96 protein-coding genes, 3 tRNA genes, 6 rRNA genes, 1 pseudogene, 2 riboswitches and 1 other annotated feature (1 of these 109 only partly in view) are annotated in these 115343 nt (G+C 32.8%); of the genes and pseudogenes, 80 read left to right on the plus strand and 26 right to left on the minus strand.

Translation table 11 applies throughout. The annotated features are described in order from the left end of the window. The 4 genes from AC0N0V_RS04890 to AC0N0V_RS04905 all read left to right on the plus strand — a co-directional run. Positions 1-708: the 3' portion of a phosphonate ABC transporter ATP-binding protein gene (locus AC0N0V_RS04890; RefSeq protein WP_474462474.1), read on the plus strand. 48 nt of this gene lie to the left of the window's left edge; 708 of the gene's 756 nt are visible here — the last part of the coding sequence; its start codon lies off the left edge, out of view; it ends in the stop codon at positions 706-708. A gap of 82 nt (positions 709-790) precedes the next feature. Continuing rightward, positions 791-1501, plus strand: coding sequence for a PhnE/PtxC family ABC transporter permease (locus tag AC0N0V_RS04895; protein ID WP_474462475.1), 711 nt, complete (start codon positions 791-793; stop codon positions 1499-1501). Then, on the plus strand, positions 1498-2358 hold the full coding sequence (locus tag AC0N0V_RS04900; RefSeq protein ID WP_474462477.1) for a PhnE/PtxC family ABC transporter permease: 861 nt from the start codon (positions 1498-1500) through the stop codon (positions 2356-2358). Before AC0N0V_RS04895 ends, AC0N0V_RS04900 begins: the two co-directional genes overlap by 4 nt. Before the next feature lie 243 nt (positions 2359-2601). Further along, complete coding sequence (locus tag AC0N0V_RS04905; RefSeq protein WP_474462478.1) at positions 2602-4254, plus strand: arsenic transporter; 1653 nt, start codon at positions 2602-2604, stop codon at positions 4252-4254. Between the two features lie 192 nt (positions 4255-4446). On the opposite strand, the gene AC0N0V_RS04910 is transcribed toward AC0N0V_RS04905, so the two are convergent. Beyond that, positions 4447-4920: a PilZ domain-containing protein gene (locus AC0N0V_RS04910; RefSeq protein WP_474462479.1), complete on the minus strand. Its 474-nt coding sequence runs from the start codon at positions 4918-4920 to the stop codon at positions 4447-4449. A gap of 419 nt (positions 4921-5339) precedes the next feature. Beyond that, positions 5340-6404, minus strand: a complete 1065-nt coding sequence (locus AC0N0V_RS04915; RefSeq protein WP_474462480.1) for an AI-2E family transporter — start codon at positions 6402-6404, stop codon at positions 5340-5342. Positions 6405-6713: 309 nt separating this feature from the next. On the opposite strand from AC0N0V_RS04915, the gene AC0N0V_RS04920 reads away from it, so the two are divergent. The 3 genes from AC0N0V_RS04920 to AC0N0V_RS04930 all read left to right on the plus strand — a co-directional run bounded on the left by AC0N0V_RS04920 (position 6714) and on the right by AC0N0V_RS04930 (position 9764). Continuing rightward, entirely contained in the window at positions 6714-8753 is a 2040-nt protein-coding gene (locus AC0N0V_RS04920) for a methyl-accepting chemotaxis protein (RefSeq protein WP_474462481.1), read from the plus strand. 406 nt (positions 8754-9159) lie between these two features. Then, the gene (locus AC0N0V_RS04925) at positions 9160-9321 is read left to right on the plus strand and encodes a hypothetical protein (protein WP_474462483.1); all 162 of its coding nucleotides are present in this window, start codon (positions 9160-9162) and stop codon (positions 9319-9321) included. Between the two features lie 242 nt (positions 9322-9563). Further along, positions 9564-9764, plus strand: a complete 201-nt coding sequence (locus AC0N0V_RS04930) for a small, acid-soluble spore protein, alpha/beta type (RefSeq protein ID WP_474462484.1) — start codon at positions 9564-9566, stop codon at positions 9762-9764. A 303-nt stretch (positions 9765-10067) separates the two neighbouring features. Here AC0N0V_RS04930 and AC0N0V_RS04935 read toward each other — a convergent pair whose 3' ends face one another. Further along, positions 10068-11282 (minus strand): alanyl-tRNA editing protein, encoded by a 1215-nt coding sequence (locus AC0N0V_RS04935; RefSeq protein WP_474462485.1) that lies wholly within the window; start codon positions 11280-11282, stop codon positions 10068-10070. A 228-nt stretch (positions 11283-11510) separates the two neighbouring features. Further along, on the minus strand, positions 11511-13310 hold the full coding sequence (locus AC0N0V_RS04940) for a sensor domain-containing diguanylate cyclase/phosphohydrolase (RefSeq protein WP_474462486.1): 1800 nt from the start codon (positions 13308-13310) through the stop codon (positions 11511-11513). A gap of 767 nt (positions 13311-14077) precedes the next feature. Between AC0N0V_RS04940 and AC0N0V_RS04945 the strand changes: the two genes are divergently transcribed. Both AC0N0V_RS04945 and AC0N0V_RS04950 read left to right on the plus strand, forming a co-directional pair. Continuing rightward, complete coding sequence (locus AC0N0V_RS04945; RefSeq protein ID WP_474462487.1) at positions 14078-14266, plus strand: DUF6440 family protein; 189 nt, start codon at positions 14078-14080, stop codon at positions 14264-14266. A gap of 105 nt (positions 14267-14371) precedes the next feature. Next, the gene (locus tag AC0N0V_RS04950) at positions 14372-14992 is read left to right on the plus strand and encodes a DUF2238 domain-containing protein (protein ID WP_474462488.1); all 621 of its coding nucleotides are present in this window, start codon (positions 14372-14374) and stop codon (positions 14990-14992) included. A gap of 70 nt (positions 14993-15062) precedes the next feature. On the opposite strand, the gene AC0N0V_RS04955 is transcribed toward AC0N0V_RS04950, so the two are convergent. From AC0N0V_RS04955 to AC0N0V_RS04965, 3 genes are read right to left on the minus strand one after another with little or no spacing between them, the layout of a single operon-like run. Then, positions 15063-15854 carry an ABC transporter ATP-binding protein gene (locus AC0N0V_RS04955; RefSeq protein ID WP_474462489.1) on the minus strand — a complete coding sequence of 264 codons (792 nt, stop codon included), beginning with the start codon at positions 15852-15854 and terminating at the stop codon, positions 15063-15065. Next, positions 15855-16922, minus strand: coding sequence for a FecCD family ABC transporter permease (locus AC0N0V_RS04960; RefSeq protein WP_474462490.1), 1068 nt, complete (start codon positions 16920-16922; stop codon positions 15855-15857). It abuts the gene before it with no gap. Beyond that, positions 16922-17944, minus strand: a complete 1023-nt coding sequence (locus AC0N0V_RS04965; protein ID WP_474462492.1) for a FecCD family ABC transporter permease — start codon at positions 17942-17944, stop codon at positions 16922-16924. The genes AC0N0V_RS04960 and AC0N0V_RS04965 overlap by 1 nt, the downstream gene beginning before the upstream one ends. Positions 17945-18119: 175 nt before the next feature. On the opposite strand from AC0N0V_RS04965, the gene AC0N0V_RS04970 reads away from it, so the two are divergent. Both AC0N0V_RS04970 and AC0N0V_RS04975 read left to right on the plus strand, forming a co-directional pair. Further along, on the plus strand, positions 18120-19079 hold the full coding sequence (locus tag AC0N0V_RS04970) for an ABC transporter substrate-binding protein (protein ID WP_474462493.1): 960 nt from the start codon (positions 18120-18122) through the stop codon (positions 19077-19079). Between the two features lie 388 nt (positions 19080-19467). Next, positions 19468-20364 carry a LysR family transcriptional regulator gene (locus AC0N0V_RS04975; protein ID WP_474462494.1) on the plus strand — a complete coding sequence of 299 codons (897 nt, stop codon included), beginning with the start codon at positions 19468-19470 and terminating at the stop codon, positions 20362-20364. 159 nt (positions 20365-20523) lie between these two features. Here the strand turns inward: AC0N0V_RS04975 and AC0N0V_RS04980 are convergent, their stop codons facing one another. Together AC0N0V_RS04980 and AC0N0V_RS04985 are read right to left on the minus strand one after the other, a co-directional pair. After that, complete coding sequence (locus tag AC0N0V_RS04980) at positions 20524-21489, minus strand: polyprenyl synthetase family protein (protein ID WP_474462495.1); 966 nt, start codon at positions 21487-21489, stop codon at positions 20524-20526. 191 nt (positions 21490-21680) lie between these two features. Continuing rightward, positions 21681-23558: an FAD-dependent oxidoreductase gene (locus tag AC0N0V_RS04985; RefSeq protein WP_474462497.1), complete on the minus strand. Its 1878-nt coding sequence runs from the start codon at positions 23556-23558 to the stop codon at positions 21681-21683. A gap of 516 nt (positions 23559-24074) precedes the next feature. On the opposite strand from AC0N0V_RS04985, the gene AC0N0V_RS04990 reads away from it, so the two are divergent. The 11 genes from AC0N0V_RS04990 to AC0N0V_RS05040 all read left to right on the plus strand — a co-directional run bounded on the left by AC0N0V_RS04990 (position 24075) and on the right by AC0N0V_RS05040 (position 34821). Then, positions 24075-25121: an FAD:protein FMN transferase gene (locus AC0N0V_RS04990; protein WP_474462498.1), complete on the plus strand. Its 1047-nt coding sequence runs from the start codon at positions 24075-24077 to the stop codon at positions 25119-25121. Between the two features lie 177 nt (positions 25122-25298). Then, a complete protein-coding gene (locus AC0N0V_RS04995; RefSeq protein ID WP_474462499.1) occupies positions 25299-25475 on the plus strand; it encodes a YjfB family protein in 177 nt (58 codons plus the stop codon). Between the two features lie 88 nt (positions 25476-25563). Then, positions 25564-25678: riboswitch (SAM riboswitch) on the plus strand. A gap of 269 nt (positions 25679-25947) precedes the next feature. Continuing rightward, a complete protein-coding gene (locus tag AC0N0V_RS05000; protein ID WP_474462501.1) occupies positions 25948-26757 on the plus strand; it encodes a MetQ/NlpA family ABC transporter substrate-binding protein in 810 nt (269 codons plus the stop codon). Positions 26758-26836: 79 nt separating this feature from the next. Next, on the plus strand, positions 26837-27622 hold the full coding sequence (locus AC0N0V_RS05005) for a site-2 protease family protein (RefSeq protein WP_474462502.1): 786 nt from the start codon (positions 26837-26839) through the stop codon (positions 27620-27622). Between the two features lie 487 nt (positions 27623-28109). Next, a 16S ribosomal RNA gene (locus AC0N0V_RS05010) occupies positions 28110-29616 on the plus strand. Between the two features lie 163 nt (positions 29617-29779). Continuing rightward, positions 29780-29855 (plus strand) — tRNA-Ala (locus tag AC0N0V_RS05015). 264 nt (positions 29856-30119) lie between these two features. Further along, a 23S ribosomal RNA gene (locus AC0N0V_RS05020) occupies positions 30120-33022 on the plus strand. Positions 33023-33107: 85 nt separating this feature from the next. Beyond that, positions 33108-33224, plus strand: a 5S ribosomal RNA gene (gene rrf / locus AC0N0V_RS05025). The 16S, 23S and 5S rRNA genes sit together here with 2 tRNA genes alongside, the layout of an rRNA operon. 9 nt (positions 33225-33233) lie before the next feature. Then, positions 33234-33308: transfer RNA gene (locus AC0N0V_RS05030), tRNA-Asn, on the plus strand. Positions 33309-33490: 182 nt separating this feature from the next. Next, the gene (gene proC, locus AC0N0V_RS05035; RefSeq protein ID WP_474462503.1) at positions 33491-34330 is read left to right on the plus strand and encodes a pyrroline-5-carboxylate reductase; all 840 of its coding nucleotides are present in this window, start codon (positions 33491-33493) and stop codon (positions 34328-34330) included. Between the two features lie 35 nt (positions 34331-34365). After that, positions 34366-34821 carry an L-2-amino-thiazoline-4-carboxylic acid hydrolase gene (locus AC0N0V_RS05040; RefSeq protein WP_474462504.1) on the plus strand — a complete coding sequence of 152 codons (456 nt, stop codon included), beginning with the start codon at positions 34366-34368 and terminating at the stop codon, positions 34819-34821. A 197-nt stretch (positions 34822-35018) separates the two neighbouring features. Here AC0N0V_RS05040 and AC0N0V_RS05045 read toward each other — a convergent pair whose 3' ends face one another. Then, positions 35019-35192: a hypothetical protein gene (locus tag AC0N0V_RS05045; RefSeq protein WP_474462505.1), complete on the minus strand. Its 174-nt coding sequence runs from the start codon at positions 35190-35192 to the stop codon at positions 35019-35021. A gap of 281 nt (positions 35193-35473) precedes the next feature. On the opposite strand from AC0N0V_RS05045, the gene infC reads away from it, so the two are divergent. From infC to AC0N0V_RS05110, 13 genes are all read left to right on the plus strand, one after another. Further along, positions 35474-35983 (plus strand): translation initiation factor IF-3, encoded by a 510-nt coding sequence (gene infC, locus AC0N0V_RS05050; protein WP_474464446.1) that lies wholly within the window; start codon positions 35474-35476, stop codon positions 35981-35983. Positions 35984-36050: 67 nt separating this feature from the next. Beyond that, positions 36051-36226, plus strand: a riboswitch (Lysine riboswitch). 132 nt (positions 36227-36358) lie between these two features. Beyond that, on the plus strand, positions 36359-37813 hold the full coding sequence (locus AC0N0V_RS05055; RefSeq protein ID WP_474464448.1) for an amino acid permease: 1455 nt from the start codon (positions 36359-36361) through the stop codon (positions 37811-37813). A gap of 212 nt (positions 37814-38025) precedes the next feature. Further along, on the plus strand, positions 38026-38982 hold the full coding sequence (gene menA, locus AC0N0V_RS05060; RefSeq protein ID WP_474462506.1) for a 1,4-dihydroxy-2-naphthoate polyprenyltransferase: 957 nt from the start codon (positions 38026-38028) through the stop codon (positions 38980-38982). A gap of 24 nt (positions 38983-39006) precedes the next feature. After that, positions 39007-40206 carry an exonuclease SbcCD subunit D gene (locus AC0N0V_RS05065; protein WP_474462507.1) on the plus strand — a complete coding sequence of 400 codons (1200 nt, stop codon included), beginning with the start codon at positions 39007-39009 and terminating at the stop codon, positions 40204-40206. A gap of 2 nt (positions 40207-40208) precedes the next feature. Then, positions 40209-43346, plus strand: coding sequence for an AAA family ATPase (locus AC0N0V_RS05070; protein WP_474462508.1), 3138 nt, complete (start codon positions 40209-40211; stop codon positions 43344-43346). A gap of 229 nt (positions 43347-43575) precedes the next feature. Beyond that, complete coding sequence (gene dsdA / locus AC0N0V_RS05075) at positions 43576-44946, plus strand: D-serine ammonia-lyase (RefSeq protein ID WP_474462509.1); 1371 nt, start codon at positions 43576-43578, stop codon at positions 44944-44946. Between the two features lie 57 nt (positions 44947-45003). Further along, a complete protein-coding gene (locus AC0N0V_RS05080) occupies positions 45004-45498 on the plus strand; it encodes a prolyl-tRNA synthetase associated domain-containing protein (protein ID WP_474462510.1) in 495 nt (164 codons plus the stop codon). Between the two features lie 115 nt (positions 45499-45613). Then, complete coding sequence (locus AC0N0V_RS05085; protein ID WP_474462511.1) at positions 45614-47431, plus strand: MutS family DNA mismatch repair protein; 1818 nt, start codon at positions 45614-45616, stop codon at positions 47429-47431. 579 nt (positions 47432-48010) lie between these two features. After that, positions 48011-49517 (plus strand): 16S ribosomal RNA (locus tag AC0N0V_RS05090). Positions 49518-49752: 235 nt separating this feature from the next. Next, positions 49753-52657: ribosomal RNA gene (locus tag AC0N0V_RS05095) — 23S ribosomal RNA — on the plus strand. A gap of 179 nt (positions 52658-52836) precedes the next feature. After that, positions 52837-52953, plus strand: a 5S ribosomal RNA gene (gene rrf / locus AC0N0V_RS05100). A 7-nt stretch (positions 52954-52960) separates the two neighbouring features. Continuing rightward, a tRNA-Lys gene (locus AC0N0V_RS05105) sits at positions 52961-53036 on the plus strand. A 401-nt stretch (positions 53037-53437) separates the two neighbouring features. Then, complete coding sequence (locus tag AC0N0V_RS05110; RefSeq protein ID WP_474462512.1) at positions 53438-53647, plus strand: gamma-glutamylcyclotransferase; 210 nt, start codon at positions 53438-53440, stop codon at positions 53645-53647. 143 nt (positions 53648-53790) lie between these two features. On the opposite strand, the gene AC0N0V_RS05115 is transcribed toward AC0N0V_RS05110, so the two are convergent. Further along, a complete protein-coding gene (locus AC0N0V_RS05115) occupies positions 53791-54213 on the minus strand; it encodes a GNAT family N-acetyltransferase (protein WP_474462513.1) in 423 nt (140 codons plus the stop codon). Between the two features lie 867 nt (positions 54214-55080). Between AC0N0V_RS05115 and AC0N0V_RS05120 the strand changes: the two genes are divergently transcribed. The 13 genes from AC0N0V_RS05120 (at position 55081) to AC0N0V_RS05180 (ending at position 65889) form a co-directional block, all read left to right on the plus strand. Continuing rightward, on the plus strand, positions 55081-55764 hold the full coding sequence (locus AC0N0V_RS05120; RefSeq protein ID WP_474462514.1) for a response regulator transcription factor: 684 nt from the start codon (positions 55081-55083) through the stop codon (positions 55762-55764). Further along, complete coding sequence (locus AC0N0V_RS05125; RefSeq protein ID WP_474462515.1) at positions 55764-57137, plus strand: sensor histidine kinase; 1374 nt, start codon at positions 55764-55766, stop codon at positions 57135-57137. Before AC0N0V_RS05120 ends, AC0N0V_RS05125 begins: the two co-directional genes overlap by 1 nt. A 139-nt stretch (positions 57138-57276) precedes the next feature. Beyond that, entirely contained in the window at positions 57277-57411 is a 135-nt protein-coding gene (locus tag AC0N0V_RS05130; protein ID WP_474462516.1) for a FeoB-associated Cys-rich membrane protein, read from the plus strand. Positions 57412-57561: 150 nt separating this feature from the next. Beyond that, positions 57562-57750, plus strand: coding sequence for a hypothetical protein (locus AC0N0V_RS05135; protein WP_474462517.1), 189 nt, complete (start codon positions 57562-57564; stop codon positions 57748-57750). A gap of 300 nt (positions 57751-58050) precedes the next feature. Next, positions 58051-58476: a MarR family winged helix-turn-helix transcriptional regulator gene (locus AC0N0V_RS05140; RefSeq protein ID WP_474462519.1), complete on the plus strand. Its 426-nt coding sequence runs from the start codon at positions 58051-58053 to the stop codon at positions 58474-58476. Positions 58477-58644: 168 nt separating this feature from the next. Then, positions 58645-58998, plus strand: a complete 354-nt coding sequence (locus AC0N0V_RS05145; RefSeq protein ID WP_474462520.1) for a carboxymuconolactone decarboxylase family protein — start codon at positions 58645-58647, stop codon at positions 58996-58998. A 65-nt stretch (positions 58999-59063) separates the two neighbouring features. Next, positions 59064-60773: a dihydrolipoyl dehydrogenase gene (gene lpdA / locus AC0N0V_RS05150; RefSeq protein WP_474462521.1), complete on the plus strand. Its 1710-nt coding sequence runs from the start codon at positions 59064-59066 to the stop codon at positions 60771-60773. Next, positions 60763-61761: a lipoate--protein ligase gene (locus AC0N0V_RS05155; protein WP_474462522.1), complete on the plus strand. Its 999-nt coding sequence runs from the start codon at positions 60763-60765 to the stop codon at positions 61759-61761. The genes lpdA and AC0N0V_RS05155 overlap by 11 nt, the downstream gene beginning before the upstream one ends. 379 nt (positions 61762-62140) lie before the next feature. Further along, positions 62141-62428, plus strand: coding sequence for a hypothetical protein (locus tag AC0N0V_RS05160; protein ID WP_474462523.1), 288 nt, complete (start codon positions 62141-62143; stop codon positions 62426-62428). Positions 62429-62796: 368 nt separating this feature from the next. After that, the gene (locus AC0N0V_RS05165) at positions 62797-63213 is read left to right on the plus strand and encodes a CBS domain-containing protein (RefSeq protein WP_474462524.1); all 417 of its coding nucleotides are present in this window, start codon (positions 62797-62799) and stop codon (positions 63211-63213) included. Positions 63214-63328: 115 nt separating this feature from the next. Continuing rightward, the gene (locus tag AC0N0V_RS05170; RefSeq protein WP_474462526.1) at positions 63329-63595 is read left to right on the plus strand and encodes an SHOCT domain-containing protein; all 267 of its coding nucleotides are present in this window, start codon (positions 63329-63331) and stop codon (positions 63593-63595) included. Positions 63596-63687: 92 nt separating this feature from the next. Further along, on the plus strand, positions 63688-64383 hold the full coding sequence (locus AC0N0V_RS05175) for a response regulator transcription factor (protein WP_474462527.1): 696 nt from the start codon (positions 63688-63690) through the stop codon (positions 64381-64383). 84 nt (positions 64384-64467) lie between these two features. Continuing rightward, positions 64468-65889 carry a sensor histidine kinase gene (locus tag AC0N0V_RS05180; RefSeq protein ID WP_474462528.1) on the plus strand — a complete coding sequence of 474 codons (1422 nt, stop codon included), beginning with the start codon at positions 64468-64470 and terminating at the stop codon, positions 65887-65889. A 112-nt stretch (positions 65890-66001) separates the two neighbouring features. Here AC0N0V_RS05180 and AC0N0V_RS05185 read toward each other — a convergent pair. Next, positions 66002-66151, minus strand: a pseudogene (locus tag AC0N0V_RS05185) (ABC transporter permease); the annotation flags it as partial. A 592-nt stretch (positions 66152-66743) separates the two neighbouring features. Here AC0N0V_RS05185 and AC0N0V_RS05190 point away from each other — a divergent pair. The 13 genes from AC0N0V_RS05190 (at position 66744) to AC0N0V_RS05250 (ending at position 82166) form a co-directional block, all read left to right on the plus strand. After that, the gene (locus tag AC0N0V_RS05190) at positions 66744-67472 is read left to right on the plus strand and encodes a TMEM165/GDT1 family protein (protein ID WP_474462529.1); all 729 of its coding nucleotides are present in this window, start codon (positions 66744-66746) and stop codon (positions 67470-67472) included. Between the two features lie 434 nt (positions 67473-67906). Next, positions 67907-69079, plus strand: a complete 1173-nt coding sequence (locus tag AC0N0V_RS05195) for a murein hydrolase activator EnvC family protein (protein ID WP_474462530.1) — start codon at positions 67907-67909, stop codon at positions 69077-69079. Positions 69080-69159: 80 nt separating this feature from the next. Beyond that, entirely contained in the window at positions 69160-70095 is a 936-nt protein-coding gene (locus AC0N0V_RS05200) for an NAD(P)/FAD-dependent oxidoreductase (RefSeq protein WP_474462531.1), read from the plus strand. A 190-nt stretch (positions 70096-70285) separates the two neighbouring features. Continuing rightward, complete coding sequence (gene yfcE, locus AC0N0V_RS05205; RefSeq protein ID WP_474462532.1) at positions 70286-70831, plus strand: phosphodiesterase; 546 nt, start codon at positions 70286-70288, stop codon at positions 70829-70831. Positions 70832-71105: 274 nt separating this feature from the next. Continuing rightward, positions 71106-72497 (plus strand): MATE family efflux transporter, encoded by a 1392-nt coding sequence (locus tag AC0N0V_RS05210; protein ID WP_474462533.1) that lies wholly within the window; start codon positions 71106-71108, stop codon positions 72495-72497. A gap of 66 nt (positions 72498-72563) precedes the next feature. After that, positions 72564-73679, plus strand: a complete 1116-nt coding sequence (locus AC0N0V_RS05215) for an MFS transporter (RefSeq protein WP_474464450.1) — start codon at positions 72564-72566, stop codon at positions 73677-73679. A gap of 341 nt (positions 73680-74020) precedes the next feature. Next, on the plus strand, positions 74021-75691 hold the full coding sequence (locus AC0N0V_RS05220) for a LytS/YhcK type 5TM receptor domain-containing protein (protein ID WP_474462535.1): 1671 nt from the start codon (positions 74021-74023) through the stop codon (positions 75689-75691). Between the two features lie 104 nt (positions 75692-75795). After that, positions 75796-76515 (plus strand): LytR/AlgR family response regulator transcription factor, encoded by a 720-nt coding sequence (locus AC0N0V_RS05225; RefSeq protein ID WP_474462536.1) that lies wholly within the window; start codon positions 75796-75798, stop codon positions 76513-76515. Between the two features lie 156 nt (positions 76516-76671). After that, positions 76672-77889, plus strand: a complete 1218-nt coding sequence (locus tag AC0N0V_RS05230) for an L-lactate MFS transporter (RefSeq protein WP_474462538.1) — start codon at positions 76672-76674, stop codon at positions 77887-77889. A 289-nt stretch (positions 77890-78178) separates the two neighbouring features. After that, positions 78179-78718: a YqaA family protein gene (locus AC0N0V_RS05235; protein ID WP_474462539.1), complete on the plus strand. Its 540-nt coding sequence runs from the start codon at positions 78179-78181 to the stop codon at positions 78716-78718. Positions 78719-78932: 214 nt separating this feature from the next. Further along, a complete protein-coding gene (locus AC0N0V_RS05240; protein WP_474462540.1) occupies positions 78933-79199 on the plus strand; it encodes a metal-sensing transcriptional repressor in 267 nt (88 codons plus the stop codon). Between the two features lie 18 nt (positions 79200-79217). Continuing rightward, entirely contained in the window at positions 79218-81878 is a 2661-nt protein-coding gene (locus AC0N0V_RS05245; RefSeq protein WP_474462541.1) for a heavy metal translocating P-type ATPase, read from the plus strand. Between the two features lie 72 nt (positions 81879-81950). Further along, positions 81951-82166 (plus strand): heavy-metal-associated domain-containing protein, encoded by a 216-nt coding sequence (locus AC0N0V_RS05250; protein ID WP_474462542.1) that lies wholly within the window; start codon positions 81951-81953, stop codon positions 82164-82166. 228 nt (positions 82167-82394) lie between these two features. Here the strand turns inward: AC0N0V_RS05250 and AC0N0V_RS05255 are convergent, their stop codons facing one another. Then, complete coding sequence (locus tag AC0N0V_RS05255) at positions 82395-83402, minus strand: YeiH family protein (RefSeq protein WP_474462544.1); 1008 nt, start codon at positions 83400-83402, stop codon at positions 82395-82397. 289 nt (positions 83403-83691) lie between these two features. Between AC0N0V_RS05255 and AC0N0V_RS05260 the strand changes: the two genes are divergently transcribed. Next, positions 83692-84576 carry a LysR family transcriptional regulator gene (locus AC0N0V_RS05260; RefSeq protein WP_474462545.1) on the plus strand — a complete coding sequence of 295 codons (885 nt, stop codon included), beginning with the start codon at positions 83692-83694 and terminating at the stop codon, positions 84574-84576. A gap of 100 nt (positions 84577-84676) precedes the next feature. On the opposite strand, the gene AC0N0V_RS05265 is transcribed toward AC0N0V_RS05260, so the two are convergent. The 7 genes from AC0N0V_RS05265 to AC0N0V_RS05295 all read right to left on the minus strand — a co-directional run bounded on the left by AC0N0V_RS05265 (position 84677) and on the right by AC0N0V_RS05295 (position 88226). Continuing rightward, on the minus strand, positions 84677-84898 hold the full coding sequence (locus AC0N0V_RS05265; RefSeq protein ID WP_474462547.1) for a hypothetical protein: 222 nt from the start codon (positions 84896-84898) through the stop codon (positions 84677-84679). Between the two features lie 40 nt (positions 84899-84938). Next, entirely contained in the window at positions 84939-85304 is a 366-nt protein-coding gene (locus AC0N0V_RS05270) for a sensor histidine kinase (protein WP_474462548.1), read from the minus strand. Positions 85305-85455: 151 nt separating this feature from the next. Then, positions 85456-85752, minus strand: coding sequence for a hypothetical protein (locus tag AC0N0V_RS05275; RefSeq protein ID WP_474462549.1), 297 nt, complete (start codon positions 85750-85752; stop codon positions 85456-85458). A gap of 104 nt (positions 85753-85856) precedes the next feature. Next, the gene (locus tag AC0N0V_RS05280) at positions 85857-86024 is read right to left on the minus strand and encodes a hypothetical protein (RefSeq protein ID WP_474462550.1); all 168 of its coding nucleotides are present in this window, start codon (positions 86022-86024) and stop codon (positions 85857-85859) included. A gap of 30 nt (positions 86025-86054) precedes the next feature. Then, positions 86055-86567, minus strand: a complete 513-nt coding sequence (locus AC0N0V_RS05285) for a hypothetical protein (protein WP_474462551.1) — start codon at positions 86565-86567, stop codon at positions 86055-86057. A gap of 383 nt (positions 86568-86950) precedes the next feature. Beyond that, positions 86951-87481 (minus strand): TlpA disulfide reductase family protein, encoded by a 531-nt coding sequence (locus AC0N0V_RS05290; RefSeq protein WP_474462552.1) that lies wholly within the window; start codon positions 87479-87481, stop codon positions 86951-86953. A 19-nt stretch (positions 87482-87500) separates the two neighbouring features. Next, complete coding sequence (locus tag AC0N0V_RS05295) at positions 87501-88226, minus strand: cytochrome c biogenesis CcdA family protein (RefSeq protein ID WP_474462553.1); 726 nt, start codon at positions 88224-88226, stop codon at positions 87501-87503. Positions 88227-88557: 331 nt separating this feature from the next. Between AC0N0V_RS05295 and AC0N0V_RS05300 the strand changes: the two genes are divergently transcribed. From AC0N0V_RS05300 to AC0N0V_RS05350, 11 genes are all read left to right on the plus strand, one after another. Continuing rightward, positions 88558-89244 carry a 4Fe-4S binding protein gene (locus AC0N0V_RS05300; RefSeq protein ID WP_474462554.1) on the plus strand — a complete coding sequence of 229 codons (687 nt, stop codon included), beginning with the start codon at positions 88558-88560 and terminating at the stop codon, positions 89242-89244. Between the two features lie 151 nt (positions 89245-89395). Further along, positions 89396-89959, plus strand: a complete 564-nt coding sequence (locus AC0N0V_RS05305) for a class I SAM-dependent methyltransferase (protein WP_474462555.1) — start codon at positions 89396-89398, stop codon at positions 89957-89959. A 48-nt stretch (positions 89960-90007) separates the two neighbouring features. Further along, the gene (locus AC0N0V_RS05310; protein ID WP_474462556.1) at positions 90008-90790 is read left to right on the plus strand and encodes an AAA family ATPase; all 783 of its coding nucleotides are present in this window, start codon (positions 90008-90010) and stop codon (positions 90788-90790) included. 558 nt (positions 90791-91348) lie between these two features. Next, positions 91349-92929 (plus strand): ABC transporter substrate-binding protein, encoded by a 1581-nt coding sequence (locus AC0N0V_RS05315; protein WP_474462557.1) that lies wholly within the window; start codon positions 91349-91351, stop codon positions 92927-92929. Positions 92930-93234: 305 nt separating this feature from the next. Continuing rightward, positions 93235-94200 (plus strand): ABC transporter permease, encoded by a 966-nt coding sequence (locus tag AC0N0V_RS05320; protein ID WP_474464451.1) that lies wholly within the window; start codon positions 93235-93237, stop codon positions 94198-94200. Further along, on the plus strand, positions 94200-95036 hold the full coding sequence (locus AC0N0V_RS05325; RefSeq protein WP_474462558.1) for an ABC transporter permease: 837 nt from the start codon (positions 94200-94202) through the stop codon (positions 95034-95036). Before AC0N0V_RS05320 ends, AC0N0V_RS05325 begins: the two co-directional genes overlap by 1 nt. Positions 95037-95098: 62 nt before the next feature. Continuing rightward, positions 95099-96682, plus strand: a complete 1584-nt coding sequence (locus AC0N0V_RS05330) for an ABC transporter substrate-binding protein (protein WP_474462559.1) — start codon at positions 95099-95101, stop codon at positions 96680-96682. A gap of 104 nt (positions 96683-96786) precedes the next feature. Further along, positions 96787-97590 (plus strand): ABC transporter ATP-binding protein, encoded by an 804-nt coding sequence (locus AC0N0V_RS05335; RefSeq protein ID WP_474462560.1) that lies wholly within the window; start codon positions 96787-96789, stop codon positions 97588-97590. Next, on the plus strand, positions 97584-98387 hold the full coding sequence (locus AC0N0V_RS05340) for an ABC transporter ATP-binding protein (RefSeq protein WP_474462561.1): 804 nt from the start codon (positions 97584-97586) through the stop codon (positions 98385-98387). Before AC0N0V_RS05335 ends, AC0N0V_RS05340 begins: the two co-directional genes overlap by 7 nt. A 169-nt stretch (positions 98388-98556) precedes the next feature. Continuing rightward, positions 98557-99861, plus strand: coding sequence for a hemolysin family protein (locus tag AC0N0V_RS05345; RefSeq protein WP_474462562.1), 1305 nt, complete (start codon positions 98557-98559; stop codon positions 99859-99861). Between the two features lie 118 nt (positions 99862-99979). Further along, on the plus strand, positions 99980-100360 hold the full coding sequence (locus tag AC0N0V_RS05350) for a YkvA family protein (RefSeq protein ID WP_474462563.1): 381 nt from the start codon (positions 99980-99982) through the stop codon (positions 100358-100360). A gap of 95 nt (positions 100361-100455) precedes the next feature. Here AC0N0V_RS05350 and AC0N0V_RS05355 read toward each other — a convergent pair whose 3' ends face one another. Next, a complete protein-coding gene (locus tag AC0N0V_RS05355; RefSeq protein ID WP_474462565.1) occupies positions 100456-100791 on the minus strand; it encodes a YnfA family protein in 336 nt (111 codons plus the stop codon). A 183-nt stretch (positions 100792-100974) separates the two neighbouring features. On the opposite strand from AC0N0V_RS05355, the gene AC0N0V_RS05360 reads away from it, so the two are divergent. After that, positions 100975-101535, plus strand: a complete 561-nt coding sequence (locus AC0N0V_RS05360) for a phosphatase PAP2 family protein (protein ID WP_474464453.1) — start codon at positions 100975-100977, stop codon at positions 101533-101535. A gap of 258 nt (positions 101536-101793) precedes the next feature. Here the strand turns inward: AC0N0V_RS05360 and AC0N0V_RS05365 are convergent, their stop codons facing one another. Beyond that, positions 101794-102909: an amidase domain-containing protein gene (locus tag AC0N0V_RS05365; protein ID WP_474462566.1), complete on the minus strand. Its 1116-nt coding sequence runs from the start codon at positions 102907-102909 to the stop codon at positions 101794-101796. 274 nt (positions 102910-103183) lie between these two features. Continuing rightward, positions 103184-104119 (minus strand): M15 family metallopeptidase, encoded by a 936-nt coding sequence (locus tag AC0N0V_RS05370; protein WP_474462567.1) that lies wholly within the window; start codon positions 104117-104119, stop codon positions 103184-103186. 272 nt (positions 104120-104391) lie between these two features. On the opposite strand from AC0N0V_RS05370, the gene AC0N0V_RS05375 reads away from it, so the two are divergent. Next, a complete protein-coding gene (locus AC0N0V_RS05375; protein ID WP_474462568.1) occupies positions 104392-104523 on the plus strand; it encodes a hypothetical protein in 132 nt (43 codons plus the stop codon). Between the two features lie 44 nt (positions 104524-104567). On the opposite strand, the gene AC0N0V_RS05380 is transcribed toward AC0N0V_RS05375, so the two are convergent. Then, complete coding sequence (locus AC0N0V_RS05380; protein WP_474462569.1) at positions 104568-106361, minus strand: urease accessory protein UreH domain-containing protein; 1794 nt, start codon at positions 106359-106361, stop codon at positions 104568-104570. 345 nt (positions 106362-106706) lie between these two features. On the opposite strand from AC0N0V_RS05380, the gene AC0N0V_RS05385 reads away from it, so the two are divergent. The 3 genes from AC0N0V_RS05385 to AC0N0V_RS05395 all read left to right on the plus strand — a co-directional run bounded on the left by AC0N0V_RS05385 (position 106707) and on the right by AC0N0V_RS05395 (position 108981). Next, positions 106707-107744, plus strand: coding sequence for a C40 family peptidase (locus AC0N0V_RS05385; RefSeq protein ID WP_474462570.1), 1038 nt, complete (start codon positions 106707-106709; stop codon positions 107742-107744). 311 nt (positions 107745-108055) lie between these two features. Beyond that, the gene (locus AC0N0V_RS05390) at positions 108056-108253 is read left to right on the plus strand and encodes a small, acid-soluble spore protein, alpha/beta type (RefSeq protein ID WP_474462571.1); all 198 of its coding nucleotides are present in this window, start codon (positions 108056-108058) and stop codon (positions 108251-108253) included. Positions 108254-108489: 236 nt separating this feature from the next. Then, positions 108490-108981 (plus strand): DUF6803 family protein, encoded by a 492-nt coding sequence (locus AC0N0V_RS05395; RefSeq protein WP_474462572.1) that lies wholly within the window; start codon positions 108490-108492, stop codon positions 108979-108981. Positions 108982-109295: 314 nt separating this feature from the next. Here the strand turns inward: AC0N0V_RS05395 and nhaA are convergent, their stop codons facing one another. Further along, positions 109296-110483, minus strand: coding sequence for a Na+/H+ antiporter NhaA (nhaA, locus tag AC0N0V_RS05400; RefSeq protein WP_474462573.1), 1188 nt, complete (start codon positions 110481-110483; stop codon positions 109296-109298). A gap of 130 nt (positions 110484-110613) precedes the next feature. Continuing rightward, positions 110614-110670 (minus strand) — a sequence feature (sodium ion sensor (DUF1646 type); this cis-regulatory element may regulate processes involved in with the transportation of sodium ions). Positions 110671-110828: 158 nt separating this feature from the next. Continuing rightward, the gene (locus tag AC0N0V_RS05405) at positions 110829-111749 is read right to left on the minus strand and encodes a DMT family transporter (RefSeq protein WP_474462574.1); all 921 of its coding nucleotides are present in this window, start codon (positions 111747-111749) and stop codon (positions 110829-110831) included. 338 nt (positions 111750-112087) lie between these two features. Between AC0N0V_RS05405 and AC0N0V_RS05410 the strand changes: the two genes are divergently transcribed. Both AC0N0V_RS05410 and AC0N0V_RS05415 read left to right on the plus strand, forming a co-directional pair. Next, positions 112088-112450 (plus strand): ArsR/SmtB family transcription factor, encoded by a 363-nt coding sequence (locus AC0N0V_RS05410; protein WP_474464455.1) that lies wholly within the window; start codon positions 112088-112090, stop codon positions 112448-112450. Between the two features lie 290 nt (positions 112451-112740). Beyond that, entirely contained in the window at positions 112741-115191 is a 2451-nt protein-coding gene (locus tag AC0N0V_RS05415; RefSeq protein ID WP_474462575.1) for a heavy metal translocating P-type ATPase, read from the plus strand. Positions 115192-115343: the final 152 nt, after the last annotated feature.

Below are 115343 nucleotides of genomic sequence, written 5' to 3' on the forward strand. Positions count from 1 at the left end.
AAAACAGCGTTAGCTCCTCTTTCTCTTACTATTAAAAAGGGAGAGATAGTTGCTTTAATTGGTCCAAGTGGAGCAGGAAAAACAACACTATTAAATACTTTAGCTAATATTCTTAAACCTAGTGCTGGTGAATTGATTATTGATGGTATATTAGCAGGTGAATATAAAACAGGAAAACAATTAGCAAAGAAGGTAGGGATAATTCGTCAACAGTTTGATTTAGTGGGCCAGTTGCCTGTGATTCAAAATGTTTTGGCTGGTCGTCTTGCTGATTGGGGATTTTTTAAGTCTTTTTTATCTTTGCTTATTCCTCAAGAGAAGGATATAGCGGCTAAGGCTTTGGAAAGAGTAGGATTACTCCAAAAAATTTATGAGAAAACTTCCAGTTTATCTGGTGGAGAGCAGCAAAGAGTAGCAATGGCACGATTACTAGTTCAAAAACCGGAAATTATTTTAGCTGATGAGCCAGTAGCTTCTTTAGACCCAGCTCGTGCTGAGGACATTTTATCTATGTTAACGATGCTTGTAAGAGAAGAAAATCAGACCCTTGTAGCTAGTATGCATAGCGTTGAATATGCAAAAAAGTATTTTACTCGTATAATAGCGCTTAGAGAAGGAGAAGTCTATTTCGATCTTCCAACAGAAAAAGTTACTGAGAGACACTTATCTGAGCTTTATGATTTAAAGGAGTTGAAAAAAGATGCATAATCTCAAGTCTGCTCTGGAATTTCATAAAAAGAATTTACTTACGTTATTGCTTATCCTAGTTTTTATATGGAGTTTGTTTTCAGTGCATTGGGGACCAGAGCTTTTACATCCCGGTGGAAAGGTTACTATTGTTCAGGTTGTAGAATCCCTACTTAAGCCAGATTTTTCTCCTCAAATCTTAGAAACAGCAGTTATTGCAGCTTGGAGAACTCTTGCTTACGCTGTTGCAGGTATGACACTAGCATTTATTATTGCAATAATATTTGGTGTTTTAGCATCGGGGGTTTTATGTTACAGTGAAGTAAACCGTCGTGTTTTTAAGACAGCATTTAGAGGAGTACTTGGTTTTATGCGAGCAATCCATGAATTGATTTGGGCATGGCTTTTTGTGGCAGCTATCGGATTGACTCCATATGCTGCAATTTTTGCTTTAGCCATTCCTTATGGTGGAACTCTTGGCCGTATATATGCAGATATACTTAATGATGTTCCAAATGAACCTATAAAAGCTTTAAGAGCATCCGGAGCATCAAGATTACAAGTCTTAATGTATGGTTATCTACCAATAGCTAAAATAGATATGCTTAGCTATACCATGTATAGACTTGAATGTGCTGTTCGTTCTTCGACAATTATGAGTTTTATTGGACTAGGAGGACTCGGTTATCAGATTCAATTGGCGCTACAGGACTTGAACTATAATGTTATGTGGACATATATGTTTTTTCTAACAGCACTTGTAGCATTAATCGACCTTTGGAGTAATCTTCTTCGAAGGAGGCTTGTAATATGAAACAGGAAATAATTATACCAAAGAAACAAATAAAGTTTGATTTTATTAAGTTTTCAGTCTTACTACTCATAGCAATAATAATTGGATCTTGGATATTTATATATAAGGTTGATAATGCAGATTTCTGGGGTCTATTTTCTGAAGATAATATGAATTATGCAAAGAAGTTTTTTAATGGATTACTAGGAATGGGTGAAAAAAGCCCAGCATTTTTGGATGTTGAGAGCTGGAAAAACGCATTAAAGCTTACCTATGAAACTTTACAGATGAGTGTTATGGCTATAGGCTTTGCAACCATAGGGATGCTCATTACAGTAATTCCTGCTGCAAGAAATGCTGCTGACGGAACATTGACACTATCAAAAAAGTGGTATAGTTCTCTCTTATTTGGAATAATGAGAGCTCTATATATTTTTTCAAGAGCAGTTCCTGAGTTAGTTTGGGCAATGATTATAGTTTTCATTTTTAAGCCAGGTATTTTGCCAGGAGCAATAGCTCTAGCACTACATAACTTCGGGATACTAGGAAAACTATGTGCAGAGGTAATAGAAGATTTGGATTTACGCCCTATTAGAAACCTTGCTTCCTGTGGAGCGAGTTCAGGACAAATACTTATTTATGGAGTAATACCAACGGTTATGCCAAAGTTTCTTACTTATATTCTTTATCGTGGAGAAGTAATACTTCGTACAACTATAGTAGTAGGATTTGTTGGTGCTGGAGGACTTGGACAGCAGTTTAAACTTAGCATGAGTTATTTTAAGTATACAGAAATAACTTTACTTTTGATCTGTTATTTATTGATGGTATTTCTAGCAGATTTAGTATCTGAAGGTGCGCGTTGGTTTAGTGAGTAGAATTATATAGCAAGCTTAAAATAAACATCAGGTAGGATTTTAATCCTGCCTGATGTTTATTTGTTTTTTGATTCTATAACAATTATTAGTTAGTAGTATATACGAGATTTTCTTAGGTATTAAAGTAAATGCCTCCAGTAATAGGTAGCAAATTAGCTTATCCGTCATAATATATAGAAAAGTTAATTAAAGTAGTAACTTTTTAATATTATAAGCTTAACTGAAAAACAGGAGGAAAAAAAGATGAGCAACACACTGATAATAACCCTAGTAATACTATATGCAATTTGGTGTTATAGGCATGAGGAAGAATTAGAGAATGGCGAATACAATACTTTAAGTTTTTATAGAGTCTCAAAAATACACCATAAAGGGCCACAAAGATTGCCAAAGCATATCCATCAAAGACCTCCACAACATGGAAATGGAAAAATTCCACCGCCACCACCACCGCCACCAAACCTTGGAAAGCCATGGCAAGATGGTAATGTGATCGCTCTTTTTGCTATATTAGTAATTGGAAGTTTAGTTATATCAGTATTTAATATAGCTGCAGCAACAATATTTGTATTTGTTATGACAATGATAATTATTTTCTTAAGACCAAGGGATATAAATGAGGCATATGCCGCCTCTGCTGGAGCTATAATGGTGCTTTTAATTGGAGTTGTAAATTATGCTAACTTACAGGATATTACACACAAAATTGGGGGTGCTTCAATTACTATTATTGCAACAATTGTAATGGCAGTTATATTAGAAAGTTTTGGTTTCTTTCATTGGGTTGCTGCTGCACTAGCAAGACTTGCAAAGGGGTCTGGCTATAGATTATATTGGTATATACAGTTTCTGTGTTTTTTTATGACACTACTTTTTAATAATGATGGAAGTATATTGATTACTACACCTATTCTTATATTATTGCTTAGAAACTTTGGTTTCAAATATCCTCATGAGATGATACCTTATCTTTTAAGTGGAGCATTGATTGCAACAGGGTCAAGCACACCTATTGGAGTAAGTAATATTACAAACCTGATTTCACTAAATATTATTAATATGAATCTTTACAAATACACTGAGATGATATTTGTGCCAGGTACACTTGGACTTCTATTCATGTCTTGTTTAATGTTTTTAGTATTAAGGAAAAGGCTTCCTCGTACACTTCCGAAAGCATCAATGGAATTAGATGAAATGTTTTTTACAAAAGAGTTTCACCCTCTAAAAGGAAGTATTACTCTTGATACGAAACAAAAAAGGACAAGTTTCATGATGAAGATTTTAGCCTTTGTATTTTGTATCCGAAGCTTATTATTTGTTGCATCTTACTTCAGATTTCCGATTGAAATTGTTGCTGTAACGGGTTCATTAGTTCTTCTTATAGTAAGGTGGTATTATTTAAGGACAAATCCAAAGGATATTATAAAGAAGACACCTTGGCACATCTTACTGTTTGCATTCTCGATGTACGTGATTATTTATGGCTTAAATAATATTGGATTAACAGAATATCTTGTAAAATTCTGTGAGCCAATTGTAAGCCAAGGATTATTTCATGCAAGCTTTGTAATGGGAGGGCTAGTTTCTTTTCTATCCAATATATTTAATAATCATCCAGCATTAATGATAGGTACCATTACACTAAGTAATATGGGGTTGGACCCAATCACGCTAAAAACAATGTATCTGGCAACCATTATCGGAAGCGATATAGGGTCACTTCTTCTTCCAATTGGAACACTTGCTTCGTTAATGTGGATGTTCATACTTAAGAAAAATGATATTAGAGTACCATGGAGGGAATATATTAACGTAACAATTATAGTTATACCTTTAACAGTACTATTTACTTTATATCTATTGTACTACTGGATTCAAACAATGTTTGTTTAAATCTTAAATCTATAAGTCTTAGAATAAATTTTTACTTGAATAAAATGTAATATACTTATGAGAAAGCCTATTTCTAGTAATAGAAACAGGTTTATTTACATTCTTTGCAAACAGAGTTCTTAGTGCCTTTGACACTTAGAAGTCGTTATCGAGGGACGTAGCCGCTCTTTACCCCTAGGGATATTAGAGCGGCTAGTCATCGGATAAATTCTTAAAACATTTTTCAAAACTTTCTTTATTACAGAAGGAACAGTCCTCTAACTCAGATTTCCTTTTTAGTCCTATTGAAAAGTCATTAAGCAATTTAATGCATTGTACTCGTTTGTCTTCAGTGATTTCAAAAGATACTCCATATTTAAAAATTCCTTCACTTATGACTGTTTTTCTTACAATTTGACCTTCAAGGTAAACTTTAGAGCTTAGTAGCTTAGTTCTGAATTTAAAAACCACATTATCTTTCACAGGAAAATCTAAATCAGAAGTAAATAATAGACCACCAGGTCCTATATCATTAATGCATACTTTTGAGTAACCAATATTTATTTTTTCACCATTTATTTTAACTAGAGTTATTTCAGAGCATAAAGGAATATCTAAATACACCCTAAAGAACTGACGCTTATTTTGTTTATGAACTCTTTTATTTAACTGCGAATTATTAGACATCGTTAGCGCCACCTCCAGTAAGTTCTCATCTTAATTTCATATATGTTAAGTAAAGACTTCATAAATTTAATAGCATAAATAGAGTTCTTAGTGTCTTTGACACTTAGAAATCGTTATCCAGGGATGTGCAGCTCTTTACTTCTGGGAATATTAGAGCTGCTAGTCATCGGATAAACAGAGTTCTTAGTGTCTTTGACACTTAGAAATCGTTATCCAGGGACGTGTAGCTCTTTACTTCTGGGAGTATTAGAGCTGCTAGTCATCGGATAAACAGAGTTCTTAGTGTCTTTGACACTTAGAAATCGTTATGCAGGGACGTGCAGCTCTTTACTTCTGGGAGTATTAGAGCTGCTAGTCATCGGACAAATTAATGTCTCATAGTATATTATATGAATTTTTAGGTCTTTTTGCAATTTAGACTAGGTATTAAGTTTCCATAAATTAACCAAGATAACTTTGATAATTGCATATACTGGTACTATTACAAAAGCTGCAACAGAACCACCTAAGGATATGGCACCTATAACTAGCACTATATCAGTTAAAGGATGAATTTTCATTACACTTGCCATGATTGCTGGTACAACAACCCTTCCCTTTAAGGTTTGAACTATTATAAATGTAATTGCAAGCTTTATAACCATGAAAAAACCTATATTTAGAGCTATAATTGAAGGAAATATCATTGATATGATAAAGCCTACAAATGGGATAAAAGCTAATACAAAGGTAATTGAAGATAGAAGTAGTGAATTTGGCATACCTATTATTTTATATGCAATAAAAATCATAGTACTCAAGGATAAAGCAACTTTGGCTTGACCAGTAACGTATGAACTTAATGCTATATCACTCTCTGAAAGAATTTTAGATAAAACATTTTTGTATTTATTGGGAGATAAGTATAAAATCTTATTTTTAAACTTTTCTCCATCTTTAAGAAGATAGAATAAAATTACTATTATCAAAAAAATTTTAGAAAAAGTATTCATTACGTAACGTACAGCGGCTATAAAATTGCTACCTATGCTTTTGAGATACCTCTGAGCTGTATTAGTAATTGCCTTATACACATCATCAATTTTCACATAACTATTTACCTTGTTCAATATACCATTAACAGAACTACTATTTCCATCAATAGAACTAATATTTGCAGTAATATCTGTAAACTCCTTATTCATTCCATTAAATTGTTGTATTAAATATCTACTAAAATGATAGGATAGGCCAGAAACTATAAACAAGCTTATGGTTAGTGTAAGTAAGGCAGCAATTCCAGATTTTAAACCCTTTTTTATAAAAATAGTATTTAAAGGCCTCATTATATAAAATAAGAATACTGCTATAAGCAGTGGAACTAAGAAGGATTTATATATTAGTTTTATAAATCTATGAATAAAAAACATTTTGCTAAAGAGAATTATTGTCAAAAAGGTTAGATTTAGTATTATTAAACACCTTATTAACTTATTATTCCACATACAATTCACCTCTTTTTGCAGAGTAAGATGGTCATTTTGCTTTCAATAGAGTAAATAACTCTCCTTTAGATTTTTTGACCAGCATCATATATAACTATAGCATTAATATTTTAAAGGAAAATATACACAATGAATTAGAAATTTAGAATATAAAAAATTATTGTAATTTAATTGATTTCTTACTTTAAATACTTTTTCTATAGAAGAATCAGTTTTAGAAAAAGTTAAAATTTAACTGGATATTTATTCACATTATTTGATAAAAGTGGTAAGATATATTTAGTCGAAGCATGTATGGGGGTGTAAAAAGTGGAGAGAAATCCAAGAAAAGGTGGACAAGATGTTAAGAAAATAGTTAAAACAAAGAAGATTGGAAATAAACTTCTTATCGCACTAATATCTATATGTATTATTCCATTATTGTTACTAGGTTTAGTGTCTTACAATAGGACTTATAATATATTGGATAATAAGTTAAAGATAACAACAGAGCAAACTGTTGGAGAGGTAAATAGAGGATTAGATAATTATTTTGAAGCTATGGGTCAACAAGTAGCTATGCTCTCAAATAATATAGATGTAAAGGAAATACAGGCGCATCCAGAGTTTGAGCCTTTCTTAATGCATATTCTCCAAGAGGTAAAAGAAAGTAATAATCAAATTTTGTATGTATATTTCGGAGGCGTTTCTAAAAAAATATTAATTTATCCTAACATAACGCTAGCTCCAGATTTTGATCCAACCTCAAGGCCTTGGTATATGGATGCGGTTAAAAATAAAGGAAAAGTAACCTTTAGTAAACCATATAAGGATATAGAAACGGGGAAAATGATTATTTCAGTATCTAAAACTGTGGAGAGTAATGGACAGCTAATAGGGGTAATTGCTATTGATATTAACTTGAACAAGCTATCTGAGCAACTATCCCAAATAAAGATAGGTAAAGAAGGTTATGTGTTTGTTTCTGACCCTAGTGGTGTAGTATTAGCTCATCCGGACAAAGGTCAAATAGGAACAGATGGAACTACAAAGCAAAGTTACTGGAATGAAGTAAAACAAAATGAAAAAGGATTTATAAAGTATAAATACACTGTTAATAACAAGAATAAGTTTGCAAGTTATACTACTAACAAGCAAACTGGATGGAAGCTTATAGCATCTATGAATGAAGAAGAGCTTTTAGCTGACACTAACGTTATTGGAAGAATAACTTTTATACTTATACTGTGTTCAGGTATAATTGCCATTATCATAGCTATATTTATTAGCAAAGAAATAGGACAAAATATATCAAAGCTAAAAAAGGCTTTCGGAAATGCAGAAGAAGGGGATTTGACAACAAGGGTATCTATAAATTCAAATGATGAATTTTTGCAATTAGGAGATAGCTTTAATGAAATGATGGAGAATATTTCCAACTTAACTAAAAATGTTAAAAACTCCTCTAAGATAATATTAGAAACATCGGGCACCTTTAATACTATGACAGAAGGAGTTTCTGTTTCAGTGAATGGAGTTGCAAATGCAATAGTAGAAATGTCAAAAGGAACCATAGAGCAAGCAAAAAATGCAGAACAGGTGACAATAGAAATTAACGACCTAGCGGATAAAATTGAGATTATTACAGATACAACAAAAGATATGGATGTTATATCATTAGAAACAAATAACTTAAGTAATAAAGGGCTAGAAATGGTAGAGACATTAGCACAAAAATCCAACCATACAAAACTAGCTACCGCAGAAGTAAATAATATAGTTAAAGGAGTTGACAGTAGTACTAAGGCAATAAACTCTATAACAGAAACTATAACTCAAATAACAGAACAGACAAACTTATTGGCTTTAAATGCTGCCATAGAAGCAGCAAGGGCGGGGGAAGCAGGTAAAGGCTTCTCGGTTGTTGCTGACGAAATTAGAAAGCTCGCAGAACAGTCAAGAAGCTCCGCCAAGGAGATAAAGGATATAGTAGAAGAGGTCCAAGGTAAGTCTAAATCTGCAGTCTCCGCTATTAATAAAACAGAAGAATTTGTCAAAGAACAAGAGCGTGCAGTATCAGAAACAAGAGGGATTTTTACTGAGATATTAGCCTCAATAGTAAGACTAACTAATAAAGTTAGTGAAATTAAAGTATCTACAGTAGAAATGGATAGTAGAAAAAATAAGATAGTTCAAGAAATTACAAACATCTCTTCAATAGCAGAGGAGGTAGCGGCGGGGACAGAAGAGATATCTGCTTCAGCTGGAGAAATTTCTAGTTCTATGGATGAATTTTCAGGTTATTCTGATAGACTGAAAGAGTTATCTTCACAGTTAGAGCTAGAGATAAGTAAGTTCAAACTTGATTAGTATAGTTGTCAATAATTAATTTTAGGTAGTTTAAATACAGTGTAAAAGGATACTGTCTATTGATAGTATCCTTTTATATTGAATTATAAAAAAACTTCTTTTATTGCTTTAGCTTAGATCTTTTTTCTAAAACTTTGGCTAAGATCCAAATTATAAAGAAACTAAAAATAAAGGCTAATATTACTACAATAGTTCTAATCTTAGAAGAATTCATTAAGTTCAAAATTAGAAGCCTCCCTAAAGTTTATTTTAAAAGTATGCTTAAGAATATCTAATAATATTTATAATTTACTGTTTTTATAAGTTTATTATGGTAAATTTTGTTGTAAATTCAATATTAAATTAAGGATAGATTTTTGATGATTAAGATAGAATAAGAATATATTTATTTAAGGAGGCGGTTTGAATGATTCGGGAAATGATAGGTGCAAGAACTATGTCATCAATGTTATTTGGAAATAATAAAAGAAAAAGAAGAGGTATGACTGGAGCAATGGGAACAATGGTTGGAATGGGAGTAGCTTATATGGTATATAAATCTATGAGAAATAAAGATGATGAAGAGTAATATCTAAAAAAGGAACTTGGGCTATCCAAGTTCCTTTTTATTATAGGTTTAAAATAGCCCAAGGTATAAAAGTTGTTCTCATATGAGGGATATTTTAAATTGAGAATCAATATTATATAATTGTTACACATTTAACATAAATTATCACTTTTACATATAATTTAATAGTCTAATAATTTCAAAATTGCACAAACTTTTAATGCAAAGATAAAAATTAAGAAATTAAAAAGGAGGAGACAATTATGGCAAACAAAAATAGTAATAGAGTATTAGTACCAGAGGCAAAGGCAGGACTAGATCAATTTAAAATGGAATCAGCTAGAGAAGTTGGAGTAGATTTAAAGGAAGGCTATAATGGAGACTTAACTTCTAGAGAAGCTGGTTCAGTAGGTGGAAACATGGTTAAAAAGATGGTTGAAGCTTACGAGCAAGGTTTAAAATAAAAAGTAATTGAACATAGCTGTAGAGCCTACATCCTAATAAAAAGGTGTAGGCTTTAATTTATAGGTTGCTTTTTATAATCATAAATTTAGTAGTAAAGTTATGATTATGTCTTCTAAAGGAATTAATTGAAAACTTACGGTATAGAAAATTTACCAAATAAAAAACACTACGCATTACGCTTAGTGCTTTTTTGTGATTAAGTTTCACTTTATATGATATATTTAATGGGAAGGGGGTGTAAGATTTCGGGGGAGAAACCTTACATTATAATTATTGCCAAATAAGTTCCATTTATTCAGTATTTAAATAAATTTAGAGGTTATACAATCCTTAATCTTATTATAAGCATACTGAATCGCTGAATCTAAATTGTTGTTATTTTTTCCACCGCCCTGTGCAGAAAAATCACTTCCTCCACCTTTTCCATCAATTAAAGTAATCGCATCCTTCAAAAGAGAGTTCATGCTGATTATATTTAGGTCTTTTGAACGCATGAACAAAAGCTGTGACTTGTCTTCAGATTTTATTCCAAATAGAATTATAACATTAGGAAAGGATATTAGTTTTGATGCTAAAAGGTTAATATATTTTAAATCACCATTATCATAGACAGATTTAAGTATTCTTATATCGTTTATAGTTTCAGAGGAATTTAGCATATCTTTAACTTCATACTGAGCTATATCTGCCTTTAAAGATGCTCTCTCTGAAAGTGACTTGCTTAACTCACCAGAAAGCGATTTAACCTTGTTTAATATATTATTTTCCTCGCATGATAATATACTTGATATCTTTTCTACGAGTTCGTATTTTGTAAAGTAATCAGAAACTGCCTTTGATCCGGAAATAAACTGGACTCTAGTACCAGTACCTTGTTTTTCCCATTTGATAATTTTTACAATTTGAACTTCTATTGTTGAATCAGGATATAATCCATTGCTTGGGAATATGCCGCAATCTCCAATTTTAACTATTCTAGTTATTTCCAGTGGCTTCGAAAATACTTTTCTTATGGCTAGTTTTTTTAGTTCAGATTTATCTGGATATAGTACTTCTAAATTAATCTTATCTAAGATTAGTTTATTTGCTAGTTCTTCAGCTTTTAGTATCTCATCTCTTCCTAGAATTTTATTAATGTCCATATATGAATGATCTTCTCCGAGTTTAAATTTAACTGTAGTTGTACTAAATAGCTCAGAGAAACAGACTGAAACTATATGCTGTGCAAGATATTGTTGCATATAATGATATCGTCTTGCCCAATCTATGCTGCACTTAACCCTATGTATTTTTAAAGGCTTTATCAAAGTAACATGATATATTTTATCATCTTCCTCATATACGTCTATTACAGGTATAGAGTTTATATAGCCAATATCATTTGGTTGATTTTCATCTCCAGGATAAAAGCATGTTTTGTCTAATTCAATATGATATTTAGTACCCTTCTCTATTACACTTATAATTTCAGCAGTAAAGTCTTTTATGTATGGATTTTCGTAATAAACTTTTTCCAATGTTGAACAACTCCTTTTGATAATATAAATAGAGTTCCCAGAATTAGGCGAAGCCTTAACTCAATCGTATGATCATTAACAGAGTTTTTAGTGTCTCTGACACTTAAAAATCGTTATCCTTTAGAGGAACTCGTTATCCAGTAACATGGTAGCTCTTTAATTTTTATAAAAAGCTGGTAGGTTACAGGATAAGAATCAAAGGTACCCGGTATGTCACCGGATACCTTATTACTTTACCATATTAACAAAAGTATCTACAAGGTTAGGATCAAATTGAGTACCTGAGTTTTTTATTAATTCAGCAATAGTCGTTTCTTTAGTCATAGGTTTTTTATAGGGCCTTTCGTTTAGCATAACATCATAAGCATCAATTATTGATATTACTCTAGAAAGTAAAGGAATCTTTCTTTCCTTAATACCATGAGGATATCCTTTACCATCCCATCTTTCATGATGATACAAGATAAATTCTGAAATATTACTTAAATCTGAAGTAGAGTTTGTAATATTGTATCCAACTTGGCAATGGGTTTTCATTATTTCCCATTCTTTTTCGTTAAGTTTATCCGGTTTTTGAAGAATATTCTTCGGAATAGCAATTTTTCCGATATCATGTAACAATGCTAATAATGCTAATCTGTCAAGATCTACATTTGACAATTTAAGTATACGACCAAACCTAGTTGCCATTTTTTTCATCCGTTGACAGTGTTCATTAGTCTCTGGGGTACTTTCATGTAAGGTTTCTTGGAGCGACGATATAATTGAGCTTCTTAAGCTTTTACTTTCAAGAAGCTTATTGGTATACATATAGTTTTCGGCTTCTTTGAAGGCATCATCTACATTTTGCTCCTTATTTTGAATAATTGAATACCCAAGAGCCATATTAGGCTTAATTGGGATAAGGTCACTTTCTTCACATTTAGTTCTAATATTTGTAATTATTTCACGAGTTTCTGTTTCAGAAGAAAAAGGTGTAACTATTATAAATTCATCGCCACCCCATCTCGCAACTATAGAACTATCCTTACAACTATCTTTTAAAATTTTACTAGATTCTTTCAACAGAACATCACCAATTAGATGTCCAAATGCATCGTTGGCGAGCTTTAATCCATTTACATCCGAAATAATAATACTAATTGGTAATTTATTATTTAATATTAAGATACCTAATTCTTGTTCTAAAAATAATCGATTGTATATACCTGTTAACTTGTCATGATATGTTAGATACTTAATTTGTTCTTCAGCGGTTTTTCTTTCTGAAATATCTCTTACTATGGCACAGCGTACTATATTGCCATCTAGCTCAGCACCTACAGAGCTTACTTCAACGGGAAAGGTGTTTCCGTCCTTACGTTTGTGAATTGTTTCAAAACAACTCCCTTCGATCACAGAGGTTTCTATTTGCTGTTTTGTTAGGTGTCTTGCTTCAATAGACCTTAAATCACTAATTGACATATTTAGCAATTCTTCTTTTGTATATCCATACATTGTGATTGCAGCATTGTTTACATCAATAATACTTTCATCCATGCTAAAAAATAATATTACGTCTTTAGTATTTTCAAAGAGAGCATTAAATTTTTCTAAGGATTGTTTGATTTCTTTATCTTTCTTTACATCCTTAAAAATTGAAACAATGTATTTAGAAGAAAGCTTAAAAACATAATTTTCATTCCAAAAGTTTAAGTTATTCCTCTTATAGTAGGAAATAGGAATTTGCTCGGGAATTCCTGTTTTATAAACTTTTTGAAGCGTATGATAAAGTTTGTATTTTCCTACATTAGGAAATGCGTCTAACATATTTTTACCAATGAGCTCATACCTTTTGAATTTGAGAATCTCTTCTGCAGTTCGATTGAGGTCCTTAATTAAAAATAAGTTATCATCATGAATGACCTCATATATGATGGCACCACTGTTTATATTATGGAAGAGTTCTTTGTAAAGCTCATTTGTAGTTTCATCACTCAGCATATCTTTATTATGCAGTTGAATAATTGGACCTTTTAAAGTTTCCATCTATAATCTCTCCCATTTGTAAATTTTATTCGACTTGTACAGTTAATTATAATAAGAATTATGAATTACCTAAGCTAAGGTTATTAGGCAATAACTTCAAGGATGGTAAGATTATAGTTAACAGATATATTTTGATTTTTAAATCCACAAGAAAAATAATATATCAATAACACTATAATCGTTAATGCAATGAGTTTCTTGAATGGCTAATAAATTAAGAAAGGTTAACAATTGTTGTTAAGATAGCAATTGTTAACCAGTTCTAAGTTTATATTACGTAGATTCAATTATGGATCACAACAAAGAGTGGTGGTATCAGGTATCATATCACTATCATCAAATATAAGCTTATCTTTAAATTTAGTGTATTACTATTATATGAGTAGCATTTTAATTTTGTAGAAAAACGTGTATGTTTGAAATATATTATGTATACTTCATTTTAATATAGGTGTTAATATATATTCCGTTAAGTTTTAGATTATTACATAATGGACACACTTTGATTATTAAAACCAATGCTGATTTAATTTCCATTCCGAACACGATGGTTAAGCTTCACAGTGGCGATGGTACTGCACGGGAGACTGTGTGGAAGAGTAGGTCGCTGCTAGGTTAAACGTAGTTATAAATATAAAGCACTTTTAAAGTATTAAACACTTTAAAACTGCTATTTTTTTAGGAATAAAGGCAAATAATTGGTATATTCGATTATAACTATAGTAAAATATAAGTAAGGGAATACTAATTGAAGGAGAGATAAATAAATGTTTGATAAAGAATCAAAAGATAGATTTAGAGTTTTATATAAACAAGGAAAGTTAACAGGATACAAGATTCTTCAGGATACTGAAACAGGAGTTAACTACTTATATACTTATGATGGCTATTCTGGTGGACTCACTGCATTATTAGATAGAGATGGCAAACCAGTAGTTACAACAGTTGAAAAATAGTATAAATAGAGTAAGTAGTATTATATAGCTAAAGTATTAATATATATCATTAAGATTTAGATTTAACTTAATAATAAAAATTGACGTAAGGAGTGTACAAAAATTGTGAACAAGAAAAAACTGGACGGAACTCATGTTTTATTTTTGGTAATATTTTTAACAGTATTACTTTGGTCAGCAATAAATCCAAAGGATAGTTTCACATGGTTCTTGGAAGTACTGCCTGCTATTATTGGCGTTATTTTTCTAATAATGACATATGCAAATTTTAGGTTCACGACTTTTGTATATGCTCTAATATTAATTCACACTATTATTTTAATAGTCGGAGGACATTACACATATGCTGAAATGCCGCTGTTTAACTGGATAAGAGATGCTTTGGGGCTAAGTAGAAACTACTATGATAGACTAGGACATTTTGTACAAGGATTTATACCAGCTTTTATTGCAAGGGAAATATTGATAAGAAAGTCCTATGTCAAAAGAGGAAAAATGCTTTCATTCATAGTTGTTTGTATATGTTTAGCAATAAGCGCTTCTTATGAACTCATTGAATGGGCAGTTGCTAAGGGAACAGGTACTGCAGCAGATGCGTTCTTAGGTACTCAAGGAGATGTGTGGGATACACAATGGGATATGTTTATGGCGTTAGTTGGTTCAATAGTTTCTTTATCTATATTTTCTAGCGTACATGATAGGAAACTAGAAAGTTTAAGGAGGTAGGGAGTTACCTCCTTAAACTTTCGTATAAAAACATTATTAATATTTTTGTATTGAAGTTATAATAAATCTTTTAAATAACATTACTAAGGGACTGATAAGTTATACACATTGGTGTTTTAAATAGAGGACACTGAATTATTTTTGAATTTATATCAAATACATCTTTAATTAATTTTTCATTTACTATTTCGCTAGGATTACCTTCGGCATAAATCTTTCCATCTTTCACTGCTATCACGTGATCAGCATATCTACAAGCTAAATTAATATCGTGTAGAACAATTATAATAGTTCTTTTTTCAGTTTTATTTAGATTTTTTAATAAGTCTAATACTTCAATTTTATATTTTATATCTAAGTGATTAGTAGGCTCATCTAATAAAATAATATTTGTCTGCTGTGCTAGTGTCATAGCAATCCAAACTCTTTGTCTTTGACCGCCGGAAAGATCGGAAAGCTTTCTATGTCTAATGTCTGATAAACCGGTTTTTTCCAGTGCATAATTTACAATATCCTCGTCTTCCTTATTCCATTGATTGAACCAGCTTTGATAAGGATATCTTCCTTGTTTTACAACGTTAAATACTGTTAAATCAGAAGGTGCAGTTGGAGATTGTGTTAGTATTGCCAGCTTTTTTGCTATTTCTTTTGTAGATCTTTCAAATATATTGATATCTTCTAGAAAGACTTTACCATTTATAGGTTTTAATAATCTAGACATAGTTTTTAATAATGTAGACTTGCCACAGCCATTACTTCCAACTAATATTGATATTTTATTTTGAGGTATAGTAACATTAATATCTTTAAGTATTATATTTTCACCGTAGCCTAAAGTTAAATTGCTAGTAGATAAACTCATTTAGTTTCCTCCTTTAAGGGACTTTTGACTTTTAATTAATAGATAAATGAAGAACGGTGCACCTACTCCAGCTGTAAATATTCCAACAGGTAAATCTAATGGGAAGAATAAGGTTCTTGCAGCTAGATCAGACAACATTACTATTATTCCACCTAGTAGTGTGGAAAGTGGTATTATATTTTCAAAGGATGAACTAGTTAACTTTCTAGATATATGAGGTGCTATTAAGCCTATAAACCCAATTCCACCACCAACAGCTACAGCACCACTGGCTAAAGCTGCACTTAGAATCATAAGAATAAATCGATTCTTTTCTAAAGAACTTCCAAGCCCTTTAGATATATTATCTTCTAAGTTTTGTATATTTAATTCTCTAGTGTGTATTACAGTAATAAGGAAAAGTGCTAAAAACCAAATAGATAAAAGCTTAACATGTGTCCAGTTTGTGCCATATACGGAACCAGTAATCCAAATAGTTGCTTCCTTAATAAAGATTACTGGACCATTAATAAGCAATATTGAAGTTATGGCTTTTGCAGCACCAGCTATGCCTATACCTATTAGTATTAATCTGTAAGGTGTAACCCCTTTCTTAAATGATAGGAAATAAACTAAGAACACTGCTATAAATGCTCCTAAAAAAGCAAATACAGGCATATAGAATATACTAGTTGTTAAGGAGTTATTCTTAGGATCTGTAAATATAGTAAGAAAAACTAGAGCACCAACTGAACCACTATCCACTATACCCATAATACCTGGTTCAGCTAAGGGATTCTTTACTACTCCTTGGAGTATAGCGCCTGAAAGTGCCAAAGAAGCTCCTACTAAAAATGCGGATAATGTTCTAGGGAGCCTTATAGTATTTATTATGAATGAGTTGCCGCCAGCCTCTTTGTCAAACAAGGTTTTTATTACATCTAGTAGGGGGAGATTAGTTTGTCCTATACTTAAACTGAAAAGAAAGCCTAATATAGAAATAATTAGTGTAAGTGTTAGTATTAAAAAACTTCTTTTCTCATATATAAAAGAAAATTTACTTTTTCTAAGTATTAAAAATTTCTTCATTAATTATTTTCCACCTTTCTAGCTATATAGATGAAAAACGGAGTTCCTATTATAGCTGTTAATGCTCCAACAGGAATCTCTTTAGGATAAATTATAAAACGAGAGCCTATATCAGCCAATAATAAAAATATAGAACCTATAACCATGCTATAAGGAATTGACCATTTAAATTCAGAACCAACCAAAGAACGGGTTATGTGAGGAACAATTAGTCCTACAAGCCCTATAGGACCTGCGACGGCTACTGAAGAGCCAGCAAGTACTACTACTAATAGTATTATTTGTGTTTTTAAGAGCTCAGTATTAAGCCCAAGCCCCTTTGCGGTTTCCTCACCAAGTGAAAATATATTTAATTTCCCTGATATAATAAAGGAAAGAATTAAAGCAACAATCATATAAGGAACTACTTTTATTAAAGTATCTAAACTTCTTCCTTCTACAGAGCCTGTTAACCAGTACATGATTTCTTCCATAGTCTTCTGATCCCTATACAATATCATTTGAGTAAATGACATAAAAAAGGCAGAAATTGCAGCACCAGCAAGAGTTAAATCAAAGGTCTGAATAGAACCTCTAAGTCCACCAGCTAAGGAATATACAAGAATTACAGAAACTGCAGCTCCAATGAAAGAAAAAAATATTGTATAGCCTTGAGAAAGCATGGGAAAAAAGCTATAAACAAAGACCATAAGAAAGGCAGCACCGGAATTAACTCCGAGTAGACCAGGTGATGCCATAGGATTTTTAGTAAGTGTTTGCATTAGTAATCCTGAAACACTTAAACTAGCTCCAACAAAAAGAGCAGTTAATGCTCTTGGAACCCTAGAGGTTTTTATGATTATATGCTCCGTATTATTTGCATAATTTAAATATGTATTTATCAAGTCATTAAAGGAAGTTTTTGTGTATCCTAATAAGATACTTCCTAGAAAGCAGATTACTAGAAAAAATAGTAGTGCTGTAAATAATATAAATCTCCATTTTTTGTCTTCTAAGTTTATTGCTGTGTTTATGTTTTTCAAATAACGACACACTCCTTTACTACCAACATTATGTTAACAGACCTACTAAAATTATAGTTTATTGTAAAATAAGTGTCAATGAAAATTATTATCAACAATTAATGAAAATCACTTGCAGTTAAAAAAATCCTGTGCTAATATGTAAAATATAAAAACAATGTAGAGGAGTGTTACCATGAAATTAGCAAAAGTCATAAAATCTTTAGGTGTTTTGGTCGTAGCTTTTTCTCTTTCTGCATGCGCAGGAACTAAAAGTACAGAAAAACCACAGGAAACATCTAATGAAGCAGCAAGAGTTATAGAACATTCTATGGGAAAGACAGAAATTAAAGGAGAGCCTAAAAGAATTGTAGTACTTACTAATGAAGGTACAGAAGCACTACTTGAACTAGGGGTTAAACCTGTAGGAGCAGCTCAATCTTATACAGGAAAACCATGGTACAAGCATATTGAAAAGGAAATGGAAGGAGTTCAAAACTTAGGTTTTGAAAGTCAAATTAACATAGAAGCAGTTGCTGCTTTAAAGCCAGATTTAATTATAGGAAATAAAATGAGACATGAAAAGATATATAATCAATTATCTCAAATAGCACCAACCGTATATTCAGATACTCTAAGAGGAGAGTGGAAAACTAATTTTGAATTCTATGCAAAAGTGCTAGATAGAGAAAAAGAAGGAAAGGAAATAATTAAGAAGTTCGATGATAGAGCTGCGGAGATTTCAAAACTTGCTGGAGATAAACTTAAAACAGAAGTGTCTTTAGTTAGATTTATGCCTGGTAAGACTAGAGTTTACCTAGGAGATACCTTTGCAGGAAATATCCTTAAACAGATAGGGTTTGCAAGACCAGAAAATCAAAGAAGTAATGAATTTACAATAGAAATAGGTAAGGAAAGACTAAAAGAAGCAGATGGAGATGTAATGTTTTACTATACATATGAAACTGGAAATGGTGAAGGATCTACGAGAGAAAAGGAATGGATACAGGATCCAATGTTCCAGAATTTAAAGGCATCTAAGAATGGAAAGGTATATCTTGTTGATGATGTAATATGGAACACTTCAGGTGGAGTAAAGGCTGCTAATCTTATGCTTAACGATATAGAAAACTTTATAAAGTCAAATAAAATATAGAGATAATAATCTAATGTGAAAACATTAAGCAAAAGTAATAGTCATAGATAATGAGAGGGTGAATTCCAGAATTCACCCTCTCATTATACTATTGTTGTAAGTATAGTAATCTTAGCTTATTTATAGTATATAATTCATATACAAGACGTAAGTTGTAACAGTTAATTGTTGTAAAGAAAATAAAAAAGTTCTTGTGTATGACAATGTAGAGGCAAGTGCTGTAGATACAGATAACGTAATTATATAGAAGTTGATGAAACTTACAATAAAGGAGGAGTGAGATGATATGTAAATGTAATAAGCAGAGAATCCTTTAAATATGTGCTCTTATTTGCTATAATAATACAGAAAACTTTGTATTATTACAAAACTATTTTAGGAGGAAGCAATGGATATTCAAGCTCTAAAGCATTTTTATGAGGTAGCAGCTATAAAAAGTATATCAAAAGTAGCAAACCTCTCACATATATCACAATCGGCTCTTAGTCAACAGCTTTTAAAACTTGAAAATGAGCTAGGAGTACCGCTTCTTGAAAGAAGTAATAAAGGTGTCAATCTTACAAAAGAAGGGAAACTTATATTAAAGCATATTGATACAATTACCAATGCCTATGATAGGATGATTGAAGATGTTTCAAGCATAAAACGTGATAATAAAGATAGTAGTTTTACAATATCTTCACCATCCTCTTCAGTAAATTCGATAATCCTTAAAGCTATAATTAATTTAAAGGACAAATATAAAAACTATCATTTTAAACTTAATACAATGTCATATAATAACATTGAATTAGAGTTAGATAATAATCTCTCGGATATAGTTCTAACCTATGATACTATTGATAGGGATAACATAGCTAGCCTAATGATAGGTAGTGATGAATTGATATTTGTGGCCAACCCAGAGATTGAGTTCAATAAAAGCATTTCTATTAAGGATATTCTTCAGTATTCATTTATTTTATTAGGTGATGGACCAGATATTAAAAGGTTGCTTCATTTAGCCCTATTAGAAAAGGGGCATACTATAGATGATTTAAATATTGTATTTGTGGCAAATTCAATCGACATTGCTAAAAGTTCTGTATACCAAGCAAAAGCTATAAGTATTCTTCCAAGCATTTCTGTACAAGATGATATAAATAACGGACGTTTGAAGACATTTAAGGTACAAAATATTAAGATAAGATATGAAATCTTTTTTTCATATAGGTATGAGAACTATAAAAAATTAAAGAAAATAATAGACGATTTCAAAAAGCAAATAAAAGGATTATTAAAATAGCTTACATGCATTAAGAGAAGGAAGTAAAATTAACTGGCGAATAAAAGATACCATTGTTTATAAAAACAATGGCATCTTTTATCTATTAAAAAACTTCTCTTATGTTGGTATTAATAATCCGTAAGAAGCTTTTGTGTGTAATCATAATATACTTACTTATTAATAGGTTCTTATAAGTAGTTTTTCTGTTACTTCTCTCAAAATTCCCTTATATTGATTTTCAGGAAGAGTATCTATTAGATAAAAGGCTTTCTGTGTGTATTTATCAGCAAGTTCTTTTGCCTTAGCTATACCATTATTTTTGCTAACTAGCATTATCAAATCTTTTATATCTTCGTCTGAAAAGCCTTCTTTTACAAAGTAAGGTTCAAAGGCTTTTTTATTTTTATTTACTGCATAAATAAAGGGCAGTGTAAAGATTCCCTGTTTTAGATCGGCTGCAGCAGTTTTTTTTATTATATCATCAGTTCCTACATAATCTAAAATATCATCAATAATCTGAAATGCCATTCCGATATTATGACCTATTTTCCAAAGCTTTCTGCTGAGAGCAGCACTGCAACCACTTTCTGCGGCCCCAATATATAGTGACAAAGAAAATAATTCAGCAGTTTTACCAGAAATTCTACTTAAATAATTTTTTACTGATAATCTACTACTAAACCTTGAGTTAAGTTGATCAATTTCGCCTAAGCAAATCCTAGACATGGAATTACTATCTATTTTAATACTTTGAAGAGTTGCAGAGGAAGCTAAAATCTTAAAACATACGCAAAAAAGAAAATCACCTATATATACAGCATAATCTTTACCGTACTTCGATTGAACAGTCTCTTGACCACGTCTAAGCCTAGCATCATCTATAACATCGTCATGAACTAAAGTAGCCATATGAAGCATTTCAATGACTGATGCTAATGACCTTGATTTTTCTGGAGCATAATTGCCAAAATGAGATGAGATTATAACAAATGCAGGGCGTAACATTTTTCCACCAGAGTGAATCAATTCTTTAATTGAGTTTTGTATCTTCTTATCTTTACATTTAGTATTCTTCTCCATAAGAGAGACAACGGCTTTCAACTCGTCTCGTATATGTTCATATTTATCCCACATTTTATCCATATCATCATTCCTCTACATTAAATTTTTAACAAGTGTATATATGTGGTTATAAACGATTATTGTTTATCGGATAAAACAGGTAAACTGCCTTATATAATCATAAGGTAGAGTGAAGTTCACTCTACCTTTAATATTGTTAGCTGTAAGTTTTTTATACCAGGTATTTTTTTATATGCAACTTCATCAGTGAGTTATTTTTGTTTATAAACAGGTACTCTCTTACCAAGCCACCAATTACTTATTAAATTACTTATCCATGGCATTACCCAATAATCTAACCCAAAAGTTCTACCAGCTCCACCCATTAGTGCAATTGCACCAAAGAAGTACCATAGAATATCCCATCCAGCCATAGCTGAAAGAATGAAGTTAGTAACCATGAACGCTGATGCTGCACTTGCAAGGAATGTAAATAATCCGGCAAGTAATGCAAGTCCGATACAGATCTCAGTTAACACAACTATTCTTTGGAACCAAAGTGCCATATCTGGATTTGGTATCATTATCTTCATTATGGCACTGTAGAATCCTGGCATTTGATCTAATATAGGAATTGGCTGAGCTGCTTGTGCTGCACCTCCCGCTGCACTCGCAGCTTCCGAAGCTCCAGAATCTGCAGCAGTTTTTAACCACTCAAATGGCATTTTAATATTTCCAGCTTTTATCCAGCTATCTGGGCCCGGCCCAGACATAAGAGAGCTAAATCCTCCTTGTGCCCAAGTACCTTCACCTACGAATTTCTTCAACCCTTCTAATAACCAAATGCAACCTACAAATAACCTTAGTGGAACAAGCCATAATCTATTTCCTTTTGAGGATAAATGTCCTCTCATTATACTTCTCTTATCTTCCATTGAGAAGAATTCATGCATTAGATAATGATAACATGCATTTATTCCGTTTACTCCCCACAGATAGTGAAGGTTAACTAAATGCTTCATTACCATAGCAAAGAATCCAGATAGCTTCATACCTGAAAGATTAGCTACACAGTATCTTCCACCTATTGAAACCATGAAACCATGGTAGTTTGACTTAAATTTAGTCATTTCTTTCTTTTCTATAGAAGCAGCTATGTTTTTAGCTATAGTTTCACCAGTTTGTATTGCAGCCTCAACTATTTGAGGTGTTCCTTTACCTGGCTCTTCTTCATAGTAGGTGATATCTCCAACCACGAATACATTTTCTTTTCCAATTGCTTGCATATATTCATTTGAAAGTAATCTGCCAGCACGTCCTCTTTCTAAGCCATATCCAGAAGCGTCACCATTCGCTTGTATACCACAAGTCCATATAAGAGTTTTAGTTGGAATTTCTTCTCCACTTTTTAGTTTTATGCTGTTTGGAGTTACTTCAACTATTGGAGAGTCTTTCAATAGTTCAATACCATTTTTAGTCATGTAATTTTCAGCTTTAGCAGCCTGACCTCTATCAAGCATATTTAGGATTGTAGACATAGCTTCTACAACTAGAAGTCTAACTTCCTTTTCATCCACATTATGCTCTTTAGCTAGCTTGCGTTTCCATTCAAGAAGTTCACCAGCCATTTCGATTCCCGTGAATCCAGAACCTGCTACTACAAAGGTAAGCATTTCTTTTCTCTTTTTCTCATCTCTTTCTAGTGCGGCTTGTGCAAACATAGTTTGGATATGCTTTCTTATTCTTATTGCATCTTCAAATGACCAAAGAGTAAATCCATTTTCTTTTACTCCTGGAACACCGAAGAATGCCGGTTCCGAGCCTGTACCAATTACTAGGTAATCATAAGCATAGTTTCCATAAGTGGTAGTTACCATCTTCTTATCAGTATCTACTTTTTCAATATAGTCTGTAACTACGTTAACTTTTGTCCTATTAAATATCTTGCTTAGTTCAATTTGTACGGATTCAGGATGAACTCTTCCCCCAGCTACTTCATGAAGTTCTGTCATCAAAGTGTGGAAAGGGTTCTTATCGATCAATGTAATTTCTACAGAAGAATCACTTTTGAATTTCTTTGCTAATTTTTTTGCTGTGTGTACACCACCGTATCCAGCACCTAAAATTAGGATTTTTGTACCACTTGACATGTAATCACCCCTTATTATTTTAAAAAATTTAATAAAATTATAACAAAATACATAAGCCTATACCAAGATTCTATATCTAAATCTATGATATGTCTATATATTTAACATGGTATCACTGCAAATATATTACTTTATTTTAAATTTAGTTTTAGAGTTAAATCGTTGAAAAGGCTTGATTGAGTCATTAGTTAGAGTAATTTTGCTATAAGTAAATATAATGTTGCATTAAAATTTCAACTATCATAATATGGCCATCATAGAGTATAATTCACAATTAAAGATTATGACAAAAATATGTTTGATACTTAACAAATTATATATTTTCTATAATATATAACAATTATATGGTATAAAAGTCGAACTAATGCTTGATAAAATTGCTCACTAGTGCACTTATTTTATGATATAATGTTATCATGCTATTTTTAATAGTAAGATATAGTCAATGTTAAACTTAATATGTATACTTGTTTAGTAAAAAATGATTATATTCAACTTATAGGAGGATACCTTGAAATGATTAGATTTAAAAAAATCTCTTTAACATTATTGGCATTTATTTTTAGTACAAGCATTATTGGGTGTAGCAATAAAAGCGCTAAAACTCCTACTGAACCCCTAACCAAAACAGAATTTCTTATGGGTACAGTAGTGAAAATTACTCTGTATGATAAAAATGATCCGAGTATAATAGATAAAGGGTTTGATAGAGTTAAGCAAATAGAAAGTGAAGTAAGTATAAATAAAGAAGGTACGGAACTTGATAAGGTTAATAACGCAGCTGGAAACTCACCTGTAAAAGTAAAGGATGATACTTTTGTAATGGTAAAAAAGGCTTTAGAGTATGCCAAGCTATCAGAAGGTAGTTTTGATGTAACAGTAGGACCGGTAGTAAAACTTTGGAGTATAGGTCTTCCAGAAGCAAAAGTTCCAACACAAGCAGAAATTAATGAGAAGTTGAAGTTTGTAGGTTATAAAGATCTTGAAATAAATGATACTGAGAAGTCACTTTTTTTAAAAAGACCAGGAATGATTATTGACCTTGGAGGTATAGCTAAAGGCTATACTGCAGATGCAGTGAGTGAGGTACTTAAGCAAAATGGTGTAAAAAGTGCTATTGTGGATTTGGGTGGTAACATATTTGCAATAGGAAGTAAGCCAGATGGAAGTGCGTGGAGAATTGGAATCCAGAACCCTTTTGATAGTAGAGGACAAATTGTTGGTTCAATTGAAGAGACAAACAAATCTATAGTTACATCTGGAATATATGAAAGATTTATAGAGAAGGATGGGAAAAAGTATCACCATATTCTAAGTCCATTTAATGGATATCCTTTTGATAACGAAATTGCCGGAGTAACTATAGTAAGTAGTACCTCTATAGATGGAGATGCTCTTTCTACTTCTGTATTTTCCAAGGGACTAAAGGGAGGAATGGACTTTGTTGAGAAATTAAATGGAGTAGATGCGATTTTTATAACTAAGGATAAGAAGGTTTATATAACTAGTGGGTTAAAGAATAATTTTAAAATTACTAATGATGAGTTTAAACTAATGAATTAAAGAGCTATCAAGAGACAGCTAAAAAGAGCCTGCCTTTTGATTTAATCCATGAAACTACTTGAAAGTGCTAATAAAATTATCCTTAAATTTGTTAAAAGTTAAAGTTAATATTTTACATTACGATAATCGAATTAAATAGATTTCTAAAACTAATGTAAAAGAAAGTGAGGTAAGCCAATGGATATATCAGGGTTATCTGTGATTATGAATCAGAGTAGGGTAATGGAACAGGCAAGTCTTTCAGTAATGAAAATTGCTATGAATACAGGAAAAGAAAATGCTGCAGCCATGACTGAAATGTTACAAAAATCTGCTTCTCCTAATTTAGGAAATCATATTGATATCAAAGTTTAGTTGAAGAATTTTAAGAACTAAAGTTTAAAAAAATATTGACAGAGTCTTATTCAATGCTTATAATAAAATAAATTTAATATTAAATGCGAACTTATCAAGAGAGGTGGAGGGACTGGCCCTGTGAAGCCCGGCAACCAGTATTATTATAATACATTGGTGCCAACTCCTGCAGCTTATTATTTTAATAGGCTGAAAGATGAGGAATACCGAGATTGCTTTTTGAGCTAGAGGTTTTCCTCTAGCTTTATTTTTTTATCTGATGACTACCCGCTCTAATAATTTAATCATTTTCACAGTGTGTATGTTGTGAGCAGTAATGTCTCAGGATAAAGGTTTCTAAGACTTAGAAATAGTTAAAATTCCAGGTAGATTAATAATTCTGTTTATGTAGGAATGAGCGCTCTAAATACATAATGAATTAAAGTTTAAATGAAAACAAAATATGTACTGATTTTAAAGGAGGAATTTTAAAATGAAAAAAGTATTAGCGATTTTAATATCATCGTCATTAATTTTTGGGTTAACAGGTTGTGGAGCAAGAGCTATTTCCACAGCTACGGAAAAAGATAAAAAGACAATTGTAGTTGGGGCAACACCAGTACCTGCAGGTGAAATATTAAAAGAAGCACAACCAATTCTAGAAAAAAAGGGCTATAAGCTTGATATAAAGGAATTCACTGATTACGTAACCCCTAATACAGCATTAGCTGAAAAAGAACTAGATGCAAATCTATTTCAGCATGCTCCATACCTAGAGAAATTTAATGAAGAAAAACATACAGAATTAGTTTCAGTCACAAAGCTTTATTTACCGCCTATAGGTTTTTATTCTAAAAAGGTAAGAAAGCTAGAAGAATTGAAGGAGGGATCAGTAGTAACAGTACCTAACGATCCTACAAATGAAAAGAGAGCTTTAAAGTTACTTGAACAAGCAGGGGTGATTAAGGTGAAGGACGGAGACATTTTAACTAAGTTAGATATTACGGAAAATAAGAAAAATATTCAAATTAAAGAAATAGATCCACCACAACTTCCTAGAGTTTTAGATGAAGTTGATGCAGCGGCGATAAATGCCAACTTCGCTTTAGATGCTAAATTAAATCCGGTGAAGGATTCAATTTATCTAGAAGATGAAAAGTCGCCATATTCAAATGTAATAGCGGTTAGAAAAGAAGATAAGGATAAACCATATGTTAAGGCTTTATCAGAAGCACTAACATCACCAGAAATTAAAAAGTTTATTCAGGAGAAATATAAAGGAAGTGTAATCCCAACCTTTTAGTAAATGGTTTATAGTGCTATGAAATAGAACAAAATAATTTTATTCACCTCTACATATATATAATGTGGGGGTGTTTTTGTTGATAGTAGTTAAATTTCTAGCGGCGCTAATTTTTTCAATACTCATTCATGAATTGGGACACTATTTTGCAGCGTTAATGTATGGTGTAAAGGCAAAGGAGGTTTCAGTATGTTCTGGACCTAACTTAACCAAAATAAGAGCTAATGGAACGGAGTTTATTTTAAAACTTTTCCCTACCGGAGGCTATAATGAATGGCCAGAAGATGTGACGTCTAGGATTAATTTGGCTCAAAGTATTATAGTAAATTTATCAGGTGTTTTTATTAATTATATTGCAGCTATTATATTTAGCAGCATAGCATTTAATGAAGGAGTGCTTTCAGTACTAAATAAAATTAATTTTTCTATAATACCATATATATTTGACGAAGTAATGAAGTTAGATCTAGGTCATATTTATATTCTTTTAGTAAATCTCTTAAATTTGGTACTAGTGAATGGGACTAGTAGTTTTCTTATACTATTGGCAATTAGTAATTTTGCTCTCTTTTTAATTAATTTGATTCCTATTCCATCATTAGATGGAGGAGATGCCATAGAGTCAGTTGTTGAAATAATCTTATCTGGAGTAGAACTGCCAAGAGAATATATTGAAAGAATTAAGGTATTCGTATATTTTATCCTTTACTTTATTTTGATTTGGATGAATTTTATTAACCAAACATTGAAGGGGTATAGGCTAATAGTAATAGCTGCTTTATGGTTAATTGTGTTAACTTTACTTTTTATATTGATAGAGACAATTAAGGCTACAAACATTTATAAAAGGTTTATAAAGTCCTGACATAGATTGTAGATACTAAAGTATTGTTAGTTGTGATATTTGTGAGGTAAACTTATCCTGGTGTGTTTATATAAGCAATTGAAAGGAATTTACATAAAAATGAAGGTTTAGCAATATAATATATGATAAAAGTTAAGAATTATGATGACGATTGATTACATAGGTGGTATTATTAATTTTGTTGCCTAGATGAGTGACAAATAAGAAATAAAATCATAATTTCATAAAAATAATAAATAAGCATCAAAAGTTTTATTGACATAAAAATGTGTTTATGATATTATGATTAAGTCGTAACAAGCGACAAAAAATAAAAAATCTTGACAAGTTTAGAATGATGTGATAAAGTATCTAAGTAGTCAAGATTGAACAAATTGATCCTTGAAAATTAAACAGAGTGAAACACAAGATAAAACTTGTTTTTAAATAAACCAGCAATTCTTTGAGTTATTTTTAAGTAACAAAACAGTAATGAGTCACAAACTTTTAAATTGAGAGTTTGATCCTGGCTCAGGACGAACGCTGGCGGCGTGCCTAACACATGCAAGTCGAGCGATGAAATCCTTCGGGATGGATTAGCGGCGGACGGGTGAGTAACACGTGGGTAACCTACCTCAAAGAGGGGGATAGCCTCCCGAAAGGGAGATTAATACCGCATAACATTAGTTTTTCGCATGAAGAACTAATTAAAGGAGTAATCCGCTTTGAGATGGACCCGCGGCGCATTAGCTAGTTGGTGAGGTAAAGGCTCACCAAGGCGACGATGCGTAGCCGACCTGAGAGGGTGATCGGCCACATTGGAACTGAGATACGGTCCAGACTCCTACGGGAGGCAGCAGTGGGGAATATTGCACAATGGGCGAAAGCCTGATGCAGCAACGCCGCGTGAGTGATGAAGGCCTTCGGGTTGTAAAGCTCTGTCTTTGGGGACGATAATGACGGTACCCAAGGAGGAAGCCACGGCTAACTACGTGCCAGCAGCCGCGGTAATACGTAGGTGGCAAGCGTTGTCCGGATTTACTGGGCGTAAAGGATGCGTAGGCGGATATTTAAGTGAGATGTGAAATTCCCGGGCTTAACTTGGGAGCTGCATTTCAAACTGGATATCTAGAGTGTGGGAGAGGAGAATGGAATTCCTAGTGTAGCGGTGAAATGCGTAGAGATTAGGAAGAACACCAGTGGCGAAGGCGATTCTCTGGACCATAACTGACGCTGAGGCATGAAAGCGTGGGTAGCAAACAGGATTAGATACCCTGGTAGTCCACGCCGTAAACGATGAGTACTAGGTGTAGGGGGGTCCAACCCTCTGTGCCGCAGTTAACACAATAAGTACTCCGCCTGGGAAGTACGATCGCAAGATTAAAACTCAAAGGAATTGACGGGGGCCCGCACAAGCAGCGGAGCATGTGGTTTAATTCGAAGCAACGCGAAGAACCTTACCTGGACTTGACATCCCCTGAATTACTCGTAATGGAGGAAGCCCTTCGGGGCAGGGAGACAGGTGGTGCATGGTTGTCGTCAGCTCGTGTCGTGAGATGTTAGGTTAAGTCCTGCAACGAGCGCAACCCTTATCATTAGTTGCTACCATTAAGTTGAGCACTCTAGTGAGACTGCCCGGGTTAACCGGGAGGAAGGTGGGGATGACGTCAAATCATCATGCCCCTTATGTCCAGGGCTACACACGTGCTACAATGGTGAGTACAATTAGATGCAAACCCGCGAGGGGGAGCCAAACTAAAAAACTCATCCCAGTTCGGATTGTAGGCTGAAACTCGCCTACATGAAGCTGGAGTTGCTAGTAATCGCGAATCAGAATGTCGCGGTGAATACGTTCCCGGGCCTTGTACACACCGCCCGTCACACCATGAGAGCTGGCAACACCCGAAGTCCGTGAGGTAACCGTAAGGAGCCAGCGGCCGAAGGTGGGGTCAGTGATTGGGGTGAAGTCGTAACAAGGTAGCCGTAGGAGAACCTGCGGCTGGATCACCTCCTTTCTAAGGAATAATAACTAGAACTTAGGTTTTTAGTTACATTGGAATTCTGGTTTACACTCTGTTTAATTTTGAGGGATCATAAAATAGGTCTTTCGAAAATTAAGTGTTGTTAATTTGATATGGATAGTTATTCATATCAATTGTCGACTGTTAATTTATATATGGGGGTATAGCTCAGCTGGGAGAGCACCTGCCTTGCACGCAGGGGGTCAAGGGTTCGAATCCCTTTATCTCCACCATTGTTCTTTGAAAATTGCACAGTGATAAGCGTTAAATAATGAAAGTTATTTAACATAAAAAAGTAAAGCTAAAGGTATGATTGTTTATATGAAAATATAAATGACAAACCTTTGTAGATTTATGAACTAAAACTAGAAAATTGATAGAAACGAGCAGGTCGAGGAAGAGCATGAGTGAGGAGCGGAGTTTACTTCAGGTAAATGAGCACCGCAATGAGTGATCTGAGGTCGAGATGCAAAGTTTATAGCAATTTTCGGTCAATAGGTCAAGCTACAAAGGGCGCATGGTGAATGCCTTGGCACCAGTAGCCGATGAAGGACGCGATAAGCTGCGATAAGCTTCGGGTAGGCGCAAATAGCCTGCGATCCGGAGATTTCCGAATGGGGCAACCCACATAGCTAACGCTATGTACTGTAAACTGAATTCATAGGTTTATAGAGGTAGACCCGGGGAACTGAAACATCTAAGTACCCGGAGGAAGAGAAAGAAAAATCGATTTCCTAAGTAGCGGCGAGCGAAAGGGAAAGAGCCCAAACCAGGAACTTGTTCCTGGGGTTGCGGACAGATCATTAAATACTGTGATTTCTTAATTGAAGAGAGCTGGAAGGCTCCGCCATAGAAGGTAACAGCCCTGTAGGTAAAAAGAATAACAGTCAGATCTGATCCAGAGTACCACGAGACACGTGAAACCTTGTGGGAAGCAGGGAGGACCACCTCCCAAGGCTAAATACTAACTGGTGACCGATAGTGAAGCAGTACCGTGAGGGAAAGGTGAAAAGAACCCCGGAAGGGGAGTGAAATAGAACCTGAAACCGTGTGTCCACAATCAGTCGAAGCAGTTTTACCTGCGACGACGTGCTTTTTGTAGAACGAGCCAGCGAGTTACGATGTGTAGCAAGGTTAAGTATTTAAGATACGTAGCCGAAGGGAAACCGAGTCTGAATAGGGCAAAAAGTTGCATGTCGTAGACCCGAAACCGGGTGACCTATCCATGGACAGGTTGAAGCGGAAGTAAAATTCCGTGGAGGACCGAACCACATTGGTGTTGAAAAACCATGGGATGAGCTGTGGATAGCGGAGAAATTCCAATCGAACTCGGAGATAGCTGGTTCTCCTCGAAATAGCTTTAGGGCTAGCGTTTTGAATGAGTAGTGGAGGTAGAGCACTGAATGGGCTAGGGGCTGACAACAGTTACTGAACCCTATCAAACTCCGAATGCCATATACTTGAATCAAAGCAGTCAGACTACGAATGATAAGATCCGTGGTCAAAAGGGAAACAGCCCAGACCATCAGCTAAGGTCCCAAAGTGTAAGTTAAGTGGAAAAGGATGTGGGATTTCTAAGACAACTAGGATGTTGGCTTAGAAGCAGCCACTCATTTAAAGAGTGCGTAATAGCTCACTAGTCGAGAGATCCTGCGCCGAAGATGTTCGGGGCTAAAACTTACCACCGAAGCTATGGATTGATACGTAAGTATCAGTGGTAGAGGAGCTTCCTGTATGGGTTGAAGTCGTACCGTAAGGAGCGGTGGACTGTACAGGAGTGAGTATGCTGGCATAAGTAGCGAGAAATAAGTGAGAATCTTATTGGTCGAAAACCTAAGGTTTCCTGAGGAAGGCTCGTCCGCTCAGGGTTAGTCGGGACCTAAGCCGAGGCCGAAAGGCGTAGGTGATGGACAATCGGTTGATATTCCGATACCACCAGTTTGCGTTATTACAAATGGGATGACGCAGGAGGATAAGATGTGCGCACTATTGGATGTGCGTCTAAGCGTTTAGGTATACAGGATAGGCAAATCCGCCTGTATTAGCTGAGGCGTGATGGGGAGCCCTTTTGGGCGAAGTATCTGATTCCACGCTGCCAAGAAAAGTCTCTATGGAGTAAACTGGTGCCCGTACCGCAAACCGACACAGGTAGGTGAGGAGAGAATCCTAAGACCAGCGGAAGAATTGTTGTCAAGGAACTCGGCAAATTGACCCCGTAACTTCGGGAGAAGGGGTGCCACCGCAAGGTGGTCGCAGAGAATAGGCCCAAGCAACTGTTTAGCAAAAACACAGGTCTCTGCTAAAGCGAAAGCTGATGTATAGGGGCTGACGCCTGCCCGGTGCTGGAAGGTTAAGGGGAACACTTAGCGCAAGCGAAGGTGTGAACTTAAGCCCCAGTAAACGGCGGCCGTAACTATAACGGTCCTAAGGTAGCGAAATTCCTTGTCGGGTAAGTTCCGACCCGCACGAATGGCGTAATGACTTGGGCACTGTCTCGACAACAAATCCGGCGAAATTGTATTGCGAGTGAAGATGCTCGCTACCCGCGATTGGACGGAAAGACCCCGTAGAGCTTTACTGTAGCTTAGCATTGAGTCTCGGTATTGTCTGTACAGGATAGGTGGGAGACTGCGAAGCAGAGGCGTCAGCCTTTGTGGAGTCGTCCTTGGGATACCACCCTGACAGTACTGGGATTCTAACCGGCGGCCATGAATCTGGTCACGGGACATTGTTAGGTGGGCAGTTTGACTGGGGCGGTCGCCTCCTAAAAAGTAACGGAGGCGCCCAAAGGTTCCCTCAGAACGGTTGGAAATCGTTCGTAGAGTGCAAAGGCAGAAGGGAGCCTGACTGCGACACAAACAAGTGGAGCAGGGACGAAAGTCGGGCTTAGTGATCCGGTGGTACCTCGTGGGAGGGCCATCGCTCAACGGATAAAAGCTACCTCGGGGATAACAGGCTGATCTCCCCCAAGAGTCCACATCGACGGGGAGGTTTGGCACCTCGATGTCGGCTCGTCGCATCCTGGGGCTGAAGTAGGTCCCAAGGGTTGGGCTGTTCGCCCATTAAAGCGGCACGCGAGCTGGGTTCAGAACGTCGTGAGACAGTTCGGTCCCTATCCGTCGCGGGCGTAGGAAATTTGAGAGGAGCTGTCCTTAGTACGAGAGGACCGGGATGGACTGACCTCTGGTGCACCAGTTGTTCCGCCAGGAGCACAGCTGGGTAGCTATGTCGGGACGGGATAAACGCTGAAAGCATCTAAGCGTGAAGCCCACCTCAAGATAAGATTTCCCATAGCGTAAGCTAGTAAGACCCCTTGAAGAACACAAGGTTGATAGGTCAGAGGTGTAAGCATGGTAACATGTTCAGCTGACTGATACTAATAGGTCGAGGGCTTGACCTAATATATCACTGTGCAATTTTGAGAGAATATCTCAAAGCTATGCATAACTGAACATACCAAATCAAAGATTTGGAATGCCTAGTTATCTAGTGGTTATGACGTGAAGGCTACACCCGTTCCCATTCCGAACACGATGGTTAAGCTTCACAGTGCCGATGGTACTGCACGGGAGACTGTGTGGAAGAGTAGGTCGCTGCTAGGTTGAAAATATTCCGTGGTAGCTCAACGGCGGAGCATTCGGCTGTTAACCGAAGGGTTGGAGGTTCGAGTCCTCTCCACGGAGCCATTTTTATTTTGGATAATATAATGTTAAAATATAGATAGAGAAGCTGCTTTTTATGAAAGCAGTTTTTTTGTTTTATAAAGAGTTAATTACCTAAATAAGAATTTTAGTAAAAATAATTATACAAACCTACCTAAATAATATATAATATCGTATAGATAAAAGAGTTTTAGGAGGGATATATTATGGGAATGTTAGGGAAAAAGGTTGGATTTATAGGCGGAGGCCAAATGGGAGAAGCTATAATCAAGGGATTAATAAATGCCGAATTATGCAATTCTAAAGATATTTATGTTATGGATGTTCTAAATTCAAGACTAGAGTATCTAAAAGAAACTCTTAAGATAACAAATTCAAGCAGTGACAGAGAGAGTGGTTATAAATACTTAATAGAAAACTGTGATATTATTATATTGGCTGTTAAGCCACAAGTATTAAAAAACGTTTTAGAAAGTATAAGAGATTGTTCTTGGAATGAAGAGCATGTAGTTATTTCTATAGTTGGAGGTGCAAAAACTGCTGCTATAGAGAAATATTTAGGTAATGCTCCTGTAATTAGAGTTATACCTAATACTCCAATGCTTGTTAACGTAGGGGCATCAGGAATAGCACTTGGGAAAAAGGCTACAAAGGAAAATGGAGAGCTCGCATTGCACATATTTAAAGCATTAGGTGTAGCTTATTTAGCACCTGAAAACCTAATAGATCCTATAACATCAGTGAGTGGTTGTGGCCCGGCATACGTATACATGTTTATTGAAGCAATGGCGGATGGTGGAGTAGAAATGGGGCTTTCACGTGAAATGGCTCAAACCTTAGCAGCGCAGACTGTTATGGGAGCAGCTAAGATGGTTCTTGAATCTGGAGATCATCCGGGGCTATTAAAGGATAAGGTTTGTTCTCCAGGAGGTGCAACTATTGCAGGAGTTAGAGCGCTAGAGCAGGGTGGATTTAGAGGAACGGTGATGAATGCTATAGAAGCTGGAAAGGTTCGTATGGAGGAAGTTGGTAAGAAAGCAGAATAAAAAATATCCCAAATATCATTAATGGAGGTATAAATATGAGCAAGATAAGAAGTGCTGATAACCCAGTAGAAAGAATGGCTAAGCTTATGGCTGAGCTTTATTACTTCATGGCAAAGGAAATGATCGAAACATTAGGTGAGGAAAAAGGAAAGGAAGCAGTAAGAGCTTCTATAAAGAAATTTGGAGGTGCAAGGTTAGAATCTATGCATGAGGAGGCTCGTGAGAAGGGGCTTCCAATAAATCTTGATACCTACTTAAAAGTAAGGGATATGCCAGGTATTTCATGGGAGAGAGACCCTAATAATCCAGATGATATAACATACTGTCCAATGCACGATATGTGGAAAGAACTGGGGGCTGAGGATATTGGGGCAATATATTGTGAAATAGATGATGTGCTATATGAAGGGTTTAATGCAGAGTTTGAAAGACCACTTTGCAAGACTTGTGGAGATGACTGCTGCAGATTTTTAGTTAAACCTAAAAAATAGTATTAAAAAATAGACCTTAATGATAAAAAATTCATTAAGGTTTATTTTTTATAAATGAACTTAAAATAAAACTAATAATATATTAATTTAAATTTAATCCTATTCAATTTTATAAAGTTTGATTCAAGCATTTGTTTGGATAGTAAAAGGATAAATTGCAAAAACTACACATAATATAATTGATATTTAACTAAGATTTATAGCTCATTAGGCTTACCTAATACATAAACATTAACTTGATCATTAGGCTCAAAGGTAAAGGTACTGGTATAAACATTTAACAATTTCCAACCATTACCTAAAAATTTATTTGTTTCGCTTTTACTGTAGGTTTCTTGAACTTTTATTATATTAAACATATCTTCAGTCATTATATAATCACCTACCTTTTAGATTACTTGTCACTAAAAATAGCTTGTGTAGCTTTAAAAAATATATGTCTGGTTATCAAAGGTATGCTAAATCATATTATATAATAATTCAAGAAAAATAAAATAAATAATATTACTGTATATAACCTATGCAGTAGGTGTTACATAGTGTATAATGGAAAAGGTTGGTTCTAACCAAAGAAATTGAATATTAACATTAAAAGGTGACAAATAATAAATTATATAAAGTTACTTTTGAAAAAATAATTTGGAGGTGTTGTATTATTAATAAAAATTTTAATTTAAATGAAGGAATCAGAGAGAAAGAAATTAGATTAGTTGGAGAAGAGGAAAGCAAAGTAGTGAATACAAGGGATGCTTTAAACCTTGCAAGGGAAAAGGAATTAGATTTAGTAATGATTTCTCCAACAGCTAACCCACCTGTATGTAAAATAATGGACTATAACAAGTTCCTTTATGAGCAATCTAAAAAAGAAAAGGAAGCCAAAAAGAACCAAAAAATTGTAGATATAAAGGAAATAAGATTAAGTCCTACAATAGAAGAAAATGATATAGAAATTAAAGCAAATAATGCTATAAAGTTTTTATCTAAAGAAAATAAAGTTAAAGTCTCCATTAGATTTAAAGGAAGACAAAATAACTATACGAGTTTAGGCGCTAAAGTATTTGATGTATTTGTTTCTAAAATAGGTGAGGTTGGAGTAGTTGAAAAACCGCCTAAACTTGAAGGAAATAACATGATTATGATTTTAGCACCTAAGAAACAATAATTATTTTATTAAATTTTATTTACTAATTATGTATTATGATGTATAATAATTAGTATAGTAAGTGAATAACTGAGGTAGAGGCGCAAAGTTTAATAGTAGAACTGCAGAGGTAAGCACAATGAAGCAGTTTGAAAGGAAATTTTGCCGAAGCATACAGCAGATGCTTTATTGCTGTATAGCTGGGGTTGCATAGAATATATGCAAGACTGTCACAAATAAAATTTGTGGTGAGCTATCATTCAATGTGGAATTAATATGTATTTTATGTATAAATACGTATTTTAACACCCTGAGTGTATACTCGGGGTGTTTTTTATGCTTATCTTAGTTAATTCACTTATCGGAAAAAGTAAAACCGATAAGGAGGAAGAAAAAATGCAAAATGCTGCAGGACAAAATAATGTAGGTTCTAATGAACTAAAAAGAAGTTTAACAGCGAGACATCTAAATATGATAGCTATGGGTGGTGCTATTGGAACAGGTATATTTTTAGCACTAGGTGCTACTATTAATCAAGCCGGTCCAGGAGGAGCACTAGTTGCATATGGTTGTATAGGAGTTATGGTTTATTTCTTAATGACAAGCTTAGGGGAAATGGCAACATTTATGCCAGACTCAGGGTCCTTTGGAATTTATGCATCAAAATTTGTTGATCCAGCCTTTGGGTTCGCAATGGGTTGGAACTATTGGTATAACTGGGCTATTACAGTTGCAGCAGAAATGGTTGCAGGTGCGTTACTTATGAAATACTGGTTCCCAAATGTTCCTGCGTTAGTGTGGAGCGTTCTATTCCTTGTATTAATAGTTGCACTTAATCTTTTATCAGCAAGAGCTTATGGTGAGTCAGAATATTGGTTTGCAGGAATTAAAGTACTTACTGTTATTGTATTTTTATTAATAGGTGCTGCTACTATATTTGGAATATTAGGTGGACAAACAATTGGTCTTAAGAACTTTACTGTTGGAGAGGCACCATTTGTTGGTGGAGCTAAGTCAATATTTATGGTGTTTTTAATTGCAGGATTCTCATTTCAGGGGACAGAACTTGTAGGTATAGCTGCAGGAGAAAGTGAAGATCCAGAGAAAAACATACCAAAAGCGATTAATACTATATTCTGGAGAATCCTAATTTTCTATTTAGGAACAATTTTTGTAGTAGGAGCAATAATACCTTACATGGATGCAAGTGTTGAAACAAGTCCATTCACGTTAGTATTCCAAAAAGCTGGTATAGCAGCTGCAGCATCGTTAATGAATGCAGTTATTTTAACTTCCGTGTTATCAGCTGGAAACTCAGGAATGTACGCTTCAAGTAGAATGCTATACGCAATGGCTAAGGATGGAAAAGCTCCAGTTTGGCTTGGAAAAGTTAACTCAAGAGGAGTTCCTATAAACGCTTTAATACTAACTACAATAGTAGCATCAGCTTGCTTCTTAACAGGACTTTATGCTGAGACTACAGTTTATGTATGGCTTATAGCAGCATCCGGACTTGCAGGCTTTGTTGCATGGGTAGGTATAGCATTATGTCACTACCGCTTCCGTAAGGCTTATGTTGCTCAAGGGCGTGACTTAGGTAAGTTAAAGTATACAGCAAAGCTATTCCCACTAGGTCCAATTATAGCTCTAGTATTATGTACTGTAGTTATTTTAGGGCAAGGAGTTAGTTACTTTGAAGCTGACAAAATCGATTGGAGTGGAGTAATCTCTTCATATATAGGATTGCCATTATTCTTAGCTTTATGGTTAGGATATAAAAAGAAACATAATACAAAGGTTGTTGAGTTAATGGATGTAGATTTTAGCACTGATAACTCAAAAATATCATAGTTAAATATTTTGTATACTGAAATATAAATTTAATATATTGTAAAATGAATAACAACCATAGAAAGTTATAATTAAAAGTTATGACTTTTTATGGTTGTTTTGCATATTTTTCAATATCTATAACTAATATATATTTTGCAAAAAAGTAATGTAAGGTATAATATATTATTAATATGGAAAGTGACAAAATTTGATAACAGTGGAGGAGAAAAATGAAATTAAACAGTTTTTTTAAATTGGTAGAAATTCAGACAAAGCCAGCGAGTGTAATACCATTTATATTAGGAACACTTTACACTATATATAGGTACGACCATTTTAAGATAATAAATTTTCTAATAATGTTTACATCATTATTAGCTTTTGATATGGCAACTACAGCTATCAACAATTATTACGATTATAAAAATGAGATTAGCATAAGAGGAGCTATTGATAAAAGTAAGAACGTAATTGTAGATGATAATATAAAAGAATCTACTGTACAATTTATAATATTTTCACTTCTGACTGTTGCCACAGGTTTTGGATTTATATTAACCTTAAAAACTAATGTTGTTGTGCTTCTAATAGGTATACTTTCCTTTGGAGTAGGTATACTTTATACCTTTGGACCAGTTCCTATTTCTCGTATGCCTTTAGGAGAAATATTTTCAGGTTTCTTTATGGGATTTATAATTTTATTTTTATCAATTTATATTCACATATACGATCAAAATATAGTGTTACTCACATATAAAAATAATATGTTAAATTTAAGTATTAATGTATTAGAAGTGATTTACATATTTTTAATCTCTATTCCTGCCGTAAATGGAATAGCTAACATAATGCTTGCCAATAACATTTGTGATGTTGAAGAGGATATTAAAATCAAAAGATTTACATTACCTTATTATACAGGTAGAGAGAACGCACTAAAGCTATTTAAGGCATTGTGTTATATGGGATACATAAGCATAGTAGTCTCGGTATCACTTAGGATTGTTCCAATAGCCAGTTTGCTAGTATTAGTTACACTAATTCCTGTAAATAAGAATACAAAAATGTTTTGTAATAGGCCAATAAAAAGTGAGACTTTTGTGCTATCTGTTAAAAACTTTGCATTAATGAATTTGAGCCATATTGCTGTAATAGGATTAGTATTACTTTTTGACTTATTAATATAAAGAACTCTAGGGGGATGAAAACTTATGAAGATAATTCATACAGGAGATTGGCATATAGGAAAGATTGTAAATGAATTTAGTATGATAGAAGATCAAGAATTTATTCTAGAACAGTTAATAAAAGTTATCGAGGAAGAAAAACCTCATGCTTTAATTATTGCGGGAGATTTATACGACAGAAGTATACCACCAGTTGAAGCAGTGGAGCTTTTAGATAGAGTATTTAGCAAGATTTTATTAGAATTTAAAACACCAATACTTGCCATAGCAGGCAATCATGACGGAGCAGAAAGATTATCTTTTGGAAGCAGAATTTTAACTAAAAATGGGTTATATATTGCAGGAGTTTTTGATAAAGAGATTAAAAGAATAGTTTTGAAAGATGAACATGGTCCTGTAAACTTTTTTCTACTTCCTTATGGAGACCCAAGAGAAATAAAACATATTTTAGAGGACGATGAAATATTAACTCATGATGATGCTATGAAGAAAGTTATTGAAAAAATAAAAGAAAATATGAATGAAGATGAGAAAAATATATTGGTAGCACATGGTTATGTTACTTTTATGAAGGAAGAGATAGATAGTAAAGATGAAAATCCACATACTAGAGCAGGGCTTGAAACTTCGGATTCTGAGAGACTTTTAAGCATAGGTGGAACCGATATAATAAGAGGAGAATATTTTAGTTCCTTTAACTACACTGCTCTTGGACATCTTCATGGACCGCAAAAGGTTGGAAGTAATAAGATGAGATACTCAGGTTCATTATTAAAATACTCTTTTTCAGAAACCAGCCACAAAAAAGGTGTGACTATAGTTAATATAGATAAGAATGGCGAAGTATCTATAGAACTAAAACAGCTTATACCAAAAAGAGATATGAGGGTGATAAAAGGACCACTAAATCAACTTATAGATCCAAAGGTTTATGGTGAGGGAAATGTTGAAGATTATATATATGCTATTCTTGTAGATGAGGGAGAGTTAATTGATCCTATCTCGAAACTAAGAGCAGTTTATCCAAACATAATGGGGCTTCACAGGGAAGATAAAAGAGAAAAAGAAGATAGCAGAACTTCAGCTGCAGCTGGTCATCAGAGTAAGTCAAAGCTTCAACTTTTTCAAGAGTTTTATTCAGCTATAGCCGGCATGGAAATATCGGAAGAGAAGCTACAAATAGTGAAAGAAGTAGTAGAAGCTGTGGAGAAAGAGGTGAAGTAGAAATGAGGCCACTTAAGTTGACGATGAGTGCTTTTGGCCCTTATGCAGGTGTGGAAACTATAGATTTTAAAAAGTTAAATGACAAGAATATATTTTTAATAACTGGCCCTACAGGGGCAGGGAAGACTACTATATTTGATGCCATAAGTTATGCACTTTTTGGAGAAGCATCAGGAAGCAGCAGAGATAAGGACAGCTTGAGAAGTGATTTTGCTTCACTTGATATCCAAACATATGTGGAATTGGAATTTGAGCTTAGAGGAAAAGAATACAAGATTACAAGATTTCCACAGCAAGAGAGAAAGAAGGCAAGAGGAGAAGGAACTGTATCTAAGAATGCAGAAGCACATTTAATTCTTCCAGATGGTGATGTAATTACAAAAGTAAATACCGTTGATGAAAAAGTCAGCGGAATTTTAGGAATAAATAAAAATCAATTTAGACAGATAGTAATGCTACCTCAGGGAGAATTTAGAAAGCTATTAGAGTCAGACAGTGCAGAAAGAGAAGTCATATTTAGAAAAATTTTTGGTACAGAAGCCTTTGAATCAATTCAAAGAAGATTAGAAGATCAAAGAAAGGATATTTATAAAAAAATTGCACAAACAAGAACTGAAAGAAATACCCATGTAAAGCATATTGAAGCTGGTGATGATGAGTTTTTGCTGAAGCTTATAAATGCAGAAGACTTGAACATAACAGAGATTATTAATAGAACAGATGAAATTATTACTAAGGACAAAGAAAAAAGTGAAAAATTAAAAGAAGAGATTCAGAAAATTAAGGATGAGCAAGTTAAAATCCAGAAAGGCATAGTTGAAGGCGAGGAAACAAATAAAAAACTTAAAGAAAAAAAGGAACTTGATGAGATTTATCATTTATATCTATCAAAGGAAAAAGAGTATGTAGAAAAAGAAGATAAACTAAATAAGGGAAGAAAAGCAATTGAAGTAAGGCTAGTTGAGGATTCCTTAAAAGATAGGCAGAATAGCTTTAGTTTAAGAAAACTTCAGCATAGAGAAGCAGAAGAAAAGCTTAAATTATCAGAAGAGAAACTTGTGAGATGGAAAGATATATTAGAACAAGAAGAAGCTAAGGAAGGTGAAAGAAAAAAGCTTTCAGAGAATATTATAAATCTTAAAAGTAAGGAAGAAAAAATTAAAGAATATGAAGAAAAAGGTTTGCAAATAATTAAACTTAGAAAAGATATAAAGAGTAAAGACGAGTTTTTAAATAAGCTTAGATCTTCTATAAATGAGGGGAAGTTTAAATTAGAGGTTATGAGTAAAGAGTTGGTAGAGGCTCAGAAATCGGAAATTCAAAATGAAAAACTCGATAGAATTATAATTGAAAAAGACAACTTAATTAATGATCTTAGAAGTTTATATAAAAAAACTGAAGCCTATGAAAAAGCCTATGATAAACATATAGATGAGAGTAAAAAGTTTAATGAGTTTGAAGAAGAATATAATAGCATTAAAGTTAAATATGAGGTCATGGAGGATAATTTTAGAAAAGGCCAGGCAGGGCTTTTAGCAAAGGATTTAAGAGAAAATAGACCTTGTCCAGTATGTGGTTCTACAAATCATCCTCACCCAGCAGAATTAATAAACGGAGTACCTACTGAGGAAGAGCTTAAAGTAGAGAAAGATAAATATAATGCTTCAAGAGAAGTGAGAGATAAAAAGTTAAATGCTTTAGCAGATTTAAATGGTATATTAAAAAAGAGTAGGGATGAATTAGAAGAACAAAAGGAAAAACTAAAAATATTTTTAACTGAAGATGTTACAAAAGTTGGAGAAAAAGAGTTGCTTAAATACTTAGCTACTAAAGGAAAACAGATAGGAGAAGAGCTAAAGGTATTAAAAGAAGAACAAAGTAATTTGATAAAGACTATAGAGAGGAAAGTAGTTATTGAAGCTTCTATAGTGAAACTGGGAGAAGAAATAAAAAATAAGGAAGAAACTCTGGTAGTTAAAGAGAAAGAATATACAGAGTTTTATGGAAAAGTAGAGAGTGAAGAAAAAATTCTTTTAAACATAGAAAAAGAGATCTCTGAAGATGTAAGAACAGTACATAAGCTAATTGTAAGAATTGAAGAGTTACAAAATGTACTTAATGCACTCGAAAATTCTTATAAAAATTCGCAAGAAAACTACAATAAAGCCCAAACAGAATGTGCGGCTTGTAAGGCTGACAAGGAGAGTAAGGTAAGGAATATTGAAGAAGCGGACAAAGAAGTAAAACTATGGCAGGAGCAGTTAAATAATAGAATCAAATCTGCAGGCTTTAATAGCTATGATGAATATACTTTTCATAAAATGACGGAGGAAGAGATTAACTCTTTAGGTAAGGATATATCAGACTATCAACAAAACCTAAAATCCTTAAAGGATAGAGTAGAAAAGTTAGTAAAGGATACAGATGGATTAAAGGAAGTATTTCTTCAAGAGCTAAAGGATTCTGCAAACATACTTAAGGAGAAAGGCCAGCAATTAGAAGATAGGGAAAAATATATTTTTTCAAGAATTAGCAATAACAAAAAAGCACTTAAGGAAACTCAAACTATAAATGAGATTATAGGTGAGGATGAAAAAAAGTACAGTATAATTGGGGAGTTAGCTAGAATTGCAACAGGAGATAACAGGGAGAGAATAACCTTTGAGAGATATGTTTTAGCGGCTTATTTTGATGAAATAATAAGTGCTGCTAATCTAAGGCTTAATAAAATGGCGGCTGGTAGATTTATATTAAGCAGAAAAGAGGAAAAGGGTAAGGGAAGGAAGCAGGAGGGACTTGAACTTGAAGTGTTCGATAATTACACAGGTAAGGCACGTCATGTTAAGACTTTATCTGGCGGAGAGAGTTTTAAGGCTTCTTTGGCACTAGCTCTTGGACTTGCTGACGTAATTCAATCCTATGCAGGGGGAATAAGTCTTGATACTATGTTCGTAGATGAAGGGTTTGGTACACTGGATCCTGAATCACTTGATAATGCAATTCAATGCTTAATCGATTTACAAAGAGGTGGAAGATTAGTAGGAATAATATCACATGTACCTGAACTTAAAGAAAGAATAGATGCAAGATTAGAGATAACTACTGCTAAGGAAGGCAGCAAGGCAAAATTTATAGTTTAGCAAAAAGCGGCTCATATGAGTCGCTTTTTTATTACACTGTAAATTTAGTGGTAGTCGCTTTAGTTATAACTGCTGAATAATAAAGAACATAACATTATGTACCCATATAAAGTAACATTGATTAAAATTTGACATTATACGATAATACATTTAAAATATTAATAAATATAAACATTTAAAATTTTCTAGATATATAGTTAAATGAAGGAGAAAGGGGGGAATATGAGAAATGGAGAATAAAATGATTGAGGGTAAACTAGCTAGTGAATGGATAAATCAATATCCATTAATGAGCAAGGTTGTCAAGACAGAAGAGGTATTTTGGACTAATTCTAAATATAGTAGATTTGAAGAATCAATGAAGAATATATCATTATCTGAAAAAGATGTAAAAGATGCGGAAGAAAGATTAAAACGTTTTGCACCATACATAGAAAAGGTATTTACTGAGACTAAAAAAACAAATGGAATAATAGAATCACCTATTGTTAAGATTCCAAATATGAAAAAGGAATTGGAACAATTGTTTAATCAAAGTGTTTTGGGGGAGTTATTACTAAAATGTGATAGCCATCTTGCTGTCTCAGGTTCTATCAAAGCAAGAGGTGGGATTTATGAGGTACTTAAACATGCTGAAGATCTCGCCTTAGAGCATAATATGTTAAGGTTAGAAGACGATTATTCAATTATAGATAGCGATAAATTTAGAGAGTTTTTTTCTAAATATTCTATTGCAGTAGGGTCAACAGGTAATTTAGGGCTTAGCATTGGTATAATGAGTGCACAGCTTGGATTTAAAGTTTATGTTCATATGTCCGCCGATGCAAAACAGTGGAAAAAGGATTTGCTTAGAAGTAAAGGTGTAACAGTAGTTGAATACGAATCCGACTATAGTAAGGCGGTAGCGGAAGGAAGAAAACAATCAGAAAATGATCCTAATATGTATTTCGTTGATGATGAAAATTCAACAAACCTATTCTTAGGATATGCAGTAGCAGCTATTAGGCTAAAAGGCCAATTGGAAAAAGATAATATTACTGTAGACGAAGAACATCCATTGTTTGTTTATCTTCCATGTGGAGTTGGTGGAGGGCCAGGTGGAGTGGCTTTTGGATTGAAACTAATGTTCAAAGATAATGTGCATTTTTTCTTTGCAGAACCAACTCATTCACCATGTATGCTTATAGGGTTAATGACAGGACTTCATGATAAGGTTTCTGTTCAAGATTTTGGCGTAGATAATAAAACAGAAGCAGATGGATTAGCTGTTGGCAGAGCATCAGGTTTTGTTGGAAAAACTTTAGAGAACTTAATAAGTGGGGTCTATACTGTACAAGACGATGAACTGTATATGCTTTTAAGTAAATTAGTAGATTCAGAAAATATCTACTTAGAGCCTTCAGCTTTAGCCGGATTTAGTGGTCCAGTAGGATTGTTTAAAACTGAAGAAGGAAAGAAGTTTTTAGAGAACAGTAACTTAAAGGATAAAATGAGATATGCTTCTCATATACTTTGGGCTACTGGAGGTAGTATGGTACCAGAAAATATTATGAAGGATTATTACGAAAAAGGCTGTAAACTTATATCATCTACGCAATAAATGATTAATAATAAAAGTATAAAATTAAATAAAAAATAATGAAGGGAAGATTAGAAGATGACCACAGAAAGCGTACAAAAGGTATATGATGTATTGGATGAATTAAAAATACAATACAATAAATATGAACATGACCCAGTTTTAACTAGTGAAGCGGCAAATGAATTAAATCTACCATTAAAAGAACAACATTTAAAAAATCTCTTTGTTCGAAATGCAAAAGGAAATATTCATTATCTAGTTGTTGTAATAGATACAAAAAAAGTTGACCTGAAAAAACTATCAGAACAGATAGGTAGCACAAAGCTAAGCTTTGCATCACCAGAAAGATTAGATAAATACTTAGGACTTAAACCAGGCTCAGTAAGCCCACTAGGTTTAATCAATGATAAAGAGAAAAGTGTAAAGGTTGTATTGGATAAGGATTTAGCAAATTTATCTGAGATTAATATACACCCAAATGTAAATACTGGAACTGTGACAATAAGTTATAGTGATCTTTTAAAATTTCTTGAATGGTGCGGGAATGAAGTTTCCTACGCAAAAATCTAACTAAGGAATAATCCGGATTTGAATTATATTGAAATTAGTAAACTATAAGGTAAAGTTAAAGGTGTAATGTAGGCCTTTAACTTTATCTTTTCTTAATACGGGAGGAATATGAACTTTGAATGATTTACAGGAAAAATATTTAAAGCGAAAAAGTAGATTTGAAAGATTATCAAAAAAGCAGAGACATACTATTAATTTTGTATCTTTATTAAGGCTAATAGTCTTTATTTCTACAATTGGTTTTTCGGTTTTCTTTTACATATCAAAAAAGTATTATATAAGCTTTATTTTATTTGCAATGCTAATTTATATATTTACAATTTTAATTAATAGACATAGTAAGCTGGTGTATAGTAAGAAATGCTGTGATACTATTTGCAAAATTAATGAATATGCAATTAAACGGTTAAAATGGGAATGGAAATCCTTTGAGGACACTGGTGTGGAGTTTATAATGGATAGCCATAATTACTCAAAGGATATCGACATTTTTGGGAAGGGATCTCTTTTTCAATATATTAATACTTCCAATACATACTTGGGAAGAAAAAAATTAAATAAGGTACTATCATACCCTAATTACAATATTCAAGAGATATATGAAAGACAAGAGGCTATACAGGAACTTGCAAAGGACCTTGGATGGAGACAGCGATTTATGGCAGAAGGAAAAATAGTGTCAGAACAAATGGAGAATCCTGAAGCTCTTTTTAAATGGGGAACAGAAAGAAGTAATTTGTTTAATAATTCTCTATTTGTACCGATTACGCGTATTCTACCTTTAATTACAATAGTGATAATTCTAATATATTTTTTTATGAGAAATATACCATACTATATTCCTCTTTTATTTATGGGTATTCAAGCACTTATACTTAAATTAAATGCAGATGAAACCGACAAAATGCTAAATTCACTATATAAGTACAAAAGAGATATAGAAGTATATAAAAGAATGCTCTGGCTCATAGAGAAAAAGAGATTTAAATCTAATCTTCTAAAAGTATTACAGAAAAGCCTTATATATGGAGAAAATATAAAGGCGACTAAGCAAATTGATAAGCTAGTTAGGCTTACAAGTTTAATCTATGATAGAAAGAATTTTTTCTATTTTATTGTAAATGTTATTATACTATGGGATTTCCAATTTATAATTAGATTGGAGGCGTGGAAGAAAGTAGCTGGAAGTTCTCTTAAACAATGGTTGGATACAATTGCTGAGATAGAAGCTTTATGCAGTTTATCTGTTTTGAAGCATGATAATCCAGAATGGGGTATGCCAAAGTTTGAGAATAATTTACTTATATTAAGAGCAAAAAATATAGGACATCCGCTGCTGAGTGATACTAGAGTATGTAATGATTTAGAAATAGGAGCACACCAAAGTGTTTTGTTAATTACTGGATCAAATATGTCCGGTAAAAGTACCTTATTAAGGACTGCTGGAATTAATCTAGTTTTAGCATATGCCGGAGCACCAGTTTGTGCAGATAGCTTTTATTGTTCTATAATGAACATATATACATGCATGAGGATAGGTGATAATTTAGAAGAAAATATTTCATCATTTTACGCTGAGATTTTAAGGGTAAGAAAGCTTATAGATGCTGTAAATAGAAAAGAGCCAGTTTTTTTTCTGTTAGATGAAATATTTAGAGGAACAAACTCTAAAGACAGGCATACAGGGGCAAAAGTATTAATAGAGAAGTTAAGTAAAGAAAACGCACTAGGTTTTGTATCTACTCATGATCTAGAACTTGCTGATATTGAAAAAATAAATAATAAAGTTAAAAACTATCACTTTAGAGAATATTATAAAAATAATAAAATAAATTTTGATTATAAGCTTCGTTCAGGTGTGTCAACAACTAGGAATGCATTATACTTGATGAGAATGGCGGGAATTGAAATACAAGAAGAGGAGTCTTTATAAACTTACTCTTCTTTTGTTTTTATCTTATGTCAAGGGTTCCATTTATGGGATATGATTGCTACTAGGGAGTGTAATTCGATATAAAGGAGATATATCTTTGGAGGGAAGCATATTAATTTAAATTTATTAAAGATTATTACAATATCGTAAAACTGGTTCAGGTGTGTCGATATGGTGAATATAAAGCATTAAAGAGATATATGAAGAATGGGTTAGTTAATTAATCCTTTTAAATATAAATCACTTTATATGATATATTTAAAAATGATAAGATAACATTCGTCGCTTGATGAGCGGCAAATAAATGAACAAAATTCGATAACTAAAAGTTGTTGACACCAAGTATTTGTTCATGATATTATATAAAAGCTGTCAAGAAAGATTGAAGATAAAAAACATTAAAAATATTCTTGACAAAGAAAAATAGAAATGGTAAGATATACAAGCAGTCGAGTTAAATCGACATGATCCTTGAAAATTAAACAGAGTGAAAGATAAGTTAAAACTTATTTTTAAATAAACCAGCAATTCTTTGAGTTACTTTTAAAGTAACAAAACAGTAATGAGCAAGCAAACTTTTAAATTGAGAGTTTGATCCTGGCTCAGGACGAACGCTGGCGGCGTGCCTAACACATGCAAGTCGAGCGATGAAACCCTTCGGGGTGGATTAGCGGCGGACGGGTGAGTAACACGTGGGTAACCTGCCTCAAAGAGGGGGATAGCCTCCCGAAAGGGAGATTAATACCGCATAACATTAGTTTTTCGCATGAAGAACTAATTAAAGGAGTAATCCGCTTTGAGATGGACCCGCGGCGCATTAGCTAGTTGGTGAGGTAAAGGCTCACCAAGGCGACGATGCGTAGCCGACCTGAGAGGGTGATCGGCCACATTGGAACTGAGATACGGTCCAGACTCCTACGGGAGGCAGCAGTGGGGAATATTGCACAATGGGCGAAAGCCTGATGCAGCAACGCCGCGTGAGTGATGAAGGCCTTCGGGTTGTAAAGCTCTGTCTTTGGGGACGATAATGACGGTACCCAAGGAGGAAGCCACGGCTAACTACGTGCCAGCAGCCGCGGTAATACGTAGGTGGCAAGCGTTGTCCGGATTTACTGGGCGTAAAGGATGCGTAGGCGGATATTTAAGTGAGATGTGAAATTCCCGGGCTTAACTTGGGAGCTGCATTTCAAACTGGATATCTAGAGTGTGGGAGAGGAGAATGGAATTCCTAGTGTAGCGGTGAAATGCGTAGAGATTAGGAAGAACACCAGTGGCGAAGGCGATTCTCTGGACCATAACTGACGCTGAGGCATGAAAGCGTGGGTAGCAAACAGGATTAGATACCCTGGTAGTCCACGCCGTAAACGATGAGTACTAGGTGTAGGAGGGTCCAACCTTCTGTGCCGCAGTTAACACAATAAGTACTCCGCCTGGGAAGTACGATCGCAAGATTAAAACTCAAAGGAATTGACGGGGGCCCGCACAAGCAGCGGAGCATGTGGTTTAATTCGAAGCAACGCGAAGAACCTTACCTGGACTTGACATCCCCTGAATTACTCGTAATGGAGGAAGCCCTTCGGGGCAGGGAGACAGGTGGTGCATGGTTGTCGTCAGCTCGTGTCGTGAGATGTTAGGTTAAGTCCTGCAACGAGCGCAACCCTTATCATTAGTTGCTACCATTAAGTTGAGCACTCTAGTGAGACTGCCCGGGTTAACCGGGAGGAAGGTGGGGATGACGTCAAATCATCATGCCCCTTATGTCCAGGGCTACACACGTGCTACAATGGTGAGTACAATTAGATGCAAACCCGCGAGGGGGAGCCAAACTAAAAAACTCATCCCAGTTCGGATTGTAGGCTGAAACTCGCCTACATGAAGCTGGAGTTGCTAGTAATCGCGAATCAGAATGTCGCGGTGAATACGTTCCCGGGCCTTGTACACACCGCCCGTCACACCATGAGAGCTGGCAACACCCGAAGTCCGTGAGGTAACCGTAAGGAGCCAGCGGCCGAAGGTGGGGTCAGTGATTGGGGTGAAGTCGTAACAAGGTAGCCGTAGGAGAACCTGCGGCTGGATCACCTCCTTTCTAAGGAATAATAACTAGAAACTTAGGTTTTTAGTTACATTGGAATTCTGGTTTACACTCTGTTTAATTTTGAGGGATCATTTTCCTGTTGGCTCGGTAGAGCCAGCATGATAAGATGTATCTCCAATATTGTTCTTTGAAAATTGCACAGTGATAAGCGTTGAATAATGAAAATTATTTAACATAAACAAAGTAAAGCTAAAGGTATATATACCTTTGTAGAATTATGATTTAAGGTCAAGCTACAAAGGGCGCATGGTGAATGCCTTGGCACCAGTAGCCGATGAAGGACGCGATAAGCTGCGATAAGCTTCGGGTAGGCGCAAATAGCCTGCGATCCGGAGATTTCCGAATGGGGCAACCCACATAGCTAACGCTATGTACTGTAAACTGAATTCATAGGTTTATAGAGGTATACCCGGGGAACTGAAACATCTAAGTACCCGGAGGAAGAGAAAGAAAAATCGATTTCCTAAGTAGCGGCGAGCGAAAGGGAAAGAGCCCAAACCAGGAACTTGTTCCTGGGGTTGCGGACAGATCATTAAATACTGTGATTTCTTAATTGAAGAGAGCTGGAAGGCTCCGCCATAGAAGGTAACAGCCCTGTAGGTAAAAAGAATAACAGTCAGATCTGATCCAGAGTACCACGAGACACGTGAAACCTTGTGGGAAGCAGGGAGGACCACCTCCCAAGGCTAAATACTAACTGGTGACCGATAGTGAAGCAGTACCGTGAGGGAAAGGTGAAAAGAACCCCGGAAGGGGAGTGAAATAGAACCTGAAACCGTGTGTCCACAATCAGTCGAAGCAGTTTTACCTGCGACGACGTGCTTTTTGTAGAACGAGCCAGCGAGTTACGATGTGTAGCAAGGTTAAGTATTTAAGATACGTAGCCGAAGGGAAACCGAGTCTGAATAGGGCAAAAAGTTGCATGTCGTAGACCCGAAACCGGGTGACCTATCCATGGACAGGTTGAAGCGGAAGTAAAATTCCGTGGAGGACCGAACCACATTGGTGTTGAAAAACCATGGGATGAGCTGTGGATAGCGGAGAAATTCCAATCGAACTCGGAGATAGCTGGTTCTCCTCGAAATAGCTTTAGGGCTAGCGTTTTGAATGAGTAGTGGAGGTAGAGCACTGAATGGGCTAGGGGCTGACAACAGTTACTGAACCCTATCAAACTCCGAATGCCATATACTTGAATCAAAGCAGTCAGACTACGAATGATAAGATCCGTGGTCAAAAGGGAAACAGCCCAGACCATCAGCTAAGGTCCCAAAGTGTAAGTTAAGTGGAAAAGGATGTGGGATTTCTAAGACAACTAGGATGTTGGCTTAGAAGCAGCCACTCATTTAAAGAGTGCGTAATAGCTCACTAGTCGAGAGATCCTGCGCCGAAGATGTTCGGGGCTAAAACTTACCACCGAAGCTATGGATTGATACGTAAGTATCAGTGGTAGAGGAGCTTCCTGTATGGGTTGAAGTCGTACCGTAAGGAGCGGTGGACTGTACAGGAGTGAGTATGCTGGCATAAGTAGCGAGAAATAAGTGAGAATCTTATTGGTCGAAAACCTAAGGTTTCCTGAGGAAGGCTCGTCCGCTCAGGGTTAGTCGGGACCTAAGCCGAGGCCGAAAGGCGTAGGTGATGGACAATCGGTTGATATTCCGATACCACCAGTTTGCGTTATTACAAATGGGATGACGCAGGAGGATAAGATGTGCGCACTATTGGATGTGCGTCTAAGCACTTAGGCAGACTAGATAGGCAAATCCGTCTAGTTAATGTTGAGGTGTTACGGGGAGCCCTTTTGGGCGAAGTATCTGATTCCACGCTGCCAAGAAAAGTCTCTATGGAGTAAACTGGTGCCCGTACCGCAAACCGACACAGGTAGGTGAGGAGAGAATCCTAAGACCAGCGGAAGAATTGTTGTCAAGGAACTCGGCAAATTGACCCCGTAACTTCGGGAGAAGGGGTGCCACCGCAAGGTGGTCGCAGAGAATAGGCCCAAGCAACTGTTTAGCAAAAACACAGGTCTCTGCTAAAGCGAAAGCTGATGTATAGGGGCTGACGCCTGCCCGGTGCTGGAAGGTTAAGGGGAACACTTAGCTTCATGCGAAGGTGTGAACTTAAGCCCCAGTAAACGGCGGCCGTAACTATAACGGTCCTAAGGTAGCGAAATTCCTTGTCGGGTAAGTTCCGACCCGCACGAATGGCGTAATGACTTGGGCACTGTCTCGACAACAAATCCGGCGAAATTGTATTGCGAGTGAAGATGCTCGCTACCCGCGATTGGACGGAAAGACCCCGTAGAGCTTTACTGTAGCTTAGCATTGAGTCTCGGTATTGTCTGTACAGGATAGGTGGGAGACTGCGAAGCAGAGGCGTCAGCCTTTGTGGAGTCGTCCTTGGGATACCACCCTGACAGTACTGGGATTCTAACCGGCGGCCATGAATCTGGTCACGGGACATTGTTAGGTGGGCAGTTTGACTGGGGCGGTCGCCTCCTAAAAAGTAACGGAGGCGCCCAAAGGTTCCCTCAGAACGGTTGGAAATCGTTCGTAGAGTGCAAAGGCAGAAGGGAGCCTGACTGCGACACAAACAAGTGGAGCAGGGACGAAAGTCGGGCTTAGTGATCCGGTGGTACCTCGTGGGAGGGCCATCGCTCAACGGATAAAAGCTACCTCGGGGATAACAGGCTGATCTCCCCCAAGAGTCCACATCGACGGGGAGGTTTGGCACCTCGATGTCGGCTCGTCGCATCCTGGGGCTGAAGTAGGTCCCAAGGGTTGGGCTGTTCGCCCATTAAAGCGGCACGCGAGCTGGGTTCAGAACGTCGTGAGACAGTTCGGTCCCTATCCGTCGCGGGCGTAGGAAATTTGAGAGGAGCTGTCCTTAGTACGAGAGGACCGGGATGGACTGACCTCTGGTGCACCAGTTGTTCCGCCAGGAGCACAGCTGGGTAGCTATGTCGGGACGGGATAAACGCTGAAAGCATCTAAGCGTGAAGCCCACCTCAAGATAAGATTTCCCATAGCGTAAGCTAGTAAGACCCCTTGAAGAACACAAGGTTGATAGGTCAGAGGTGTAAGCATGGTAACATGTTCAGCTGACTGATACTAATAGGTCGAGGGCTTGACCTAATATATCACTGTGCAATTTTGAGAGAATAGTTCTTTCAAACAAAAAGTAACAATAAAAATTGATAGAAGCGAGCAGTTCAAGGAAAAGCTTGAGCGAGGAGCAGAGTTTACTTCAGTAAATGAGCACCACAGCGAAGGATTTGACGCAGAAATGCGAAGCTTATAGCAATTTTTGCGAATCTAGTGGTTATGACGTGAAGGTTACACCCGTTCCCATTCCGAACACGATGGTTAAGCTTCACAGTGCCGATGGTACTGCACGGGAGACTGTGTGGAAGAGTAGGTCGCTGCTAGGTTAGATATGGTTTACTAGCTCAGTCGGTAGAGCACATGACTTTTAATCATGGTGTCCGGGGTTCGATTCCCCGGTAAGCCACCAAAGAGATATCTTTTTATAGATATCTCTTTTTTATTTTATATAGGAACCTATAATTATTTATGCGTATAAAACTATAAGCACTAAACAAAAGTGATGTTAATCTTAATAAGTAAAATATTTTAAATCACAGTTCTTAATTCAAGTTTCTAACATATATATAAATAAAGCTAACTTAAAAAAATTAGGAAATTATTGATTAGTAACTAGCTTAAGTATAATTTTTTAAGTCATTACTATGTACAATAAAAATATATTTTGTTATAAAGGTATCTAAGCAGCTAATCTTTTTATACTAAGCCAAAATATTTTGACATATCTGTTTAATCTAATCTGTTACAATACATACTTTTACTTAAAGATAAAGTTTCTAAGGCTAATTATAAATTAATAGGGGGGATAAAATGAAGTGTGGACGTTGTGGAGAAGAGGTTAATTATTGGACTTCAAGCGTATTTAACACTGAGTATATTTGTAAAAAATGTAGAAAGTGTGAAAAAGAACACCCACTATATGGAAGAGCTGTGGAGGTAAATAGAATGGAATTCAGTAAAGGAAATTACTGTTTTGCTGGAATAGGATTACCAGAGGATTTAATTTTATATAGGAAATAAGTATAATATCTTTACGAATAATTATTTTGAGAGTCCCATCATTTTTTGTGATGGGACCTTTTAGTATGATTTACAAAGTTTTTCGTCAAAAATTTGATACATAGTCTATTTAATAGATTTATAAAATAAGAATCTAATGCTTACTACTCAATAAACCCGCGTTCACGCATTCCATTACTATTATTGAATCTTGCCATGCCTGTTAGCATTTTAGAGTATCCTAATTTCTTATAGAAATTTTGTGCAGTAGGGTTTGCATACAATATAATATTAATATCTATTAATTTTCTGTGGAACTCTTCCATTATTAATTTTCCTATTCCAATTTTTTGATATTCAGGTAAAACAGCAATATCATAGATAGATGCTTGATAAACCCCGTCCGAAAGCGCCCTTCCAGTACCAATCATCAATTCATTATGAAAAATGAATAATGTTAAGTAACTGTTTTTAAAAGCTTTTTCTGTTTCTTCCACAGAATGAGTGGCTAGTCCAGCTTTTTTTATTACATTACACACTTCATGCCAATCGATTCTGTTGCAATTTGCTTCAATACGATAATCCATAGTTTCCTCCAAATAGTTATAGAAAATTCTAAATTATAATAATATATATTACCACATAATTAAAATAGTATCAATTGACACGTATGAGTATGTTATAACTTTAAAGTCTACAACTTTGTTAAATTATTTTGCTATAAAAGCAAGAACTTAATTTAAAACGGAGTTCAATTATTAGAAACATACAATCGTTCGTATTTGATGTTTTGTGGTTCTTAGAACTATACGTTAAAATAATAAAAAATTTATAAAACTTAGTAACAATATCAGGTGGTTTATAATATTATATACTATAAGACATAAGAAGAAAGTTAAGAATAAACTTTACGTTATTAAGTGAGATAACTTTAAAGAATATAAGGAGGGATCTTTTATGTCAAGACGTGGATGCGGATGCAGAGGCGGACAAGATTGGTGGATAATTATACTAATTCTAATACTATGCTGTGGCAGTGGAAGAAGAAGAGGATTTTGTTAGATTAAGACTACACTAGGGAAACGATGTTTCGTTTCCCTTTCTTTATTTTAAAAAGTCATGTGAGGTGAGAGGATTATATAGTTTTTATATATTTAAAGTACCTAACTTATTATTTATTCTCAATATAAGGTTGGTGGTGCTTTTATAAGATAGTAGATTATGATTTTTATTTTATGTATACTATAAAGTAAAGATATGAATAGCTTACAAGTACGCCAGAAGCAATAAGTAAATTAAATTTCTTTATAAAATCTACACAATAATTTTATATAATGAAATAAAATTAGAATGCTATAGAGGTTCATGTAAGTCATATTGTACAGAGAAACTAAGTATTTAATATATTAGATAGAGTTATTTGTGGTTCCAGAATAAACAGGAAGGTGAATAGAATGAACAATATTTTGATAATAGAGGACGAGGAAAAAATATCTAATGTGCAAAAGGCATATTTAGAGAAAGAAGGGTACATTGTACATACTGCAGCTAATGGAATAGAGGGACTAAGATTATTTGATTCAACTGAATTTAATTTAGTCATACTTGATTTAATGCTCCCAGATATTCAAGGGGAAGAAATATGTAAGACGATAAGAAGTAAATCACAAGTGCACATATTTATGGTAACCGCTAAATCCTCTTTAGAAGATAAAATCGAAGGCCTAAATACAGGAGCTGATGAGTATTTAGTTAAACCTTTTAGTCCAAGAGAATTGGTTGCAAGAGTTAATGCGTTATTTAGAAGATTAGAAGTAAATAGTACTTCTATGTTATCTTTTGACAATGGAAATATTGAATTTGATAAAGATAGTAGGATTATAAAAATTAAAGGTGAGGAGGTAATGCTCACACCTAATGAATTTGATATTCTGTATACACTTGCAATAAATAAAGGTAAAGTATTTACAAGAGAACAGCTGATTGATAGAGTATTCGGTATGGATTTTGAAGGATTTGATAGGACAGTAGATGTTCATATTAAAAACATAAGAAAAAAAATAGAGGAAGATAGTAGAAAACCTAAATATATCTTAACTGTACCGAGGATAGGGTATAAATTCGGTGGGGAAAGCTAATGCACAGCATAAGAAGAAAGTTAAGTATTATAATTCTAATTTGCTCTATACTAGCTGCACTTTTAACCGCGATATTTGTAAATATTACAATAAGTAATAAGTTTACTAAATACATGTTAGATATCCAGAATAAAAGAAACGATAGAATAGTACAATATTTCGAGGAAGTTTATAAAAGAGATAAAAAGTGGACAAAAGATTCTGGAAGTGAGATGAGACATGAAGCGTTTATGAGTAATTACTGTATAACTCTTTTAGATGAAAATAAAAAGTTAGTATGGATGATGGATCCAAATGATATTAAAGAAAGAGATCATTTTAAGATTTTGAATAATGGTAGGAATAATGGAGTTTATAGTACAACGAATATTCCTATTAAGTATAATGGTAATAATGTTGGCTATATAGAGATAGGTCAATATTCTTCTGTTTTACTGTCTGCTGAAGATGTCAATTTCAAGTTATCTATTAATAAGGGTATTGTCGCTAGTATCTTTTTGAGCCTTCTTATTGTAATAATTATTAGTCTTTATATTTCAAAGCAGTTTTCAGTACCTATTAGAGAAGTATCAGATATATCAGTAAAACTATCCAATGGAGATTATAATCCTAGAGCTAATGTAAAGACAGATATATTAGAGATTGAAAAACTAAAGAGTAGTATTAATACTTTAGGAGAAAGACTTAAGCAGCAAGATTTGTTAAGAAAAAGGCTAGTTTCAGATATATCTCATGAAATAAGAACGCCACTAAACATTCTTCAAAACAATCTAGAAGCTATGATTGATGGTATTTTTCCTGTAAGTAATGAACAGTTAACAGCTTTAAATGATGAGGTTATTAGATTTGGTAAGCTTTTAAATAATCTAAATACTTTAAAGGAATTTGAATTAGAAACAGTTTCTATCAATAAAGATAAGATTTTTGTAGATAAGCTAATATCTTCAGTATGTGATGACTTCTCAGTTGCATTAAGTGATAAAGATATAAAGTTGATTTATAATGCAGGACATGACAGTGATTACACTATAATTGGAGATGCAGACAAACTAAAACAGGTATTTATTAATCTTTTATCCAACGCGATAAAGTTCTCAAATTATGGAGATAAGGTTTGGATTAACTTAACAAGTACTAAAGATGATATTATTGTTAGTATCAGAGATAATGGTATTGGAATTGGCAAAGAAGACTTACCTTTTATATTCGAAAGACTATATAGAGGAGATAAGAGTAGAAATAAAATTGAAGGTAGTGGAATAGGATTAACTATAGTAAAGGATGTTCTAATTCTTCATTCAGCCTCCATTAGCGTAGACAGTGAAGTTGGAAAGGGGACTAATTTCACTATAAAAATTAAGAGAGCTAGTTAATATAAGCTTGATTCTCTATCAGCCTAATGATATTAAGGTAAAAAAGACTAATTATCGAGTAAGTTTTTTGTCATATATGACGATATAACTAATATATAACAATAGAAAGTAATATATTAAAAGAGAGGAGAATTTTTAAGTGGATATTGAAATAATTATTTCTGGAGTTATTGGTGTTGCTGCAGTATATATGTTATATAAAAATATAAAAAAGAAATCTTCAGGTGGTTGTGGTTGTGGTAACTGTGACACAAAACCACGCAAGATGAGATAGAAATATATATATAAACAAGGAGTGATCGCTTTGGAGATTATAATTACTGAAAAAGCTAAAAGATATTTAGATAAAAAGAAATGCACTACTATAATATTGGATATGACAGTAGTGGGAGGTAATGCTTGTTGAAGTGGTCATCGTGCTGAGATGCAGTACCTTCCTTCTGCTAGAATGGGATTAGAGAATGAAAATGCTAATGTAGGTTTTTCAAAAATTAATAAAGATGGTTTCAATGTCTTGATATCTTTTAGATATAAGGGCATGGAAGATAAAGTAATAGTTATAGATTCTAAGAAAGTATTGTTTTCTGAAAATCTAAAAGTCATAGTAAAGTAAATATGAAATAATCCAAAAGTATTGTAGTAAAAACAGCCCTTTGTGGGGCTGTTTTTGTTAAGAGATTTATTAGTAATAAGTAGATTAAGATTATTTACAGGAATTCTATGGTTAGCTTTATATAAAATTCATTGTGAACACTTTTCAAATTAATAGAAAATTACTGATTTTCAATAAATAAATGATAGATTAGAATTCCGTTAATACAAAAAGATAATAATAGAAATAAAATTTTATATAATTACACAAGAGTTTTATAGTATAATAATTGATGTTAGCTTTAAATAAGGAGAGATTTATATGTTTGATGTTGATACATGTGTGTGCTTTATTACAAATAAGGTTGCTAAAAAGTTGGCAGATAGGATGAATGAAAGACTAGTTTTAGTTGGTTCAACCAGAGTTCAATGGCTTGTTATGTACTATTTATTGAGAGATGGTAAAATGAATCAAGGTGACTTAGGTGAAAAAATGGATATAAAAGACTCAACCGTTGTTAGATTAATAGATAGAATGGAAAAGGAAGAGTTTGTAGAAAGAGTAAAAGATGTGAAAGATAGAAGAGTTACTTATGTAATGCTAACTGAAAAGGGAAAAGCAAGGATTGAGGAATTGCTCCCAATTGGAGAAGAAATGAGCAAAATTTTTTCGGAAGATATAAGTCAAGAAGAATTTGAAATTTTTAATAGGGTTTTAAATAAGATGGCTCGAAATGCGGAAAATTAAAAAAATTCATATCACAAATGTCAATTAAGGCTATAGTAATTGTACTTTTTTAGTACAGTAGCCTTAATTAGTTATAAATAACATTTCTATAAAGTATTGCAATATTCTAAAATACTTGCTATACTAATCATGAGCAATACAAGTAAATTGATTAAGGAGGAATTTATTATGGCAAAGAATCCAAGAGAACTTTTGAATGATTTTATGGGGGGATTACAAGGCTTAGGACAAACTAATGGTGAGCAGGTAAACGCTTTCATGAACCTTTTAGGAGCTGCTTACAAACCAGGAGCTGTAGACACGAAAACAAAGGAACTAATTAGTGTAGCAATTGGGGCATACAATAGATGTGAATACTGCATAGTTTTCCATGTTTACAAGGCTTTAGAAGCAGGTGCAACTAGAGAAGAAATAATGGAAGCCGCTATGGTTGCGGTAGCATTTGGTGGAGGTCCTTCAATAGCATATAGCGTAACTTTGTTAAAAGATTCAATTGATGAATTTGAAAAGGATTTTAAATAATATACTTTTAAATATATCTAGTAGGTAGGAGAATTCTGCCTACTATTATTCTTTAGGAGGTCATTATGGATATAGAAATTAAAATTGGAAACTCATTAGGGCATGGGAAAGAGGCTAAAATTATAAAAGTTTATAATAAAGAGGGAGATATAATAAAGGTAGGCGATATTCTTTTTGATTCTGAGTCTGGAAAAGGAAATACTCCAGTAAAATCCGAAGTAGAAGGAACAATTGTGAGCATAAAAGTTGAATCAGGTGATAAAATAGATTCCAATACAGTATTAGCAGTAGTTAGTGGAGAAAGTAAGCCCATAGTAGAAGAAACAAATAATGGATTTAATTATTTTTCAAATATACTAAAGCCATTAAAAGAAGAAATTGAAGCGGACATAACAGTAATAGGTGGCGGACCAGGTGGATATGTTGCGGCAATAAAAGCTGCAAAGATGGGAGCCAAAGTTGTTGTTATAGAAAAAGAAAAGTTAGGTGGAACCTGCTTAAATTGTGGATGTATACCGACAAAGACTCTTGTACGTTCAGCGGAAGTATACGAGTTACTAAAAGAAGCAGAAGAATTTGGATGTTTTGCAGAAAATATAGGAATTGATATTAAAAAAGTCATTTCAAGGAAAGATAAGGTTGTAGAACAACTTGCACAAGGAATTGAATACCTATTAATAAAAAACAATATAAGATTCATAAATGGAAGTGCCAAAATATTAGATACTAGTACAATAACAGTTAAGGAAAAGGTGACAGATATAACAGTAAAATCAAAGAATATTATAATTGCTACTGGTTCAGTTACTAGTAGGTTAACAATTCCTGGCGCTGACCTTGAAAACGTCATTGATAGTAAAGAAGCTTTGCAAATTAGCACCCTTCCTAAAAAGATAGTTATTATAGGTGGTGGAGTTATAGGAGTAGAGTTTGCATATATTTTTGCGAATTTTGGTGTAGATGTGTCAATTGTTGAGTATTTTGATGAGTGTTTAATTAATTGTGATAAGGACATATGTAGTGAAAATGAAAAGAATGCAATGGATAAGGGCATTAGATTATATACAGGCGCTAAGGTTGAGGAAATAATAAAGACTGAAGGCGGGGAGTGTTTAGTTGCATTTATTCAAAAGGGAGAGAAGAAGTATATTTCTACTGAAAAAGTACTTATGGCTGTAGGTAGAACTCCTTATTTTGATGGAATAGGTATGGAGGAAATAGGTATAGAATTAAATGATAATGGCAGAGGAATAAAGGTAAATAGTAAAATGCAGACAAACGTACCTAATATTTATGCAATTGGTGATGTAACAAATATGATGCAACTTGCTCATGTTGCTTCACATCAAGGAATAGTTGCTGTTAAAAATATTATGGGTGAAAATTGTGATATGGATTATAATGTCGTGCCATCAGCAATATTTACACAACCAGAAATTGCAACGGTAGGTGTATCGGAGAAGAGTGCAGAAAAGTATGGTATAGACATTGAAGTAGGAAAATTCCCTCTTGCAGCTAATGGGAAGGCGTTAACCTTTGGAGAGAATAAAGGGTTTATTAAATTAATAAAGGATAAGAAAACCAGTAGAATTATAGGCGGCAGTATTATTGGAATTCATGCAACTGATTTAATAGGTGAAGTAACATTAGCTATAAAAAATAATTTAACTGCAGAGCAAATAGTTGAAACTATACATGCTCACCCAACAACTAGTGAAATAATACATGAAGCAGCTCTTACAGTAGAGGGAGGAGCAATACATTTTGCAGAGTAAAGATATAACTACAAGAATAATTCAATCTTCAAGTTATGATCCTTGGTACAATCTATCCATAGAGGAATATTTATTGAATAATGTTCAGGACAATGAAGTAATACTTTATTTATGGCAGAATAAAAATACAGTTGTTATCGGAAAAAACCAAAACCCCTGGAAAGAATGTAGATACAAACAGTTAGAAAATGAAGAAGGAAAACTTGCCAGAAGACTTTCTGGAGGAGGCGCTGTTTACCATGATTTAGGTAATTTAAATTTCACTTTTTTAATGAACAAAAGACTGTACAATTTAGAGAAACAGCTTAAAGTGATTTTGGAAGGCGTAAAGGAATTAGGAGTTGAAGCAGAGTTTAGTGGAAGAAATGATATTGTTTACAACGATAAAAAGTTTTCTGGCAATGCATTTTACTTTGATAACGGTCGTGCATATCACCATGGAACAATATTAGTGAATGTAGATTTTTCAAAACTTTCTAGATACCTTCAAGTATCAAAAGAAAAAATAATTTCAAAAGGTATCAATTCTGTTCAAGCTAGAGTTATTAATCTAAGTGATATAAATAGCTCTATAACAGTTGATAATGTGGTATCTTCACTAAAAAATAGTTTTAACAAAATTTATGGAAGCAGTCTTGGGTACTATATAGATGCAAACTTAGATAATGAAAAATTAAAAGATCTATATGAAAAATATAGCTCATGGGAATGGCGATTTGGTGAGACACCGGAATTCGATGTAAACTTTAGTAAGCGATTTTCTTGGGGAGAAATAGAGTTAGGGCTACAGCTTGACAATGGATACATAACAAATGTAAAAGTGTGTTCTGATGCAATGGACACCAATTTTGTAGATGATATCTCAATTCAACTAAAAGGTAAGTTGTTTCGTAAAGGAGTAATTCTAGAATCTATTTGTGATATCCCTTGTAAAGAACCACGTATAATTGAGGAGTTAAGAAATTGGATAGAATCTCTACAAATTTAATTTACTAAAATATTTTTTATTAATTCGATTATAATAACTATATAATATTTTATAAAAAACCTGAGATGTAATAAGTGCATTCCAGGTTCTTTTATTTTAGTTATTCTTACCACCCCCCATAAGATCCAGATAAAGTACGGCGGTAAAACAGGCAACTTAAGACCTTCAAGTCACAAGGTAACTTTATCTAGAGATGGTTTGATTGGATTTTTCTATTTTAATATTTATAAATTTCTATCACAGTATATACTCATAAAATATGTGAAGTGTAAACTTTGATAGGTTTCAAACTTCTTCATAAATTCTTTATATGAATATCATATAATTTAATTAAAGATAATTGTTTTCTAAATCAAGGAAGCATATTGGAGGAGTAAGTATGAATTGTCATGGAGATAACAAAAACAAACAAGAAAATCACAAGCATAGTCCGTTAAAGCATATACTGCATATGATTATTTGTTGTGGATTGCCTGTAGTTATCTTAGGATTATTACCAGTTATATCAAGATTTAGCCCTAGTGCTGGTAGTGTAATTGGAAAGATAACACCATTTTTATGTCCATTAATGATGATTTTTATGTTACCAATGATGATGGGCAGTAATAAAAAGGGTAGCTGCTGTGATACAAAAAAACATGATGGTGAGAGCAAAGAAATAACATAGAAATCTTATAATAAACTTATAAAGAAAAAGGAGAGGCTCAATAGAACTAAAGAGTTTCCTCCTTTTTCTTTATTTCCAATTAGATTCTATTGATGATATAATTTAAATACCATATAATAATTTAGATTATACCATCAATAGAATTGTACTAGAAGTGATACTTACTATAAAAAATAACCTACAATATTTGAAGTAAGGTATAGTTTGGTGGTTATTAAAATAAATTACAAAAGGAAGGTAGGTGAAAATCGCTAATAAATAAAGAACTTTTATAGGTAAAACAAAAGAAATTTTGTTTTATAACCATGAAAGTAAAATAATAAGAGAATATATCTATAGCCTTAGAGATTATTAGCGGTTAATATATTATGAATATAGCATTTTTTTTGACACCTAAAAGTGAAGTTGTATGTGAAAATATAAACTCAACTATGAGACAAGCTTTAGAAAAAATGGAATATCACCGATATACAGCTATTCCTGTTTTGGATGAGGATGGTAAATATATAGGGACCCTTACTGAGGGAGATCTATTATGGAAGCTTAAAAACACTCCTAGCTTAGATTTTAAGAATACTAATAAAATAAGATTAAATGGGGTACCTAGGAGAATGATAAATAAGCCTGTCCATATTGATTCCAACATAGAAGACTTGTTTCATACTTCTGTAAATCAAAATTTTGTTCCTGTTGTAGATGATAAAGGTGTGTTTATAGGTATAATTAAGAGAAGTGATATAATAAACTATTGCTACGAAAATTTTTTAAAGAAGGAATTAAAATAAGTCATATGATTATAATAATAAAAAATCTCCATATTTGCTCCACATTTATAAAATATAATAAAGTCAAATATTAGATTAAAGTAATTAAATCAATATATTTGAGGAGGAATTTATTATGTTTTGTGGATTTGGAGGTCCTGGAATTGGCACAGGGGTGGGAGTTTCAGGTTTTGGATTTGGTCCATGGATGTTTGGAATGATGGTTGTCAGGGGAGTAATATTTATAGGTATAATAGTACTTGGTATTAAGCTTATAAAGAATTGCACAACAAACTCAAATGGAGCTTTAAAAATACTTGATGAAAAATTTGCTAATGGAGAGATTAGCGAGGAAGAATATATTAAAAGAAGAACTGTTATGATACAAAAAAGTAGAATCTAAAAATTAACTACACACCCTCTAGTTTTCAAAACTAGAGGGTTGATTTATAATTATGTTGAAATAAATAAGTTTTTATTAAAGAGGTGTTAAAATTGAGTGATATAAAAAGAATATTGGTAGTTGATGATGAACCTAAAATTGTTGAAGTAGTTGAAGCTTATTTAAAAAAAGAGGGCTTTGAAGTATTAACGGCTATGGATGGTGAAAAAGCAATATCATTATTCAAAACCGAGATAGTTCATCTAGTTATTCTAGATCTAATGCTTCCTAAGATATCAGGAGAAGAGGTATGTAATAGGATAAGAGCTACATCAGATGTTCCTATAATCATGCTAACGGCAAAGTCAGAAGAGGATGATAAGATAGAAGGCTTAGCTATTGGAGCAGATGACTATTTAACTAAACCTTTTAGTACCCGGGAATTAATAGGAAGAGTTAGGGCTTTAATTAGAAGAGCTTATAGAGATTATAATCCTCTTGCTGATTACTTAACCTTTAACGATGGGGATTTAGAAATAGATATAAAGAGGATGGAGGTGAAAAAAGCTAATCAGCACGTAAATTTAACTTCTAATGAATTTAAGATTCTACTAGCACTATTAACTAATCCAGGTCAGGTATTTTCAAGGGAACAATTAGTTGGAAAGGCCTTTGGATTAGATTTTGATGGTTTTGATAGGACTATTGATAGTCATATCAAAAATATAAGACAAAAGATAGAACTCAATCCTAAGGCTCCTAAATATATTGTTACAGTTTATGGCATGGGATATAAATTTGTAGGGTAACTAAAAATTAAGCCTTAAATAGAACTAGATAATCTAACAATTGATAATTTTTATTGGTTTATAAGGGAAGCAGGAGGGGCTAGAATGAAAATGTCCTTAATGAAAAAACTATCTGTAGGTTTTCTTCTTACAGTTATAGGAGCAATACTAATTGCAAGTTTTATTTCAAACTATATGGTAGATAAACAGTTCAATAATTATTTAGTTGATGAACATAAGGATAAGGTTAATAAGATTATAACAGTTGTACAAGAATTATACGATGACAAAACCGAATTTGTAAATTTCGACAAAAATGAAGTGTCAAGGTATGCAGTTTTAGAAGAGTTATATATACAGGTTAAAGACAATAATGAAAAGGTTATTTTTGATTCAGGAAATGCTCATCTTCAGCATAAAGGTATGATGGAATCAATGATGGGAAATATGATGAAAAATGGTATGGGGAACTACTCTAATATGAATGTTGGAGAATATAAAGAAGAAACTTATTCATTAGTAAAAGATAAAAAGAATATTGGTACAATAATTGTAGGTTATTTTGGAACCTCTTATTTAAGTCAAGGAGCTTTAACTTTCAAAATGACATTAAATCATTCCTTTATGCTTTCGGGGTTCATAGCATTACTATTTGGACTTGGGATAAGTTTTATTTTAGCTAGGCAGGTTTCAAAGCCCTTAGTTAAGATAACTAATACCGCCAATGAAATGAGAACTGGGAATCTAGTTGTTCGCGCAGAAGTTAGTTCTAGCACTAAGGAGATTGAAGAACTTTCAGCTTCAATAAACTATTTAGCTGAAACTCTACAAAATCAAGAGATGCTTAGAAAAAGATTGACTTCTGATATGGCACACGAAATCAGAACACCGCTTACTACACTTAAAACCCATGTTGAGGCCTTGCTAGATGGCATATGGGAGCCAACGGAAGAAAGACTTAAAAGTTTTTATGATGAAATAGAAAGACTTACAAGCTTGGTAGATAATCTTCGAAATCTGGCGAAAATGGAACAAGCAGATTCAAAACTGAATAAGACTAAATTTAATATATCAAGTGAACTAGAAAAAGTTATATTAACTTTTGAGCCCTTATATTCAAAAAAGAATTATAATATTGTAGCAAACGTTGAAAAGAGTGTATGTGTTTGCATGGATAAAGATAAGTTTAAGCAAATAATGCATAATCTATTATCCAATGGTTACAAGTATTTAAAACCAGAAGGAAAGGTAGTAGTAGAACTTAAGAAAGAAAAAGAAGGTATCTATATTAAAGTAGAAGATGACGGAATCGGTATTCCCAAAAAGGATATATCTCATATTTTTGAGAGGTTCTATAGAACTGATTTATCTAGAAGTAAAAATACTGGAGGATCTGGAATAGGGCTAACTATAACTAAAAGCTTAGTAGAAGCTCATGGCGGAAAAATTGTCGTGGAAAGCAAAGAGGGAGAGGGAAGTATATTTACGATACAATTCCCTAAATCAGTAATTACCAAGGATATATGATGAAAATTAGTTGATAATTCTCTGTAATTAAATTCTCTAATTAAACTTATAAAGAAATTAAGATGTAATTATTATAAATAATGATACAAACAGCTGATTTAAGTGTTCCCGCTCATATTAATTGCTTGCGGCTATTGAAAAAGTTTTTATATGCTAAATAGCAGGCTATAAATGATGATATAGAAGTCGTAGATAAGAGCATAAATGTAACCATTATTTGATATTTAATAGCATTTATCGGTGAAGCTCCTGCCACTGCCAGATGGGCCAACTGCAGAGACAAAATCACCTGAGTTTACTATTAAGTTTATGTTTTTAATATTATTTCATTTCCGTTGGTATAGGATAGGTCTTTAAGTTCCAGTAGGGACAATAACAACACCTTCGAGATTAATGAAATTACTAATTATAACATTTCTACAAAATAATATTATAATTAAATAGAATTAAAGTCAATTGCACATGAAAATATTCGATTTTGAAATCTTAACATAGGTATTATAAAAGGTACAAGGAAATAAGTAAGGAAGTTCAGATTGGTTAGGCTGTAAAAAATGTTGCAGTACCTGCTGTGGTATTTATGTTAATATAAAAGATAATGGATGTGATACATATCTAATGATTGGATTTGATACTAAATGAGATAGAAGCAGCATAGTATTATCTATGAGATAATTAAATAGCATTGTTAAGAGGGAGTAACTGCCTGAAAAGGTTGATAAGGTCAACATACTGGTGTATTTCACCTGGCTTTATCGTGGCAATTTTGTCAAGTGAGACTTTTAACACAATGATTACATCGTTGTGTTAAAAGTCTTTTGTTTTTTAATTCTTAAAAAAGAGGGGGAATACAAGTGACAGTATTTACAAAGGCATTATTACTTGTAGTCGTTGCAGAGATGGGTGATAAAACCCAATTACTTGCAATGGCTATGGCAAGCAAGTACAAGGTGAAACAAGTACTAACAGGGGTGCTAGTCGCAACAATTCTAAATCATGCTATTGCAGTTGCAGTAGGAAGTTATTTAAGTTATGTTATACCAATGAATTTAGTAAAAATTATTGCTGGAATATCTTTTTTAATTTTTGGTCTTTGGACGCTAAGAGGAGATAAAATTGATGAAGATGATGAAAAGAAAGTTAAATTTGGACCTATAGTTACAGTAGCAATTGCTTTTTTCTTAGCGGAGATGGGAGATAAAACCCAATTAATGACTGTAGCGGTTTCTGCAGAAAACCAGCAACCAGTTTTTATATTAATGGGAACAACAGTAGGAATGATGATTGCAGATGGTATAGGAATTATAGGTGGTGCATGGATGTGTAGACACATACCAGAGATTTATATAAAGTGGGTGTCAGGAATTATTTTCTTATTTTTTGGTACACTTACACTTTATAGTTCATTACCTACATGGATAATAAGTCCATTATATATAGCTTTATACCTATTGATACTTGGAACATTAATATACATTATAGGTGTAAGGTTTGCCTATTATGGGCAGGCCTGTGATATAGTATTAAATAAGGATAATGCTATAATAGATGATGATAGAAAAAATGTTGAAAGCTATAATTGACTCATATTAAATAAAAAGATTGAATGTAAAGTTTAGGGTAACAAATAATTTAGTACCATAAAATAAGTTAAAACATATTTTCCCAAAAGCTACAAATGATAAATATAACAAATAATAAAATTATAAATCTAAGTATTTAACTTAAGGAGGTACTAAAATGGTTCCATCATTATTTATTAGTCATCGGATAAAAGTAGATATAAGGCTTAGACTTTTAACACAATGATTTCATTATGTTAAAAGTCTTTTTTACAAAATATAGTTAGAATTTAAGTCGATTTTACAAATGGAAGTTTGCGAAGAATTTAAGTGAAAAATCAAATTAAATTAAATTAATTTATCAATTTATTCATAAAATCTTAATATTTATCTCCTATAATAGAAAAGTGGATTTTTAGACAAAATGAACCAGAGGTAGATAGGAGAGGAATAAAGTGAGACGAAGCATAGTTTTAATAGTAAGTTTAGCAATTAGTAGTTCTTTATTTTCATCAGTTTATGCTGCTAATGTACAAGAAAATCAAAGTAAATTAAATGAAATAAATCGCTCTATACAAGATAAAAAGAATAAGTTAGAAGAGATAAATGATGCTAAAAACAATAAGGAAAAAGAACTTGATATTTTAGATAAGGAAATGGGACAAGTATCTTCTAGATTACAGGAACTGAACAAAAAAATAGAAGATCTAAATTCAAATATTAAGAAAAAAGAAAAAGAGATTGAGGAAAAAAAGAAGGAATTCGATAAGGAAGAAGAGTTATTTAAAGAAAGAGTTAGAGTTATGTATGAGTCTGGAAATACGGGATATGTAGATGTTATTTTAAGTTCAAGTAATTTTTCAGATCTTTTAAATAGAGTAGAGATGATTAAAAAGATTATGGATTATGATAAAAAACTTTTAACATATATTGAAGAAAATAAGAAAATCTTAGAGGATAATAAGCACGAATTGGAAGGTAATAAGAAAACAGTAGTAAGTTTAAAGATAGAATCGGATGAAAAGTACAAGTCTTTAAAAGCAAAGTCTAATGAGAAGAAAAGCTTGGTTGCAAAACTAGAAAAAGATAAGAGTTTTTATGAAAATATGATTTCTAAAGAACAGTCTGAATCTCAGGAACTTACTAAAGTTATTCAACAAATGAAGGTTACACAAAGTGCAAGAGTTTCTCCTTCTAGGGGAAGCAGTTCAAATAATGCATCAGTTAAAAGTAATGGTAAACTCTACAGTGTAACAGGAGGGGCGTATCCTATTACTTCACCTTTTGGTATGAGGTTTCATCCAGTATTAGGCTACAGTAGGCTTCATGCTGGCATGGATATAGGAGTTCCAATGGGGACGCCTGTTTATGCTTTAAAGGATGGAGTAGTTATTGCTGCACAATCTATGTCTGGATATGGTAATGTAGTTATGATTAATCACGGAGACATAACTTCCGTTTATGGTCATAATTCTTCTTTAGCTGTAAATGTAGGACAAACAGTAAAGGGTGGACAGTTAATTTCTTATTCTGGTAATTCAGGAGTTTCATCAGGACCACATCTTCACTTTGAAATAAGAAATTCAAGTGGACAACCTGTAGAACCAAGTGGGTATTATATAAGGTAGAATTTAAGAATAATCATATCAAAAAAGTTGCAACATATATAGAGAATAAATATCACTTTTAGAAACATAAGGAGAGAAAAATGGATAAAGAAATAAAAGATCTAGATTTAATGGTAATAGGTGGTGGTCCAGCAGGTCTTACTGCTGCCATATATGCTGCAAGGGCAAAAATTGATATGATTTTACTTGAAAATATGATCTTAGGAGGGCAGGTTAGAAATAGTTACACTATAGAAAATTATCCTGGTTTTAAGGTTGTAGCTGGTGAGAAATTAGCTGACTTAATGACAGAACAGGCCAAAGAGCTAGGCGCTAAAATAGATGGATCGAGTAAAATAATTAAGGCAATTTTAAACGATGGTGAAAAGCTTATAGAAACAAAAAAAATTATATATAGACCAAAAGTGGTTGTTATTTCTACTGGTGCAACACCGATGAAACTGCCTATTCCAAGTGAGGAAAAGTTCTCTGGCAGAGGAATACACTATTGTGCTGTTTGCGATGGAGCAATGTATGAAGGAACTACAGTGGCTGTTGTAGGTGGAGGAAACTCGGCCTTGGAAGAAGCATTGTTTCTTACAAAGTTTGCTACAAAGGTTATAATGATTAGAAGAAAAGACTTCTTCAAAGGTGAAAAAGCAACGATTGATGAGGTTTTAAACCATCCTAAAATTGAGGTTATGTATAATTGGGATTTAGTAAATGTTGAAGGTGAACAGTTTGTAGATAAGGCTTTTATAAAGAATGTAAAGACTGGAGAAGAAAGAGAGATAGGGTTAAGTGCTGTCTTTGGATATATAGGTACTGAACCAAAAACAGAGTTATTTAAGGATTATTTAAATCTTACATCAGGAGGATACATTATCACGGATGAAAGCATGCAAACTAATATAAAAGGAGTTTATGCAGCAGGTGATGTTAGAGAAAAACTCTTTAGACAGATAACAACTGCTGTTTCTGATGGAACAATAGCAGCCTTATCAGCGGAAAAGTACATTGTTGAAAAGAAGAGGTAGTTAAAAAGTTGAAATCTAAGTAAATTGAAGGGATGTCATAAACTTAAATAAGACATCCTTTTAATTTTAGCCCTTCTTTGTTTAAAAAAAGGATAACTTTTTAGGTTGTAATAGTTATTTAAAAAATAAAAAAATGATAAAATAGATTCTATGAAAATATAGAACTTGTGTTAACAGGAGGAATTTACTTATGAAGATTTTTTTTATATCAGATATACATGGATCCCTTTATTACACAAAGAAAGCTATAGAAAGTTTTAAGAAAGAAAAAGCAGACTTTATTGTGATTTTAGGTGATGAATTATATCATGGTGCTAGAAATCCGTTGCCAGTAGAATACAACCCAAAAGAAGTAGCACAACTTCTTAATCAATTTTCAGATAAGATTATAGCTATTAGAGGTAATTGTGATAGTGAAGTTGATGAAATGGTACTTAATTTCCCCATAATGTCAACCTACTCTACAATTCTACATAATGGTAGACGTTTATTCTTAACTCATGGGCATGTTTATAATGAGAATAACTTGCCTAAATTAGGTGATGGAGACATCTTCGTTTATGGACATACCCATATATCGAAGGCAGAAAAAAGTGGGGATTTATTTATAATAAATCCAGGTTCAATTACATTTCCTAAGGAAAATAACCCAAATTCTTATGGTGTCTTAGAAGGAGATACTATTAAGATAAAGGACTTAGAAGGAAATGTGTTTAAGGAGATTAATTTAGTTTAGGAAGTTATTTAATACTATTTTCCTATATAAGTAAGTTGAAAAAGATGTAACTTATTATTTTTATATAAAGTTATATCTTTTTTATTTTGTTAAAATTAATATAATACTAAAATATAATCTAAAAAGAAGTATATGCATAGGTAATCAAGTGAATAATGATGTAATCATTTAATTATTAACACAATTCAATGGTATCCTTGTTTTGAATATAAAATTTTTAGTAATATAATAAAAAAGGGAATTAATGATATAATCAAGGGGGATTCGGGACAAATTGAAGCTAATAAGAAAAGATGTAATTAGATTATCTATACCAATTCTTACTGAGCAGGTATTTGTAATGTCTCTCGGTATGATCAATACTATAATGGCTGGTCATATTGGTAAGGAAGCTGTGTCTGCAATTGGTATGGTAGATTCAATAAATAACATATTTATTGCTTTTTTCTCCGCATTAGCAGTAGGTGGAACTGTAGTTGTAGCTCAGTATGTTGGACAGAAAAACAATAAACTCGCAAATGAGTCAATGAAAGAGAGTTTATATTCTGGGATATTAATATCCTTTAGTATAACTATGTTAATGTGGATATTTAGACATTCAATTATAAGTATGCTTTTTGGTTTGGCCGATGGAGAAGTTATAAGTAATGCATACACATACTTAGAAATAACTCTTTTAACCTATCCTATGATTGCCTTAAGTTTAATTGCAAATGGAGTGCTAAGAGGATCAGGAGATACAAAGACTCCTATGGAAATTACTATGTTTATGAATATAATAAATGTAATTTTAAGTTATATCTTTATTTATGGAGTGTCTTTAAAAAACGCTTACTTTTACTTTTATATTCCTAGCATGGGAGTAATGGGAGCAGCTCTTGGAATTGCCGTTGCAAGAGTAACTGGTGCAATAATAATATTAATTATTTTATTAAGAGGTACAAGAATTATAAAACTCACAAAAGTTCATAAGTTTAAGTTCGATAGAGAGTTATTAAGACCTATATTTGGAGTGGGGATTCCAGCAAGTGTAGAATCACTGATGTTTAACGGAGGTAAACTAATTACTCAGATTTTTATTGTAAGTATGGGTACAGTAGCAATAGCGTCGAATGCTATTACAGGGTCTGTTGTTAATATGCTTAATGTGCCTGGAATGGCGTTAAGTATCGCTGCCACTGCATTGGTGGGACAGTATATGGGTAAAGGAGACAACGAAGAAGCTGAGAAATGTTTATCATATCTTACGAAGGCATCAACTATATGTCTAATTATTCTAGGGGCTATATCCATTCCAATAGCAAGGTTTTTAGCTTCCCTTTATACAGATAACAAGGATATAATTTTATTATCAACGAATCTTTTAAAAGTGAATGCATTATGCACTCCTCTATGGTCTATTGCATTTGTTTTACCTGCTGGACTTAAAGGAGCTGGAGATGCGAAGTACACAATGGTTACGTCTATTATAGGAATGTGGATATTTAGAATCAGTATGGGTTATGTTATAGGAATTCCTTTGAAAATGGGACTTATAGGAGTTTGGTTAGGAATGTATATAGATTGGTTTGTACGAGGAATTTTATACTATCTGAGATTTAGGAATGGAAAGTGGAAGGGATTTGTTTTAATAAAAATGGACACGTCAGTATCGAGAGGAGAATAGAAATTGGCTTCAAATAGTAATGTTATTCATAAGGATTTTATAATTACCCGTTCTTTAATATTCCTAATGGCTGCAACGTGTGGAATTACTGTAGCTAACATATATTATGCTCAGCCTCTTCTTTCAGAAATTGCTAGAGCATTTCAGGTTTCACAAGCAGATATAGGGATATTAGCAATGCTCACTCAAATTGGCTATGCAATGGGGATGTTATTTTTACTACCACTAGGAGATATAAGAGAACGACGTTCCATGATTGTATTTATGTTATGTGTGGCAGCTGGGGCACTTATTTTAATGACCGTTTCATTTAATATAACCATGCTGTTCTTTGCTGCATTTTCTGTAGGATTTGCATCTATTATACCTCAACTTATTATTCCTTTTGCGGCAAACCTTGCTTTACCAGAGGAGAGAGGTAAAGTTATTGGAAATGTAATGAGTGGACTTCTTATAGGAATACTTTTATCCCGTACCTTTAGTGGAATTATAGGAGCATCCTTTGGCTGGAAGACAGTGTATATAATAGCAGCAATTATGATGGTAATTTTAGCAGTAATACTAAAGGGACTACTGCCATTAAGTCCACCGGTATCAAATATGAACTACGTTAAATTATTAAGCTCTTTATGGGGGATATTAAAAGCTGAACCAGTTTTAAAAGAAGCCTCATTCACTGGGGCAATGCTTTTCGCAGCTTTTAGCGTATTTTGGACATCACTTGTGTTTTTGTTAGAGAGTCCTGTATATCACCTAGGTGCTCAGACAGCAGGAATGTTTGGGTTAGTTGGAGTTACTGGAGCCCTAGCTGCATCATTAGTAGGAAGGATAGCGGATGAAAAAAGCCCACGATTTACCCTTAGCATAGCCATTATTATCTGTATTTCATCCTATATTTGTTTTTGGATCTTTGGTTTTAAATTGTTGGGATTAGTTATTGGAGTTATTTTACTTGATCTTGGAACACAAGCAGGGCAGGTATCTAACCAAGCTAGAATTTTTGCATTAAATCCAGAGTCACGTAATAGAATGAATACGATTTTCATGGTATCTTATTTCATAGGTGGTTCCACGGGATCTATTATAGGGGCCTATAGTTGGTCACATTTTGGGTGGAATGGAGTATGTATATCAGGTTTGTTATTTCAGGTGATGGCACTTATAATACATTTTATCCGATGACTACCCGCTCTAATACCCCCACGCACTCTGTGAAAGCGATTCGGACCAAATCAGAGACTTGGGATCTCTGCTTTTTTTTAAGTGGGGGTAAAGAGCGGCTACGTCCCTGGATAACGATTTCTAAGCATCAGATGGAGTTAAAACTCCATCTGATGCCAAGAACTCTGTTTATGAGAAGAAAAAGTAATTAAATATGAAATTAAGATAAAATTCAAATTATTAAGTTCATAGCTTAGTAGTTTGAATTTTTATATTGCAAATAACACAAAATAGAAATCAACATAAGGTGAAACTTAAATTATATGGAGCCAGGCTATACAAAAGAGGGGAGAAAATTAAAATTGTATTATGTATATAATATATTGGTTCAATTTGTAGATAGAGCTACATTGCTGCTTATATGTTTATTTGTAGTAACAAGACTACAAAGTTTCAGAGAGATTTTTCTTAGAGAGAACTATAGAAGAAAAGATTATATAATTATATGCACAGTATTTTCTATATTTGCTGTAATGGCAACCTATACAGGATTAAATGTAGAAGGTTCCTTAGTAAATGTTAGAACGATTACTATAGTATCTGGAGGAGTAATATTTGGTCCTATTGTGGGAATCGTAACAGGAGTAGTATCTGGAGTACACAGATATCTAATAGATATAGGTGGTATAACTTCAATACCCTGTCTTATAAGTAGCATAGCTGCAGGAGGAATATCTGGATACATCAATAAAAAAATTAAAAGAAGTTATAGATGGATAGCAGGAATAATAGCAGGAGTATTCTCTGAAACTATTACGATGATACTTATACTTTTATTAAGTAAACCTCATTCTTTAGGCTTTGATATAGTATCTAAAATTGCTATTCCAATGATACTTGGTCAAATCAGTGTAGGATTTATTGTTCTACTAGTCCAAAGTGTAGAAGATGATAAAGAAAAAATAGCTGCTAAACAGGCAAAATTAGCACTTGATATAGCAAATAAGACTCTTCCATACTTTAGAAATATAAATAGTAATTCTTTAAATAAGATATGTACGATTATAAAAGAAGATATAGAAGCCGATGCAGTTGCAATAACGGATACAAAGAATATATTAGCTTACATCGGAGTCGGAGAAGAATATTACAATATTGGACATGAAATAATAACTGAAGTAACTAAGGAAGCAATAGGTAGCGGTACAATAATTATAAAAAATGATGGTCTAGAGGATAAAAGTACAATATTAAAATCTGCAATTGTAATACCACTTAAGGAGAAAAATGAAGTTATAGGGGCTTTGAAAATATATTATAAAAATTCCCATAGGATAACTTATTCATTACAAACTCTTGCAGTAGGGCTTTCACAGATTATATCGACTTTGATGGAGGTGTCAAAGATTGAACAGATGAAAGTAATGGCAAATAAAGCAGAACTTAAAGCACTTCAAAGGCAAATAAATCCTCACTTTTTATTCAATGCGTTAAATGCTATAACTTCTTTTATAAGGATAAGCCCAGATAAGGCAAGGGAACTTATAATAAATTTATCTAGCTATTTAAGATATAATTTAGAGTTAAATAATGAATTCATAGACATAAAGAAAGAACTTAAACAGGTTAAAGATTATATAGAAATAGAAAAAGCTAGGTTTGGAAATAAATTAAATATAGTCTACGATATAGACGAAGTGGATATTAAAATACCAAGTCTTACGATACAACCTTTAGTAGAAAATGCTATAGTTCATGGCATTTTAAAAGATAAAGGCTCAGGAACAGTAAAAATTATGGTAAAGGACAATGGAGAAAAAGTTAAAATATGTATAATAGATAGTGGTATAGGTATAAGTGAAGAAGTAGTAAGAAAGGTTTATAATGATGATGTCCCTGAAAATAAAATAGGGCTTTACAATGTGCATTTAAGAGTTAAACTTATTTACGGGGAAGGTCTTAGAATAAAAAGGTTAGAAAAAGGAACCAAGATAGAATTTTATATAAAAAAATCAGACTATAAAAGAGACTAAAGTAAAGTTTCTAATACAATAGCAACAAGGATATCCCTGCTTTTAAAGTTAGGTGTAATTTACAAAGTAGATACATAAAAATTATATGTAAAGAGGTGAAATCCATGAGAGCAATAATAGTTGAAGATGAATTTTTAGCAAGAGAAGAGCTTAAGCATTTTATTAAAAATTACAGCAAAATAGAAATAGTAGATGAATTTGAAGATGGAATAGAGGTACTCAAATTTATTCAACAAAATGAAGTTGAGGTTATATTCTTAGATATAAATATACCATCTCTTGATGGAGTATTACTTGCTAAAAGTATAAGTAAGTTTTCTAGAAAGCCCTATATAGTTTTTATAACGGCCTATAGGGAACATGCTGCAGAAGCTTTTGAAATAGAGGCCTTTGACTATATATTAAAACCTTATTCTGAATCTAGAATTGTATCTATGCTAAAAAAGCTAGAAAATATTAATAATAAGGAAGATAACTCTCATAAAAACAATATCTATAATAAAATTAATCTATGGAAAAATGAAAAAATAATAGTGGTAGGTATGGATGATATTTATTATTGTGCTGCAAAAGAAAGAATAACTTATGTTTTTACAAAGAACGATGAGTATTCAGTAAACCTTAGTATATCTGAGTTTTATGAGAATTTACCTAAGGATAAGTTTTTTAGATGTCATAGATCTTATATTGTGAATACGAATAAAATAACAGAGATAATACCTTGGTTTAACAACACTTACAATTTAAAACTTCAAGATATAGACTATGAAGTACCAGTTAGTAGAAGTAATATAAAAGAGTTTAAGCAAATTATGAATATATGAATGCATTCTATGTAGTTTTCTTTGCATTTCATTCAAGAATTAATAATTTTATAACTTACTGATTTATAATGAGCATGTAGATAAGATACTACAGTAAATGTTTACGACAACATAAAAACATTATTTCAGTATTTATAAATTTAAGGAGTGATTGAAATGAAGAAAACATCAGAACACCGCTTGTTAATAGTTTTAGGTACAATAATTGCTCAATTAGGATTAGGAACAATTTACACTTGGAGTTTATTTAATCAGCCACTAGTAAATAAATTTGGATGGCAGTTAAATAAAGTATCTATTACATTCTCTATCACAAGTTTTGCTTTAGCATTGTCTACATTAGCTGCAGGTAAACTTCAGGATAAGCTAGGAATTAGAAAGCTTATATCAATTGCAGGATTAGTATTAGGAGCTGGTCTGATGCTAACAGCTAGAGTAACTTCACTACCTATGTTATATATTACTGCTGGTGTAATAGTTGGAGCAGCAGATGGTATCGCATACATTACTTCACTTTCAAATTGTATTAAATGGTTTCCTGAGAAAAAAGGTCTTATATCAGGTATCTCAGTAGGGGCTTATGGAACAGGAAGTTTAGTTTTTAAATATATTAATGGAAGTTTAATTAGTAGTAAGGGAGTTTCGGGAGCATTCTTATACTGGGGAATTATAGCTATGGTTTTAGTTTTTGTTGGTGCACAGCTATTAAAAGACGCTCCAGTAGTAAGTACTGTCACTAGCAACAATTCAGATGAAAAAGAATTTTCAGTATTAGAAATGCTTAAAACTAAGGAAGCTTATCTTCTATTTGTAATATTTTTCTCAGCTTGTATGAGTGGGCTTTATTTAATAGGAATTGTTAAAGATATAGGTGTTCAATTAGTTGGGCTTAAACCAGCTGTAGCAGCAAATGCAGTAGCCATGGTGGCAATTTTTAATACATCTGGAAGGATTATACTAGGCGCTTTATCAGATAAGGTTGGAAGATTGAGAGTAGTAACTTTCACACTTACAGTTACAACTATTGCAGTATTCGTACTAAGTTTTGTACATTTAAGCTTTGGAATCTTCTTTGCCTGTGTTGCCGGAATCGCATTTTGCTTCGGTGGAAATATTACAGTATTTCCTCCTATAGTAGGTGACTTCTTCGGATTAAAGAATCAAACTAAAAACTATGGAATTATATATCAAGGTTTTGGATTCGGAGCACTTTCGGGATCATTTATCGCAGCAGTATTAGGAGGCGTTAAACCAACATTTATGGTTGTTGGAGGACTATGTTTAGTTTCAATAATCATAGCTTCTACAATAAAAGCTCCAAAACATAACAAAGATATTAAAGAAACTTATCAACTAGTAGGAAAGGTTGCTTAAAAAGCAAGTTCTATCTGATGACTGTCTCATATAATAGGTAGGTTGTATTTTACGAAATCTATTTGTATCAATGAAAGAATTGGTACAAATAGATTTTTTAAGTCATTTTTCTTTACAGTTTCTTATAAGATTAAAAACCAAATTTCGACAAAATAAGGATTGAAACGCTGTAAATGGTAGTGATACTATAAATATAGGAGTTATTAAGGACTAACTTCTAATAAAATAATGATTTAATATTAATTGAAAAATAATTTGCATAAATAGAAAGCATCGAAAGGGTAGAATTATGCTAAACTTTTTAATAAAGTATGGAATTTTAGGAATTATAATGGCTGCTTTAATTGAGCCAATTTTTATGCCGCTTCCTATGGAGGTAGTATTTATTCCAATCTCTATGTCTAATCCTGAAAAAGCATTTCTGTATTCTTTAACCTTAGTGGTTTTTTCTGCAGCAGGATCTTCCATAGGATACATACTAGGAAAAGGAATGGGAATTCATATTTTGAATAAATTAGTATCACAAGAAGCTTTAAGGAAAATTGAAGATAAGTATAATAAAAATGCATTTCTTACGATTTTAACATCTGCATTTACTCCAATCCCCTATGAAGCTTATGTACTTTCTGCAGGTATATTTAATATCAGTTTTGTGAAATTTATTGCAGCAGCAGTGATCAGCAGGATTATAAGATATGTTCCACAAGGGATTATTATTAGTTTATATGGAGTGGCTTTGATAAATGTAATAAGGAACTATACTATAGGTATTGGTATAGTTATATTTATAGTAGTATTAGTAGTAAAGTATGTTCTTAAGAGAAAGTAATTAAATTAGGTATGTTTTTGGTGACAAAGCAACATACCCTAATTTAATGTTTTTTCTTCATAATTTCTACATAACTATCAGATATTATAATAATGAAAACTGAATAAGGAGATGAATTTTATCAAAAAATAAAATTTGAAAATACTCTTGCAATATTTTATAAAGAGGAGTATTATAATTACATAACACCCCCCAGGGGGGAGGAGGTAAAAACATGAATGAAGAAAGAAAAAAAGCACTTCAATCCTTAAGAACATCAAAAGGTCAAATTGAAGGCATAATAAAGATGATAGAAGATGGGAGATATTGCATGGATATATCTAATCAAATAATCGCATCTCAGTCACTATTAAAGAAAGCAAATATGCTTATTTTAAAACAACATTTAAATCATTGTGTGAAAGATGCGTTTATGCATAATAGTGGTGAGGAGAAGGTAGATGAAATAATGGATTTACTTTCTAAACTTATGAAGGATTAGTGTAAAGGAGGAGAAGTAATGTCAAGTAGAACTTTAAAAATAGAAGGAATGACTTGTGCAGCCTGTGCAAAGGCTGTGGAAAGAGTTTCAAAAAAGCTGGATGGAGTAACAGAGGCAAATGTGAATTTTGCTACAGAAAAACTAACTATAAATTATGATGACTCAAAGTTATCACTTTCAGATATACAAATCTCAATAGAAAAAGCGGGATATAAAGCTCTAGTTGAAGCTACAAATAAAACCCTAAAGATAGAAGGGATGACCTGCGCAGCCTGTGCTAAAGCAGTGGAAAGAGCATCTAAAAAATTAGATGGAGTATATGAAGCAAATGTAAATTTTGCTACAGAAAAGTTAACTGTAAGCTTCGATGCCTCAAAAGTTTCAGTAGGAGATATTAAGAAAGCAATAGAAAAGGCTGGATATAAAGCTGCATCTGAAGCTGCAACTAAAACTTTAAAGATAGAGGGAATGACTTGTGCAGCTTGTGCGAAGGCTGTGGAAAGAGTATCTAAAAAAATAGAAGGAGTTACTGATGCAAATGTAAACTTTGCAACAGAAAAGTTAACTATAAGCTTTGAGCCATCAAAGGCTAGAGTATCTGATATTAAAAAAGCGATAGAAAAAGCAGGATATAAAGCTTTAGAAGAGGAAACTACTGTAGATGAAGATAAGGAAAAGAAAGAACGTGAAATCAGAAGTCTATGGAATAGATTCATAATATCAGCGGTATTTGGAGTTCCACTTCTTATAATTGCTATGGGGCCAATGATTTTAGAATGGTTTAATTATATGTTGCCATCGGCTATTGACCCAATGATGCATCAAAAAGTATATGCAGTTATACAGCTTGTACTTTCAATACCTATTGTAGTTGCTGGTAAGAAATATTTCACTGTAGGTTTTAAAACTTTGTTTAAGGGAAGCCCTAACATGGATTCGCTTATAGCTATAGGTTCATCAGCAGCAGTGCTATATAGTATTTTTTCAGTGGGACAAATACTTTCAGGTAATTATGAATATCATTTATACTTTGAATCTGCAGGTGTAATACTTACTCTAATAACTTTAGGTAAATATTTAGAGTCAGTGGCAAAAGGTAAAACTTCCGAAGCGATTAAGAAGCTTATGGGACTTGCTCCAAAGACGGCTATAATTATTAGAGATGACAGAGAAGAGGAAATTCCTATTGATGAGGTAGAAGTAGGAGATATAGTACTAGTAAAACCTGGAGAAAAGGTACCTGTAGATGGTGAAGTTGTAGAAGGGGTCACTTCTATAGATGAATCTATGCTAACTGGTGAAAGTATACCTGTAGAGAAAACTGTTGGAGATAAGGTTATAGGAGCAAGTATAAATAAAAATGGTTCTATAAGATACAAGGCTACTAGAGTTGGTAAGGATACAGCATTAGCTCAGATTGTTAAATTAGTAGAAGAGGCTCAAGGTTCTAAAGCTCCAATAGCAAAACTTGCAGACGTAATATCAGGATACTTTGTCCCTGTTGTAATTGTATTAGCCTTAATTGGTTCTATTGGTTGGTTACTTTATGGCGAATCAGCAGTGTTTGCACTTACTATATTCATATCAGTACTTGTAATAGCTTGTCCATGTTCTCTAGGACTTGCTACTCCAACAGCCATAATGGTTGGTACGGGAAAAGGTGCTGAACATGGAGTACTTATAAAGAGTGGTACTGCACTTGAAACAGCTCATAGAATACAAACTGTAGTGTTTGACAAGACAGGAACAATAACAGAAGGAAAGCCAAAGGTTACAGATATTGTAACTACAGGAGATGTAACAGAAGATTACCTTCTTCAGCTGGCAGCTTCTGCAGAGAAAGGATCAGAACATCCACTTGGAGAGGCTATAGTAAAAGGGGCAGAAGAAAGAGGATTAGAATTTAAAAAGCTAGATTTGTTTAAAGCAATTCCAGGTCATGGAATTGAAGTTAGTATTGATAACAAAAAAGTGCTTTTGGGAAATAGAAAACTTATGGTTGAAAGCAATATTTCCTTGGAAAACCTAGAAGAGACATCAAATAGACTAGCAACGGAAGGTAAGACACCTATGTATGTAACCCTTGAAAATAAGCTAGTTGGAATAATTGCAGTAGCAGACACTGTAAAAGAAAATAGCAAGAAGGCTATAGAAAAACTTCATGCAATGGGAATAGAAGTTGCTATGATAACTGGAGATAATAAGAAAACTGCTGAAGCTATAGCAAAACAAGTTGGTATAGATAGAATACTTGCAGAAGTTTTACCGCAGGATAAAGCTAATGAGGTTAAAAAGCTTCAAGCTGAAAATAAAAAAGTTGCTATGGTTGGAGATGGTATAAATGATGCACCAGCTCTAGCACAGGCAGATGTTGGTATAGCAATAGGTTCTGGAACAGATGTAGCTATGGAATCTGCAGACATAGTTCTTATGAGAAGTGATTTAAAGGACGTTGTTACAGCAATAGATTTAAGTAAGAAAACTATAACAAATATTAAACAAAATTTATTTTGGGCATTTGGTTATAATATTTTAGGAATACCAGTAGCTATGGGGGTTTTATATATCTTTGGAGGTCCATTATTGAATCCAATGATAGCAGCACTTGCCATGAGCTTGAGTTCAGTATCAGTACTTACAAATGCATTAAGATTGAAGGGCTTTAGACCAACTGTGTAAGGTAACAGGAGAAAACTAATAATATAATCCTGTTTATCTATATATATTTCATAAACGAAAGGGGAAATTAAAATGAAAAAGAAGATAAGGGTTGAAGGAATGAGCTGTGGACATTGCGTTAACCACGTTAAGACTGCTTTAGAAGAGATAAGTGGAGTAACTAGTGCAACTGTTGATTTAGATTCAAAAACTGCAGTAGTTGAGGCTAACGGAGAGGTTAACGATGGAGATATAAAGTTTGCTATTGAAGACGCTGGTTATGAAGTAGTAAGTATCGAAGAAGCTTAATCAAAAATAATTGTGAAGATAAAAAAGGTGGTATGTTTTGAGTGAAACATATCACCTTTTTTCTTGGTAAGTGGTGTATTATATAAGCAAATTACATTAATATATATTATAATTAACACTAAAACATTCATAGTTATTAAAATTTTTAAACTAATATTTTATCATTAAATATTAATTTAAAAATAAAAAGTAGAAAATGTTTAAGAATAGCTCGTACTTCTTATTATTTTAAATTTGATGAGTAGCAAATTGAACTATTATACTCACCACAGCAACCATAAACCAAACGATAAGTCCTAGAAAGATTGGCTTTAATCCAGTTTTAAGCATTTTCTTAAAATCTGCACTTAATCCTATAGCAGATAGTGCCATTACAATCATGAATTTTCCTAGCTCATTTAAATAGTTCACAGTATTACCTTTAAATAACCCTATAGTATTTAATAAAGAAGCTACGAGAAACCATAGTATAAACCATGGGAATATTTTTTTTAGACTGAAGTTAACTGATGAATCCTTACTTGCTTCTTTTTTCTTTTGAATTGCAATGATAATAGAGTAAATTACAGAGATAGGTATAATCATAGTAGTTCTTGTTAACTTTACTATAGTTGCATAAGCTCCAGCAGTATTACTAAAAGCATATCCAGCAGCAACTACAGAGGAAGTATCGTTAATCGCAGTTCCAGCCCAAAGACCAAAGGCCTTGTCAGAAAAGCCTAATAGATGTCCAAGAGGAGGAAAAATAAGTACAGCCATTATATTAAATAAAAATATCGTGGATATAGAATAAGCAACCTCCATCTCTTCAGCCTCAATGATAGGTGAAATAGCTGCGATTGCAGATCCACCACAAATTGCGGTTCCAACTCCAATCAAAGTTTTTAATCTATATGGAATCCCCATTAACTTACCGAAGCCATAAGCAGATAAAAAAGCAGCTGCCAAGGTAAATACCATTACGGAGAAAGAGCTTATACCCGTTTTCCAAACTTGAGTTAAGCTTAATCCTCCGCCTAGGACAATAATTGCCCACTGAAGAATCTTTTTTGATGTAAAACCTATGCCTTTCAAAGTATTTTCTGGTTTTCCAAATATATTATTAATAGTAATACCAATTACAATTCCAAAAACAGGACCACCTATTATTGGAAACAATGATCCTAGCCATGTGGCAACTGATGCTAGTACAAGAGAAAGAAGTAAGCCAGGACCGTTTTGATTTAACCAATTCATAAAATCATCTCCTAAGTTATTTAATATTATATATCTATATTAATACAAATAATTCAGAAAAACCAATTAGGAGATGTTATTCAATCATAAGTATATGTTATGGGTTAGATATCGAAATTATATTAAAAGAAATCTAAAAAACAACATGATATTACTTTATATTTTTAATCAGTCAACTGTTGCTTAATGAAATGACGGAACAACTTATTATTGTAGTAAGGTTGATATATGGTCAAAGGTTATGTTAACATTAACAAGATAATAAGAGCATATAAATAGGTGAAATAAAATGATGGATATAAGAATGAGTACTTTTTTAACAGTAGCTAAAATAAAAAACTTTACCAAAGCAGGAGAGATACTAAACTTAACTCAGCCAGCGGTGTCACAGCATATTAAGTTTTTGGAGGAGTATTATGGGGTGACCTTAATAAAGAAGCAGGGAAGAACGATTGACTTAACAGAAGCAGGAGAAATTCTTTTTAAGTACGGAAAGAGGTTAGACATACTCTATAAAAGTATAGAACTAGAATTAAAAAACACAGAGGGAATTAATAAGGTTTACAACGTTGGTGCTACTATGACTATTGGCGGATATGTGATGCCATACCTATTAGGTGAATATAAGAATATACATAAAAATATAGATATTCTTCTTGAGGTAAACAATACTGAACAAATTGTGAACAAGCTTTTAAATAGAGAAATTCATTTAGCCGTAGTGGAAGGACCTTTTGACAAGGAAAAGTTTAATTATAAGAAATTTAAAGATGATGAGTTGGTATTAGTGGTTTCTTCAAAGCATGAATTTTCTATGAGAGAAAGTGTTCAACTAGAAGAAGTATTGAAAGGAAAATTAATACTTCGAGAAAAAGGATCAGGGACAAGGAAAGTCTTTGAAAATAAGTTGCTTGAACTAGACTATAATACAGCAGAACTACAGGCTTATATGGAAATAGGAAGCATAAATGCTATAAAATCATTAGTCGAAATGAATCTGGGTTATACAATAATTTCTAAGGCAGCTATTAAAAGAGAAATGGAACTTGGAGTGGTTAAGATAATTCCTATAAAAGATGTTAAAATATATAGGAAATTTAATTTTATTTACTTAGATAACTTAGCAGAAGAATTTATAAATCATTTTATAGATTTTTGTTACACGCATATATAAATTATAGGAAGTTAAAAGGATGCCTAATTTTAAACAAAAGACACCCTTTTGCTTTTTAAACTTTTTTATAAGTTAAGCATATTGATGAATTTTTGTTTTATTAGCTATCACGTTTTTTGTGTATTAGGTCTTTCAAATCATTGATGCGCCCAGTTAATTCTTCTGCTTCAGCTTCATATTTTCTTACTGTAGCACCAGGAAGATGAATACCTGTTTGACCTAGAACGAGTATTCTTTCTTCCTCTAATTCCTCAAGGGATTCTTTAAGATCTGCAAGTAATTTTTCTAATTCAGTAGTATTCATTTTTTCGAAATCAACCATAAAATATATACTCCTTCTAAATTTAATATAATTAATTTGTTTATTTAGTTTCACTTTTAGGAATGAAAAAGTAAAATTCTGTTTCTGAGTTAAATATACTCTTCACACCATAATGAAAACCATGTAACTTTAGTATTTCACTACAAATTGCAAGGCCAAGTCCCATACCACCGCTTTTTGAATGCTTATAATATCTATTCCATACATCATCTAACATTTCCTCCTCAATACCAGTACCATAGTCCTTAACAGAAATTTTCACTCCAATCTGATCTAATGAGACCAAAATCTCTACTTTACTATCACTAAAACTAAACTTTAAAGCATTATCTATAAAATTATATAAAACCCTATGCAGGTGTTTTGGGTCTGCATTTATTTGAACATCAGGAGAAGAAATTATCATATTGATATTTTTGCTATCTGCTATAGATTTAAAGATGTGGCTAAAGCTAGATAAAAAGTCTTTTAGATTAAAGTACTCCTTGTTGATAGTATAAGCCCCGCCTTGTAATTTAGAAAGTTCAAGTAAATCTATAACTAAAGAATTTAATCTATCAACCTCTGAAATTATTTCTTTTGAGTAATATTAAAATAAAGTAAGTAATATACAAATAAATAGATGAAAATCTGTTGTTTTGAACAAGTACTATATCCCCGAGGTCAATATGGTATTTATAGTACAAAAACTCCATATTCATAGGATTTTTAAAGGCGCCTCTTTCCTTTAATGTACTAAAGTCTACAGTATTTAGAAATGGCATCATTCCCATTTTGCTATGGCTTAAAGCTATTACTGAGTCTTCTTTTATAAGAAATGCACTAAATGTTTGTGAATTAAAAGACATATCCAAGTTTGATTCCTCTGATTTAAGTAAATCATATATTTTTCTAGCTTATTTTCATAGGATTGTACTTTACGTTTTATAATTAAACTTACCTTTAAGCTTCAAGGATATTAATTTTCTCTAAGAAGTTCTTTAGCTTTTTCATCTGAGAAATTAGGTGTATAATTCTTTATCTCTTTGAATTTAGTTGTAGAGGACACGTTTTCAGAAATTCCTAATCTTTTGTATAAATCATCAAGGTTAATTCCAGTCCTTTCAGAAACTTCTTTTAATGTCATGTACCCTTTGATTTCATTAACAGGAAAGAGCTAGTTAGAGCCATTTGCAGTATTAAAATAACCACAGCTCTGTCCCATGCCACGTCCCTTATCTAAGCTATTTCCTCTTCTTTGAGCAGGTCCTTGACCAGGAACACAGTTTGCTGAGTTATCGTTAATTTTTGCTTTAAGCACATTCCCTTGTTCTTGTGTAACAGAACCGTTTTTAACGGCTTCGTCTATAGCCTTTGTTCTTTCTTCAATCACGGTTGACTTAAATTGATCAGCAGTTATTCCTTTTTCTTTAGCTAAATCATACATGGATTTCCCAGAATTTTTAGCATTAGTTATATCGTTATCACTTATTCCGAACTTATCTTTTAATAAATTACTCATGAATTCATAACCTCTTTGGCCAATAATTCTTCCAAAGCCATAACCTTCGGAAATAGTGTTTGTATTTGTAGGTGGGACAGCAGTAGAATCAGCGTAAGCTGTGGCTGTAGCTCCAATTCCCAATGTCAATGCAAGAGCAAATGTTATGATAAGATTTTTCTTTTTCATAATTAGTACCTCCAAATAATATAATTTATTCTCGTGTTTATATAATACTCATAAGTTATGAGGTAATTATGAGATAATTGTGATGAATTTGTGAAAATGTAAAATACTTGTTGAATTCCCTGACATGAGTTCTCATATAGATATAACAGAATTGAAAAAATATCTACATAGGGCGTAGGTCAGGAATGAATAAAAGTCTTTATATACAAGAAAGTAAGGCCTATAGGGCAAGTTTGATTAGTATAACTGCTAGATTTTCTAAATTTAAAATTACGATAAAGTATCAACAAAATAAAGTGAAGAATCTCACCATACGGTGCGGAATATACTCAATACCGAATAGTGAGATTCTTTTATTTAAATTCATTAAATGAGGAGTCACATTATTTAATATTTTTCACATAGGCTCTCATAGCATTTAGAGTCATAAGTCCAACGCGCTTATTTACAATGTTACCTTTTTCATCTATAAAATAAGAGGTTGGAATAGAGGATATGTTATAGTTGCTATTTACAGAACCATCTGAGTCTAATAATACTTTGAAGTTATAATTATTTACCTTGATAAAATTTTCTACTGTAGACTTATCCTCTCCACCGCTAATTGCTAATATTACTAGGTCACTATCTTTTGTTTCTTTATAAAGTTTTTCTAAGTCAGGCATTTCCTCCTTACAAGGCGGACACCAGGTTGCGAAGAAGTTTATATATACTTTTTTTCCTTTAAAATCACTCAGAGATACTTCTTTACCATCAAGGTCTTTAAGTTTAAAGTCAGGAGCTTTTGTTTTTACGTTTTTAATATTTACCCCACTCTGACTTTGAGAAGGTTTTTTACTGTATATAAAATAATCATAAGCAGCCCCACCAATAAGCACAAATAGTATCGCTACTATTAGTAGTTTTTTTTTCATAATTTAAATCTCCAATCTATTAAAAATTGATAAAATTAAGATAGCCACTCAAAATAGCAATCTTGTTAGTAAAGATTAAAACGCCCATTATCATCATTAATATACCACTAACTATAGATATTATCTTTAGATATTTTGGTAACTTACTAATTTTATTAGATAAATTTCCTACAGCTAAAGCAGTCAACACAAATGGTACAGCGAGACCTAATGAATAAACGGTTAGAAGGAGGATTCCTCTTCCTATAGTGTCCATACTACTAGCATACAAAAGTATGGAAGATAAAATAGGTCCTACACAAGGAGTCCAACCAGCTGCAAAGGCCATACCCATAAGGAATGATCCAAACATTCCTTTGTTTCTTGTAAAAGAAATAAATTTTTTCTCATGAGAAAGGGATTTAATTTTAAAAATTCCAGATGTATGTAATCCGAATATAAATATTAGTATTCCAGCTACTCTTCTAAATATATTTTGATTTTTAACGAATAGCTGGCCTAAAGAAGTGATAGAAGCTCCCATTATTATAAATATTATAGAAAACCCTATAACAAATCCTATAGATTTATATAAGATATTTAGCTTCACTTTTCTACTATTACTTTCATCTACAGATATTCCAGTGAAGTAGCTTACATAAGCAGGTACAAGAGGTAAAACACAAGGAGATAAAAATGAAATTACACCTGCGATAAAGGCTAAGATTAATGATACGTTATTCAAAAAATGAACACCTTCTTTCAATATAAAGTATTTTCTTACATAAAAAATAGTAGCATATCTTGAAGATATCTATATATTATAATATTATGATATATAGATATTAGTTTATATTATTATTATACCATAGTAAATGTGAAAATACATTAGATTTAAGCCTAAGGATATTAATGAAGTTTTAACAACAGGTTAAATAAGTGTTAACTGGTATTGTAAGGTATTACAGTATATTCTGAAAAAGGTATAAATTATAAACTAAAGTGCTTGACATTTAAAATTAAAACTGTATAATAACATTTACAACATGCCCTGTGGGGGTATATGCGTATTTAATATTTGTTTGGGAGGATGGATTATGGATAAGACTTTTAAATTGTGGAAGAAATACTCATTTGTATTGTTAATTGTCTTTGCAATATCAGGTATATTTGATTTAAGGTTTGCGGTAGTTGCAATAGTTTGCATGGTTGCTCCAGTTGTTGTATCTTTTTTTAAAGGAAGGTATTGGTGTGGCAATTTGTGCCCAAGAGGAAATTTTTACGATAATATAGTTTTTAAGTTTAGTAAGAAGAAGAAAGCACCAAGGTTCTTAAAGTCTAAATTGTTTAGGATTGCTGTTATAGTATTTATGTTTACCATGTTTGGATTAGGACTTAAGCAGAACTGGGGGAACTTATATGGAATAGGTATGGTATTTTATAGAATAATAATGATAACTACTTTAATTGGTATTATATTATCATTATTCTACAACCATAGAACATGGTGTCACTTCTGTCCAATGGGAAGTATATCATCTTTTGTATCGAGCCTTAGAAAAGATAAAAAAGTACTAGAAGTAGCTTCATCTTGCGTTTCATGCAAGATATGTGATAAAAAGTGTCCAATGGGCATATCACCGTATAATTACAAAGGAAATGTTTTAAGCCATCCGGATTGTATACAATGTGCTCAATGTGCAATAGTATGTCCTAAAAAGGCTATTGGATATGGTGCAGTTTTTGAAGAAAATGTTATAAGTACTATTAAAACTATAAAATAATTAAGAAATTAATATTATAGAATTTCTATGTGAAATAACTGATTATAGATACTATAATCAGTTATTTGATGTAGAATTATATTTACATACTGTACGTATATATAAAAACGTGTTGAATAAAAATTTAAGAATATAAAGAGGAGAGAGAAAAATGCATAAATTTGATATTAAAAACATTAAGAAACTAGATAATCCAGAGAGAAGAAAGATGATGCCACCAGAAGAAACTCTTAAAAAATTTAGTATAGAGGATACAGGAGATTTCTTAGATATAGGCTGTGGGCTCGGATATTTTACAATTCCAGCTGCTAAACTTTTAAAAAATCATAGGGCTATAGGAATAGATATTATGCCTGAAATATTGGAAATTGCTAAGGAAAGGTCAGAAGGAATTGAAAATATCCAATTTAGAAGAAGTGAGGAATATTCATTTCCAATGGAAGATAGAGTTGTAGAATATATATTTATAAGTAATGTAATTCACGAAGTAGAAGATAAAGTAAAGTATTTTAATGAAATTAAAAGAGTAGCTAAGGAGGGAGCTTATCTTTGTGTTATAGATTGGAAGAAGAAAGAGACAGAAATGGGTCCACCAGTTTATGAAAGAGTAGATAAGGAAGAAATGAAGGCGATATGTAGTTCAGTAGGATTTAAGTTTGTTGAAGGCGTAGATATAACATCTAACCATTATGGATTAAAGTTTCAGATTTTATAAATCGTAATGATAAAGGGTTAAAAATCATATAAGAGGGGGATGATTACGTTGTACTATGATTTCCGTAATCAGAAATTACGTTTTAAGCTGGAAGAAAGTACTCAATATTTAAGAAGTGTGCAGTTAAACAGAGAAAAAGTGAATTCGTTCTCAAGATATCCATTCTACTTACCAGCTGTACAAAATTTGTACGATTTAAAACTTCATCCTAGAGTTACATTTATTGTTGGAGAAAATGGAACCGGAAAATCAACCATTCTAGAAGGAATTGCAGCTGCGTATGGGTTTAATCCAGAAGGTGGAACAACAAATTTTAATTTCTCTACTAAAAGTACTCATTCTGATTTGCATAAGTTTTTAAGATTAACTAGAGGAGTAAATAGAGCAAAGGATGGATTTTTCTTAAGAGCTGAAAGTTTTTATAATCTTGCAACGAATATTGAGGAACTTGATAAAGATGGTGGAGGAGGAAGAATTATAGACTCCTATGGTGGAGTATCTTTACATGAACAATCTCATGGAGAGTCGTTTTTTTCAGTGTTTATGAATAGGTTTAATGGGCGAGGATTATATATTTTAGATGAACCGGAAGCAGCGCTATCTCCTTCAAGGCAAATGGCAATGGTTTCTAGAATTCACGAATTAGTTCAGCAGGATTCTCAATTTATAATAGCAACACACTCACCTATAATAATGGCATATCCAGATTCAAAAATTTTTGAAGTAAAGGAAGGACTTAAGGAAGTTGTATATGAGGAAACAGAGCATTATCAAATTATGAAGACCTTTATTAATAATAGAGAAAAAATGCTTAGTCTGCTTATGGAATGATGAGGTGGACTTATTGTTAATTACTGTTGTTTATTTTCAGGACAACAAAGCTCTGAAATTCAAGGTGAACTTTTAGAAATTAATCATAATTTATAGGAAGAGGAAAATAGTTAATCTTGATTTTGACCTATGATGAATAATTGTGAGGTGTTTCAATATGATAAAAACAAACAGTTTATTATCATATTGAAATTACAAAAATATCATTATGGGAAAAATATAATATATAATTAAGCAAATTCATCATTTGAGCTATTGGCATAAGAAATGCTATATAAAATAGTGAATGTAGTTTGAAATAAACCCTTAAAACCTAAAACCCAAAATAAAAAGAGCCTTAGAGAAGATACGCTGCTAAGGTTCTTTTTATTTTATAGTTTCAAAATGATAAACGTGCTTTTAGTTTTATTATTTTGAAACTATAAAAGTATTATTATGATAAAGTTAAAAGTTAAACTTGAGTAAACTCTGTAATTATAGAATTGGCATGAAAAATGCTACAAATAAAGTTATAAGTTTAATAAAATAACAAAGGTTGAATTTAAGGGGGAAGAAATCATGAAAAAACTTACCAGCGTTTTGTTAACCATGCTATTTTTAGTCTCAGCAATATTTACCGGTTGTGGAAAGGGACAAACTACAGCAGTAACTGTTGATGGAAGTAAGGGAAAAACTTTAATCTATGGAGCCGAATCAGAAGATGAGAAACTAAACCCAGTACTTACCACTGCTTATGCAAATGCCCTAATTTTCAGAGGAATTATGAGATTCGATGAAAGTAACACTCCCAAGGCTGACATAGCTGAAAGTTATGATATATCAGAAGATAAGCTTACATATAACTTTAAACTTAAAAAAGGAGTAAAGTTTCATGATGGAACAGAGTTAAAGGCAGAGGATGTAGTTTTTACAATTAATAGTATACTAGATGAAAAGGTTAACTCCACAATTAAACCTGAATTTGAAGAAGTTAAGAATGTCCAAGCTGTAAATGACTATGAAGTTAAAGTAGATCTTAAAAAGCCTTTTCCAGTACTTTTAGATAAGCTTACTATAGGAATAGTTCCTAAACATGCTTTTAAGGGAAAAAATATAAATACCGCAGAATTTAATCAAAAACCAATAGGAGCTGGTCCTTTTAAATTTGAAAAATGGGATAAAGGAAATAATATAACTCTAACTAAATTTAAGGATTACTATGAAAAAACTGGAAATGTAGATAAATTCGTATTTAAGTTCATACCAGATTATAACGTTAGAGTGATGCAGCTTCAAACAGGAGAAATAGATTTAGCTTTACTTGAACCAAGTCAAGTGGCTAAATTAGAAAAATCAGATAAAGTTCATGTTTCAAAAGTGCCTACTGCCGACTATAGAGGAATAATGTTTAACTTTAAAACAAAGCCATTATTTAAGGATGTAAATGTCAGAAAAGCTTTAAGCTATGCTACTGATAAAAAAGGAATAGTAGATGGAATATTACTAGGTTATGGTGAAGTTGCTTATTCTCCAATTCAGTTAAATAAGTACAACAATTCTGATGTAGAAAAGTATGAGTACAATATTGATAAAGCAAACACTCTTTTAGATGCAGCTGGTTGGAAAATAGGAACAGATGGCATAAGGGAAAAGAATGGTGAAAGATTAGCCTTTAGTTTATTTGCAAGAAATAATGATGAAGTAAGGGTTAAAATTGCTAATTATATAGCATCACAAGGTAAAAATGTTGGATTTGATATAAAGGTTGATGCAAGAGGTTCAAAAGCTATGAAGATAAAGGATACAGAAGCTTTTGTAGTTGGCTGGGGAAGTCCATTTGATGCTGACGATCATACTTATAAGATATTTAGTTCAAGTCAAATTGGAACAGGAAGCGGATATAACTTTGGTTCTTATATAAATCCTAAAGTTGATGAGCTTCTTGAAAAGGCTAGAACTACTTCAGATGAAAATGAAAGAAAGAAGTATTATGGAGAATTTCAAAAGGAGTTATCAGAAGATCCAGCATTTAACTTAGATGTTTACCTAACTGCATTATATGGAGTAAACAAAAGGGTTTCAGGTTATAGTGAAAAGAGGGTTCTTGGACATCATGGGGAAGGATTTATATGGAATGCAGAGCAGTGGAACATAAAGTAAAGTTACCAAATTAGTAACTTAGTGGGTAGGTTAAATATAGAATAAAACAGTATTAATGAAAAGGCAACTGCACTTCAAAGCAGCTGTTCTTTTCTATATAGGTTGTATCAAAATGAAAAAGTATCTTTTTGATACTGCAAATAATATCGTTGTGATAAAAAATATAAGATAAACACTGTTTTAACAATTTTTTGAATTGGCATGAAAAGTGCTATATATATTATTAGTTTTATTAGTAAAAAAATAAACAAGAGTCAAATAAAATAATCTAGGTTAGCAACCTAAGGTTAGGGAGTGAGTAAGTGATAATTTCTAGTTTTATAACAAGAAGAATTTTTCAAGGGGTATTTGTAGTATTTCTTTTGAGTATATTAAGCTTTGCAATTATAAATTCAGCCCCAGGCGATCCGGCAACAGCTTTATATGGTCCTTTAGCAGATAGACTTACCGTAGAAGAAAGGGCTAGAATAAACAAAAACTATGGTGTTGATAGACCAGTAACAGAAAGATACATAAAGTGGACAAGTAACATGCTAAAGGGAGACCTTGGAGTTTCTTATTTAGAGGGGAGAGAGGTTACAACAATATTAAGAGAAAGAATACCAAATACCTTAATACTGTTTTTAAATTCAATAGTTCTAATATTGATTTTTTCATTATTACTAGGGTTAAAGGCAGGTTTTAATGAAGGTTCTTTATGGGATAAATTTATAAGTGGATTAAGTGTAATATTTTACTCAATCCCGTCATTCTGGCTTGCTATATTGTTTATATTAATATTTTCAGTGCAGTTTGGATTACTCCCGTCATCAGGAAATAAGAGTATAAGTGGAGAAAGCGGGGTACTAGATAGTATAAGACATCTTGTAATGCCAGTAGCTGTAATGGTTATATCTCATGTAGGAGCTTATGCCAGATTTATTCAGCAGAAAGTAAAGGAAGAAAATAACAGCCACTATGTTACTGCAGCAAGGGCAAATGGAATGGAAGAAAAAAAGCTTACGAAAGGAATTGTTAAAAATGCCTTAGTTCCTTTTATAAACTATCTTGGAATAACAATACCAGGATTCTTTGGAGGATCAGTAATGATAGAAACGGTTTTTTCCTGGCCAGGCCTTGGAACACTTAGTGTTAAGGCCGCTAACTCCAAAGATTATCCACTGCTTATGGGAACCATTTTTTTAACAGGTGTCATGGTTGTAATTTGTATAATAATAACGGATATATTAGAACTTTCTGTGAATCCTTCTCTTAGAAAGCAGGTGGACTAATGGAAAATGTGCTTAGTAAGTCTAGAAAAATCAGTGAAGGAAGATTCTATATTATATGGATGACAATACTTGCAGTAATACTGTTACTATCCACCTTTGCACCGTTAGTAACTTCCTATGACCCTTATGCTGTAGAGTTGGCAAAGGTGCTTCAGGAACCTAATGAAAATCATATATTTGGAACGGATGCTATGGGAAGAGATGTATTTTCAAGGATTTTGTATGGTGGGAGAGTTTCCCTTAGTGTAGGAATTTTTTCAATGTTAATATCTACAATCATAGGAATTATATATGGAGGAATAAGTGGCTACTGTGGTGGAAAAATAGATAATCTTATGATGAGACTTTTAGACACTTTTATTGCTATTCCAAACTTAATAGTAATGCTTGCACTTCAAGCTATTATAAGAGGAGGACTTACAAGTATCATAATTGTAATTGGCTGCACTACATGGCTTTCTACAGCAAGAATAGTTAGATCACAGTTTTTAGAGCTTAAAGATAAAAATTTTATAAAAGCAGCAGTGGTTATGGGAACACCTTGTTGGAAGATATTAGTGAATCATCTTCTTAGAAATAGCATGCCGGCAATTATAGTAATAGCAACATTAAACTGTGCTCAATCTATATTTATGGAAGTATCTATGAGTTTCTTAGGAATAGGAGTACCGCAAGGGACACCTTCTTGGGGAAATATGCTTAACAATGCTCAAAGTGATATTTTAACAGGAGCTTGGTGGGTAGCAGTTTTTCCGGGAATAACCATAATGGTTGCAATGCTATGCATCAACTTTATTGGAGAGTATTTAAAGAAGAGGGTAACTTATATTAGTTAGCAGTAAACAGTTATTATAAAATGAATTACTATATTTTAAAGTTAAACATGGGGGAGATATAAATGAACAAGAAAAAATTAACTAGTATTTTATTAAGCTCAATGCTGATACTTTCAGTGGCCTTTGTAGGGTGTGGAAACAAGACAGAAGCCACATCTAGTAAACAGGATATAAAGGCAGGTAAAACTTTAGTGTATGGAGCTGAGTTTGAAGATGAGAAATTAAATCCAATATTATTGGAATCACACTCTTTTACAAACACTTTAATTTTTAGAGGTTTAATGAAATTTGATGAAAATAATGTTCCCAAAGCAGATATAGCAGATTCCTATACTGTATCTGGTGATAAGCTTACATATAACTTTAAGCTAAAGAAGGGAATTAAGTTCCATGATGAGACAGAAGTTAAGGCAGAAGATGTTGTTTTCACAATAAAAAGTGTACTAGATGAAAAAGTAAATTCAGAGATTAAACAAGAATTTAATGAAATAAAAGACATAGAAGCTGTAAATGATTATGAAGTTAAGGTAACTGTAAAGGAGCCTTTTCCACCACTTTTAGACAAGCTTACTATAGGAATAGTTCCAAAACATGTTTTAGCTGGAAAGGATATAAACAATGCAGACTTCAACCAAAAACCAATAGGAGCTGGTCCTTTTAAATTTGAAAAATGGGAAAAAGGCAGCAATATTGTGTTGACTAAATCAAAGGATTATGAAGGTAAAACAGGAAATATAGACAAGTTAGTAATTAAGTTTATAGCAGACTACAATGTTAGGGCAATGCAGCTTCAAACAGGAGAAGTAGATGTAGCCTACCTTGAACCGAGTCAGGTAGGAAAAATTGAGAAACTAGATAACATCAAAGTTTATAAACTTGATACAGCTGATTATAGATGTATGATGTACAATATGAGAAAGGATATGTGGAAAGATGTAAATGTAAGAAAAGCATTTAATTATGCATTAGATAGAAAAGGGATGGCAGAGGGAATATTATTAGGATATGGTTCGGAGGCATATTCGTCATTACAGATAAACAAGTTTAACAATCCCGATGTAGAAAAATATGCTTATAGCTTAGATAAAGCAAATAGTCTTTTAGAGAGCGCAGGATGGAAAAAAGGAGCAGATGGAGTAAGGGTTAAAGATGGTAAAAAATTAGCCTTTACACTAACTGCACCAAAAACAGATGAAGTAAGGGTTAAAGTTGCAGAATACTTAGCTTCACAATTTAATAAAATAGGTGCAGAAGTAAAAGTGGATGCCCTTGACTGGAGTGTAATTAAGATAGATCAGTGTGATGCCTTTGTGCTTGGTTGGGGAAGTCCTTTCGATGCAGATGATCACACACATAAGCTATTCCACTCAAGCGAAATAAAGGGTGGAGAGAACTATGGGGCTTATTCCAATCCTAAGGTTGATGAACTTTTAGATAAGGCTAGAACTAGTTCAGATGAAAATGAAAGAAAAAAATATTATGCAGAATTCCAAAAAGTATTGTCAGAAGATCCAGCCTTTAATTTCGGAGTTTATTTAAAGGCTCTATACGGAGTAAATAAAGAAGTATCAGGAGTTAAGGGAAAAGTATTGGGCCATCATGGAGTAGGTTTCTTATGGAATGTAGAGCAGTGGAATATAAACTAACATAAAAGAGCAAATAGATTTAAAATGAGATGGATGGTGGGAACGTTTTGGGTATTTATACCCATATACACTTGCAAGAAATAATTTGATTTGGGGTGAGTTATATGGAGAATATTCTAGAAGTACGAAACTTAAAGATTATATTTAATGTTAGAAAGGAAATAAAAGAGATAATAAAAGGAATAAGCTTTGATATAAAAAAGGGAAGTATAACCTGCATTGTAGGACAAAGCGGCAGTGGAAAAAGCATCACGGCTATGTCAATAATAAAAATGCTTCCAAGGAGTGGAGTAGTTCAAGAGGGAACTATAGTATTTGGAGGAGAAAATCTAGTTGAAGCTTCAGATAAACAAATGAGAAAAATTAGAGGTAAAAAAATATTTTCTATATTTCAGAATCCAATAAATTGTTTTAACCCTTCTTTGACTATAGAAACACAAATTTATGACTTAGTTTCTAGTAATATTAAAATAAGTAAAAAAGACTTCAAGAATAAGCTTTGTGGGATTATGGAAAATATAAATTTAGAGAATCCTGAAGTGATTCTAAATCAATATCCTTTTCAATTAAGCGGAGGTATGCTTCAAAGAATGATGATATCAGTAGCGATATTTATGGAGCCTGATATCATTATAGCAGATGAACCAACTACTGCATTAGATGTAACCACTCAGAAGGAAATCTTAAAACAATTTAAATCGATACAAAACAAGCTTAACACAACTATTATAATGATAACTCACGACTTTGGAGTAGTAGCAGAAACAGCAGACGAAGTTTTAGTTATGAAGGATGGTTATATTGTGGAACAAGGTAATGTATTTGAGATTTTTAATAATCCAAAACACAGTTATACCTATTCCTTAATTAAAGCAACTTTTGATAGAGAGGTATTGGAAGTATGTTAGTAGAGGTAAAGGGACTGACTAAAATGTATAGAACTAAGTTATCTTTGATGAAATCACATAATAATAGTATAAAAGCTGTGGATAATGTTTGTTTTAATATAAATAAGAAAGAGATAGTTGGATTAGTTGGAGAAAGTGGCTGCGGAAAAAGTACTCTATCTAGACAAATTATGAGGTTAGAGAAACCTACTGAAGGAACTATAAAATTTCAAGGGAGAGATTTATGGAGCTTTAAAAGAGAGGAGCTTAAGGAGTTTAGAAGAAATTGCCAAGTTATTTTTCAGGATACTATGACTTCACTTAACCCGAATATGAAGATAATAGATTCTTTAATGGAACCGTTAAATAATCATTTCAAGATACCTAAAGAAGAAAGGTTGAAAAAGGTTGAAGAGATGCTTACTTTCGTACATTTAAGTAAAGAAGTTTTAAGTAAATATCCGTTAGATCTAAGTGGAGGAGAGAGGCAGAGAATAAACATATGTAGAGCACTTCTTCTTAATCCAAAGTTCTTAATCTGTGATGAAATAATATCTAGTTTAGACGTTTGTGCTCAGGCAGCTATTTTAAATATTATTAAAGAACTGAATAGGGAAGGTGATATGGGAGTGTTGTTTATATCTCATGATATAAGTGCAGTTAAGTATCTATGCTCTAGGATAATGGTTATGTATAAGGGAGAAATTGTAGAAATTATAGATAACGAAAATAAAGGATACAAAGTAAAACATCCATATACTAAAAAGTTAATATCTTCAGTTCCTATAAATAATCCTAATCAAAGAACAGCTATGTAATAAAATAGCTGTTTTTTAGTTTAATGTGAACAATTAAATAATATAGACAAAATAATATTTATTTTGTTGTAATTATGGTATACTAAAGTTATTTTATAACTAGAATTAAATTTTAGATGCGAAACATAATAAATGTAGTATTGTAAACAAAGAGGGGAGTTATTTCAGTTTGATAATTTTTTTAAATATTCTTTTAGTATTATTTCTTGTATTCATGAATGGATTTTTTGTGGCAGCAGAATTTGCAGTAGTAAAGGTCAGAAAATCAAGAATAGAAACATTGGTAGCAGAAGGAAATACAAAAGCTAAATATACAAAAAAAGTGGTAAATGATTTAAATTCATATTTATCTGCTTGTCAGTTAGGTATTACTTTGGCATCCTTAGGATTAGGGTGGGTTGGAGAACCTGCAATAGCTAATATGCTTGAACCTTTATTCAGATTATTTAAGCTACCAGATGTAGCTATGCATTCTATATCATTTATAATAGCATTTACAATAATAACAACTTTTCATATTGTACTTGGTGAGTTAGTACCTAAGTCTTTAGCCATTATAAGTTCTGAAAAGATAGCTATATATACATCTCCAATATTAATATTGTTTTATAAAGTAACTTATCCAATAATGTGGGCTTTCAACCACAGTACTAACGCTATTTTAAAACTATTTGGATATAATATTGTAGATGATCATGATGTAGCTCATACTGATGAAGAGATTAAGTTGCTTGTGGAGGAGAGCTACAAACATGGTTTAATAGATAAGACTGAGCTAACATTTGTAGATAATATCTTTGATTTTTCAGAGAAAACTGTTAGGGAAATAATGATACCTAGAACAGATATGGTGTGTATTTACAAAGAAGATTCGTTTGAAGAAATAATTAAAATAACATTAGACGAGCAATTTACAAGGTATCCAATATGCGAGAATAGTAAAGATAATATAATTGGTTATGTACACATAAAAGATTTATATAAATCTAAAATTGAAGGAAATAATGAAAGCATAGATAGAATTATACGTAATATTATTTCTGTACCTGAATCGACATCAATAAGTAAACTGTTTAAAATATTTAAAAAAGAGAAAGAGTATATGGCAATAATTATAGATGAATACGGAGGAACTGCAGGATTAGTGACTATTGAAGATATACTAGAAGAAATTGTTGGTGAAATTCAAGATGAATTTGATGAAGGTGTAGAACCAATTCAACTATTAAAGGATGGAAGTTACATTGTAGATGGCAAGGTGCTTATAGAAGAAATTAATGAACTATTAGACATCTCAATAGAAGAGGAAAATATTGATACTATAGGTGGATGGGTATACTCAAGTTTAGGATTACCGCCGCAAGTTAATCAAAAAATTAAACATGAAGGATTTGAATTTATAGTTAATAAGTGTGATAAAAATAGAATAATTAAATTGATGATTAAAAAGTGTGGTAGTGAAAATAACCAATAAATATTAAGTTTTGGAACAAAATATCAGTGTAGGATTTTTATGACTTAGAATCCTGCACTATTTTTATTATGAAAGAAAAGCTAAATTGAAAATTGATGTGGAATTGGAGGTATAATAAATGAACTTAAAACAACTAAAAATAAAATCCAAAGAACTAAAGAAACATATATATTTATTATATTTGGTTTTTAGGCATCCCAAAACACCAAACTACGTGAAAGTAATTAATTTAATTACTGTTGTGTACGCACTCAGTCCGATTGATTTAATACCAGATTTCATACCAATATTAGGGTATATTGATGATCTTATTATTGTACCTGCAGCAATTTTATTATCTTTGAGGTTAACGCCAAAGGAAATAATTGAAGAATGCAGGCAAAAAGAAGAGAATTTCAAGAATATTAAAAGTCTTGGAAAGTATGCAGGTATCGTTATTGTTGTATTTTGGATTTGGATTATTTACATAGTGTTAAAATGGTTGAAGTTTATAAGATAAATTTGCTTGACCAATAAAGCAGTCAAGCAAATTTCTATGTTTTAGTATAAATAAACGAAATAGAGTCTAATTCTAGAACATGTATTTAATGATTTTTATCCTCTAGGAGAGTACATAATTATCAAAACTCCGATAAGCGCGATAAAACCTCCAATTAAATCAAATCTATCAGGAATAATGTTGTCCACTTTCCATCCCCACAAAATAGAAAGAACTATAAAGATACCACCATAAGCAGCATAAACTCTTCCGAAATTGGAGTTAGGGGGTTGTAGAGTCGGTATAACTCCATAGATAATCAAACTTACAGCGCCAGCTAGTCCATACCAAAAGCTTTTACCATCCCTTATCCAAAGCCATACTAAATAACCTCCACCTATCTCAAATAGTCCAGCTAGTATAAAATAAAATAGTGATCTAACTATTTCCAATGTTATTACTTCCTTTCAATAAATAGTAATTTGTACATATGCTAGTAAATTATCACATAATAACAATTATATCTATAGATATATTTGAAAGAAAGTTATAAAATTATTCTGAGAAGAGAAATTGATTGTGAGATTGTAGTCTCTTGTGTAAATAAATCTAATAAGGAGTTGTAAATAGATATGTTGGAAATCTTGAAAAATATAGATGTAACTTTACTAAAATTCATTCATGATAATTTTCAAAATCCTATACTCGATAAAATAATGCCTGTTGTAACATACTTAGGTAATGGTGGAATAGTTTGGATTATAATATCATTAGTACTTATAATGACAAAGAAATATAGAAAAATTGGCATAATGTGCACTTTAGCATTATTATTAAACACTATTATTGGGGAAGGTATATTGAAAAACTTATTTCAAAGACCAAGACCTTTTGTGGATATGCCGATTGTTAATTTGTTGGTATCTAAGCCTGCATCTTATTCTTTTCCGTCAGGGCATACATCAACTGCCTTTGCAGTAGTAGGGGTATTAGGTAGTCAGTTTAAAAGATGTAAAACTCCTATTTTTATATTAGCTTCATTAATAGCTTTTTCAAGGGTGTATTTATTTGTTCATTATCCATTTGATGTTTTAGCAGGAATTATTCAAGGAATGATTTGTGCTAAAGTAGTGTTAAAATTTTATTCTTCTAGCAAAAATAATAGAGTTACTATTTCAGAGGTAGAAAGTGGATAGCGAAAAAAGAATTGAGTTAATAATTAGGTAAAGTGTGTTTTAACTTTTGTGGGCGTATATGTAGCGTGAAAGTCAGCTTTGGACAAGAGCTTGTGAACTCTTATGATGGAGATTTTAAAAAGATTCAGTTTTTTAGCTCTCGAAGAGAGCATTGAAAAAATTGACCTTTTTAAAATTTAGCCATCGTTAGAGGCTGTTCTCAGAGTGAAAGCTGAAAGAATACTACATATACGCCCACGAAGGTTTGTGTAAACTTAATTAATAATGCACACGCACTAGCCAAAATTTTATGCTTTTGTCACTCCATCCAAGATCCCATGGAACTAAATGTCTATCTGTATTATGGCAGCTAACCAAGGAATAACCTTTTGAATCAGCACCAGTTACAACTGAAATATGAGTTATATCACCTTTCTTTTCATAGGCTACGAAATCTCCAGGCAAAAGATTATAAGATGCCTTATATACTTTTTCGTAGCTACCATATGCAATAACTGAAGCTCTGCCACTACCAATCATATAGTTTTTAAATCCATCCGCATTTACCCAAGATCTAGACCCTTTACCACCATCGTAATTCCAAGCAGAATTTTTTTTGAATTTTGCTCCTTCAAAAAGAATTTGAGATGCGAAGTTTGCACAATCCCCACCTTGTGGATTGAAATCTTTATATTTTTTATTGTATTTAAAACCGTAGTGTTCTTCACTGGCTGATCCACAATATTGTTTAGCATATTCAACAGCACCTAATCTTCTTTTATGAATAGTAGATAAGTCTCTTGAGCTCTGAGATAATATATGTTGTTTTATAGAATCAGCTTTTAGGTTTTCTAAATTCAAAGAGTCTCCGAATGGGTCCTTATACCATTCTTTTGTAATTACCAATGTACCATCATTAGTTTTCAGGTTAAGTATATGGTGGGTTCCTATTCTAGAAGTATTTATCACTTCAGGCTGATTTTCATATATATATTTATATTCTGCTGAACATAATAGATAAGCGGAATAATTATTCCCACTACCCTTAAGGTTTTTAATTACTACTTTAGGTATAATATCGATAAACTTTACCCCTTGTTTCTCGGCCCAATTACGAATATAATCCATCTTCTTCTTCTCATACTCATATGCCCAAGTTCCATATCTAGTATTCGTATCATAGATAGATTCTATTAATTCTAAATCTCCAGTTAAAAGTGCTTTATTTCTGTTATCAAACATTTGTTGTATGGCGCTACTAACTTCCTCTTTAGAACTAAAGTCTTCACCTAATACTTTACGTGGAAAGTATGTTTGTAGGGATAAAGACAAAAGAGTTAGTGCTACCAGTTTTAGTATAATTTTCTTGGCCTTTTTTCCTTTAGATAAGCTCATACCAAATACTCCTTTACTAGCGAAATAATGTTTATCTAACTTTTTATGCTAAAGCTCCTCATCTTCTATAAGTAGAAGATGGATAGCACTATTTTTATGTGTTTATTATTCCCCAATAGCTATAAAACAGAACTATCAATTTTATCCAAGCACCTATTGTGTACCAAAAAGTTTATTTGTACAGTTAAGTTTAAGTTGTTTAAAAAATCCCGTGCTTTAGAAAGCACGGGCTAAGTTTTTAAGATTCTAATTTAAAAAATATAATAATTAGTTATTATAATACTTCGTTAATTATTTGTATGAAATTTCTTGCCAAGGAATCATTTTCAGGGACACCTACATACCATGAGTTTTTATTATTGTGGTTATTTGCAAAATACCTAGCTTTTATAATAATTTCTGGTCTGTATTCAAAATGAAGGATATCAAAATGTTCCCATTTGCCACCCCAAACAAAATTATTTTTTTCAAGTATCTCCACAAATTCTCTAGGATAAGATAACAATCTTTTTTCTCCTTCTTCTGGAGTAGCCCATTTCCAGTAATCTCTTTTGTCCCTAGCAAAATCAATTGCTATTCCAAAAGCATGTGGGCTAAGTCTATTTGTACCAGCAATAACTCTATAGTTAAAGGTACCACTGCAAGGAAATAGACAAGAAGCAATATCATGTCTTTTATGCGAAAGGGGAATTAGCTCTTTCATAGAAGTTTGTAGTGATTTAGCTGCCATATTATTATTATTAAATTGAAAGTTTTTATATCCTAAATTAACTGTTGTGAGATTAGATTCTACTTGACTTTGAGAAGTACCATAAACCTCAGTTAACAGTTCATAATTTCTTAAGCGACCAGGATCAAAGTTTTTATCCATTAATCGTGAAACTGGAGAGAGCGGATAAATTTGTTCTAGCATATCTTGAAGATCTGGATTGGTAAGCTTTTGTTCAAAAGTTTTTGTTTTTTTATCATCATAAAGAATTTTTTTGCCTGATTTCATTATTAAATAAACACGGCCATTATCTTCATGTTTTATACCTGTAATATGTTCAGGATAAGCCATCATTAAAGATAATAAATCTTGTTTCATCGTTACATCGTATTCATCAGTACTACTATATGTATTATCTAAATCTATGGTTGAAGCTTTTGCAGAGTAATTTCCGTTACTAAATAAGAAAATTAGTAGTATATAAATAATAAGTTTTCTCATAATCGATCTTATCCTTTCAATGGATTTATAAAGTTTATAGATTAGGCCTTTATCATATAATTTTCACTTCTTATACTTACCAATAGACCAGCAATGTATGTACTAAAATTATAAACTTTTATTGGATAAGATACTTAAGTTCTAAACATAATAATTAGTAAAAGATTGAAGATGAATTTTGTACAAACCAATTATTGGAGGTATTCACAAATGATAACTGAAATTCTTCATATTGAAAGGCTGCAAAGGAGTCTGTAAAACGTATCGCAAATTTGGTTCCAGACTTAGCTATAGTAAGTCATGGTTTACCAATGAAAGGAAGAAAGCTGGCAGAACACCTAGAGCTATTGATTTGTGATTTCGATAAGATAGCAGTACCAAAACATGGACGCTTTGTTGAATGAATTAAGTCCTCCAGAGATTGCCTAATCGCTGGAGGATAACTTACTTATTCTATATATTTTTGTCTTATTTTTTCAAAATCAGCTGTTTTTATATCGTCTACAACCTCAATGACTCCAAGAATACGTTCGTCTTTGACAATTCCGTAGCCTCCAAGTTTATCGAAAGTAACTTCTAGATTTACAACTCCTTTTTTACCTTCAAAGGATGTTAGTACATCACCAGTGTCAGCGGATACTAAATCAAATTTTCCTTCTGCATTATCAAAGGAAGCTAAATCAAATGTTAACTTAGTTTTAAGATTTTTATCAGCTACTATAATAAGAGGCTTAAATTCATATCCAACTCCTTTAATTGTAGCGCTTTGGTTTTTACCAACGACTAGAGCCTTATTAACTATTAAATCTGTAGGAACTTTACTTAAATCCCCATAAATACTGTTCTGTTGAGTTGTATCTGATCCTGGCACAGCTCCTCCGCCACAGCACCCAGCACTACCAGCTGCTGGTAGCGATGGATCAGACTTAGAAGTATCCACAGAATCTAAATTATCTGTTACCTTAATAACTCCTCTTATCATTCCCATCCAACAACTAAAATTTATATCCTTGTCATTAGGTGTAAATTCTATTATATTTTCTCCACTTTTTAACTTTTTTCTTATATTCAAGGAAGGGATAACAACTTCATTATTACAAGAAGTAATTTGTTTGCCATTTATTATCCATTTTACCGGAATATTTTTTTGAACATAAAATGCATTAGGTGTATAGCCACTTCCATCAGCAGTCATATTTATAACTTGAACTCCATTTTCTAGAGTAGCCTTAGCTACATTTGCACCAGATGTTCCTAAAGCTTTTTGAGGCATAAGCGAACCAATTGTAGGTAAGTTTACTCCAGCAAGTGCTAAGCCTCTTCTTCCCATGATAATCCCAAGAACTACAACAAGAACTCCACTAAATTTTAAAATTTTCTTTGTGTATCCTTTGCTAAGTAGTCCTGATATTGCTCCAAAGGTTAACATAAGAGGTACTGTTCCAATAGCAAATATAAACATTGATAAAGCGCCGCTCGCTGCACTACCAGTGCCAAGAGCATAAAGTTGCATGGTTTGTAGAGGGCCACAAGGCATAAGACCATTTAAAAGGCCAACTACAAAAGGAGCTTTAGGCTTATTCTTAACTTTGCAAAATGACCAAGGAAGCCTTATTTGAAGCTTTCTAAATAGGGAAAAACCAGTCATATTAAGACCCATAATAATCATAAAAACTCCAGCAAAAATTTGAAGTGCTGATTGAGTCTTAAGAGAAAGAGACAGTACGGAACCAAGGGCGCCGACTAAACCACCTAAAATAGTATAGGAGACTACTCTTCCTAAATTATAAAATAATGCGGGCTTTATCGATTCAAATTTATTTTTGTTTTCATTTGACAAACTCTGAGAAAGCATTATTCCACCGCACATACCCACACAGTGAATTGAGGTAAGAATACCAACTATAAACAGAACAAAGTATGTAGCATTATTTAACATACTGCTCATATCAATTCCAGCAGTTGAATTTCCAATAAGGATAACAGCAGCAGCTATTACAAATATTCCTACTAAATTAAAACTTCCGGCTTTTTCAGTAGAGTATCCAGCATCATTTATAGATTTTTTCAACTCATTTAAGGTACACAAATCAGAATCAAATTCTACATCTACAAATTGCTCACTATAGTTTGCTTTTGAGTTCAACACTCCAGTTACTCTTTCAAGCCTTCTTTCAATAGTCTTTTCACAAGACGTACAGGTCATATCATATACCTTTATTTTAATCTTTTTAACACCCATTAGTTCACCTCATATATATAAATTCTAGGTTTAACAGTTGCTTAAATTATACAATATAATTATGTAGAACTTATGAAGAAGGTTGAATTTCTAATTGTTTATTTGGAATAGTTTAAGTATAAGCTAAGATTTGTAGTGATGTTTCCATATATAAGGCTTTAACATGTGTAATAAAAGCATATGAGTACTACAATTTAAAAAATATAGGCATAGTGTAGTAGAGTGAGATAATTGAAAAGATTGGAGACAATAAAAAATTATAGAATTGGTAAATAAAACTTTACAATAATAGTAATAAATGATATTCTTATATTATATATATGTAGGTGAACGGGAGTGGTAACAGTGAGTAGGTCAGTAAAAAGTCTTTTAGTTGCTCTGGCATTGGCGATGACGGTTAATAGTGTAGTGTTCGCAGAACCTATAAATGGTTCTCAAACTCAAGTTAATAATATAGAAATGAACATAGAAAAATTGGACAACCAAATAGAGGACGTAATACGTAAGTTGGATGATAATAAAAAGCAAATAGCAAAAAGTGAGAATGATATAAAGTCTGTAGGGAAGGAATTAGAAAACTCCGAAAAAGACATAAAAAAGCAACAGGGTGTATTTAATAGCAGAATGAGAGCTATGTACATAAATGGTTCAAATGGGTATGTAGGTATGGTATTAGAAGCAGATGGCCTTGGAGATTTTATTTCAAGAGTTGATGCTATTAAAAGAGTTATTAGTTTTGATAAAAATATTATACAAAAATACAAAACAAAGCAAGGTGAAATTAAACAAAAAAAGGACAAGCTTATTGTAGAGAATAATAGGCTTCTAGCTTTGAAAAAAGATAATGAAAGTAAATTATCTAATCTGAATGAGGATAAAAAGAAACAAGAAACCTTAGTAGTGCAAGCTAAAAAGCAACAAAGATTATATGCCTCAGCTGACCAAACGGTAATAAATAATGCTATAAAACAAGTTGATAATATAAGAAAAGCGGCACCAAAGGTTAATTTGTCAAGAGGGGCGGCTTCAGTGAGCAATAATAACGTGATAGCGTATGCTTCAAACTATTTAGGAACACCTTATGTATGGGGAGGGTCTACTCCTAGTGGATTCGATTGCTCTGGTTTTACTAGTTATGTATATGGGCATTTTGGAGTTTCGATAGGTAGAACTACGTACGATCAAATAAACGATGGCGTATCAGTATCCCAAGGTGAATTACAAGCTGGTGATTTAGTCTTTTTTGGGTCGAAAGGCAATCCGACACATGTTGGTATTTATGTTGGTAATGGTGCATATATACATTCCCCAAGAACTGGCGATGTAGTTAAAGTTTCACCACTTAATAGAGGAGATTATATAGGAGCAAGAAGGGTTAAATAAACTTACATACATAGATGTAAAAGTTAACTCTAGGTAGTTGAGAATTAAGAGGGTTTTTATATTTGATTAAAAATGATATATGTTTAGGCTTTCTTCATTTGTAGTGGAGGAAGCCTTTTAATATTTTATAGGATTTTTTACATTTGTTATTAATTTTTAGTTGTTTATCATTTTATAGTAAAAGTTAGGTTTTATTCTTATAATTTCATAGTGTAATAATCTTAAAACTACATATACTTTTATTACAACAAAAGATAAACAGCAAATAAAAAAATAACCAAGTAAATAAGTAATAAAGGAGGAGTAAGATTATGACAAACAGAAGCAATAGAGTATTAGTACCAGAGGCAAAGGCAGGATTAAATCAATTCAAAATGGAATCTGCTAGAGAAGTTGGAGTTGATTTAAAAGAAGGTTACAATGGAGATCTTACTGCTAGAGAAGCCGGATCAATAGGTGGAAATATGGTTAAAAAGATGATTGAGGCATATGAACAAGGCTTAAAATAGAACATAGTTAAATAAGCAAGCTAGGTAGGTCATTTACTACCTAGTTTTTGTTTTTTTGCGCCCAAGTTAGTATTGAATAAACACATCATAGAATTATTAGCAACTATATTCAAGATAAATAAAAGTCTTATTATAGAAAATTAATTTTATATATTTTTAATTTAACATATAATCTTCATATTATCTTCATATTAAAATGTTATTATTTCTTCAAGTAAGATTAAGGGGGAATAATTATGAATATGACACATTATATGTCTTTATTAGCAGAAAATCAGCCGTGGAATCTCATAATATTTATGGCGATACCAGTTATTGCGGCTGAAACACTAACAATTACAGAGTTTTTTATTATTTTTAACAAAACTCAAAAAGGCGGACTTAGAACATTAAATAAAATTGTAGGAATTTTTGATGGATTCTATTTTACAGGAATTTTTATTTATTTACTATTCAATGCAGTTATTCCACTCACAAAAACTGGTGGGTGGCATACTTGGGTAGACGTTGTAGCAGTTGGATTTTATTTAAGTGGTGTTTTATTTCTTTTACCAATAGCTTTGATGGAGCTTGGAATCATATTTAAGAATAAGACTGCAAATGAAAAGATGAAAATTCACTTTATTTTAGTTGGAGGGTTCCTTGTTGTTGCGCATATTGCAATGATATTTGGTATGGTAAATCCTTCGATTATAAGCAATATGTCAAATATGGATATGAAGATGTAGTAAAAAATGTAGTTTAATGCAAGTTTAGAGAGTTGTTTAAAGGTTAGGCTCACAGTGTTGCGCCAGCCCTCCTTTCAAGAAAATAATCTAATACTAACTCATTTTTAAAGACTCTCAATTTTTTAAATGTTTTCTTGCAGAAAATATTTAAAAAATTGAGAGTCTTTAAATTCGTTAGTATAAGATTCTGTAACTCTCGTTCAAAGCTAACTCTACACTATGATCTTACTTTTCAAACAGGTCACTATCTTAGAGTTAAGTCTTGATCCTATTTTATGTTTAAAATATTAACGTTACTTGATGCTTAAATTATACTAGGAAGTTTTTGCTGATTTTAATATCAAAAATCCTATTGCTGCAGAGATTGTTGAGGCTGAAATTATGCTAATCTTTGCAGTGGAAAGTAAAATTCCCTCTGGGAATGATAAAGATGCAATAAATAAGGACATAGTAAATCCAATTCCACCAAGTACACTGGCACCATATAGGTGTCTTAGTGTTACTTTTGATGGTAGCACTGAAATTTTTAAGTGTATTAGTAAATATGAGACGCCAAATATACCTAGTTGCTTTCCAACAAAAAGACCTACAAAAATACCAAGATTAATAGGACTTAAGAGTAAATTAGAAAAACTCTCAAATTGGAGTGTTACGCCTGAATTTGCAAGTGCAAATATTGGCATTATCAAAAATGCAGACCAAGGTTCGAACATATGCTCTAGTTTATATAACATCGATTCTTTAAAAGTTTTAATATCGATTCCACAGGGTATAGTCATACCTAGCAAAACCCCTGCAAATGTTGAATGTATGCCGGATTTCAAAAAAGCAACCCATAAAATAATACCTGAAATTAAGAAGACAGGAATTGAGGCAAATTTAAGTTTATTTAATACTATAAGAACTATTAGTACTGTTAATGCGATTAAAAGAGCCATCCAAGAAATTTTATTAGTATAGAATATTGCAATTACTAAGATAGCTCCAAGATCATCTACTATTGCCAGAGCAGTAAGAAAGACAGCTAATCCTTTAGGAGCTTTTTTTCTTCCCACCAATGAAAGTATACCTAATGCAAAGGCAATATCAGTAGCCATAGGAATACCCCAACCAGTAATAGTAATTTCGCTATAGTTAAATATTACATAGATTGTTGCAGGTGCAATCATTCCGCCAATAGCAGCGGCTACGGGCAATATGGTTCTTTTTATATTCTTAAGCTCTCCTACCACTATTTCTCGTTTAATTTCCATGCCAATAACAAAGAAAAATACAGCCATTAATCCATCGTTAATCCAATGAAGCAATGACATAGATAAAGAGCAACTATCATATCCTATGGTTACATAGCTGTGAAGTATATGATTATAAGTTGAAGCTAGAGGTGAGTTAGCAATGATTATAGCAGCTGCTGCGCAAACTAACAGTATAACACCGCTAGTAGCCTCATGTTTAAAAAATTCCCTAAATGGGGCGATAATTCTATGTGCAATTTTTCTCATAAGTTAACTACTCCTTTATACTATATAATTAAAAATAATCTGCCTTTAAAGTTACTAATATTATGTCCTAAGCCTTTTGAGTAAAACTTTAAAATTTCAAAAAATAAAAAGAGAGAGAAACTCTAAAAAGAGTTTCCCTCCCCAGAAACTAGTGTGCTTGAAAGCAAATTAATCAATCTGCCCAACCGGTAGTTTTTATTCCATTTTGTAATAAGCATTATACTTTAAAAGAGTATTTAAGTCAAATTTTAGTTAGAATAAAGTTTTGTGGTTGTTAATTAAAGGTTTGCAGTTATTTAATTATGCGAAGATTAAGTAACAAATAGATAGGATACTTATTTAGAATTACTTTTCTATAGAACTAGGAGAGAATTTTTGAAGCAAATATTTAATGTTAAAAATTTTATCTTTAGCTTGTGATAAAATTACTGCTATAAAAATTAACATTGACCCAATAATCATTTTTTTTGTAAACATTTCACCCATTAAAAGTATTGATAAAAAGCATCCGAAAACTGATTGTAAGGATATTATTATCGAAGCATGGATGTCCGAGGTATATTTTTGAGCAGTATTTTGAACTAGTAATGCTATTGTAGTATTAAATATTACAAGATATACAATAGATGCTATTAGGTTAAAATTCATAGGACCTATATCCGATTCGAATAACAATGCGCTGATTAATGTAAGAATGCCAGCAGTTAATAGTTGAATAGTAGTCAGATGTATTGGATCTACGTTTCTAGCATATATGCCTATTAAGACTATCATCAAAGCAAAGATAGCAGCATATATAAGAGATAAGCTATCACCATAACTAATAGAAAAGTTTCCTTGAAGGCTTAAAAAGCCTATACCAGCTAAAGTCAAAAAACTTGATAAGATAGAATAAATGTCAGGCTTATTTTTAGTTAATAACCATGAAATTATTGGAACAATTATTGTATAAGAAGTTATTAAAAATGATTGTTTTCCTGCTGTGGTATATTTAAGACCTATGGTTTGACATGCTTGTGCAAAATATAAAAGTACTCCTAAGAAAACCCCTGATAGTAGACTCTTTTTATCTATTCTGAGTATTCTATTAAAAAATATTATTAGAAGTATAAGTGCGGAAAGTAGAAATCTGAATGACAAAAGATACAGTGGTGTTATATAAAAAAGAGCTACTTTGCCAGCTATAAATCCGCCACCCCATATTATAGCTACTATGAAAAGAGAAATATCTGCTAGTAGAGTTTTTTTAGAAAGTGCGTTTTCCAATTTAATTCACATCCTAACCTCTTTTAAATTAGAGTTATGTACTTATTGAATTTAATACACAATAATATATGCTGCACGTTTTTCATATATTACCAAAAGTATTAAGCGTATATAATAAGTAGCAAGTTTATATGTTTGATAGATTTATCGTGTGTTTTAATTAATCATAAGTTTTATAAGTTTCTTTTAAATGGGCACATAAAAGATGAAGTTTAATATAATATTATTAGGAAAAAATATGAATAAATAAATTGACACATATAATCAATATAGGTATACTATATTTGAACATATGAATATATGTTCAAATGAAAAAATGAAGGGTGATAAATTTGAGTATAATCGAAGAACACTTAGATACTTGTAATTGTAGTATCATACATGAGGATATAGTACGTGAAGTTAAAAATAATATGCTATCTGAAGAAACGTTATATAGCTTGTCAGAGTTGTTTAAAATTTTAGGTGATCCTACAAGAGTTAAGATACTATATGCTTTACTTAATGCTGAGATGTGCGTATGTGATATAGCTGCTTTACTTAGTATGACGCAATCAGCAATATCGCATCAACTAAGAATTTTAAAACAATCAAGACTTGTAAAGTATAGAAAAGAAGGAAAAGTAGTTTATTACTCTTTGGATGATGATCATGTTAAACAAATTTTTGATCAGGGACTGATTCATATAAGTGAAAAGTAGTTTACAAATACTATTAAAACAAATAAGTAAATATAATTTACATTTTAAATAATTTTTAATTTGGTAAATTTTGTGTTAATCTATAAACAATAGTAAATAATTATAGGTCTTTAGATAAACAAAAAATATCTGTGTTTGTTTAAATTATAGCTTAGGTCTAATTTAATTAATTCAATATTTATTGTGGTTGCATAAGTAGAAGAATTAATTGAGATTGCTAATCGAGTTAATAATATTAATTATCTAAATTTAATCTAGACCATAGTGATTATTTTAAGGGGGAAAATAATATGGACACTAATGTTAAAGAAAAAGGGTCATCAGGTGGAAATATGATTACTATAACTAAAAATAAGCCTGGTAAACTTAAAAAAGAACTAATACTAGAAGGGTTGTGTTGTGCAAACTGTGCAGCTAAAATTGAAAAAAAAGTCGGTGAACTAAATGGAGTTGCTAGCGCTTCAATAAATTTCATTACAAAAACTTTGGCTATGGAGTTAAGTGAACTTAGTAAAGTAGAAGAACTTATAGCAGCTACTAAAAATATTGTAAAGAACATTGAGCCAGATGTTGTGGTTAAAGAAAAAGAAATACCTAAATCAAATAAAAAAACATTGGTACTAGAAGGGTTATGTTGTGCAAACTGCGCAGCAAAGATTGAAAGAGAAACCAGTAACTTGCCAGGTGTACAAGCAGCCACTGTGGATTTTATGTCAAAGAAACTTATTATAGAAGTGGCTGATAAAGATAATATAGGCGAAATTATTGAAAAAACTAAAAAAATCGTAAATAAAATAGAACCAGATGTAAAAGTGATAATTTTAGAAGATAAAAAAGTAGGAAGTGCAGGAATACATGAGCATGGACATGATCATGAACACGACCATAGTGGAATTCATAAAGAAGATCTTGTAAAATTTGCATTAGGTTTAGCAGCCTTTGGAGTTGCAACGATTTTCAACTTTAGTTTTTGGGCGGAGGTAATTTTATATTTAGTGAGCTATTTATTAATTGGGGGAGAAGTAGTTCTTAAGGCAATAAGGAATATCGGGAGAGGTCAGATATTCGATGAAAACTTCCTAATGTTTATAGCTACCGTTGGGGCTTTTGCAATTGGACAGTTTCCAGAGGCGGTATCAGTTATGATGTTTTATCAAATAGGTGAGTTTTTCCAAGACTTAGCTGTTGATCGCTCGAGGAAATCTATATCCGAATTAATGAATATTAGACCAGATTTTGCAAATGTTAAAGTAGGTCATAGTATAAAAAAGGTTTCGCCAGAAGAGGTTAAAGTTGGAGATTTCATTGTAGTAAAGCCTGGTGAAAAGGTTCCACTAGATGGAAAAGTGGTAGACGGGAAATCTATGTTAGATACATCAGCATTAACAGGAGAATCAGTCCCTAGAGAAGTAAAAATAGGAGATGATATTCTAGGTGGATTTATAAATAAAAACGGGCTTTTAACTGTAAAAGTAACAAAAGAGTTCGGAGAATCAACAGTAGCTAAAATTCTAGATTTAGTTCAAAATGCAAGTAGCAAAAAGGCTCCAACAGAAAGCTTTATAACAAAGTTTGCTAGGTATTATACACCCGCAGTTGTAATCCTTGCGGCAGCTCTAGCGCTTTTACCACCTTTATTTATAAATGGAGCAACTTTTTCAGAATGGTTGTATAGAGCTTTGGTTTTCTTAGTTGTTTCTTGTCCTTGTGCGTTGGTAGTTTCTATTCCGCTTGGTTTCTTTGGAGGAATAGGTGGAGCATCTAAAAATGGTATCCTTGTTAAAGGGGGAAATTATTTAGAAGCTCTTAATAATGTAGAAGTAGTTGTGTTTGATAAGACTGGTACGTTGACAAAGGGTGTATTTAAAGTTACAGAAATAAAACCGAAGAGAAACATTACAAAAGAAGAGTTGCTTCAGTATGCAGCGTATGCAGAAAGTTATTCCAATCATCCTATTGCAGCATCTATATTGAACGCATATGGTAAGAGGATAAATAAGGATGAGATTCAGGGATACAATGAAATTTCAGGACAGGGTGTAAAAGTCATATTAAAAGGAAAAGAAGTTCTGGCTGGAAATTTAAGATTAATGAAAAGTCAAGGTATCGTATGTGAAAATATTGAAGCTATAGGAACAGTGGTCTATTTGGCAGTGGATAGACAATATACTGGATATATGCTTATTTCTGATGAAATAAAGGAAGATTCAGCAAAGGCAATAGAAGCTCTAAAATCTGTTGGTATTAAAAAGATAGTAATGCTTACTGGTGATAATAAGGTTGTAGCAGAAAAGATAGCAAGCAAGTTAGGAATTGATGAAGTATATTCAGAGCTTCTACCAGATCAAAAAGTTGAGAAGTTAGAAAAGATAGATAAAGAAAAGTCAGCTAATGGAAAGATTATATTTGTTGGAGATGGAATTAATGATGCTCCAGTCCTTGCAAGAGCTGATATAGGAATTGCGATGGGGGGGATAGGCTCGGATGCAGCCATAGAAGCGGCAGATGTAATAATTATGACAGATGAGCCATCTAAGATAGTTACGGCGGTTAAGATAGCTAAAAGGACAAAAGGAATTGTGTGGCAAAATATAGTTTTTGCACTAGGCGTTAAAGCGGTAATATTAGTTTTAGGGGCTTTAGGTGTGGCTACTATGTGGGAAGCTGTATTTGGAGATGTAGGAGTAGCTCTAATTGCGGTATTAAATGCTATGAGAGCTATGAAGATAGAGAACGTTTAAGTATCTGAGTAATTGCAGGAAAGGTCGGCTTAACCGTAAGTTACGTCATGTTATAAGGTTAGGATTATGATGTTTCATCAGCCCTCACTTCGAGGACAGAATCTAATACCAAAACACCTTTAAAAGCTCCAATTATTTTTAATGTTTTCTTA

It is taken from the genome of Clostridium sp. CS1-1, from assembly GCF_056135525.1.

Excerpts from the sequence above, each read along its gene's own strand:
- proC (WP_474462503.1), top strand. The coding sequence starts at position 33,491 with ATGGGAATGTTAGGGAAAAAGGTTGGATTTATAGGCGGAGGCCAAATG.
- AC0N0V_RS05230 (WP_474462538.1), top strand. The coding sequence starts at position 76,672 with ATGAAGAAAACATCAGAACACCGCTTGTTAATAGTTTTAGGTACAATA.
- AC0N0V_RS04915 (WP_474462480.1), bottom strand. The coding sequence starts at position 6,404 with ATGTGGAATAATAAGTTAATAAGGTGTTTAATAATACTAAATCTAACC.
- AC0N0V_RS05065 (WP_474462507.1), top strand. The coding sequence starts at position 39,007 with ATGAAGATAATTCATACAGGAGATTGGCATATAGGAAAGATTGTAAAT.
- AC0N0V_RS05255 (WP_474462544.1), bottom strand. The coding sequence starts at position 83,402 with ATGAATTGGTTAAATCAAAACGGTCCTGGCTTACTTCTTTCTCTTGTA.
- AC0N0V_RS05110 (WP_474462512.1), top strand. The coding sequence starts at position 53,438 with ATGAAGTGTGGACGTTGTGGAGAAGAGGTTAATTATTGGACTTCAAGC.
- AC0N0V_RS05305 (WP_474462555.1), top strand. The coding sequence starts at position 89,396 with ATGCATAAATTTGATATTAAAAACATTAAGAAACTAGATAATCCAGAG.
- AC0N0V_RS05365 (WP_474462566.1), bottom strand. The coding sequence starts at position 102,909 with ATGAGCTTATCTAAAGGAAAAAAGGCCAAGAAAATTATACTAAAACTG.
- AC0N0V_RS05315 (WP_474462557.1), top strand. The coding sequence starts at position 91,349 with ATGAAAAAACTTACCAGCGTTTTGTTAACCATGCTATTTTTAGTCTCA.
- AC0N0V_RS05350 (WP_474462563.1), top strand. The coding sequence starts at position 99,980 with ATGAACTTAAAACAACTAAAAATAAAATCCAAAGAACTAAAGAAACAT.
- AC0N0V_RS05200 (WP_474462531.1), top strand. The coding sequence starts at position 69,160 with ATGGATAAAGAAATAAAAGATCTAGATTTAATGGTAATAGGTGGTGGT.
- AC0N0V_RS05225 (WP_474462536.1), top strand. The coding sequence starts at position 75,796 with ATGAGAGCAATAATAGTTGAAGATGAATTTTTAGCAAGAGAAGAGCTT.
- menA (WP_474462506.1), top strand. The coding sequence starts at position 38,026 with ATGAAATTAAACAGTTTTTTTAAATTGGTAGAAATTCAGACAAAGCCA.
- AC0N0V_RS04955 (WP_474462489.1), bottom strand. The coding sequence starts at position 15,854 with ATGAGTTTATCTACTAGCAATTTAACTTTAGGCTACGGTGAAAATATA.
- AC0N0V_RS05290 (WP_474462552.1), bottom strand. The coding sequence starts at position 87,481 with ATGAAAAAAAAACTACTAATAGTAGCGATACTATTTGTGCTTATTGGT.
- AC0N0V_RS04900 (WP_474462477.1), top strand. The coding sequence starts at position 1,498 with ATGAAACAGGAAATAATTATACCAAAGAAACAAATAAAGTTTGATTTT.
- AC0N0V_RS05260 (WP_474462545.1), top strand. The coding sequence starts at position 83,692 with ATGATGGATATAAGAATGAGTACTTTTTTAACAGTAGCTAAAATAAAA.
- AC0N0V_RS05240 (WP_474462540.1), top strand. The coding sequence starts at position 78,933 with ATGAATGAAGAAAGAAAAAAAGCACTTCAATCCTTAAGAACATCAAAA.
- AC0N0V_RS04985 (WP_474462497.1), bottom strand. The coding sequence starts at position 23,558 with ATGTCAAGTGGTACAAAAATCCTAATTTTAGGTGCTGGATACGGTGGT.
- AC0N0V_RS05235 (WP_474462539.1), top strand. The coding sequence starts at position 78,179 with ATGCTAAACTTTTTAATAAAGTATGGAATTTTAGGAATTATAATGGCT.
- AC0N0V_RS05140 (WP_474462519.1), top strand. The coding sequence starts at position 58,051 with ATGTTTGATGTTGATACATGTGTGTGCTTTATTACAAATAAGGTTGCT.
- AC0N0V_RS05270 (WP_474462548.1), bottom strand. The coding sequence starts at position 85,304 with ATGATAATTTCTTCTCCTGATGTTCAAATAAATGCAGACCCAAAACAC.
- AC0N0V_RS05045 (WP_474462505.1), bottom strand. The coding sequence starts at position 35,192 with ATGACTGAAGATATGTTTAATATAATAAAAGTTCAAGAAACCTACAGT.
- AC0N0V_RS04995 (WP_474462499.1), top strand. The coding sequence starts at position 25,299 with ATGGATATATCAGGGTTATCTGTGATTATGAATCAGAGTAGGGTAATG.
- AC0N0V_RS04975 (WP_474462494.1), top strand. The coding sequence starts at position 19,468 with ATGGATATTCAAGCTCTAAAGCATTTTTATGAGGTAGCAGCTATAAAA.
- AC0N0V_RS05300 (WP_474462554.1), top strand. The coding sequence starts at position 88,558 with ATGGATAAGACTTTTAAATTGTGGAAGAAATACTCATTTGTATTGTTA.
- AC0N0V_RS05340 (WP_474462561.1), top strand. The coding sequence starts at position 97,584 with ATGTTAGTAGAGGTAAAGGGACTGACTAAAATGTATAGAACTAAGTTA.
- AC0N0V_RS04905 (WP_474462478.1), top strand. The coding sequence starts at position 2,602 with ATGAGCAACACACTGATAATAACCCTAGTAATACTATATGCAATTTGG.
- AC0N0V_RS04990 (WP_474462498.1), top strand. The coding sequence starts at position 24,075 with ATGATTAGATTTAAAAAAATCTCTTTAACATTATTGGCATTTATTTTT.
- AC0N0V_RS05415 (WP_474462575.1), top strand. The coding sequence starts at position 112,741 with ATGGACACTAATGTTAAAGAAAAAGGGTCATCAGGTGGAAATATGATT.
- AC0N0V_RS05250 (WP_474462542.1), top strand. The coding sequence starts at position 81,951 with ATGAAAAAGAAGATAAGGGTTGAAGGAATGAGCTGTGGACATTGCGTT.
- AC0N0V_RS05370 (WP_474462567.1), bottom strand. The coding sequence starts at position 104,119 with ATGAGAAAACTTATTATTTATATACTACTAATTTTCTTATTTAGTAAC.
- AC0N0V_RS05330 (WP_474462559.1), top strand. The coding sequence starts at position 95,099 with ATGAACAAGAAAAAATTAACTAGTATTTTATTAAGCTCAATGCTGATA.
- AC0N0V_RS04960 (WP_474462490.1), bottom strand. The coding sequence starts at position 16,922 with ATGAAGAAATTTTTAATACTTAGAAAAAGTAAATTTTCTTTTATATAT.
- AC0N0V_RS04940 (WP_474462486.1), bottom strand. The coding sequence starts at position 13,310 with ATGGAAACTTTAAAAGGTCCAATTATTCAACTGCATAATAAAGATATG.
- AC0N0V_RS04910 (WP_474462479.1), bottom strand. The coding sequence starts at position 4,920 with ATGTCTAATAATTCGCAGTTAAATAAAAGAGTTCATAAACAAAATAAG.
- AC0N0V_RS04945 (WP_474462487.1), top strand. The coding sequence starts at position 14,078 with ATGTTTGATAAAGAATCAAAAGATAGATTTAGAGTTTTATATAAACAA.
- AC0N0V_RS04930 (WP_474462484.1), top strand. The coding sequence starts at position 9,564 with ATGGCAAACAAAAATAGTAATAGAGTATTAGTACCAGAGGCAAAGGCA.
- AC0N0V_RS05170 (WP_474462526.1), top strand. The coding sequence starts at position 63,329 with ATGTTTTGTGGATTTGGAGGTCCTGGAATTGGCACAGGGGTGGGAGTT.
- dsdA (WP_474462509.1), top strand. The coding sequence starts at position 43,576 with ATGGAGAATAAAATGATTGAGGGTAAACTAGCTAGTGAATGGATAAAT.
- AC0N0V_RS04970 (WP_474462493.1), top strand. The coding sequence starts at position 18,120 with ATGAAATTAGCAAAAGTCATAAAATCTTTAGGTGTTTTGGTCGTAGCT.
- AC0N0V_RS05215 (WP_474464450.1), top strand. The coding sequence starts at position 72,564 with ATGGCTGCAACGTGTGGAATTACTGTAGCTAACATATATTATGCTCAG.
- AC0N0V_RS05160 (WP_474462523.1), top strand. The coding sequence starts at position 62,141 with ATGAATTGTCATGGAGATAACAAAAACAAACAAGAAAATCACAAGCAT.
- AC0N0V_RS05390 (WP_474462571.1), top strand. The coding sequence starts at position 108,056 with ATGACAAACAGAAGCAATAGAGTATTAGTACCAGAGGCAAAGGCAGGA.
- AC0N0V_RS05135 (WP_474462517.1), top strand. The coding sequence starts at position 57,562 with ATGCAGTACCTTCCTTCTGCTAGAATGGGATTAGAGAATGAAAATGCT.
- AC0N0V_RS05395 (WP_474462572.1), top strand. The coding sequence starts at position 108,490 with ATGAATATGACACATTATATGTCTTTATTAGCAGAAAATCAGCCGTGG.
- AC0N0V_RS05115 (WP_474462513.1), bottom strand. The coding sequence starts at position 54,213 with ATGGATTATCGTATTGAAGCAAATTGCAACAGAATCGATTGGCATGAA.
- AC0N0V_RS05265 (WP_474462547.1), bottom strand. The coding sequence starts at position 84,898 with ATGGTTGATTTCGAAAAAATGAATACTACTGAATTAGAAAAATTACTT.
- AC0N0V_RS05280 (WP_474462550.1), bottom strand. The coding sequence starts at position 86,024 with ATGACATTAAAAGAAGTTTCTGAAAGGACTGGAATTAACCTTGATGAT.
- AC0N0V_RS05285 (WP_474462551.1), bottom strand. The coding sequence starts at position 86,567 with ATGAAAAAGAAAAATCTTATCATAACATTTGCTCTTGCATTGACATTG.
- AC0N0V_RS05040 (WP_474462504.1), top strand. The coding sequence starts at position 34,366 with ATGAGCAAGATAAGAAGTGCTGATAACCCAGTAGAAAGAATGGCTAAG.
- yfcE (WP_474462532.1), top strand. The coding sequence starts at position 70,286 with ATGAAGATTTTTTTTATATCAGATATACATGGATCCCTTTATTACACA.
- AC0N0V_RS05125 (WP_474462515.1), top strand. The coding sequence starts at position 55,764 with ATGCACAGCATAAGAAGAAAGTTAAGTATTATAATTCTAATTTGCTCT.
- AC0N0V_RS05325 (WP_474462558.1), top strand. The coding sequence starts at position 94,200 with ATGGAAAATGTGCTTAGTAAGTCTAGAAAAATCAGTGAAGGAAGATTC.
- AC0N0V_RS04980 (WP_474462495.1), bottom strand. The coding sequence starts at position 21,489 with ATGGATAAAATGTGGGATAAATATGAACATATACGAGACGAGTTGAAA.
- AC0N0V_RS05245 (WP_474462541.1), top strand. The coding sequence starts at position 79,218 with ATGTCAAGTAGAACTTTAAAAATAGAAGGAATGACTTGTGCAGCCTGT.
- AC0N0V_RS05165 (WP_474462524.1), top strand. The coding sequence starts at position 62,797 with ATGAATATAGCATTTTTTTTGACACCTAAAAGTGAAGTTGTATGTGAA.
- lpdA (WP_474462521.1), top strand. The coding sequence starts at position 59,064 with ATGGATATAGAAATTAAAATTGGAAACTCATTAGGGCATGGGAAAGAG.
- AC0N0V_RS05335 (WP_474462560.1), top strand. The coding sequence starts at position 96,787 with ATGGAGAATATTCTAGAAGTACGAAACTTAAAGATTATATTTAATGTT.
- AC0N0V_RS05145 (WP_474462520.1), top strand. The coding sequence starts at position 58,645 with ATGGCAAAGAATCCAAGAGAACTTTTGAATGATTTTATGGGGGGATTA.
- AC0N0V_RS05070 (WP_474462508.1), top strand. The coding sequence starts at position 40,209 with ATGAGGCCACTTAAGTTGACGATGAGTGCTTTTGGCCCTTATGCAGGT.
- nhaA (WP_474462573.1), bottom strand. The coding sequence starts at position 110,483 with ATGAGAAAAATTGCACATAGAATTATCGCCCCATTTAGGGAATTTTTT.
- AC0N0V_RS04925 (WP_474462483.1), top strand. The coding sequence starts at position 9,160 with ATGATTCGGGAAATGATAGGTGCAAGAACTATGTCATCAATGTTATTT.
- AC0N0V_RS05080 (WP_474462510.1), top strand. The coding sequence starts at position 45,004 with ATGACCACAGAAAGCGTACAAAAGGTATATGATGTATTGGATGAATTA.
- AC0N0V_RS05120 (WP_474462514.1), top strand. The coding sequence starts at position 55,081 with ATGAACAATATTTTGATAATAGAGGACGAGGAAAAAATATCTAATGTG.
- AC0N0V_RS05000 (WP_474462501.1), top strand. The coding sequence starts at position 25,948 with ATGAAAAAAGTATTAGCGATTTTAATATCATCGTCATTAATTTTTGGG.
- AC0N0V_RS05380 (WP_474462569.1), bottom strand. The coding sequence starts at position 106,361 with ATGGGTGTTAAAAAGATTAAAATAAAGGTATATGATATGACCTGTACG.
- AC0N0V_RS05055 (WP_474464448.1), top strand. The coding sequence starts at position 36,359 with ATGCAAAATGCTGCAGGACAAAATAATGTAGGTTCTAATGAACTAAAA.
- AC0N0V_RS05180 (WP_474462528.1), top strand. The coding sequence starts at position 64,468 with ATGAAAATGTCCTTAATGAAAAAACTATCTGTAGGTTTTCTTCTTACA.